The 111,536-nt window shown below is 70.6% G+C and carries 111 protein-coding genes (1 of these 111 running past the window's edge); 69 read left to right on the plus strand and 42 right to left on the minus strand.

Features of this window, described 5'->3' with window-relative positions:
- The first annotated feature begins 43 nt into the window (after nt 1-43).
- The 9 genes from IQ210_RS38705 to IQ210_RS38745 all read left to right on the plus strand — a co-directional run bounded on the left by IQ210_RS38705 (nt 44) and on the right by IQ210_RS38745 (nt 8,218).
- Nucleotides 44-688 carry an HAD family hydrolase gene (locus IQ210_RS38705; protein ID WP_194083951.1) on the plus strand — a complete coding sequence of 215 codons (645 nt, stop codon included), beginning with the start codon at nt 44-46 and terminating at the stop codon, nt 686-688.
- Nucleotides 689-781: 93 nt separating this feature from the next.
- Nucleotides 782-1,495, plus strand: a complete 714-nt coding sequence (locus IQ210_RS38710; protein WP_194083952.1) for a VC0807 family protein — start codon at nt 782-784, stop codon at nt 1,493-1,495.
- Between the two features lie 111 nt (nt 1,496-1,606).
- Nucleotides 1,607-2,827, plus strand: a complete 1,221-nt coding sequence (locus IQ210_RS38715; RefSeq protein ID WP_194083953.1) for an MFS transporter — start codon at nt 1,607-1,609, stop codon at nt 2,825-2,827.
- The gene (locus tag IQ210_RS38720; protein WP_194083954.1) at nt 2,778-3,950 is read left to right on the plus strand and encodes an acetoin utilization protein AcuC; all 1,173 of its coding nucleotides are present in this window, start codon (nt 2,778-2,780) and stop codon (nt 3,948-3,950) included. The genes IQ210_RS38715 and IQ210_RS38720 overlap by 50 nt, the downstream gene beginning before the upstream one ends.
- Before the next feature lie 480 nt (nt 3,951-4,430).
- Complete coding sequence (locus IQ210_RS38725; protein ID WP_194083955.1) at nt 4,431-5,246, plus strand: phosphatase; 816 nt, start codon at nt 4,431-4,433, stop codon at nt 5,244-5,246.
- Nucleotides 5,247-5,375: 129 nt separating this feature from the next.
- Nucleotides 5,376-5,588, plus strand: coding sequence for a helix-turn-helix domain-containing protein (locus IQ210_RS38730; protein WP_004984898.1), 213 nt, complete (start codon nt 5,376-5,378; stop codon nt 5,586-5,588).
- A gap of 158 nt (nt 5,589-5,746) precedes the next feature.
- Nucleotides 5,747-5,845, plus strand: a complete 99-nt coding sequence (locus IQ210_RS38735) for a 30S ribosomal protein bS22 (RefSeq protein ID WP_003948845.1) — start codon at nt 5,747-5,749, stop codon at nt 5,843-5,845.
- Between the two features lie 238 nt (nt 5,846-6,083).
- The gene (locus tag IQ210_RS38740; RefSeq protein ID WP_194083956.1) at nt 6,084-7,145 is read left to right on the plus strand and encodes an NAD-dependent epimerase/dehydratase family protein; all 1,062 of its coding nucleotides are present in this window, start codon (nt 6,084-6,086) and stop codon (nt 7,143-7,145) included.
- Nucleotides 7,146-7,159: 14 nt separating this feature from the next.
- A complete protein-coding gene (locus IQ210_RS38745) occupies nt 7,160-8,218 on the plus strand; it encodes a lysophospholipid acyltransferase family protein (protein ID WP_194083957.1) in 1,059 nt (352 codons plus the stop codon).
- 64 nt (nt 8,219-8,282) lie between these two features.
- Here the strand turns inward: IQ210_RS38745 and IQ210_RS38750 are convergent, their stop codons facing one another.
- From IQ210_RS38750 to IQ210_RS38760, 3 genes are all read right to left on the minus strand, one after another.
- On the minus strand, nt 8,283-9,521 hold the full coding sequence (locus tag IQ210_RS38750; RefSeq protein WP_194083958.1) for a DUF5667 domain-containing protein: 1,239 nt from the start codon (nt 9,519-9,521) through the stop codon (nt 8,283-8,285).
- Between the two features lie 265 nt (nt 9,522-9,786).
- The gene (locus tag IQ210_RS38755) at nt 9,787-10,560 is read right to left on the minus strand and encodes an ECF subfamily RNA polymerase sigma factor, BldN family (RefSeq protein ID WP_097267351.1); all 774 of its coding nucleotides are present in this window, start codon (nt 10,558-10,560) and stop codon (nt 9,787-9,789) included.
- Between the two features lie 359 nt (nt 10,561-10,919).
- The gene (locus IQ210_RS38760; protein ID WP_194083959.1) at nt 10,920-11,840 is read right to left on the minus strand and encodes an HAD family hydrolase; all 921 of its coding nucleotides are present in this window, start codon (nt 11,838-11,840) and stop codon (nt 10,920-10,922) included.
- Nucleotides 11,841-11,958: 118 nt separating this feature from the next.
- On the opposite strand from IQ210_RS38760, the gene IQ210_RS38765 reads away from it, so the two are divergent.
- The 6 genes from IQ210_RS38765 to hemB all read left to right on the plus strand — a co-directional run bounded on the left by IQ210_RS38765 (nt 11,959) and on the right by hemB (nt 18,873).
- Nucleotides 11,959-12,243: a glutaredoxin family protein gene (locus IQ210_RS38765; RefSeq protein ID WP_194083960.1), complete on the plus strand. Its 285-nt coding sequence runs from the start codon at nt 11,959-11,961 to the stop codon at nt 12,241-12,243.
- Nucleotides 12,244-12,478: 235 nt separating this feature from the next.
- On the plus strand, nt 12,479-13,246 hold the full coding sequence (locus tag IQ210_RS38770; protein WP_194083961.1) for a redox-sensing transcriptional repressor Rex: 768 nt from the start codon (nt 12,479-12,481) through the stop codon (nt 13,244-13,246).
- Entirely contained in the window at nt 13,243-15,030 is a 1,788-nt protein-coding gene (locus IQ210_RS38775; RefSeq protein ID WP_194083962.1) for a glutamyl-tRNA reductase, read from the plus strand. Before IQ210_RS38770 ends, IQ210_RS38775 begins: the two co-directional genes overlap by 4 nt.
- Nucleotides 15,027-15,986 carry a hydroxymethylbilane synthase gene (gene hemC, locus IQ210_RS38780; RefSeq protein WP_194083963.1) on the plus strand — a complete coding sequence of 320 codons (960 nt, stop codon included), beginning with the start codon at nt 15,027-15,029 and terminating at the stop codon, nt 15,984-15,986. Before IQ210_RS38775 ends, hemC begins: the two co-directional genes overlap by 4 nt.
- A complete protein-coding gene (locus IQ210_RS38785; RefSeq protein WP_194083964.1) occupies nt 15,983-17,692 on the plus strand; it encodes a bifunctional uroporphyrinogen-III C-methyltransferase/uroporphyrinogen-III synthase in 1,710 nt (569 codons plus the stop codon). The genes hemC and IQ210_RS38785 overlap by 4 nt, the downstream gene beginning before the upstream one ends.
- A gap of 176 nt (nt 17,693-17,868) precedes the next feature.
- Nucleotides 17,869-18,873, plus strand: coding sequence for a porphobilinogen synthase (gene hemB, locus IQ210_RS38790; RefSeq protein ID WP_194083965.1), 1,005 nt, complete (start codon nt 17,869-17,871; stop codon nt 18,871-18,873).
- Here the strand turns inward: hemB and IQ210_RS38795 are convergent.
- Complete coding sequence (locus IQ210_RS38795; protein ID WP_194083966.1) at nt 18,867-19,577, minus strand: DUF4232 domain-containing protein; 711 nt, start codon at nt 19,575-19,577, stop codon at nt 18,867-18,869. The genes hemB and IQ210_RS38795 overlap by 7 nt on opposite strands.
- A gap of 175 nt (nt 19,578-19,752) precedes the next feature.
- On the opposite strand from IQ210_RS38795, the gene IQ210_RS38800 reads away from it, so the two are divergent.
- Nucleotides 19,753-21,048: a helix-turn-helix domain-containing protein gene (locus IQ210_RS38800; protein ID WP_194083967.1), complete on the plus strand. Its 1,296-nt coding sequence runs from the start codon at nt 19,753-19,755 to the stop codon at nt 21,046-21,048.
- Here the strand turns inward: IQ210_RS38800 and IQ210_RS38805 are convergent.
- Nucleotides 20,991-21,194 (minus strand): hypothetical protein, encoded by a 204-nt coding sequence (locus tag IQ210_RS38805; RefSeq protein WP_194083968.1) that lies wholly within the window; start codon nt 21,192-21,194, stop codon nt 20,991-20,993. The genes IQ210_RS38800 and IQ210_RS38805 overlap by 58 nt on opposite strands.
- Before the next feature lie 214 nt (nt 21,195-21,408).
- On the opposite strand from IQ210_RS38805, the gene IQ210_RS38810 reads away from it, so the two are divergent.
- Nucleotides 21,409-22,629, plus strand: coding sequence for an aminotransferase-like domain-containing protein (locus tag IQ210_RS38810; protein ID WP_194083969.1), 1,221 nt, complete (start codon nt 21,409-21,411; stop codon nt 22,627-22,629).
- Here the strand turns inward: IQ210_RS38810 and IQ210_RS38815 are convergent.
- Nucleotides 22,622-22,807: a DUF397 domain-containing protein gene (locus IQ210_RS38815; RefSeq protein WP_194083970.1), complete on the minus strand. Its 186-nt coding sequence runs from the start codon at nt 22,805-22,807 to the stop codon at nt 22,622-22,624. The genes IQ210_RS38810 and IQ210_RS38815 overlap by 8 nt on opposite strands.
- A complete protein-coding gene (locus IQ210_RS38820; protein WP_194083971.1) occupies nt 22,804-23,631 on the minus strand; it encodes a helix-turn-helix domain-containing protein in 828 nt (275 codons plus the stop codon). Before IQ210_RS38820 ends, IQ210_RS38815 begins: the two co-directional genes overlap by 4 nt.
- 113 nt (nt 23,632-23,744) lie before the next feature.
- Between IQ210_RS38820 and IQ210_RS38825 the strand changes: the two genes are divergently transcribed.
- Nucleotides 23,745-24,164, plus strand: a complete 420-nt coding sequence (locus IQ210_RS38825) for an ATP-binding protein (protein WP_194083972.1) — start codon at nt 23,745-23,747, stop codon at nt 24,162-24,164.
- A gap of 3 nt (nt 24,165-24,167) precedes the next feature.
- On the opposite strand, the gene IQ210_RS38830 is transcribed toward IQ210_RS38825, so the two are convergent.
- Nucleotides 24,168-25,577: a M23 family metallopeptidase gene (locus IQ210_RS38830; protein ID WP_194083973.1), complete on the minus strand. Its 1,410-nt coding sequence runs from the start codon at nt 25,575-25,577 to the stop codon at nt 24,168-24,170.
- Between the two features lie 17 nt (nt 25,578-25,594).
- Nucleotides 25,595-27,802, minus strand: coding sequence for a choice-of-anchor P family protein (locus tag IQ210_RS47600; RefSeq protein ID WP_322657768.1), 2,208 nt, complete (start codon nt 27,800-27,802; stop codon nt 25,595-25,597).
- Between the two features lie 341 nt (nt 27,803-28,143).
- On the opposite strand from IQ210_RS47600, the gene IQ210_RS38840 reads away from it, so the two are divergent.
- Nucleotides 28,144-30,063, plus strand: a complete 1,920-nt coding sequence (locus tag IQ210_RS38840) for a P-loop ATPase, Sll1717 family (RefSeq protein WP_194083974.1) — start codon at nt 28,144-28,146, stop codon at nt 30,061-30,063.
- A 109-nt stretch (nt 30,064-30,172) separates the two neighbouring features.
- Entirely contained in the window at nt 30,173-32,215 is a 2,043-nt protein-coding gene (locus IQ210_RS38845; protein WP_194083975.1) for a serine/threonine-protein kinase, read from the plus strand.
- A 7-nt stretch (nt 32,216-32,222) separates the two neighbouring features.
- Here the strand turns inward: IQ210_RS38845 and argS are convergent, their stop codons facing one another.
- On the minus strand, nt 32,223-33,980 hold the full coding sequence (argS, locus tag IQ210_RS38850; protein ID WP_194083976.1) for an arginine--tRNA ligase: 1,758 nt from the start codon (nt 33,978-33,980) through the stop codon (nt 32,223-32,225).
- A 247-nt stretch (nt 33,981-34,227) separates the two neighbouring features.
- On the opposite strand from argS, the gene lysS reads away from it, so the two are divergent.
- The gene (gene lysS / locus IQ210_RS38855; RefSeq protein WP_194083977.1) at nt 34,228-35,958 is read left to right on the plus strand and encodes a lysine--tRNA ligase; all 1,731 of its coding nucleotides are present in this window, start codon (nt 34,228-34,230) and stop codon (nt 35,956-35,958) included.
- Between the two features lie 50 nt (nt 35,959-36,008).
- On the opposite strand, the gene IQ210_RS38860 is transcribed toward lysS, so the two are convergent.
- The 3 genes from IQ210_RS38860 to IQ210_RS38870 all read right to left on the minus strand — a co-directional run bounded on the left by IQ210_RS38860 (nt 36,009) and on the right by IQ210_RS38870 (nt 39,199).
- On the minus strand, nt 36,009-37,244 hold the full coding sequence (locus IQ210_RS38860; RefSeq protein ID WP_194083978.1) for a DUF2637 domain-containing protein: 1,236 nt from the start codon (nt 37,242-37,244) through the stop codon (nt 36,009-36,011).
- Nucleotides 37,245-37,359: 115 nt separating this feature from the next.
- A complete protein-coding gene (locus tag IQ210_RS38865; protein ID WP_194083979.1) occupies nt 37,360-38,274 on the minus strand; it encodes a DUF3558 domain-containing protein in 915 nt (304 codons plus the stop codon).
- Between the two features lie 109 nt (nt 38,275-38,383).
- Nucleotides 38,384-39,199, minus strand: a complete 816-nt coding sequence (locus tag IQ210_RS38870; RefSeq protein ID WP_194083980.1) for a DUF3558 domain-containing protein — start codon at nt 39,197-39,199, stop codon at nt 38,384-38,386.
- Nucleotides 39,200-39,429: 230 nt separating this feature from the next.
- Here IQ210_RS38870 and IQ210_RS38875 point away from each other — a divergent pair, with 230 nt between their 5' ends.
- Nucleotides 39,430-40,623, plus strand: a complete 1,194-nt coding sequence (locus tag IQ210_RS38875; RefSeq protein ID WP_194083981.1) for an RtcB family protein — start codon at nt 39,430-39,432, stop codon at nt 40,621-40,623.
- A gap of 40 nt (nt 40,624-40,663) precedes the next feature.
- On the opposite strand, the gene IQ210_RS38880 is transcribed toward IQ210_RS38875, so the two are convergent.
- The 3 genes from IQ210_RS38880 to IQ210_RS38890 are packed head-to-tail and all read right to left on the minus strand — an operon-like array spanning nt 40,664 to nt 42,883.
- A complete protein-coding gene (locus tag IQ210_RS38880) occupies nt 40,664-41,926 on the minus strand; it encodes a GNAT family N-acetyltransferase (RefSeq protein WP_194083982.1) in 1,263 nt (420 codons plus the stop codon).
- A 40-nt stretch (nt 41,927-41,966) separates the two neighbouring features.
- Nucleotides 41,967-42,119, minus strand: coding sequence for a hypothetical protein (locus tag IQ210_RS38885; protein WP_194083983.1), 153 nt, complete (start codon nt 42,117-42,119; stop codon nt 41,967-41,969).
- Nucleotides 42,119-42,883: an SDR family NAD(P)-dependent oxidoreductase gene (locus IQ210_RS38890; protein WP_194083984.1), complete on the minus strand. Its 765-nt coding sequence runs from the start codon at nt 42,881-42,883 to the stop codon at nt 42,119-42,121. Before IQ210_RS38890 ends, IQ210_RS38885 begins: the two co-directional genes overlap by 1 nt.
- Nucleotides 42,884-43,084: 201 nt before the next feature.
- Between IQ210_RS38890 and IQ210_RS38895 the strand changes: the two genes are divergently transcribed.
- Nucleotides 43,085-43,519: an ester cyclase gene (locus tag IQ210_RS38895; RefSeq protein WP_194083985.1), complete on the plus strand. Its 435-nt coding sequence runs from the start codon at nt 43,085-43,087 to the stop codon at nt 43,517-43,519.
- 16 nt (nt 43,520-43,535) lie between these two features.
- Here IQ210_RS38895 and IQ210_RS38900 read toward each other — a convergent pair whose 3' ends face one another.
- Nucleotides 43,536-43,871, minus strand: coding sequence for a YnfA family protein (locus IQ210_RS38900; RefSeq protein ID WP_059193106.1), 336 nt, complete (start codon nt 43,869-43,871; stop codon nt 43,536-43,538).
- Between the two features lie 102 nt (nt 43,872-43,973).
- Here IQ210_RS38900 and IQ210_RS38905 point away from each other — a divergent pair, with 102 nt between their 5' ends.
- Entirely contained in the window at nt 43,974-44,462 is a 489-nt protein-coding gene (locus tag IQ210_RS38905) for a hypothetical protein (protein ID WP_194083986.1), read from the plus strand.
- Between the two features lie 60 nt (nt 44,463-44,522).
- Nucleotides 44,523-44,996, plus strand: coding sequence for a MarR family winged helix-turn-helix transcriptional regulator (locus IQ210_RS38910; protein WP_194083987.1), 474 nt, complete (start codon nt 44,523-44,525; stop codon nt 44,994-44,996).
- Between the two features lie 21 nt (nt 44,997-45,017).
- Here the strand turns inward: IQ210_RS38910 and IQ210_RS38915 are convergent, their stop codons facing one another.
- Nucleotides 45,018-45,428: a winged helix-turn-helix transcriptional regulator gene (locus IQ210_RS38915; RefSeq protein WP_194083988.1), complete on the minus strand. Its 411-nt coding sequence runs from the start codon at nt 45,426-45,428 to the stop codon at nt 45,018-45,020.
- Between the two features lie 146 nt (nt 45,429-45,574).
- Between IQ210_RS38915 and IQ210_RS38920 the strand changes: the two genes are divergently transcribed.
- The gene (locus tag IQ210_RS38920; RefSeq protein WP_194083989.1) at nt 45,575-46,468 is read left to right on the plus strand and encodes an NADP-dependent oxidoreductase; all 894 of its coding nucleotides are present in this window, start codon (nt 45,575-45,577) and stop codon (nt 46,466-46,468) included.
- Nucleotides 46,469-46,547: 79 nt separating this feature from the next.
- Here the strand turns inward: IQ210_RS38920 and IQ210_RS38925 are convergent, their stop codons facing one another.
- Nucleotides 46,548-47,957, minus strand: a complete 1,410-nt coding sequence (locus IQ210_RS38925; RefSeq protein WP_194083990.1) for an MFS transporter — start codon at nt 47,955-47,957, stop codon at nt 46,548-46,550.
- Between the two features lie 1,008 nt (nt 47,958-48,965).
- Between IQ210_RS38925 and IQ210_RS38930 the strand changes: the two genes are divergently transcribed.
- From IQ210_RS38930 to IQ210_RS38970, 9 genes are all read left to right on the plus strand, one after another.
- Entirely contained in the window at nt 48,966-50,282 is a 1,317-nt protein-coding gene (locus IQ210_RS38930; protein WP_256782264.1) for a copper resistance CopC/CopD family protein, read from the plus strand.
- Nucleotides 50,283-50,340: 58 nt separating this feature from the next.
- On the plus strand, nt 50,341-51,372 hold the full coding sequence (locus IQ210_RS38935) for a cupredoxin domain-containing protein (RefSeq protein WP_194083991.1): 1,032 nt from the start codon (nt 50,341-50,343) through the stop codon (nt 51,370-51,372).
- Nucleotides 51,373-51,463: 91 nt separating this feature from the next.
- Nucleotides 51,464-51,976 carry a hypothetical protein gene (locus tag IQ210_RS38940; protein ID WP_194083992.1) on the plus strand — a complete coding sequence of 171 codons (513 nt, stop codon included), beginning with the start codon at nt 51,464-51,466 and terminating at the stop codon, nt 51,974-51,976.
- Entirely contained in the window at nt 51,964-52,671 is a 708-nt protein-coding gene (locus IQ210_RS38945) for a cupredoxin domain-containing protein (RefSeq protein ID WP_194083993.1), read from the plus strand. Before IQ210_RS38940 ends, IQ210_RS38945 begins: the two co-directional genes overlap by 13 nt.
- Nucleotides 52,672-52,741: 70 nt before the next feature.
- Nucleotides 52,742-53,833 carry an LLM class flavin-dependent oxidoreductase gene (locus IQ210_RS38950; RefSeq protein WP_194083994.1) on the plus strand — a complete coding sequence of 364 codons (1,092 nt, stop codon included), beginning with the start codon at nt 52,742-52,744 and terminating at the stop codon, nt 53,831-53,833.
- Entirely contained in the window at nt 53,830-54,543 is a 714-nt protein-coding gene (locus tag IQ210_RS38955) for a CE1759 family FMN reductase (protein WP_194083995.1), read from the plus strand. Before IQ210_RS38950 ends, IQ210_RS38955 begins: the two co-directional genes overlap by 4 nt.
- Before the next feature lie 117 nt (nt 54,544-54,660).
- A complete protein-coding gene (locus IQ210_RS38960) occupies nt 54,661-55,428 on the plus strand; it encodes a response regulator transcription factor (RefSeq protein ID WP_194083996.1) in 768 nt (255 codons plus the stop codon).
- A complete protein-coding gene (locus tag IQ210_RS38965) occupies nt 55,429-56,844 on the plus strand; it encodes a HAMP domain-containing sensor histidine kinase (protein ID WP_194083997.1) in 1,416 nt (471 codons plus the stop codon). It abuts the gene before it with no gap.
- A gap of 264 nt (nt 56,845-57,108) precedes the next feature.
- Nucleotides 57,109-58,374 carry an ArgE/DapE family deacylase gene (locus IQ210_RS38970; protein ID WP_322657778.1) on the plus strand — a complete coding sequence of 422 codons (1,266 nt, stop codon included), beginning with the start codon at nt 57,109-57,111 and terminating at the stop codon, nt 58,372-58,374.
- 3 nt (nt 58,375-58,377) lie between these two features.
- Here the strand turns inward: IQ210_RS38970 and IQ210_RS38975 are convergent, their stop codons facing one another.
- Nucleotides 58,378-59,262 carry a LysR family transcriptional regulator gene (locus IQ210_RS38975; RefSeq protein ID WP_194083998.1) on the minus strand — a complete coding sequence of 295 codons (885 nt, stop codon included), beginning with the start codon at nt 59,260-59,262 and terminating at the stop codon, nt 58,378-58,380.
- A gap of 85 nt (nt 59,263-59,347) precedes the next feature.
- Between IQ210_RS38975 and IQ210_RS38980 the strand changes: the two genes are divergently transcribed.
- The 7 genes from IQ210_RS38980 (at nt 59,348) to IQ210_RS39010 (ending at nt 64,321) form a co-directional block, all read left to right on the plus strand.
- Nucleotides 59,348-60,262, plus strand: coding sequence for an EamA family transporter (locus IQ210_RS38980; protein WP_194083999.1), 915 nt, complete (start codon nt 59,348-59,350; stop codon nt 60,260-60,262).
- Nucleotides 60,263-60,273: 11 nt separating this feature from the next.
- Nucleotides 60,274-60,948: an NAD(P)-dependent oxidoreductase gene (locus IQ210_RS38985; RefSeq protein ID WP_194084000.1), complete on the plus strand. Its 675-nt coding sequence runs from the start codon at nt 60,274-60,276 to the stop codon at nt 60,946-60,948.
- Nucleotides 60,949-60,992: 44 nt separating this feature from the next.
- Nucleotides 60,993-61,646 (plus strand): hypothetical protein, encoded by a 654-nt coding sequence (locus IQ210_RS38990; protein WP_194084001.1) that lies wholly within the window; start codon nt 60,993-60,995, stop codon nt 61,644-61,646.
- Nucleotides 61,647-61,724: 78 nt separating this feature from the next.
- Nucleotides 61,725-62,219, plus strand: coding sequence for a MarR family winged helix-turn-helix transcriptional regulator (locus IQ210_RS38995; RefSeq protein ID WP_194084083.1), 495 nt, complete (start codon nt 61,725-61,727; stop codon nt 62,217-62,219).
- 227 nt (nt 62,220-62,446) lie between these two features.
- Nucleotides 62,447-63,064 (plus strand): DsbA family protein, encoded by a 618-nt coding sequence (locus IQ210_RS39000; protein WP_194084002.1) that lies wholly within the window; start codon nt 62,447-62,449, stop codon nt 63,062-63,064.
- Between the two features lie 37 nt (nt 63,065-63,101).
- Nucleotides 63,102-63,908: an MBL fold metallo-hydrolase gene (locus IQ210_RS39005; protein ID WP_194084003.1), complete on the plus strand. Its 807-nt coding sequence runs from the start codon at nt 63,102-63,104 to the stop codon at nt 63,906-63,908.
- Nucleotides 63,909-63,910: 2 nt separating this feature from the next.
- Nucleotides 63,911-64,321: a nuclear transport factor 2 family protein gene (locus IQ210_RS39010; protein WP_194084004.1), complete on the plus strand. Its 411-nt coding sequence runs from the start codon at nt 63,911-63,913 to the stop codon at nt 64,319-64,321.
- Nucleotides 64,322-64,336: 15 nt separating this feature from the next.
- On the opposite strand, the gene IQ210_RS39015 is transcribed toward IQ210_RS39010, so the two are convergent.
- From IQ210_RS39015 to IQ210_RS39050, 8 genes are all read right to left on the minus strand, one after another.
- On the minus strand, nt 64,337-65,323 hold the full coding sequence (locus IQ210_RS39015) for an iron-containing redox enzyme family protein (protein WP_194084005.1): 987 nt from the start codon (nt 65,321-65,323) through the stop codon (nt 64,337-64,339).
- Complete coding sequence (locus IQ210_RS39020; RefSeq protein ID WP_194084006.1) at nt 65,320-65,553, minus strand: CDGSH iron-sulfur domain-containing protein; 234 nt, start codon at nt 65,551-65,553, stop codon at nt 65,320-65,322. The genes IQ210_RS39015 and IQ210_RS39020 overlap by 4 nt, the downstream gene beginning before the upstream one ends.
- Nucleotides 65,537-66,223, minus strand: coding sequence for a HemK2/MTQ2 family protein methyltransferase (locus IQ210_RS39025; protein WP_194084007.1), 687 nt, complete (start codon nt 66,221-66,223; stop codon nt 65,537-65,539). The genes IQ210_RS39020 and IQ210_RS39025 overlap by 17 nt, the downstream gene beginning before the upstream one ends.
- A gap of 95 nt (nt 66,224-66,318) precedes the next feature.
- Nucleotides 66,319-66,921: a flavodoxin family protein gene (locus IQ210_RS39030; protein ID WP_194084008.1), complete on the minus strand. Its 603-nt coding sequence runs from the start codon at nt 66,919-66,921 to the stop codon at nt 66,319-66,321.
- 38 nt (nt 66,922-66,959) lie between these two features.
- Nucleotides 66,960-67,145, minus strand: a complete 186-nt coding sequence (locus IQ210_RS39035; RefSeq protein WP_194084009.1) for a hypothetical protein — start codon at nt 67,143-67,145, stop codon at nt 66,960-66,962.
- 76 nt (nt 67,146-67,221) lie between these two features.
- Nucleotides 67,222-68,754: an FAD-dependent oxidoreductase gene (locus tag IQ210_RS39040; RefSeq protein ID WP_194084010.1), complete on the minus strand. Its 1,533-nt coding sequence runs from the start codon at nt 68,752-68,754 to the stop codon at nt 67,222-67,224.
- Entirely contained in the window at nt 68,751-69,851 is a 1,101-nt protein-coding gene (locus IQ210_RS39045) for a DNA topoisomerase IB (protein ID WP_194084011.1), read from the minus strand. Before IQ210_RS39045 ends, IQ210_RS39040 begins: the two co-directional genes overlap by 4 nt.
- A complete protein-coding gene (locus IQ210_RS39050; RefSeq protein WP_322657790.1) occupies nt 69,842-70,195 on the minus strand; it encodes a DUF3040 domain-containing protein in 354 nt (117 codons plus the stop codon). The genes IQ210_RS39045 and IQ210_RS39050 overlap by 10 nt, the downstream gene beginning before the upstream one ends.
- Before the next feature lie 108 nt (nt 70,196-70,303).
- On the opposite strand from IQ210_RS39050, the gene IQ210_RS39055 reads away from it, so the two are divergent.
- Nucleotides 70,304-70,780 carry an SRPBCC family protein gene (locus tag IQ210_RS39055; protein WP_194084012.1) on the plus strand — a complete coding sequence of 159 codons (477 nt, stop codon included), beginning with the start codon at nt 70,304-70,306 and terminating at the stop codon, nt 70,778-70,780.
- Between the two features lie 16 nt (nt 70,781-70,796).
- Nucleotides 70,797-73,253 (plus strand): molybdopterin oxidoreductase family protein, encoded by a 2,457-nt coding sequence (locus IQ210_RS39060; RefSeq protein ID WP_194084013.1) that lies wholly within the window; start codon nt 70,797-70,799, stop codon nt 73,251-73,253.
- A gap of 32 nt (nt 73,254-73,285) precedes the next feature.
- Here IQ210_RS39060 and IQ210_RS39065 read toward each other — a convergent pair whose 3' ends face one another.
- Nucleotides 73,286-73,723 carry a hypothetical protein gene (locus IQ210_RS39065; RefSeq protein WP_003974483.1) on the minus strand — a complete coding sequence of 146 codons (438 nt, stop codon included), beginning with the start codon at nt 73,721-73,723 and terminating at the stop codon, nt 73,286-73,288.
- A gap of 487 nt (nt 73,724-74,210) precedes the next feature.
- On the opposite strand from IQ210_RS39065, the gene hemL reads away from it, so the two are divergent.
- From hemL to IQ210_RS39105, 8 genes are all read left to right on the plus strand, one after another.
- On the plus strand, nt 74,211-75,530 hold the full coding sequence (gene hemL, locus IQ210_RS39070) for a glutamate-1-semialdehyde 2,1-aminomutase (RefSeq protein ID WP_194084014.1): 1,320 nt from the start codon (nt 74,211-74,213) through the stop codon (nt 75,528-75,530).
- A complete protein-coding gene (locus IQ210_RS39075) occupies nt 75,527-76,210 on the plus strand; it encodes a histidine phosphatase family protein (RefSeq protein WP_194084015.1) in 684 nt (227 codons plus the stop codon). Before hemL ends, IQ210_RS39075 begins: the two co-directional genes overlap by 4 nt.
- A 111-nt stretch (nt 76,211-76,321) precedes the next feature.
- Nucleotides 76,322-77,587: a polysaccharide deacetylase family protein gene (locus IQ210_RS39080; RefSeq protein ID WP_194084016.1), complete on the plus strand. Its 1,266-nt coding sequence runs from the start codon at nt 76,322-76,324 to the stop codon at nt 77,585-77,587.
- Nucleotides 77,588-77,653: 66 nt separating this feature from the next.
- Nucleotides 77,654-78,286, plus strand: a complete 633-nt coding sequence (locus IQ210_RS39085; protein WP_194084017.1) for a TlpA family protein disulfide reductase — start codon at nt 77,654-77,656, stop codon at nt 78,284-78,286.
- 64 nt (nt 78,287-78,350) lie between these two features.
- On the plus strand, nt 78,351-79,073 hold the full coding sequence (locus IQ210_RS39090; RefSeq protein ID WP_194084085.1) for a cytochrome c biogenesis CcdA family protein: 723 nt from the start codon (nt 78,351-78,353) through the stop codon (nt 79,071-79,073).
- 3 nt (nt 79,074-79,076) lie between these two features.
- Nucleotides 79,077-80,795, plus strand: coding sequence for a cytochrome c biogenesis protein ResB (resB, locus tag IQ210_RS39095; RefSeq protein WP_194084018.1), 1,719 nt, complete (start codon nt 79,077-79,079; stop codon nt 80,793-80,795).
- A gap of 187 nt (nt 80,796-80,982) precedes the next feature.
- Nucleotides 80,983-82,083, plus strand: coding sequence for a c-type cytochrome biogenesis protein CcsB (ccsB, locus tag IQ210_RS39100; protein ID WP_194084019.1), 1,101 nt, complete (start codon nt 80,983-80,985; stop codon nt 82,081-82,083).
- Nucleotides 82,084-82,144: 61 nt separating this feature from the next.
- On the plus strand, nt 82,145-82,543 hold the full coding sequence (locus tag IQ210_RS39105) for an SRPBCC family protein (protein WP_194084020.1): 399 nt from the start codon (nt 82,145-82,147) through the stop codon (nt 82,541-82,543).
- Here IQ210_RS39105 and IQ210_RS39110 read toward each other — a convergent pair.
- Nucleotides 82,530-83,507 (minus strand): isopenicillin N synthase family dioxygenase, encoded by a 978-nt coding sequence (locus IQ210_RS39110; protein WP_194084021.1) that lies wholly within the window; start codon nt 83,505-83,507, stop codon nt 82,530-82,532. The genes IQ210_RS39105 and IQ210_RS39110 overlap by 14 nt on opposite strands.
- Nucleotides 83,500-83,943 (minus strand): nucleoside deaminase, encoded by a 444-nt coding sequence (locus IQ210_RS39115; RefSeq protein ID WP_194084022.1) that lies wholly within the window; start codon nt 83,941-83,943, stop codon nt 83,500-83,502. Before IQ210_RS39115 ends, IQ210_RS39110 begins: the two co-directional genes overlap by 8 nt.
- Before the next feature lie 118 nt (nt 83,944-84,061).
- Between IQ210_RS39115 and IQ210_RS39120 the strand changes: the two genes are divergently transcribed.
- The gene (locus IQ210_RS39120; RefSeq protein ID WP_194084023.1) at nt 84,062-85,375 is read left to right on the plus strand and encodes a PucR family transcriptional regulator; all 1,314 of its coding nucleotides are present in this window, start codon (nt 84,062-84,064) and stop codon (nt 85,373-85,375) included.
- Here the strand turns inward: IQ210_RS39120 and IQ210_RS39125 are convergent.
- From IQ210_RS39125 to IQ210_RS39135, 3 genes are all read right to left on the minus strand, one after another.
- Nucleotides 85,333-86,241 carry a transglutaminase-like domain-containing protein gene (locus IQ210_RS39125; protein WP_194084024.1) on the minus strand — a complete coding sequence of 303 codons (909 nt, stop codon included), beginning with the start codon at nt 86,239-86,241 and terminating at the stop codon, nt 85,333-85,335. The genes IQ210_RS39120 and IQ210_RS39125 overlap by 43 nt on opposite strands.
- A 96-nt stretch (nt 86,242-86,337) precedes the next feature.
- Nucleotides 86,338-87,792 (minus strand): argininosuccinate synthase, encoded by a 1,455-nt coding sequence (argG, locus tag IQ210_RS39130; RefSeq protein WP_109497821.1) that lies wholly within the window; start codon nt 87,790-87,792, stop codon nt 86,338-86,340.
- 90 nt (nt 87,793-87,882) lie between these two features.
- Nucleotides 87,883-88,479, minus strand: coding sequence for a TetR/AcrR family transcriptional regulator (locus IQ210_RS39135; protein WP_194084025.1), 597 nt, complete (start codon nt 88,477-88,479; stop codon nt 87,883-87,885).
- A gap of 97 nt (nt 88,480-88,576) precedes the next feature.
- Here IQ210_RS39135 and IQ210_RS39140 point away from each other — a divergent pair, with 97 nt between their 5' ends.
- Both IQ210_RS39140 and IQ210_RS39145 read left to right on the plus strand, forming a co-directional pair.
- Complete coding sequence (locus tag IQ210_RS39140; protein ID WP_194084026.1) at nt 88,577-89,320, plus strand: LppU/SCO3897 family protein; 744 nt, start codon at nt 88,577-88,579, stop codon at nt 89,318-89,320.
- 38 nt (nt 89,321-89,358) lie between these two features.
- Nucleotides 89,359-91,029 (plus strand): serine/threonine-protein kinase, encoded by a 1,671-nt coding sequence (locus IQ210_RS39145; RefSeq protein WP_194084087.1) that lies wholly within the window; start codon nt 89,359-89,361, stop codon nt 91,027-91,029.
- On the opposite strand, the gene IQ210_RS39150 is transcribed toward IQ210_RS39145, so the two are convergent.
- Nucleotides 91,026-91,997: a quinone oxidoreductase family protein gene (locus IQ210_RS39150; RefSeq protein ID WP_194084027.1), complete on the minus strand. Its 972-nt coding sequence runs from the start codon at nt 91,995-91,997 to the stop codon at nt 91,026-91,028. The genes IQ210_RS39145 and IQ210_RS39150 overlap by 4 nt on opposite strands.
- 116 nt (nt 91,998-92,113) lie before the next feature.
- On the opposite strand from IQ210_RS39150, the gene IQ210_RS39155 reads away from it, so the two are divergent.
- Both IQ210_RS39155 and IQ210_RS39160 read left to right on the plus strand, forming a co-directional pair.
- Entirely contained in the window at nt 92,114-92,440 is a 327-nt protein-coding gene (locus tag IQ210_RS39155) for an ArsR/SmtB family transcription factor (RefSeq protein WP_194084028.1), read from the plus strand.
- A 37-nt stretch (nt 92,441-92,477) separates the two neighbouring features.
- Entirely contained in the window at nt 92,478-93,086 is a 609-nt protein-coding gene (locus tag IQ210_RS39160; protein ID WP_228049289.1) for a hypothetical protein, read from the plus strand.
- On the opposite strand, the gene IQ210_RS39165 is transcribed toward IQ210_RS39160, so the two are convergent.
- Nucleotides 93,068-94,465: a purine-cytosine permease family protein gene (locus tag IQ210_RS39165; protein ID WP_194084029.1), complete on the minus strand. Its 1,398-nt coding sequence runs from the start codon at nt 94,463-94,465 to the stop codon at nt 93,068-93,070. The genes IQ210_RS39160 and IQ210_RS39165 overlap by 19 nt on opposite strands.
- 169 nt (nt 94,466-94,634) lie before the next feature.
- Between IQ210_RS39165 and IQ210_RS39170 the strand changes: the two genes are divergently transcribed.
- Complete coding sequence (locus tag IQ210_RS39170) at nt 94,635-95,585, plus strand: DMT family transporter (RefSeq protein ID WP_194084030.1); 951 nt, start codon at nt 94,635-94,637, stop codon at nt 95,583-95,585.
- On the opposite strand, the gene IQ210_RS39175 is transcribed toward IQ210_RS39170, so the two are convergent.
- Together IQ210_RS39175 and IQ210_RS39180 are read right to left on the minus strand one after the other, a co-directional pair.
- Nucleotides 95,482-96,366, minus strand: coding sequence for a LysR family transcriptional regulator (locus IQ210_RS39175; RefSeq protein ID WP_194084031.1), 885 nt, complete (start codon nt 96,364-96,366; stop codon nt 95,482-95,484). The genes IQ210_RS39170 and IQ210_RS39175 overlap by 104 nt on opposite strands.
- 1 nt (nt 96,367) lies before the next feature.
- Entirely contained in the window at nt 96,368-96,682 is a 315-nt protein-coding gene (locus IQ210_RS39180; RefSeq protein ID WP_194084032.1) for a PLD nuclease N-terminal domain-containing protein, read from the minus strand.
- An 87-nt stretch (nt 96,683-96,769) separates the two neighbouring features.
- On the opposite strand from IQ210_RS39180, the gene IQ210_RS39185 reads away from it, so the two are divergent.
- The 9 genes from IQ210_RS39185 to IQ210_RS39225 all read left to right on the plus strand — a co-directional run bounded on the left by IQ210_RS39185 (nt 96,770) and on the right by IQ210_RS39225 (nt 103,920).
- Nucleotides 96,770-98,221: a menaquinone biosynthesis decarboxylase gene (locus tag IQ210_RS39185; RefSeq protein WP_194084033.1), complete on the plus strand. Its 1,452-nt coding sequence runs from the start codon at nt 96,770-96,772 to the stop codon at nt 98,219-98,221.
- Nucleotides 98,218-99,120 carry a menaquinone biosynthesis prenyltransferase MqnP gene (mqnP, locus tag IQ210_RS39190; protein WP_132799786.1) on the plus strand — a complete coding sequence of 301 codons (903 nt, stop codon included), beginning with the start codon at nt 98,218-98,220 and terminating at the stop codon, nt 99,118-99,120. Before IQ210_RS39185 ends, mqnP begins: the two co-directional genes overlap by 4 nt.
- A gap of 52 nt (nt 99,121-99,172) precedes the next feature.
- On the plus strand, nt 99,173-99,829 hold the full coding sequence (locus IQ210_RS39195; protein WP_194084090.1) for a UbiX family flavin prenyltransferase: 657 nt from the start codon (nt 99,173-99,175) through the stop codon (nt 99,827-99,829).
- 90 nt (nt 99,830-99,919) lie between these two features.
- Entirely contained in the window at nt 99,920-100,375 is a 456-nt protein-coding gene (locus tag IQ210_RS39200) for an Lrp/AsnC family transcriptional regulator (RefSeq protein ID WP_079306730.1), read from the plus strand.
- 50 nt (nt 100,376-100,425) lie between these two features.
- Entirely contained in the window at nt 100,426-101,589 is a 1,164-nt protein-coding gene (mqnE, locus tag IQ210_RS39205) for an aminofutalosine synthase MqnE (protein ID WP_194084034.1), read from the plus strand.
- Nucleotides 101,590-101,614: 25 nt separating this feature from the next.
- Nucleotides 101,615-102,265 carry a UdgX family uracil-DNA binding protein gene (locus tag IQ210_RS39210; RefSeq protein ID WP_194084035.1) on the plus strand — a complete coding sequence of 217 codons (651 nt, stop codon included), beginning with the start codon at nt 101,615-101,617 and terminating at the stop codon, nt 102,263-102,265.
- Nucleotides 102,266-102,293: 28 nt separating this feature from the next.
- Entirely contained in the window at nt 102,294-102,815 is a 522-nt protein-coding gene (locus IQ210_RS39215; protein WP_194084036.1) for a GNAT family N-acetyltransferase, read from the plus strand.
- 112 nt (nt 102,816-102,927) lie between these two features.
- Nucleotides 102,928-103,227 carry a DUF4229 domain-containing protein gene (locus IQ210_RS39220; protein WP_194084037.1) on the plus strand — a complete coding sequence of 100 codons (300 nt, stop codon included), beginning with the start codon at nt 102,928-102,930 and terminating at the stop codon, nt 103,225-103,227.
- Between the two features lie 48 nt (nt 103,228-103,275).
- Entirely contained in the window at nt 103,276-103,920 is a 645-nt protein-coding gene (locus tag IQ210_RS39225; protein ID WP_194084038.1) for a TetR/AcrR family transcriptional regulator, read from the plus strand.
- Nucleotides 103,921-104,071: 151 nt separating this feature from the next.
- Here IQ210_RS39225 and IQ210_RS39230 read toward each other — a convergent pair whose 3' ends face one another.
- Together IQ210_RS39230 and IQ210_RS39235 are read right to left on the minus strand one after the other, a co-directional pair.
- Nucleotides 104,072-104,917 (minus strand): MaoC family dehydratase, encoded by an 846-nt coding sequence (locus IQ210_RS39230; RefSeq protein ID WP_194084039.1) that lies wholly within the window; start codon nt 104,915-104,917, stop codon nt 104,072-104,074.
- Nucleotides 104,917-106,182, minus strand: a complete 1,266-nt coding sequence (locus IQ210_RS39235) for a 3-oxoacyl-ACP reductase (RefSeq protein ID WP_194084040.1) — start codon at nt 106,180-106,182, stop codon at nt 104,917-104,919. The genes IQ210_RS39230 and IQ210_RS39235 overlap by 1 nt, the downstream gene beginning before the upstream one ends.
- A gap of 103 nt (nt 106,183-106,285) precedes the next feature.
- Here IQ210_RS39235 and IQ210_RS39240 point away from each other — a divergent pair, with 103 nt between their 5' ends.
- Nucleotides 106,286-107,566 (plus strand): acetyl-CoA C-acetyltransferase, encoded by a 1,281-nt coding sequence (locus IQ210_RS39240; RefSeq protein WP_194084041.1) that lies wholly within the window; start codon nt 106,286-106,288, stop codon nt 107,564-107,566.
- Nucleotides 107,567-107,820: 254 nt separating this feature from the next.
- Nucleotides 107,821-109,740, plus strand: a complete 1,920-nt coding sequence (locus IQ210_RS39245; protein ID WP_194084042.1) for an AMP-dependent synthetase/ligase — start codon at nt 107,821-107,823, stop codon at nt 109,738-109,740.
- A 9-nt stretch (nt 109,741-109,749) separates the two neighbouring features.
- Here the strand turns inward: IQ210_RS39245 and IQ210_RS39250 are convergent, their stop codons facing one another.
- Nucleotides 109,750-110,514 (minus strand): PIG-L deacetylase family protein, encoded by a 765-nt coding sequence (locus IQ210_RS39250; protein ID WP_194084043.1) that lies wholly within the window; start codon nt 110,512-110,514, stop codon nt 109,750-109,752.
- An 874-nt stretch (nt 110,515-111,388) separates the two neighbouring features.
- Nucleotides 111,389-111,536 carry the 3' portion of a DUF397 domain-containing protein gene (locus IQ210_RS39255; protein ID WP_194084044.1) on the minus strand. It continues 32 nt past the right edge of the window, so the window shows 148 of its 180 coding nt (coding positions 33-180); its start codon lies off the right edge, out of view; the stop codon is at nt 111,389-111,391.

The following is a 111,536-nucleotide window of genomic DNA, read 5'->3' on the forward strand; positions in this document are numbered from 1 at the left end:
GCACCGGTTCGGTGCGGGGTTTTCTGCGTTTAGGCTCTGGGCTATGCGCTATGACTTGGTGATCTTCGACAATGACGGTGTCCTCGTGGACAGCGAACCGATCTCCAATCGGTTGCTGGCCGCCTATCTGACGGAGCTCGGGCACCCGACCTCGTACGAGGACTCCATCCGGGACTACATGGGGTCCGCGATGCATCGGATTCATGATCTGGTGCTGGAGCGCACGGGGGAGCGGCTGCCGGACGAGTTCGACGACGTCTTTCATCGGCGGGTTTTTGAGGCGTTCGAGCGGGAGTTGAAGCCCGTGGGTGGGGCGGTGGACGTGCTGGAGAGGTTGGCCGGTGCCGGGGTGCCGTACTGCGTGGCCTCGTCCGGGAGTCATGAGCGGATTCGGGTGGGGCATCTTACGACCGGGCTGGACCGGTGGTTCGAGGAGTCGCGGGTCTTCAGTTCGCAGGATGTGGGGCGGGGGAAGCCGGCGCCGGATCTGTTCCTCTACGCCGCCGAGCGGATGGGGGTGGCACCGGCGCGGTGTGTGGTCGTCGAGGACAGTCCGCTGGGGGTGCAGGCGGCTGTCGCGGCCGGGATGGACGTATACGGGTTCACCGCCATGACGCCTGCCGACCGGCTTGCCGGGGCCACTCAACTCTTCTCCGACATGGGCGAGTTGGCTGACCTGCTGATGTGATCCTGGGCATCGTCGTCGGCCTGACATTTGTCACGCCCAGCTCCGGACGATCGTTTCTACTGAGGGACCCCCGGTGGACGAGAAGCTGAGGGCATGACGACGACGAGTGTGAACAAGGCCCAGAACCAGCCGCAGAACCCGTTCCGCCCCCTGCTCCTGGACGTGGCGGTGCCCGTCGGGTCGTACTACCTCTTCCGGGAGGCCTTCGGGATGAGCACCTTCGCGGCGCTCGCCTGGAGCAGTGTCGTGCCGGCCGTGCGGACCGTGTGGGCGGTCGTCAGGGAGCGGAAGGCCAACGGGCTCGCCGGGCTGATCCTGGTCGTGAACCTGGTGTCGCTGCTGCTCAGCTTCGTCTCCGGGGACCCGCGGCTGATGCTCGCCAAGGACAGTGCGGTGAGCAGCACGATCGGGATCGGGATTCTGGCGTCGGTGGTGCTGGGGCGGCCCATGATGACGGCCGCTCTCAAGCCCTTCCTGGTCAAGGCGGACGTGGCCAGGCACGCGGCCTGGGAGCGGTTGCTGGGTGGCGGCGCGGTCGGGTCCGCGGACTTCCTGCGGGCCGAGCGGGTGTTCTCGGTGGTGTGGGGTGTGGTGCTGCTCGCGGAGTGTGTGGTGCGGATCGTGGGGGCGTACACCGTGCCCGTGGACACCATGGTGTGGCTGGGCTCGGTCGTCATGGTCGGTGCGATCGGGGTCGGGATCGTGGCGGGTGGGGCGCTGGCCGCCGGGCCCATGGAGCGGATGATCGTCCACGAGGTCGAGGCGGCCGAGGAGGGCATGAAGGCCCAGGTCGCCGTCGCCGCCTGACCTCATCGTCGTAGGCCAAGACCTTCCTGGACCAGCACGGATCAAAGCTGAGGGAAATTCATCTTTGGCTGGATCTACCCACGGGTAGTCCGGGGCCCTACGCTCGCCGCCATGACAGATGTGCTGCGGCGCGGTAGGGCCTCGTTGGCGTTCAGCTTCTTCGCGCAAGGGGCGGCCTTCGCTCTGCTCGTGACGCGGATTCCGGCGATCCAGGACCGGTACGGGGTCTCCGACGCGTTGCTGCCGGCCTTCCTGGCCGCGGTGCCGGTGCTGGCCGGGGTCGGGAGCGTGACCACCGAGAAGCTGGTCAAGCGAATACCGCCGAGCCGGCTGCTGCGGTGGGCCCAGCCGGTGGTGCTGCTGGCGCTGCTCGGGGTGGGGGCGGGGGACGCGACGGTCGAGCTCGCGGTCGCGCTGGCCGCGTTCGGGCTGGCCGTGGGTGCGCTGGACGCCTCGATGAACATGCTCGGGGTCAGTCTGCAGCGGGCGTACGGGCGGAGCATCATGCTCAGCTTCCATGCCGTGTTCAGTCTCGGCGGGATCGTGGGGGCGTCGCTGGCGTGGGTGGGGGCGCACTGGGATCTGGCGCTGTTCGTGTCGTATCTGCCGGTGGTGGCCGTGCTGCTGCCGGCCGCGTTCGTCGGGAGTCGGTGGTACGTCGATGGCGGCGCCGCCGACGAGCCGGTGGCGGGCGGAGAGGCTTCGGCCGGTGGGGGTGTGGTCTTCAAGGCGTTGCTGCCACTGTGTCTGGTGATGACGTTCGCGTACATCGGGGACTCGACCGTCTCCAACTGGAGTGCGAAGTATCTGGAGGACGTGCTCGGGAGCAGTGAGCAGCTCGCGACCGTGCCGTACAACGTCTACATGGTCACCACCTTGATCGGGCGGGGGCTCGGGGACTTCGGGGTGCGGCGGTTCGGGGCCGTGACGGTGGTGCGGGTAGGGGCGGTGGTGGCCGCGCTCGGGTTCGCGGTGGTGGCTTCGGCGCCCGGGGCGTGGGTGGGGATGCTCGGGTTCACGCTGCTGGGGTTGGGGCTGTGTGTGCTGGTGCCGCAGACCTTCGCGGCGGCCGGGCGGTTGTTCCCGGGGGCGTCCGATGCGGCTGTCGCGCGGCTCAATGTCTTCAACTATGTGGGGTTTTTGATCGGTTCGCCGTTGGTGGGGGCGCTCGGTGACGCCTGGAGCTATCGCGGGGCGATGCTGGTGCCGATGGTGTTGGTGCTGGTGACGCTTGTGTACGCCCGGTCGTTCGCCGCTCAACCGGACCGATACGGTGGCGGGCATGAGCGGCCGCGCACAGCTGATGTGGGACGAGGCAGTAACGGGCTATGACTTCGGTCCGGAGCATCCGATGGATCCGGTCCGGCTTGCCCTGACCCGGAGCCTGGTGAGTGCCTTCGGGCTGGACCGGTACGTGGACGTCGTGGCGGCCAAGCCGGCCGGGGAGTCGACGTTGCGGCTGGTGCACCGGGAGGACTACATCGAGGCCGTGAAGGCGGCGTCGGAGAATCCCGGGGCGGCGGACGGGGCGTACGGGATCGGGACGCTGGACGATCCCGCCTTCGCCGGGATGCACGAGGTGTCCGCGATGATCGCCGGGCAGTCGGTGGGGGCGGCGGAGGCGGTGTGGCACGGGGACGCGCTGCACGCGGTGAACTTCGCGGGTGGGTTGCATCATGCGATGCCGGGGGGTGCGTCGGGGTTCTGCATCTACAACGACGCGTCGTTGGCGATCGCGCGGTTGCTGGAGCTCGGGGCCGAGCGGGTCGCGTACGTGGATGTCGATGTGCATCACGGGGACGGGGTGCAGGCGGCGTTCTGGGAGGATCCGCGGGTTCTGACGATCTCGCTGCACGAGCATCCTCGGACCTTGTTTCCGCAGACCGGGTGGGCTGAGGAGACGGGGGCGGACTCGGCCGAGGGGAGCGCGGTGAATGTGGCGTTGCCTGCGGGGACCGGGGATGCGGGGTGGTTGCGGGCGTTCCATGCGGTGGTGCCGGAGCTGCTTGCCGATTTTCGGCCGCAGGTGTTGGTGACGCAGCACGGGGCGGATACGCACTTCGAGGATCCGTTGGCTCATCTCGCGGTGTCGTTGGATGCGCAGCGGGCTGTGCAGGTGGCGTGTCATGAGCTGGCGCACTCGTACGCCGACGGGCGGTGGGTCGCGTTGGGTGGGGGTGGGTATGCGGTCGTGGACGTCGTGCCTCGGTCGTGGACGCATCTGGTGGGGATTGCTGCGGGGCGGGAGTTGGCGCCGGAGAGTGTGATTCCTGAGAGTTGGCGGCAGGAAGTGTTCGCTCGGACGCGGCAGTTGGGGCCTATGCGGATGACTGATGGGCGGTGGCCGGTGTCTTGGGCCGAGTGGGAGGCGGGGTACGACCCGGCTGACCGGCTGGATCAGGCGGTGCTGGCTACTCGGCGGGCGGTGTTTCCGTTGCGGGGGTTGTTGGCGTAAGGCTGCTGGGCTGGGCGGGGCTGTGCGGGTGCCCGGCGTCGGTGCTGGGCGGGGGTGGGTTTCGCTCGCCCGCGCCGGCGGGGTGCCGCTGCGCCCACCCGTGCCGCCCCAGCGGCACGACTGCCCGCAGCTGCGGCGTGAGGCGGTGCCGCGGCTAGGGTAGGCAGCCAGCCGGTGCTGCTGCTTGGGTGGGCGCCGCCTCAGCGGCACGACTGCCCGCAGCTTGGTAGGCGGCCAGTCGGTGCTGCTGCTTGGGTGGGCGCCGCCTCAGTGGCGTGACTGCCCGCAGCTACGCGGGCAACAGTGGCACGACTGTCCGCAGCCCCGTACCAAGCAGCGGCACGACTGCCCGCAGCCCCGTACCAAGCAGCGGCACGACTGTCCGCGGCCAGGGCGGAGACGTGGGTGGCGTTACGCCAACTGTGCGGTGTTTTGCTGTTCGCATGTTGTTCTGTGGGGGGATCCGTCAGCATCGCTCCCGTGTTGAGCACCGGCGCGCTGCGCGCTCATCTGTTGGCCGCTCGGCTGGCCGGGACCGTGGCTACCTCTCGGGAGGAGAGTCTGCGGAGTTATCGGCTTTTCGCTGCTCGGGATCCTCGGGTGTTGATCGGGCTTGACCCGGAGTGGGCTTGGGAGCAGCGGGATTTGATCGCTTTGATGGCCGATAAGTGCGGGGTTTCCGGCGATCCCGGGCATACAACTGGCCATGATGTGATCGATCCTGAGCGGACGCTCGCCGCGCTTGACGCCTTCGCTGCTCGGCTCGCCGCTGTAGCGGAGCGTGGCGCCACGGTGTTGCTCGGGACCGGGCACCCCCATCGACTGCTCGGGTTCTACGCCGCCTTGGCGGACGCGCTGTCGGCGGCGGGATGTACCGTCCTCACCCCAGCGCAGGGTCACTGTGTCGACATAACGACCCGGTTCGGCCTACGCACGTACAACCTTGACTACGTACGAGGAGTCGCGCTGGTACGCGAACCGGGCGGGTTGAGCTCCGGTCGTGCGACCGGCGTGCACACCCACTCGCCGCTCCCGGTTCGGACCGTGCTGGCGGCCGCCGCGGAGCGGGGCGCGGGGCTGCCCGAGCTTGTCATCGGGGATCACGGGTGGGTCTGCGGGGCAGGTCAGCTGGGGTTTGAGGCCATTGGGCTGGCCGACACGGATGATCCCGCGTTGTTCGTGGGGGAGGCCGAAGGGGTCGTGTCCGTAGTCGTTCCACTTGATGACGCTGTGCGGTCTGATTACTACCGGCCGCTTACCCGCTACGTACTCAATCGAGCGTGTCTGTCACAGTAGGCCGCCGATGGGTGCACCTCTTCCCCACTCGCATCACCCGCCCCTACATTGGGGAGTGAGCACGCAACGACGAAGAGTCACCGGAAGGGGAAGCCGGTGGCCGTCGAGTGCGGAAGGTTCAGGTGTGTCATGGCTGCAGCTGGCGAGAGGCCTCTGAACGAGGTTCAGTTCCTTACCGTGGCGGAAGTCGCCTCGGTGATGCGAGTGTCGAAGATGACCGTGTACCGGCTGGTGCACAGCGGTCATCTGCCCGCGATCCGGGTGGGGCGGTCCTTCCGCGTCCCCGAGCAAGCGGTTCACGAGTACCTTCGCGAGAGCTATGTGGGGGTGGAAACCGCCTGATGACTGTGGGGTGGGGGGATCCCTCAGGGCATGTTCCGGACCCCCCGTTCCCCCTCGATTACGACCTCAGCGCTCGGGCGGGTAGGCTAGCCCCTCGTAGGTCGTGTGGGCCCATGGCGCCCAAACGCCGAGTGGATGAGAAGTGAGCGAGGGTAGTCGTGGGCTCTGTTATCAAGAAGCGGCGCAAGCGGATGGCGAAGAAGAAGCACCGCAAGCTGCTCAAGCGCACGCGCGTTCAGCGTCGTAACAAGAAGTAGTACGGCGCCGCGCAGACGGCGTGATGTGGCCCCCCACCACACCCGGTGGGGGGCCACACGCATATCCACGAGTCCCACGACCGCTTCACATGGCCTGGTCTGGTCGTACGACTGTGGATGTCGTCACTTCGTGCATTGGGTGGTCATCACAGCGCAACATCGACCCGCTAGGTTGGCCGCACACGGGGAACGCGGCAGGGTGTGCAGGGGGACGAGTGCTGGAAGGAAGGCGCTGATCTTGGGCAAGGTCGTGCTCGTGACCGGAGTGGCCCGTCAACTGGGGGGCCGGTTCGTCCGACGCATCCAGCGTGACCCACAGGTCGACCGGGTGATCGCCGTGGACGCCGTGCCGCCCGAGCACCATCTGGGCGGTGCCGACTTCATCCAGGCCGACATCCGGCAGCCGACCATCGCGAGGGTGCTGGCCGAGACGGCAGCCGACACGGTCGTACACCTGGACGTGACGGCGATGGCGCTCGGCAGTGGCAGCCGGACCACGGTCAAGGAGACCAACGTCATCGGCACCATGCAGCTGCTCGGGGCCTGTCAGAAGTCGCCGACGGTCAAGCGGCTGGTGGTGAAGTCCAGTACGAACGTGTACGGGTCGGCGCCCCGTGATCCGGCCGTCTTCACCGAGACCACCCCGCCCAAGTCCCTGCCCAGCGGCGGGTTCGCCAAGGACGCCGTCGAGGTCGAGGGGTATGTACGGGGCTTCGCGCGACGGCGGCCCGATGTCGCCGTCTGTGTGCTGCGGTTCGCGAACATCCTCGGGCCGAGCGCGGACACGCCGCTCGCCTCGTACTTCTCGCTGCCAGTCCTGCCGACCGTGTTCGGGTACGACCCGCGGTTGCAGTTCGTCCATGAGGACGACGTGATCGAGGTGCTGCGGATCGCCTCGCACGAACCGGAGCGGGGCACGCTCAACAGCGGCACCTTCAACATCGCCGGCGACGGGGTGCTGCTGCTCTCGCAGTGCTCGCGGCGGCTCGGGCGGCCGACGGTGCCGCTGCTGCTGCCCGCCGTCACGTGGGCGGGCTCGCTGGTCCGTACTCTGGGCGTGACGGACTTCTCGCCCGAACAGATCCGGCTGCTCACCCATGGCCGGGTCGTGTCCACGGACCAGATGCGGGAGACGCTCGGATTCCAGCCGAAGTACACGACGGCGGAGACCTTCGCGGACTTCGCGCGGGTCCGCGGCCCCGGGCTGCTGCCGCCGGAGGCCCTCGCGGGGGCCGTCGACCGGATCGCCGCGCTGCCCGCCCTGGGCGGCGGCCACCCCCCGACGCAGAGCGCCAACTGAGGAGCGCATCAACGATGGCGGACGCCAAGGTCATTCCGTTCGACGACGACAGGTCCCGTGGGGCCGCCGTGCAGCGGCCGGCGCGGCGGCGCGGCGCGGGGAGCCGACGCAAGGAGTCGTCGCTGGTCCGTGAGGTCCGTGAGGTCCAACCCCTGCCCGGCAGGGCGTCGGCGCAGGATGATGTCCCTGTGACGCGTGAGGAACAGCCGCCGCCGGAGGCGCCGCAGGACCAGGGCGGCATCGAGCGGCGTATCGCCGGTGGGCTGTCGTTCCTGCGCCGCCGTCTCACCGGGGACTACGACGTCGACGACTTCGGTTACGACGAGGAGTTGACCGACCAGGTCCTGATGTCGCTGCTGCGGCCGGTGTACGAGAAGTACTTCCGGGTCGAGGTGAAGGGCATCGAGAACATCCCGGCGGAGGGCGGCGCGCTGATCGTCGCCAACCACTCCGGGACGCTGCCGCTGGACGGCCTGATGATGCAGGTCGCGGTCCACGACAACCACCCGGCGGGCCGGCACCTGCGCCTCCTGGCCGCGGACCTGGTCTTCATGCTGCCGGTGGTCAACGAGCTGGCCCGCAAGCTCGGTCACACCCTGGCCTGCGCGGAGGACGCCGAACGGCTCCTCGGCCAGGGCGAGTTGGTCGGGGTGATGCCGGAGGGCTTCAAGGGCATCGGCAAGCCGTTCAGCGAGCGCTACAAGCTCCAGCGCTTCGGCCGCGGCGGTTTCGTCTCGACGGCCCTGCGCCGGGGCGCCCCGATCATCCCGTGCTCGATCGTGGGCGCGGAGGAGATCTACCCGATGATCGGCAACGCCAAGACCCTGGCGCGCCTCCTGGGCTTCCCGTACTTCCCGCTGACGCCGACCTTCCCGTGGCTCGGTCCGCTCGGTGCGATCCCGTTGCCGACGAAGTGGACGATCCAGTTCGGCGAGCCGATCCACACGGACGGCTATCCGCCGGAGGCGGCGGAGGACCCGATGCTGATGTTCAACCTCACGGACCAGGTACGCGAACAGATCCAGCACACGCTGTACAAGTTGCTAGTGCAGCGCCGGTCGGTGTTCTTCTAGTTCGTCCTACGACAGTGGGGGCGCCCTTCCTGAGAAGGGCGCCCCCACTGTCGTACCGCCGTTTCTAGCTCGCGTCTTCTCCGTCGATGCCCAGGCCGGGCAGGAGGCCCGGGAGGAGGGGCGGGAGGGTGACGTCCGGTTCGGTGGACGGGGTTGTCGTCGGCGTGGAGGTGCCGCCGGTGCCGGTCTCCGGGGGGTCCAGGAGGCCGCCGGTGTTGCCGCCGAGCAGGCCGTCGTCGGTGCCGGAGGAGGCGGAGTGGCTGGGGCTGCCGGAGCCGGTGCCCGAGCCGTCCGAGGTGCCGTTGCCCTTGCTCGGGGCCGCCGAGCGGTCGGAGCCGGAGGTACCCGTGGACGTCGTACCGGAACCGCCCTGCCTGCTGCCCGCGCCGCCGTCCTGGGCCGGGGGCTGGGGGAGCAGGGACTGGAGCGGGGCGACCTCTTCGTCTATGGCGTCGAACACCGACGACACCTGCTGACTGACGTCGCCCAGCTGCACGGGGAGGCGGTCGCGGAGCGCGCCCCAGACCTCGCGGTGCGAGCGCGAGAAGGAGGAGAGGGCCTGGATGGGGCCGAGGGAGTCCGGGTCGCGCTCGTACGCCTCGTGCAGCAGGCGGTGGCCTTCGGTGGCGTCGTGCTGCATGCCGAACAGCGCGCGGCGGATCTCGCCCAGCGACTCGTGGTCCAGCCGGCCGCCGCGGTCGCGGTCCATCAGCCGGCGGGCCTCGTTGAGCCGGGTGGAGGCCTGGTCGAGATAGGCCTCACCGCGCTCGTCGTCCCCGTCGGACAGGTAGTTGAGCTTGAAGTCCTCGATGCCGCGCTTGAGGCCGTAGAGCGAGTCGCCCGGGAGGGCGTCCGAGCTGGCCGCTGCGACTCCGCCGAAGGCTCCCGCGGCGACCCCGACACTGAGCCCGCCGGCGGCGAGGCCCTTGGTGAGCCGGGAACGCGGTCGCAGTTTGCCCAGCCCGGTCGCCCGGTGGGCGCCCCGCGCGCGATGCGAGCGCTGCTCGGGCACCGAAGCGCTGCCTGCCTCGCCTCCGACGGTGCCCTCTTGGAGCATGGCCTCGAACGCTGCCACCAGCTGGGCCCGCTGGACGACCTTGACCTCGGGATCCAGCTCCGGTTTCGGCAGCTCGCCGAGACATTCCGCGAGGGCCAACATGCGGCCCCGCTCGGTCTGTTCGGCGGCGGCCGGGTCGGGCGCCGGTCCTTCGGCCTCTTGGGCCGCCGTGCCCCGGTCGGACTGGTCCTCCAGGGCCTGGGCGAAGGCGTTCGCCCGCCGGTGCGCCGATACGTTCGCGATCACTGGCGGCACCTCCTCTCGTCATGACGGTCGACTCCCCAGGGGGTCCTGAGGGTTGCACGCCCTGACCACATGCACACGATCGAGTGATCGATGTCGGCCAGGGAGTGACCACAGGGAGCCTGCATCCCGCACAACGAGCGGCGCGGCACTTGGGTTACGGACTGCGGATGATCGGATCGCGAAGTCAACAGACTTTAACTGACCGTGAGTTGGGTGTCGCGGATAGTGGCGGAGCGTGGCCGGGCGGGGTCGAGCGGGGCTCGGATCAGCGGGCGTCTTCCGGCAGGAGCCGGGCGAGGGTGCGGACGGCCCGGTACTGGAGGGTCTTGATCGCGCCCTCGTTCTTGCCCATCACGCGCGCGGTCTCGGCGACGGACAGGCCCTGGAGGAAGCGGAGCGTCACGCACTCCTGCTGCTGCGGGTTGAGGCGGCGGACCGCGTCCAGGAGCGCGGCGTTGGAGAGGGACTCCAGGACCGAGTCCTCCGGGGAGCGCTCCACCTCGTTGGCGTCGAGCATCTCGCCGGTGGTCACCTCCAGGCGGAAGCGGCTCGACTTGAAGTGGTCGGCGACGAGGTTGCGGGCGATGGTCACGAGCCACGCGCCGAAGTCGCGGCCCTGCCAGGTGAAGGTGCCGATCCTTCTGAGCGCCCGCAGGAACGTCTCGCTGGTGAGGTCCTCGGCGGTCGCCTTTCCGCCGACGCGGTAGTAGATGTACCGGTAGACGGTGTCGCTGTACTGGTCGTAGAGCCGTCCGAACGCGTCGGCCTCGCCGGCCTGGGCGCGCTCCACGAGATCCATCATCCGGGCGCTGTCGCTGTCCGCGGCGGGACGGCGGGCGGTGGTGGCGGCGCCGGCCGAGCGTCCCCTTCTGCCGACGGCCGCGCTGCTCTCGGCCAGTGCGTAGCACGGGCCGGTTGGTGCGGTGGCTACGGCAAGGGCGGGGACGGCGTACGCGGTGGGGACGAAGCGCATGAGGTTGTTGACCGTCGCGCGCAGCGTAGCCAGGCCCGAGGCGTCAACCCCGACGTGTGAGTACACGGGACTCCCAGAGGCAGAGCTTCCATCACGTGCAGTGCGGGACCGTTCACCCGTCGTAGCGACGGAGGGGTACCGGATTGCGTCTGAGGAGAATAACGCTTCGTGCAGGCACTGCTACACCCAGTTGCTCTATTCATCGATTACGTCGCTTCTGTAACCGATTGATGCCCTCTCAAGTACCGCAGAGTGACCGGTTGTTGATCGCTTTGGATCGGGTTTCGGTCAGGAGCGGGGCGTGTTGTGGCCGTGTGCCGACAAGACGACTGGAGGGAGGGGGTGGGGGGTATTGGTTGTGTTTTGGGCGCGGGTGCGTGGGGGCTGGTCGCGCAGTTCCCCGCGCCCCTAAAAGCAAAAAGCCTTTACCGGCGGCGGCGATGCAGTGCGATCGCTGCTGCTGTGCCGCCCGCCACCGCGCCTACGCCCGCCGCCGCCGGGATGCCCACCTTCGCGGCCTTCCTGCCGGTGCGGTAATCGCGCAAACGCCAGTCCAGTTGGCGGGCGTGCTTGCGTAGCTTTGTGTCCGGGTTGATCGCGTAGGGGTGGCCGACCAGGGAGAGCATGGGGATGTCGTTGTGGCTGTCGCTGTAGGCGGCGCAGCGGGAGAGGTCCAGGCCCTCCGCGGAGGCCAACGCGCGTACCGCTTCCGCCTTTGCGGGGCCGTGCAGGGGTTCGCCGACGAGCTTGCCGGTGTAGACGCCGTCCACCGACTCCGCGACCGTGCCGAGCGCACCGGTCAGGCCGAGGCGGCGGGCGATCACCTGGGCGATCTCCACGGGGGCCGCCGTGACGAGCCACACCTTCTGGCCCGCGTCCAGGTGGGCCTGCGCGAGGGCGCGGGTGCCGGGCCAGATGCGCTCGGCCATGTACTCGTCGTAGATCTCCTCGCCGATGGACATCAACTCGGAGACGCGGTGGCCCTGGACGATGGAGAGGGCCGAGTCGCGGGCCTCCTGCATGTGCTCGGGGTCCTCGATGCCGGCCAGCCTGAACCAGGCCTGCTGCCAGGCGAACTTGGCGAGGTCGCGGGTCTCGAAGAACTTCCGCTTGTACAGGCCCCGGCCGAAGTGGAACAGCGACGCACCCTGCATCACCGTGTTGTCGAGGTCGAAGAAGGCGGCTGCCTTGTCGTCGCCGAGCACCGGGAACTCCGGCTCCGGGGTTGAGGTCTCCTCGACCTCCTGCGACGACTTGCGCGCGGCCTCCGCCGAGGCCTCGCCTGCCAACACGCTCCGCGCCGTGGCGGAGCGCCTACGGGGAGTGAGCCATCCGAGAGCGGCCATGGCGTGAGCATAGCCAGTTTGTTCGGTGGTTCCGGAGTCGAGAGGTTTGGAGGGTGTGAACTCTCCGCGACTCCATCGTTAAAGGACTGCTCGCAGGCGGGTGGAGGGGCGCGGGACAATGGCCGGTATGAGTCCCCTCTTCCGCCGGAAGCCGTCGGCGCCCCAGGACCGGCTTGTCACTCTCATCCGCAAGCCGGGCTGTCATCTGTGTGATGACGCACAACTCGTGGTGGAGAAGGTGTGCGACGAGCTCGGTGTGACGTGGGAGCAGAAGGACATCTCCACAGATCAGACGCTGCACGACCAGTACTGGGAGCAGATTCCCGTCGTACTCGTCGACGGTGAACAGCACACGTTTTGGCGGGTGAACGAAGATCGACTGCGCAGGGCACTGACCGAGTAGTCCAAACGATCCGCAAACTCGCTTAGGATCGTTGGCGGCTTGGCCTTGGGGGTGGGATTCGTGAGGAGAGTGACCCGTTTTGCCCCCGAGACTGCAGTGCGTGACCCCGGTCACGTTGGCCGGGCAAATCGGACACCATCTTTGTGCACGCGTTCACAAAGACATAGCCTGCATTCGACGGGGCGGTCTAGGTACGTGTGACCGCCTGCAGCCCCGCTCTACCCGCAGGAGCACCGTGGCAACTGGCCGAACTCACCGACCGGCGACCCGTAGCCGAGGGATTCCCGAGGCCACCGTCGCCAGGCTTCCGCTGTACCTCCGCGCGCTGACCGCACTGTCGGAGCGCTCGGTCCCCACGGTCTCCTCCGAGGAGCTCGCGGCCGCGGCGGGGGTCAACTCCGCGAAGCTGCGCAAGGATTTCTCTTACCTCGGTTCTTACGGAACGCGTGGTGTCGGGTACGACGTCGAGTATCTCGTCTACCAGATCTCCCGTGAGCTCGGGCTCACCCAGGACTGGCCGGTCGTGATCGTCGGTATCGGTAACCTCGGCGCCGCCCTCGCCAATTACGGCGGGTTCGCCTCCCGTGGCTTCCGGGTCGCGGCCCTCATCGACGCCGACCCGGCGATGGCCGGGAAGCCCGTCGCCGGCATCCCCGTGCAGCACTCCGATGATCTGGAGAAGATCATCGAGGACAACGGCGTCTCCATCGGGGTCATCGCGACCCCCGCCGGTGCCGCCCAGCCGGTCTGTGACCGGCTCGTCGCCGCCGGTGTCACCTCCATCCTGAACTTCGCGCCGACCGTGCTGTCCGTTCCGGACGGGGTCGACGTGCGCAAGGTGGATCTGTCGATCGAACTCCAGATCCTCGCCTTCCATGAGCAGCGCAAGGCCGGTGAGGAGGCCGCCGCCGGGACCGACGGGGGCGCTCCGGCCGTCGCCGCGCGCAGCGAGTCCGCCGACAAAGGGCCTGACGGGGACGTACCCGCCGTGATGCCGGCATGAGTCTCCTCGTCGTAGGGCTGAGCCACCGCAGCGCTCCGGTCAGCGTGCTGGAGCGGGCGGCGCTCAATGCCGACGCCCAGATCAAGCTGCTCCAGGACACGGTCGCCGCGGAGCCGGCCGCCGAGGCCGCGGTGCTCGCCACCTGCAACCGCATCGAGCTGTACGCCGACGTCGACAAGTTCCACGCCGGTGTCGCCGAGCTGTCCACGCTGCTCGCCCAGCACAGCGGGGTGGGGCTGGAGGAGCTCACTCCTTATCTGTACGTGCACTACGAGGACCGGGCGGTTCACCACCTGTTCTCCGTCGCCTGCGGTCTCGACTCCATGGTGGTGGGGGAAGGCCAGATCCTTGGGCAGATCAAGGACTCCCTTGCCAAGGCGCAGGATCTGCACACCGCCGGGCGGCTGCTCAACGATCTTTTCCAGCAGGCCCTTCGGGTCGGCAAGCGGGCGCACTCCGAGACCGGGATCGACCGGGCGGGGCAGTCGCTGGTGACGTTCGGGCTTGAGCAGCTCGCCCCCGGTGGTGAGGTCGCGGACTGGGCCCGGGGGAAGAAGGCGCTGGTCATCGGGGCCGGGTCGATGTCCTCGCTGGCCGCGGCGACGCTGGTGCGGGCCGGGGTGGGTGAGGTCGTCATCGCCAACCGGACTGCGGAGCGGGCGTCGCGGCTGGTCGAGATCCTCAATGACGGTGCCTCCTCCGACTCCGGTAACGGGGACGTGGTGGCTCGCGCGGTACCGATGGATGCGGTGTCGGGCGAGCTGACACGTGCCGATGTTGTGGTGTCTTGTACGGGCGCGACGGGGCTGGTGCTCACGGCTGAGGCCGTTTCCGTGGCCGTTGCTGGGCGGGTGCCGGTTGTGGGGGCTGGGGGCGGGGGCGTTGCGCAGCCCGGCGCGGGCGGGGTGCCGCCTGCGCCCACCCGTGCCGCCCTAGGCGGCACGAATGCCCGCAGCTGGGCGGATGAGGCCGGCCGCAGCATGGCGGACCGGAATGCCGCAGGCTCTGCGGATGACGAGAACTGTCCGCTTGATCTGAACGCCGTTCAGGCCACGCCCGGTTTCTCCGTGCTCGGGGAAGCTGCCGTTGCCGGGATGGCTGCTGCTGAGCTTGAGCAGCATGCTGCCTGGGTCGACAACGCGCCTCGGCCGCAGGGGACCGGGTCCGTCGTCGACGAGGCCGAGGCCATTGCCGCGCTTGCCGCTGCCGCGGCCGCCGGTGGGCGGATTCCCGAGCGGCGTCGGCCCGAGCCCCTCGCCGCGGGGCCGCAGCCGGTGCTCTTCCTGCTCGACCTCGCCATGCCCCGTGACATCGACGCCGCCGTGCATCGGATTCCCGGGGTGCGGCTCGTCGACATCGAGTCGTTGGCGGAGGCTTCCGCCGACGCACCCATGGCCGCCGACGTGGACCAGGTGCGGCGGATCGTCGCCGACGAGGTGGCCGCGTTCGGGGCCGCGCTGCGGGCCGCGCACATCACGCCCACCGTCGTCGCGCTGCGCACCATGGCCGCCGATGTGGTGGCCGGGGAGATGGCCCGGCTTGAGGGGCGCCTCCCGGGGCTCGACGACAAGCAGCGCGGCGAGATCACGCAGACCGTGAAGCGCGTGGTGGACAAGCTGCTGCACGCGCCGACCGTACGGGTCAAGCAGCTCGCGGCCGAGCCCGGCGGTGCCGGGTACGCGGACGCGCTGCGGACCCTGTTCGACCTCGACCAGGAGACGGTGGCCGCCGTGTCCCGTGCCGAGGACAGCAACACCAATGAGGAAGACCGAGGGCCGGCATGAGTGAGAAGGCGCTACGGCTCGGGACCAGGCGGAGCAAGCTCGCCATGGCCCAGTCCGGGCAGGTGGCGGACGCCGTGAGCCAGGTGACCGGGCGGCCCGTCGAGCTCGTCGAGATCACCACGTATGGAGATGTGAGCAGGGAGCAGCTCGCGCAGATCGGTGGCACGGGTGTGTTCGTCACCGCGCTGCGGGACGCCTTGCTGCGCGGCGAGGTCGACTTCGCCGTGCACTCGCTGAAGGACCTGCCGACCGCGCAGCCCGAGGAGCTCTCGCTCGCCGCGATCCCGCAGCGCGAGGACCCGCGGGACGTCATCGTCGCCCGCGACGCGCTGAAGTTCACCGACCTGCCCCGCGGGGCCCGGATCGGTACCGGCTCGCCGCGGCGCATGGCCCAGCTGAACGCGTACGCACGCGCCCACGGCCTCGACATCGAGACGGTGGCGATCCGCGGGAACGTGGACACGCGCATCCGGTACGTGCACGACGGTGAGCTGGATGCGGTGGTGCTGGCCGCGGCCGGGCTGAACCGCATCGGGCGCATCGAAGAGGTGACCGACTTCCTGTCGGTCGACACGGTTTTGCCCGCTCCCGGCCAGGGAGCACTCGCGATCGAATGCGCCGCGGACAACGCGGACCTGATCGCCGCGCTCGGAGAGCTCGACGACCCGTTCACGCGGGCCGCCGTGACTGCCGAGCGGTCGCTGCTCGCCGCCCTGGAGGCCGGTTGCAGTGCCCCTGTGGGCGCGCTGGCCGACCTGCTGGCCGACGGGCACGTTGTCAAGGAAATGCGCCTGCGGGGGATAGTCGGTACCACCGACGGCTCTCGTACGGTGCAGCTGTCCACCACCGGTCCCGTGCCCGAGACGTACGACCAAGCAATGGCGCTCGGCCGTGAACTCGCGGCCGAGATGCTTGCCCAGGGCGCGGCCGGTCTGATGGGGGAGCGAGCACAGTGAGCCCCACCACCCTTCCTGCCGCCGGTCCTGAGCACGGGCACGTCACCTTCCTGGGTGCCGGACCCGGGGATCCGGGACTACTGACTCTGCGCGCCGTGGAGGCGCTGGCGAGCGCGGACGTCCTCGTCGCCGAGCACGAGGTGCTCGACGTCGTACGCGTCCACGCCCGGTCGGGCGTCGCCGTCGTGAACACGGAACCGGGGTCCTCGTCGGACCCGATCCCGGGCACAGGCGCGCCTCAGCTGACGGTTGTTGACGGTTCGTCAGCAACCGCGGGTGTCCCCGCCGTGAGGGATGCCGCACATCTTGTCATGGAGGCCGCGCGGGGCGGCAGGCGGGTCGTGCGTGCGGTGTCCGGGGACCCCGGGCTCGACGCGTACGCCGCCGAGGAGATGCTGGCGTGCGCCCGCGCCGGGGTGCCTTTCGAGGTGGTTCCCGGTGTCGCGGCCGCGGTCGGCGTGCCCGCCTACGCCGGTGTGCCGCTGCGGGACGCCGAGGGCGCGGACGTGCGGTTCGTGGACGCCCGGACCGCCTCCGACCGGTGCTGGACGGAGGTGGGGGCCTCGGACGGCACGGTCGTCGTGTCGACGACCCTCGACTCGGTCGCGGCGGCGGCCGGTGAGCTGGTGGCCGCGGGCCGCAAGCCGGACACCCCGATGACGGTCACGGTCGCTGGTACGACCACTCGTCAGCGGACGTGGACGGCGACCCTGGGCACCATCGCCCAGACCCTCAAGCAGGCCAAGGTGCTGCCCTCGCCGGAGGGCGGGCGGCCGGTGATAGCCGTGGTCGGTGAGCGTTCCGCCGCCGCCCAGCGCGACCAGCTGTCGTGGTTCGAGAACAAGCCGCTCTTCGGGTGGCGGGTCCTCGTGCCGCGTACGAAGGAGCAGGCGGCCTCGCTCTCCGACCAGCTGCGGTCGTACGGGGCCGTGCCGCACGAGGTGCCGACGATCGCCGTCGAGCCGCCGCGCACGCCCCAGCAGATGGAGCGGGCCGTGAAGGGCCTGGTGACGGGGCGGTACGAGTGGATCGCGTTCACCTCGGTGAACGCGGTGAAGGCCGTACGCGAGAAGTTCGAGGAGTACGGGCTTGATGCTCGGGCTTTTGCGGGTATCAAGGTGGCTGCGGTGGGTGAGCAGACCGCGAAGGCGCTGATCGCGTTCGGTGTGAAGCCGGATCTGGTGCCGAGCGGTGAGCAGTCCGCGGCGGGGTTGTTGGAGGACTGGCCGCCGTACGACCCGGTTTTCGACCCGATCGACCGGGTGTTCCTGCCGCGGGCGGACATCGCCACGGAGACCCTTGTCGCCGGGCTGATCGAGCTCGGGTGGGAGGTCGACGACGTGACCGCCTACCGGACCGTGCGGGCCTCGCCGCCGCCGGCGGAGACGCGGGAGGCGATCAAGGGGGGTGGCTTCGATGCCGTTCTCTTCACTTCGTCGTCGACCGTGCGGAACCTGGTGGGTATTGCCGGTAAGCCGCACAACGTGACCGTGATCGCGTGTATCGGGCCTGCGACGGCGAAGACCGCCGAGGAGCACGGGCTGCGGGTGGACGTGATGGCTCCGGAGCCGTCCGTGCACAAGCTCGCGGAGGCCCTGGCCGACTTCGGGCTGAAGCGGCGGGCGGCGGCGGTCGAGGCCGGGGACCCGGTGACGCGGCCGAGTGAGCGGCGGCCGGGGGCGCGGAGGCGTCGTACGACGACCTGAGGGCTGCGGTTGCTGACGGGGTGGGTGTCGCCGGCCCGCGCTTGCGGGGTGCCGCTGCGCCCACCCGTGCCGCCCCAGCGGCACGACTGCCCGCAGCTGGGCAGGGCGGGATGGGCGGTGCCCCGGCCGACGGTTTGTTGGTAAAGGGGGGTCGGGGGCGGGCGTAGCTTAGGGGTATGTCGAAGTACGGATCGTTTCCTGGTAGTCGGCCGCGGCGGTTGCGGACCTCTCCTGTGATGCGGCGGATGGTTGCCGAGACCCGGCTGCACCCTGCCGACTTCATCCTTCCCGCCTTTGTGCGGGAGGGCGTGAGCGAGCCTGTGCCGATCGCCGCCATGCCGGGGGTCGTGCAGCACACCCGGGACAGTCTGAAGAAGGCTGCGGCTGAGGCTGTCGCTGCCGGGGTTTCCGGGATCATGCTGTTCGGGGTGCCCGAGGAGAGCAAGAAGGACGCCCTCGGGACGCCTGGGACCGATCCCGACGGGATTCTGCAGGTTGCCCTGCGTGATGTGCGGGCCGAGGTCGGTGACGAGCTGCTCGTGATGTCCGACGTGTGTCTCGACGAGACCATCGATCACGGGCATTGCGGGGTGCTCGACAGCGAAGGGCGGGTCGACAACGACGCCACCCTGGAGCGGTACGCCGAGATGGCCCAGGTGCAGGCCGATGCCGGCGCCCATGTCGTCGGGCCCAGCGGGATGATGGACGGGCAGATCGGGGTCATCCGTGACGCCCTTGATCAGATCGGGCGGGAGGATGTCGCCATCCTCGCCTACACCGCCAAGTACGCGTCCGCCTTCTACGGGCCCTTCCGCGAAGCCGTCGGGTCCTCGCTCAAGGGGGATCGCAAGACCTACCAGCAGGACCCCGCCAACGCGCGGGAGTCGCTGCGGGAGCTGGCCCTCGATCTGGAGGAGGGCGCCGACATGGTGATGGTCAAGCCGGCCGGGCCCTACCTCGACATCCTGGCCCGGGTCGCCGACGCCGTCGACGTTCCCGTCGCGGCCTACCAGATCTCCGGCGAGTACTCGATGATCGAGGCCGCCGCCGAGAAGGGGTGGATCGACCGCGAGCGGGCCATCCTGGAGACCCTGACCGGCATCAAGCGGGCCGGGGCCCAGAACATCCTCACCTACTGGGCCGTCGAGGCGGCCCAGATGCTGAACGACGGCCGTCAGTAGGACAGGGCGTCGTCCGCCGTCGTCTGCCAGTACGTCGGCGCCAGGGTGCTGTCGTAGTACACGCCCTTCGCGGGGAGCGTCGGGGTCGCCGACGCTCCCCCGTCGCTGTTCGGCGTGCCCGCCTGGAACATCACCGTCAGCTTCTTCCCCGTCGTACCGCCGTCGCCGCTGCCGTCCGCGGCCGACAGCAGCACACCCGCGTAGCCGGACTCACCGGGGTTCAGCGTCACGACCGCCTGCGGGTGCGAGGCCTCGATCGGGCGCGGCGCCCACTGCATCTCGTCGAAGCGCAGCACCGGGTAGTAGGTGAGGTTGCACGGCTTCGATCCGGTGTTCTTCACCGTCAGGAGCATGTGGTTCAGGGGGCGGGAGACCGGCTGGGCGGTGACGGTGGTGTTCGAGCCGTTGCAGAAGGCGTACGCGGCGGGGTCGTCGTCGTCCGCGGAGGGGGCGGCGGTCGACGGCTTCTGCGCCGACGGCTTCTGCGACGGGGACTTCGTGGTGTCGCTCGCGGGCGTGGCGGCCGGGTTCTCGGTCGCCGGCTTCTCCGTCGACGGCTTGTCCGTCGTGGATGCGGTCGCGGATGCGGTGGGCTTTGCCGCTCCCTCGTCCGTCGTGCCCGTTCCGTCATTGCAGGCGGTCAGTGCGAGGGTGGCGAGCGTGAGTCCCGCGGCGGCGAGCAGGTGGTGGCGAACGGTGCGCATGGCAAGTTCCCTTTCGGAAGGGCTGGTTGGGATGATCAGAGCTTGTGGGGTGTCCTGTCCCGACCGCCAGCGCTGCCGGTCCATACGGGACACTGGAACGCCCATAGGGGCTTTGACCTGCTAGAACAGTCCGTTCCTGGAACGCCGGAACGGGACGACACGGGGGTGGAGAACGGTGACCGACGGCTCCGGCGCGGATGCGTTCGCCGAGTTTCTGCGCGAGTTGAAGGACCGCTCGGGACTCAGTTACGGGGTGCTCGCCAAGCGGCTTCACATGAGTACGTCGACGCTGCACCGCTACTGCAACGGCGATGCCGTACCGGCGGACTACGCACCCGTCGAGCGGCTCGCGCGGCTGTGCAAGGCCACGCCGGAGGAGCTCGTCGAGCTGCATCGGCGGTGGGTGCTGGCGGATGCGGGGCGGGGGAAGAAGGCGGCGGCGCCAACGGCGGGAGCGGCGACGCAGGTTGTTGTGCCTGAGGTACCTGAGGCCCCGCAGGCGTCTGAGGTGGCTGAAGCGTCTGAAGTGCCGCAGGTTTCCGAGGCGCACCCTCGCCGCCGTCGTCGTACCGCCCTCGTCGCCGCCATCGCCGTAGCCGGTGTTCTCGGTGCCGTCGGGCTTGCCCTGGGGTTGCCCTCGGGTGGGGACGATGATCGGGGGGAGCGGCCCGCCGGGTCCGTGTCCGTCGCCGGGGAGGACGGGGCGGGAGAGCGCGCGAGCGCGTCGCCCTCCCCGTCGAAGAGCTCGCCGTCCGCCTCGCCCACGGCCACCGCGAAGGGCGAGGGCAAGAGGAAGGGCACCGGTGCGCAGGCGAGTTCCGAGCCCTCGGCGTCCTCCGGGGCCGATGCTTCCGCCGCCGTTCCGCTGACCGTGTCGGCCGCCCCGTACTCCTGGGAGAGCCCCTGCTCCCAGCGCTATCTCATCGACAAGCCGCCGGGCGAGGTGCCCCCGCCGCCGATCGAGCAGGACGCGGCGGCGTGGGTGGCGGCCACGGGGGCGGTGTCGTCGGGGGAGCAGTATGTGACGCTCACCGTGCAGGGCACCGGCGAGGAGACGGTGGTCGTCAAGGATCTGACCGTGCACATGGCCGGCAAGCGGTCGCCGGTCGCCTGGAACGACTACGCCATGGGCTATCCGGGCGTCGGCTGCGGCGGCAACGTGCCGACCCGGTCCTTCACCGTCGCCCTCGACGCGGCGCGGCCGGCCGTGGTGCCCGAGGCGGGGCACCGGGACTTCCCGTTCAAGGTGAGCGAGTCGGACCCCGAGGTCTACTACATCCGCGCCGACGCTTCCGCGTACGACGTCAGCTGGTATCTGGAGTTGGACTGGTCGAGCGGTTCGCGCAGCGGCACGCTGCGGATCGACGACGGGGGCAAGCCCTTCCGGACCAGTGGCAACAACGGGCGGCCCGCCTACGAGTTCCCGCTCGGCGGGGACGCTTGGGAGGAGGGCGACGGGTCGTCGTCGTAGGCCGGCGAGGTCGATGTCGAGGACGACGGGCCCTCGTCGCGCAGGCCCTCGCCGTCCTCGCACGCCGTGAGCGTGAACACGGCGAGTACGACCGTCAGCGCGGCGAGCAGCCGGGCGGTACGGGCGGTGGGTGCGGAGCTGGGCATGGTGCGGCCCTCTCAGGTGGGGGAGGTCGGTGGGCCCAGCCTGCGCGGTGGTGATCGGCGGGCGCCAGGGGCGGCCTGGGGATTCGGGACGCGAGCGCGGCGGGACGGCCGCTGACCTGCGCGTTCGACGCGTCCCAGGCGGGCGTTCCGGGACGCTGGACCGAATCCTGGAAACCTATTTGTAGAGGGCAGGTAATTGTCTAGGGTGCTCCGCATGACCCTTACGAGCGCGCCCGCAGACGTCTTCGCCCCCGTGCCTCCGCTCGCCGCGCGGGCCCGGTCGATCGGTGGTTCTCCGGTACGGGACATCCTCGCCGTCACCGCACGGCCCGAGGTCATCAACTTCGCGGGCGGGCTCCCGGCACCCGAACTCTTCGACGCCGAGGGCATCGCCGCCGCGTTCCGGGCGGTCCTCGCCGAAGTGCCCGCGCAGGCGCTCCAGTACTCCACGACGGAGGGCGAGCCGACGCTACGGGCCGCGCTCGCCGCGCGGATGTCGGTGCGCGGGCTGCCCACCGCCGCCGACGACGTCCTCGTCACCACCGGCTCCCAGCAGGCCCTGACTCTCCTCGCGACCGCGCTCGTCGAACCCGGCGACACCGTCCTGGTCGAAGAGCCCTGCTATCTGGCGGCACTTCAGGTGTTCGGCTTCGCCGGAGCACGGGTCCTCGGCGTGCCCGGCGACGCCGACGGTCCCGACCCGGAGGCGCTCGCCGAACTCGTCGTACGGGAACGGCCGAAGCTGCTCTACACCGTGCCCACCTTCCAGAACCCCACCGGCCGTACCGTCTCCGCGGAGCGGCGGGCCGCGGTCGCCGCCGTCGCGGCGCGGCACGGCCTGTGGATCGTCGAGGACGACCCGTACGGCGAACTGCGCTTCGAGGGAGAGCGGGTGCCGTGGATCGCGGCGCACGCGGAGGCCGCCGACCGGACCGTGCTCCTCGGTTCCTTCTCCAAGGTCATGGCCCCGGGACTGCGGCTCGGCTGGCTCCGTGCGCCCGCCGCGCTGCGGCGAGCTTGCGTGGTCGCCAAGCAGGCCGCGGACCTGCACACCCCGACCGTCAACCAGCTTGCCGCGGCACGGTACTTGGCGGACCGGGACCTCGACGCCCACGTGGCCCGGGTCGCCGCCGTCTACGGCGAACGCCGCGACGCGATGCTCGCCGGGCTGCCCGGCGCCCTGCCCGAGGGCGCCACCTGGAACCGGCCCGAGGGCGGCATGTTCCTCTGGGTGGGGCTGCCTTCGTCGTACGACACGACGGCACTGCTCAGCGAGGTCGTACGGCACGACGTCGCCTACGTGCCGGGCGCGCCCTTCTACGCCGGCGAGCCCGACCGGGCCACCCTGCGGCTGTGCTTCGTCACCGAGACACCGGAGCGGATCGGGGAGGGGCTGCGGAGGCTGGGGGCGGCGTTGGCGGCGCCCACTACCTGACGGAGGCGGTGAAGGCGGCCCAGGTGGCGGGGGTGAGCTTGAGGGTGGGCCCTGTGGGGGAGGGGTTCTTGGAGTCGCGGATGTGGATGGTGTGGGGGGTGGTGGCGACTTCGAGGCATTCGCCGCCCTCGTCGCCGCTGTACGTCGACTTGAACCACTGAAGTGCCTCGGCGCTCATTGCTCTCCTAGCAGACGGTCCAGCAGGCCCTTCGACTCCAGTGGGGACAGGGCCTGTGCTCGCAGCATCGCATACTTGCGGGCGAGGATGGACACCTCATCTGCGTCGGAGACCCATTGGCTGCCTCGCTGGCCTTCGATATAGGCCAGGTGCTGATGGTCGGCGGTTTCGAGGAGGACGAAGGGGCCGTTCAGCCCGGCGTGGGAGGGGCTCGCCATCGGCAGGAACTGCAGTGACACGCATGGCAGTTCAGCGCACGCTCGTAGGTGTTGAAGCTGTTCTGCGCGGACTTCGGCGCCGCCGATCGCCAAGTACAGCACCGGCTCCCAGACTACGAAGCTGAGGGTAGGCGGAGTCGCGCGCTGCAAGATCTCCTGGCGCTCGACGCGTGCCGCTGTCTTGGTCTGGATCTCCTCCTCGCCGTGCGCCGGAACGCGCTCTCGGAGGACCGTCTCCGCGTACGTCCGCGTCTGAAGCAGGCCTGGAAGCACCTGGTTGGCATAGAGGGACAACGCGATCGCCTCCCGCTCATGCTCCATATAAAGCTCGGCCCACATCGGGAACTGGTCGATCTCCGGCAGGTTGGCCACGCCCGCCGACAGCATCCCCTTGGTGTCCAGGATCTCGTCCAACAGCCGTGCCAGATCCGGCTTCAGGGCTCGCCGGCCCTGCTCGATCGACGCGATCGTCTCCTCATCCAGCCCGACGAGCGCGCCCAGCGCACTCTGCGTGTAGCCCGCTGCCCGGCGCGCCGCGCCGAGTTGCTTGCCCAGCATCTTCATCGAGGTCAGATTCTTCGGCCGCGGCGGCTTCTTCGCGCTCATGCTGGTCTCAATCCCCCAGGGCACACGTACGTCACCGGGTAGGAGCCCGTACAAAAAATCTGTACGGGTTCACTCGGTGATCCACCGTAGTGACTCTGCGCGACATTCGTCCCGTGAACGAGGAAAGCCAACTTCCCTATCAGCGCGACCAGTTCTACGCCCGGGACCGCAGATCCGTGCCCGCTGCCAGGAGGTTGGTCCAGTGGGCGCTGATCTACTGGGGGCTCGGCGGCTGGGAGCGGGGCGAGGACGTGTCGCTGTGCGTGAGCGAGCTCGCGACCAACGCCCTGCTGCACGGGGCGCCGCCGGGGCGGGGGTTCCTGCTGCGGGTGCGGTACGACGGTGACGTCTTACGGGTCGAGGTGCACGACAGCGGCGGCGGGGAGCCGTGCGTGCCGGACCAGGCCGACGAGGGCGGGCGCGGGCTGTTTCTCGTGGCGGCGCTCGCCGACAAGTGGGGGGTGGGACAGCGGGACCCCGGCAAGGTGGTGTGGTGCGAGTTCGTCCACCCTGCCGGGGTCCTGCTCAGCTAGTTGTCACGCGCAGTTGTGCGCCCCGCTCGTGCTCGACGCGACCACCACGTCCGCGCCGCCGAGGGCGGTGAGGTGGAGGGCGTTGACCGTCAGGCCGTTCGGGGTTTTCAGTTGTTCGTTGACCACCAGTTTCGCGGTCGGGCCGAGGTCGATGGAGTAGTTGGGGACGTTCGGGACCGTGATCGGGGTGCCCGCGATCGTGAGTTTCAGGTCCGTCGCGCCGGTGCTTGCCTCGCAGGTGCTCTTCGAGGTGGCCGTCACGCCTGTCGCCTCTACGACCGGGAGGCCGGGGAGGCCCAGACTGACCTTGGTCAGGGTCGACTTGGCCGTTGTGGTGCTCGGGCCGGTCGCGGTGGTGACGTCGGCGCACAGGGCGTCCGCCGTCAGGACCAGGGCGCTGATGTTCTGGGTGCAGGGCGGGGCGGTCGTCTTCGCGTCCGCCGTGCGGACCTCGCCGGTGTCGGGAGTGGGCGCTATGACGACCGGGAGGACCAGGACGGGGACGGTGGCCGAGAGGCCGTACGCCCTGCCCGTGACGTACTGGAGCTTGAGTTCGGCTGTCGCCTCGGATGCCTTGTAGGCCTCGTCGCCCGCGAAGGTCGCCTTCAGTGGCACGGTGGCTGAGTCGGTCAGTGGCTGAGCCACTTTCTCGATGGTGCAGGTCGCCTTGCCCTCGGCGGTCGTCTTCGCCTTGCAGGATTGGTTCGCGCCCAGCGCGAGGGTGACCTCGCGGTCCGCCACCGGGGTGCCGGACTCCTTCTCCTTGAGCGTGGCCGACAGGGGCGCCGGGGAGCCGTTGGCGATCGTCGCCGGGCCGTCGTAGGTCAGCGCCGTGTCCTTCTGGACCGGCGGTTCGGGCTCGCCCGGGTCGCCGTCGCAGCCGTTGGTGCTGGTGATGAACTTCTCGCCGTACTCGCCGGGATACGGCGTCAGGACCTTGCCCTCCAGCTCGATGTCCTGGTGGACGCCGTTGAGCTCCTGCTCGTAGTGCAGGTGCGGGCCGGTGACATTGCCGGTGCTGCCGACCGTGCCGATCAGCCGGCCCTGCTCGACCTGGGTGCCGTCCGGGACCTCGTAGGTGGCGAGGTGCATGTACTCGGTGATCCAGCCGTCGCCGTGGTCGATCCTGATGTACTGGCCACCGCCGCCGGGCTGGTTGTGCCGGGTCGCGGTGCCCGCGGCCGAGGCGAGCACCGGCGAACCGGGGGTCGTCTTGCCGTCGGAGCGGACGAAGTCCAGGACGTTTCCGTGGCCCGGGTAGGTCGAGTACGTCCACTGGGACTCGCACTCGAAGGGGGCCAGGAAGGCCGGTTTGGCCAGCGGGGCCGGTTCGTCGGCGGCCACCGCCGTGGTCGGTACCGCCAGGGCCAGTGCCGTGAGCAGGCCCGTCAGTAATCTGTTGCGCTTCCTCATCGTGAACGTCCCCCGTTTCACGCGCAGTTGTAGGCGTCGCTCGCGGCCGACGCGATGGTCACGTCCACGCCGCCCGCCGCCGTCAGGTGGGCCGCGTTGACCGTGATGCCGTTCGCCGTCTTGATCTGCTCGTTGATCACGAGCTTGGCGGCCGGGCCCAGGTCGATCGCGTAGTTCGGCAGGTCACCGACGTCGACCGGGGTGCCGGCGATCGTCAGCTTCAGGTCCGTGGTGCCGGTGGTGGCCGTGCAGCTGCTGGTCGAGGTCGCCGTGACGCCGGAGAGGGCGACCACCGGCAGGCCGGGCAGGCCGATCCGGGCGTCCTCCACGTTCGCGGTCGACGAGGCGCTGCTCGGGCCGATCTTCGTCTCCACCTTCGCGCAGAGCGTGTTGGCGGACAGGACCAGGAGGTTGATGGGTGTCGCGCAGGCCGGGGCCACCGTCTTGGCGTCCGCCGCGCGGACCACGCCGGTGTCCGGGGTGGGGGCGATGCCGATCGGCAGGGTCAGGACCGGGATCTGCGCGGAGAGGCCGAACGCCCGGCCCGACACGTACTGGAGCTTCAGCTCGGCCGTCGCCTCGGAGGCCTTGTACGCCTCGTCGCCCGCGAAGGTCGCCTTGAGTGGCACGGTGGCTGAGCCGGTCAGTGGCTGAGCCACTGCCGCGATGGTGCAACTCGCCTTGCCCTGCGCGTCGGTGTTCGCCTTGCAGGTCTGGAGATGGTCCGTCGGGCCGAGGGCCAGGGTGACCTCGCGGTCGGCGACCGGGGTGCCGGACTCCTTCTCCTTGAGCGTGGCCGAGAGGGTCGCCGGGGAGCCGTTGGAGACGGTCGCCGGGCCGTCGTACGTCAGGGCCGTGTCCTTCTGGACCGGCGGCTGGGTGCCGCCCTGGCCCACGTCCAGGAAGTCGTTGTCGAGGTCGAGGGTGATACCGCCGTACGTCTCCTTGTTCGGGTCGTCCGCAGTCGGGCCGTCGTACTGCTTGACCCGCTGGTGGTTCGCCCACATGTCCGCCGGGATCACCCGGTCCTCGGTCGTCGCCACCTCGTCCCAGCGGGCGAAGTTGATGACGTCCGGCTGGACATAGCCCCCCGTGTTCGCCGCGACCAGGTCGGCGGCGAGCGAGGTGGCGCTGCCGTAGGCGCCGGAGCGGTAGCCCAGTTCGTGGATCGTGGTGGTCCAGGACTGGAGGAAGGCCAGGACCTTTTCCTTGCCGGAGTTGTAGTGCTCCATGTTGTAGTAGAGGACCGAGCCCGCCGGGAGGCCGTAGTTCTGCGCCTGCGCGACCGCGTCCCGGGCGGATGCGGCGCCCTCGGGGACCGGGTCGGTGATCGGGACACAGTCGCCTGTGCAGCTGCCCGAACCGGCCTCCGCCTGCGGTCCGACGTAGATCGGGATGAACCGCCAGCCGTTGGTGTACTGCGTCTGCACCCACTCGGCGCTCGCCTGGTCCTTGCAGCCCGCGTTGACGCCGCCGATGTAGAAGCCGATCGCGCCGTACGGCGACTCCGCCTTCCAGGCGTTCATGATGTCGGTCGACGGGGCGGCGCAGCGGTCGAAGCCCTTGCCCTGGTAGGAGGTGGCGTCGGCGGGGACGGCCTGGACCGAGACGCCGGGGGCCTTGGTGCCGACGGTGGCGGCCGGGGAGGCCTTGTCCGCCGGGAGGCCGGCACTCGCGAGGATCTTCTTGATCCCGGCCCGGTTCTCGCCGTAGGAGGCGGTGACAGCGATGTCGTCGGCCGTCGCCCAGTAGGTGTGCGAGGTGCGGTTCTCGGAGACGCGCTCTTCGGTGGTGCTGGCGCCCGGCTCCAGCACCAGCGCCTCGGTGCGGCCCAACACGTCCGCCGGGCAGTTCTGTTGGGCGTTCACCGCCGGCTTGCCCAGGTACACGGCGTGGCGGTCGTAGCGGACGCAGGTGTCGGGGTTCTCGGCGAGGTCGATGACGTCCCAGTCGGCGGGGACGGTGAAGGTGTGGCCGCGGTAGGCGACTTGGGTGGTGTCGGAGGCCGCTGAGGCTTGAGTCGGGTTGCCCAGCGCGGTGACGGTGAGTGTGGTCGCGGCGGTGAGCGCCAGCAGCGCGCCGCGTACCGAGCGTGCGGAACGTATGGATCTGCGTTGGATGTTGATGACTTCCCCCGTGGTTGTGGTGTCGGCTCGTCCGGGCCGATGCGACTCGGAGTTACCACGGGGAGCGTGGCGGGGGTGTTGTGTATCGGTCAACGACACGGGTGGGAGGGGCGGGACTAACCGGACGCCGTTACGGGCGAGTAAAGCCCGGGGCGGTTGCGGAGCGCCGCCTTGATGTGTGCGAAGCGTGGTGTGGGGGGTTGGTGAAGCCCGGGGTCCCGTCCGGGATGCGGAGGGGCTCTTGGGGCTCGGGTGCACCAGGTCTTCACAGGCGACGCACGGCGGGACTTGTCCGGATGAGGACCGCGGCGGGAGATGTTCCGGGGGGCCGGGCTCCGGTCGGCATGAGAATGAGGGGCGGTCCGGTGCTAGCAGCCCGCTCCAACTGGGGTCGCCCGCTACGGTGTTGAGCACGCGACGGCAACATCAAGGGGGCCGGGATGACCGACGGGCCGCTGCTTGCGCAGCTGAACTTCGGGCGTGAGGATGCCGAACGGGACGCGACCGAAGGGCTGTTGCTGCGCGGCGGCTTCCTGGAGAACGCCGCCTACCGGGGTGCCCTGAGCGGACGGAAGATGCTGATCATCGGCCGCAAAGGATCCGGGAAGAGCGCCATCTGCATGCGGCTGATGTCTGACGGCGGGCACGACGGGGACAAGATCCTGATCACCCCGGACGAGGCGGCGGGCGAGGAGATCCGGCGGTTCGAGCTGCAGGGGCTGCCCGGAGACTCGGCCAAGGAGCTGATCTGGCGGTATGTCTTCGCTGTTCACGCGGCCCGGCACATCGTGGCCCACGCCAAGGGCGCGCATGCCGGGCACAGACTCGACTCGGTCAAAGCGCTCGGGCGGTTCCTCAAGCAGAACGGCGAGTCCCCGGACGCGACGCCCGGCAATGGTCGACTGGGGGAACGGCTGGCCCAAGGGGCACGGGGGCTGCAGACCTCCCTCGCGCTGGAGGCGTTCGGAGTCAAGGCAAGCATGGATCTCGGGCAGCCGTCGTCCTCCGAAGGCGCCGGAGCGCTCAAGCAGTTGGAGGTCGTCGAGCAGGGCGTGGTGAAGGCCTTCGGTGAACTGGGGTGCGACGGTGACGTCCACGCCCCGTTGTTGCTCATGGTCGACCAGCTGGAGCGGGTGTGGTCCGCCGAGCCGGACAGCAACTCCATGGTGATCGGGCTGCTGCTGGCGGCGAAGCACGCGGCGAGCCAGTACGGGCGCTCGGTGCGGTTTCTGCTGTTCCTGCGCGCCGACATCTACGACTCGCTGTCCTTCGGGGAGGGCGACAAGTTCCATGGCGACGAACTGCGGATCGTCTGGACCCAGCAGGCTCTGAAGGACCTCGTGCTGGCCCGGGCCAGGGCGTCCGTCAGGGAGGAGTTGAGCGAGGAACGGCTGTGGAAGGACCTGTTCCCGGCGACCGTCGAGGGAGAGGACACCGCGACGTATCTCCTGCGCCATTGTCTGCCACGGCCGCGTGACGCCATCCAGTTTCTCAACGCCTGCCAGGACGAAGCAGGGTTGAAGGGCCAGCGGGAGCGGATCACCGAGGCGGATGTCGATCAGGCCGGGCGGCAGTTCTCCACCTGGAAGCGGAAGGACCTGGCCTCCGAGTACGAGGTGGCCCATCCCTTCCTCAAACACCTCTTTCTGTTGTTCGAGAACACGGGGTACGTCGTCTCCCGCAGCACCCTCGCCACTCGCTACGAGGCCGCGGCCGCGTCGATCCACGCGAAGTTCCCCGCATACGTCGACACGTTGACGCTCACCGGGATCATCGGCGTGCTCTACGAGGTGGGTTTCCTCGGAGTGCGACGTGGCAACGACGTGGTCTTCGCCGACGGCCACCACCTGCCGGTCCAGCCGCACGAGACCGAGTTCCAGATCCACCCCTGTTTCCGGGCCGCGCTCGGCGCGACCAGCGCCACGGACCTGCGGCACTATGAACCGCGGTTCTCGGACGAACGGCTCGCGTCCGGCAGTCTCACGGCGTCGGGAAGCTCCCCGCTCAACCGCGACGACCGGCTGCTCCGGGCCGTCGCGAGCTCCTGCCGCTCCATCCTCGGCCAGATCGAACGCGCCGTGCAGCTGACCCGGGCCGTGAGCGACGAGATCGGTCAGCGGATCGGGCGCGTCCTCGACGACGTCAACCGCATTCCTCCCGGATCCGCTCGGTCCAACGGGGTGGACGTGGACGAGTATCTGCACTCCACCGCCCGCTACTTCAGAACCCTCGCCGTGCAACTCAGCGCCGGCAGCCTGGGCGCCGACCGCGTCGCGGACCGCCTCGAAGCGGAGGCCCGGCGACTGATCCGCCTGGCGGGCGGCGCGCAGGGCAGCACGGGGGACTCCCTGGGACCGTGAGGCGCCGGAAGAGCGGGGCCGTGCGGAGGCGGAGGCGCCATACTCGTAAGGGAGTTACCGGCCAGGCCGTCGCGCGGCAGTGGCTGTGCGCCGACTGGGGAGGACACTGGTGCTGAACGAAGTGCTCGCCGATCGGTTCCGGATCACGGGCGAGTTGGGTGCCGGCGGTATGGGGCAGGTCTGGGCCGCCGAGGACACACGGATGCGGCGGGATGTCGCGATCAAGGTCATGCATCCGCAGTACGGCATCTACGAGGCCAAGGCACGCGCCAGGTTCGAGCGCGAGGTGCAGCTGGCGGCGCGCCTGAACCATCGGAACATCGTCACCGTCCACGACTGGGGAGAGGTTCCCGTGGGCGGCCGTCAGACCCCCTACCTCGTGATGGAACGCGTCGAAGGGGTGGCCCTCGACGATCGGCTCGCGGAGTCCACCCCCCTGCCCTGGCCGGTCGCCGTCGCGTGGGCCGCACAGATCGCTCAGGCGCTGGACGCGGCGCACCGGCAGGGCGTGGTCCACCGTGACATCAAGCCGGGAAACGCGCTGATCACGCCCGACGGGACAGTGAAAGTCCTGGACTTCGGGCTCGCGAAGTTCCTCGGCGACACCATCGGCGCCCGCAAGCTCACCACCGTCGGCTCAGCGCTCGGCACGCTCGAGTACATGTCTCCCGAGCAGGGCTTGGGCGGCTCGGGCGGCAACGCCATCGACCACCGCAGCGACCTCTACTCCCTGGGCTGCCTCCTCTACCATGCGGTGACCGGCGAGCCACCCTTCACCAGCACGGGCCTGGCCGTACTGCGCATGCACATGGAGGACACTCCGATCGCGCCCGCCACCCGGGTCGAGGGCCTCCCGGCCGCGCTGAACGACCTCATTCTGAGCCTGCTCGCCAAACGCCCCGCCGACCGGCCGAAGGACGCGGCGGCCGTCGTCGACGTGCTCGGCACGGTTCTGGTTGACCAGGCCGTGGCGTTCCCCGCCGAGGACATCCTGGCTCTCCCCCGACCCTGGAACGCCGACTCCGTCACCGGCAGGATGCTGCACAAGGCGTGGGAGCTGTGGCAGGAAACGGAGAAGCGCAGCGCGGCCACGATCGAAGCGGCGGAGAACCAGGCCGCGGATCTGCTGTTCAGTGCCCGGGCCGAAGCGGACCGGCTGGTGGCCGAGGCCTCCCGCAAGACTGAGGAGTCTCTCGCCACTGCCCGCCGCCTTGCCGACGAGGGCTTCGCGGCTCGGCTGGCCGAGGCGAACCGGGTCGGTGAGGAGATCATCGCCAAGGCGTCCGAGGAAGCCGGTTCGACCGTCGAGGCCGCCACCGCGGAGGCCGCGCGGATCCGCAGGGAGGCGGAGAGCCGGGCCGACCGAGTGCTCGCGGTGGCACAAGAGGCCGGTGAAGAGGCGCAGGGCGGCGTCGAGGACGACCTGTCATCGCTGATGAGTGAGCTTGAGCGCTGGTTCCGCCAGCGCACGAAGAACTCGTCGGTCACGGAGCCGTCCACCCCGTCGCGCACTACCGAACTCACGGGGGCGACAAGGGACACGCTTGAGATCGAGGTGAAGGCCGCCGAGCTGATGAGGATGCTCGACATCGAACGCCGGGACGTGGAGCGCAATGTGCAGATGGCCAAGGCCGCCCGTACGGGTACGGCACGCGTCGACACCAACCGCCCGGTCCCGCAGACGACGGGAGCGGCGGCTTCTTACGGCATCGAACTGGTGCGGCGGGGCTACGACATCCAGCAGGTGGATGACTACATCGCCACGCTGGTGGCCATGCGTGACGACTCGCGGAGCCGGATCGACATGATCCAGTTGATTGTTGAGGAACTGCTCGGCCTGTCCCTGCAGAGGGCAGGCGCCGACGCGAACGATGACCACTTGTCGCGCCGAGTGGCCCAGATCATCGGCGACGCGACACGGCGGGCCGCTTCGAGGCTTCCTTACAAGGCCGATCACCAGGACATGCCTCAGAGCAACCCGGGCTCGTATCTGACGCCACATGGCTTCGAGCTGGTACGACGGGGTTATGACCGCGTGCAGGTGGACGAACGCATCGACAAGCTCATGTCCGAGCTGCACGCGGTCAAGGTGCGCGTCATCGCCCTCGCCGACCTCGTCGAGGACGCGCGACGAGGACGTATCGAGCGCTGACTCTCCGTCAGAGGCGCTCGGGGGTGCGGATGCCCAGGAGGGCCATGCCCTGGTGGAGGGTGCGGGCGGTGAGGTCGCAGAGGAAGAGGCGGTTCTCCTTCTGCTCCTCCGTGTCCGCCTTCAGCACCGGGCACTTGTCGTAGAACGACGTGTACAGCGACGCCAGTTGGTACAGGTACGCGGCCAGCTTGTGCGGGGCGTACTCGGCCGCCGCCTCGAAGACCGTGTCACCGAACGCGTCCAGGTGCAGGCCCAACGCCCGCTCCGCCGCGTGCAGTTCGAGCTCCGGGTGCGCGGCGGGGGCCACGGACTCCGCCTTGCGCAGGATCGACTGGATACGGGCGTACGCGTACTGGATGTACACCGACGTGTCGCCGTTCAGCGACACCATCTGGTCCAGGTCGAACTTGTAGTCCCGGTTCGCCGACGTCGACAGGTCCGCGTACTTCACGGCACCGATGCCGACCTGCGCCGCCCGCTCCTGGATCTCGGCCTCGCTGAGGTCCAGCGCCTTCTCCCGGACGACCTCGGCGGCCCGCTGCACCGCCTCGTCCAGCAGGTCCTCCAGCCGTACCGTCTCGCCCTCACGCGTCTTGAACGGCTTGCCGTCCGCGCCCAGTACCGTGCCGTAGCCCATGTTGTGCGCGGTGACCTCGTCGGTCAGCCAGCCCGCCCGGCGGGCCGCCTCGAAGACCATCTTGAAGTGCAGGGACTGACGTACGTCCACGACGTAGATCAGGGACGTGGCGTGCAGGTCCTGGACGCGGTTGCGGATCGCGGTCAGGTCGGAGGCCGCGTAGCCGAAGCCGCCGTCCGCCTTCTGCACGATCAGCGGGACCGGCTTGTCGTCCTTGCCGCGGATCTCGTCGAAGAACACGACGAGCGCGCCCTCGGAGCGGACGGCGACGCCCATCTCCTCCAGGAGGCGGGCGGTCTCCGGCATGCCGTCGTTGTACGCCGACTCGCCGACGATCTCGTCGTCCCGGATCTCCATGTCGAGCTTCTCGAAGACGGAGTAGAAGTAGACCTTCGACTCGTCCACGAACCGCTGCCACAGGTCGAGCGTCTCCTTGTCGCCGGACTGGAGGGCGACGACCCGCTTCCTGGCCCGCTCCTTGAACGCCTCGTCCGCGTCGAAGACCGCGCGGGACGCCTTGTAGACCCGGTTCAGGTTCGACATGGCCTGCTCGCCGTCCGTGTCGGTCTCCGCGGACAGTTCGTCCGGGTTCTCGATCAGGTACTGGATGAGCATGCCGAACTGGGTGCCCCAGTCGCCGATGTGGTGCCGGCCGATCGTCTGCTCGCCGGTGAAGTCGAGCATGCCGCGCAGGGCGTCGCCGATCACGGCCGACCGCAGGTGGCCGACGTGCATCTCCTTCGCCACGTTCGGCTGGGCGTAGTCGATGACCGAGATGCCGGGCTGGTCCTTGAGGGGGACGCCGAGACGGTCGCCATCCGCGGCGCGGGCGGCGAGGGTCTCCGTGATCGCCCTGTCGGTGATCGTGATGTTCAGGAAGCCGGGGCCGGAGACCTCGACGTCCTTGATCACGTCGCCGGTGGTGAGGTTGGCGACGACGTCCGTGGCCAGGTCGCGGGGGTTCGCCTTGTTCTTCTTGGCGAGGGCGAGGATGCCGTTGGCCTGGTAGTCGGCCCGGTCGCTGCGTCGGAGCAGGGGGTCGACGTCGGTGGTCTCCGGCAGGGTGGCGGAGATGGCGGACGTGAGCTGCTGTGCGACGGAGGCGCTGAGGGGCTTGACCGGGGCCATGGGGTGGGAGCCGTTCTCCTCGTGGGTTTGATAGACCCCGTCAGTATCCCATGGGGGGTGTAGCGGTTTTTTGGCTGCGGCCCGGTGGGGGCTGGTCGCGCAGTTCCCCGCGCCCCCAAGAGGCGGCTGCGCCGCCTTGGGGCGCGTCCATGAAAAGGCGTTTTCGTGCTTGCCGACCTAGCTGGGACAATGGCAGCGCCAGCCGTAGACCGTACCGGCTGCTTCAGGAGAAAGAAGGACGTGCCCCGTGGCTCAGAGCACCGAGACCACCGACTGGGTCTCCCGTTTCGCGGATGAGGTCATCGAGGAGTCGGAGCGTCGGGCCCCGGGCAAACCGGTCGTCGTCGCGTCCGGGCTCTCCCCGTCCGGGCCCATCCACCTCGGCAACCTGCGCGAGGTCATGACCCCGCACCTCGTCGCCGACGAGATCCGCCGCCGTGGTCACCAGGTGCGGCACCTGATCTCCTGGGACGACTACGACCGGTACCGCAAGGTGCCCAAGGGCATCGCGGGCGTCGACGACTCGTGGGCCGAGCACATCGGCAAGCCGCTGACCTCCGTCCCGGCGCCCGCCGGCTCGTCGTACCCGAACTGGGCCGAGCACTTCAAGGCCGCCATGGTCGAGGCGCTCGCCGAGTTGGGCGTGGAGTTCGACGGGATCAGCCAGACCGCGCAGTACACCGCGGGCACCTACCGCGAGCAGATCCTGCACGCCATGAAGCACCGCGCCGACATCGACGCGATCCTCGCCCAGTACCGGACGAAGAAGGCCCCCGCCAAGCAGTCCCAGAAGCCGGTCGACGAGGCCGAGCTCGAGGCCGCCGAGGGGTCCGGCGCGGCCGGTGAGGACGACGGGTCCTCCGGGTCGGCCGGGTACTTCCCGTACAAGCCGTTCTGCGGCAACTGCGAGAAGGACCTGACGACGGTCACCTCGTACGACGACGACACCACCGAGCTGTCGTACACCTGCAACGAGTGCGGCTTCGCCGAGACCGTGCGGCTCAACGAGTTCAACCGCGGCAAGCTGGTCTGGAAGGTCGACTGGCCGATGCGGTGGGCGTACGAGGGGGTTGTCTTTGAGCCCTCCGGCGTCGACCACTCGTCCCCGGGGTCCTCCTTCCAGGTCGGCGGGCAGATCGTCGGGATCTTCGGGGGCAAGCAGCCCATCGGGCCGATGTACGCGTTCGTGGGGATCTCCGGGATGGCGAAGATGTCGTCGTCGCGCGGTGGCGTCCCGACCCCCGGTGACGCGCTCCAGATCATGGAGCCGCAGATCCTGCGCTGGCTCTACGCCCGCCGTCGTCCCAACCAGTCCTTCAAGATCGCCTTCGACCAGGAGATCCAGCGGCTCTACGACGAGTGGGACAAGCTCGACGCCAAGGTCGCGGACGGGTCCGCCCTGCCGGCCGACGTCGCCGCGCACTCGCGTGCGGTGCGCACGGCGGGCGGGGAGCTGCCGCGGACGGCGCGCCCGCTGCCGTACCGGACGCTCGCGTCCGTCGCCGACATCACCGCCGGGCACGAGGACCAGGCGCTGCGCATCCTCAGCGAGCTGGACCCGGCGAACCCGCTGGCGTCCCTCGACGAGGCCCGTCCCCGGTACGACAAGGCCGAGGCCTGGATCAACACGCACGTCCCCGCCGACCAGCGGACCATCGTGCGCGAGGAGCCGGACGCCGAGCTGCTGAAGTCCCTCGACGAGGCGTCCCGGGAGTCCCTGCGGCTGCTGCTGGAGGGTCTTGAGGCGAACTGGTCGCTGGACGGGCTGACGCACCTCGTCTACGGGGTGCCGAAGGTGCAGGCCGGGTTCTCGGCCGACGCCACGCCCAAGGAGCTGCCGCCGGAGATCAAGACGGCCCAGCGGACGTTCTTCGCACTGCTGTACCACCTGCTGGTCGGGCGCGACACCGGTCCGCGGCTGCCCACGCTGCTGCTGGCGGTGGGGCAGGAGCGGGTGCGGAGCCTGCTCGGCGAGTAAGCGGTAATGGAGAAGGGGCCCTCGATGAGGGCCCCTTCTTTTGCTGTCCGCTACGCGATGTGGTCTTCCTGGAGTTCCGCTGTGTGGCGGTTGGTGAAGCGGTTGACCATGCGGTCGGCGTCGCGCTGCGGGAGCGTGATGCCGTACGTCGCCTCCACGTCGTCCCTGAGCTGGCCCGAGGTGGGGTAGCTGCCGTCTATGGACTTCTTGAAGACCAGGTAGAAGTCTTCCTCGGTCGGCTCCGGGGCGCCACCGCCTTCGCCCAGTTCTCGGGTGCGGCCGGGGCCGGCGGGGATGGGGAAGCTGCCGGTCTCCTCCGGGGAGGGCTCGTCGTAGACCGGCTGCTGCTGTTGCTGGTACTGCTCGGCCTGGAGCTGTTCCTCGTACCACTGCTCGTACTGCTGCTGCGGGTCGTAGGTGGGGTCGTAGCCGCCCTGGTACTCGACCTGCTGGGGGACGTTGAACCAGGGGCTCTCGTCCGGCTCCGGCTGGTACTGCTCCTGGGCGGGTGCCGCCTGCTGTTGCGGGACGGGCGCCGCCTCGACCACCCGCGGGGCGGGCGCCGGTGCCTCGATCTCCTGCTGCGGTGCCGGAGGCAGTAGTACCGGCTCGATGCCTGCCGCTGCCAGGCCCGCCGGGGCCGTTTCTGCCAGAGGGACGCCGTAGCGGGCCAGGCGGAGGGGCATCAGGGACTCCACCGGGGCCTTGCGGCGCCAGGCGCGGCCGAAGCGGGAGTGGAGGCGGGCCTGGTAGACCAGGCGGTCCTGCTCCAGCTTGATGACCTGCTCGTAGGAGCGCAGCTCCCACAGCTTCATACGGCGCCACAGGAGGAACGTGGGGATCGGCGAGAGGAGCCAGCGCGTCAGGCGGACGCCCTCCATGTGCTTGTCCGCCGTGATGTCCGCGATCCGGCCGATCGCGTGGCGGGCCGCCTCGACCGCGACCACGAACAGGACCGGGATCACCGCGTGCATGCCCACGCCCAGCGGGTCCGGCCAGGCCGCCGCGCCGTTGAAGGCGATCGTGGCCGCCGTCAGCAGCCACGCCGTCTGGCGCAGCAGCGGGAAGGGGATGCGGATCCACGTCAGGAGCAGATCCAGGGCCAGCAGGACACAGATGCCCGCGTCGATGCCGATCGGGAAGACGTAACTGAAGTTCCCGAAGCCCTTTTTGATGGCGAGTTCGCGGACTGCGGCGTACGAACCCGCGAAGCCGATGCCGGCGATGATCACTGCGCCGAACACGACCACGCCGATGAGAACGCGGTGCATCCGAGTCAGCTGCATAGGCGCGGCCACCCGTACTCCCCTCCCCTTGCGTGTTGTTGCGCGCAACAGAGTGGCACATGTGTGCGGCGCACGGGTGGCCGGTAGGGCTCGTCAGCCCCGTATCAGGGCTTTGTCAGCTCTTCTTCGCGGTCGACTTGGACGGAGATGCGGAGGGAGAGGCCGACTTGGACGCCGACTTCGACGCGGACGGGGAGGGGCTGGTCTTCCCGGCGCTGCCGCTGCCGCCGCCCGTGTTCGCCTTCGTCACCGACGCCACTGCCTCCTTCGCCGCCGACTTCACCAGCTTCGCGAGGGAGTCGGCGCTCGGCGTCTTCTCGCCGGCCAGGCCCGCACCGTTGTAGTCGAGGGTGACGACGACGTTCTCGACGCGGGTGACCAGCGTCTGCTGCTTGAAGGAGCCTTCCTTCTTCTTCAGGTCGTAACGGACCAGCGTGGCCTGGTCGCCCGTGCCCGTCACCGGCTCCGTCTTCGCGTTCTTCGCACCGTCCACCGACTGGGCGTCCTGGACCTGCTTGTCGTAGTACTCCTGCGCCAGCTTGTCGCCCTCGCCGCGCGTGACGTCGGAGTCGAAGCGGAGCAGGGAGACGTTCAGCCAGCGGAACTGGGAGCCCTTGACGCCGTTGTTGTCCAGGCTCGACCACGAGCAACTGCCGCGCGTCGCCACGTCGTCCGACTTGCCCTGCTTGCCGGACTTGGACGCCTTCGGGACCAGATCGCCGAGCGTGCCCTTCGACAGGGTGTCGCACGCGTCCGGAAGCGACTTGTACGCCGCCGCCTGCACGGTCGGCGACGGGCTGACCGAGGCCGAGCTCTCGGAGCTCTTGCCGGCGCCCGCGGCGTTGTCGTCCGACGACGAGCCGGAGTCCGAGGAACAGGCCGTGGCCACCAGCATCAGGGGGACGGCGGCTGCGCCGAGAAGCACCCGGTAAGTGCGCTTCGTTCTCCCCCACTGCCTTGAGGGCGTGGGAGGGACCCCCAGGTCACGCTGGTCGCTCTGTGCTGCTCGCTGCATGGTTCCTTCACTCATGACGCTGCTCGTGCTCCTGCGGTCGGATCGGGTCCGAGGGGCCACGGTACGCGGTGGGACAGCTGTGCGGTTCGGCTTCACGAGCATTGCGGAACGTCACCGAGGGGCATCAGCCCGCCAGCGCCTCCGCCAGCTCGGCGGCCAGATTCCTTGCCCTGTCCTGCATTTCCTTGCTGTCCGGGGCGGTGCCGACGGTCGTCGGCTGCTCCTCGTACTCGACCGTCACGATCACGTTGGACGTGCGGAACGCCACAGTCACCGTGCGCTGCCGGGCCGTCGAACCCGAACTGCTCACCACGTCGTTCAGGAACGCCTCGTCGCCCAGATCGTCGAGAACCCGGGGCTGGAGATCGGCGGGTGTGGACCCGTCGGAGGGCGAGGCGGAGGAGGAAGAAGAGGGAGTGGCGGAGGCGGACGCGGCATCGCTCGGCGTCGCCGAGGAACTCACGTCCGACGTCGCCGACTCGGACGGCTCCGGGAGATGCGCCGCCGTCTGCGCTTCCGCGAACAGCGCCTGCGCCTGGCTGTCGTCGCTGACGGAGTTGTCGTACGACACGACCCGCTCCAGGTCGACGAGGAGATGGTCGGTGGCGTCGGCCGACTCCACCTTCCACTGGCAGCCGACCTTGCGGTCCGTGTCGAAGGTCGTGGTCGGGGTGCCCTCGTACGCCTTCTCCTGCTGGGCCTCGTCCGTGAGCTGCTGGATGCCGGGCAGGAGCGTGTCGAGGGTCTCCTGGCTGACCGCGCCGCAGGGCTCGGGGAGCGTGCGGTAGCGGCCGGGCTCGGCCACGGCGGAGGCGGTGCCGGCGTCGCCCGGGTTGGAGTTGTCGTCCGTGCCGCCCGTGTCCGAGCCGCTGGTGCAGCCGGCGGCGAGCAGCGCCACGAGGAGGGCCGCGACGCCGGGTACGTACGCCTTCCGCTGCACGGTCGGCTCCTCTCGATGGTGCTGGTCGCCACTGATCGCTGCGCTGGTCGCTGCTGATCGTCACGGCTGATCGCTGCTGGTTATTCGCTTGCCGGGCGGGGGTGCCCCCTGCGCACCATGTGTATCGCACGCACAGCCGTGGACGCCGGTCCGTTGTCCCTTTTCGTTGACCCTGGCGCAGGTTTTGCGATTTGAGCCTTTGTTTGTGATTCCGGGGGAAAGAGGTAGTTGTGTCGTACGTGGAAATGCCGGGCGCCAAGGTCCCCATCCGTATGTGGACCGACCCCGCGTCGGTGGAGGAGGGCGCGCTCCAGCAGCTGCGCAACGTCGCGACCCTGCCCTGGATCAAGGGCCTGGCGGTCATGCCGGACGTCCACTACGGGAAGGGCGCGACGGTCGGGTCGGTCATCGCGATGCAGGGGGCGGTGTGCCCGGCCGCGGTCGGCGTCGACATCGGCTGCGGGATGTCGGCGGTGAAGACGTCGCTCACGGCGAACGATCTGCCGGGGGACCTGTCGCGACTGCGGTCGAAGATCGAGCAGGCCATTCCGGTGGGGCGGGGGATGCATGACGATCCCGTCGACCCGGGACGGTTCCATGCGCTGCCGACGGCCGGGTGGGACGACTTCTGGGGGCGGTTCGACAGGGTGGCCGAAGCGGTCAAATTCCGTCACGAACGCGCCGGAAAGCAGATGGGAACGCTCGGATCTGGCAACCACTTTGTTGAGGTATGCACTGATACGACCGGTTCCGTCTGGCTGATGCTCCACTCCGGTTCCCGGAACATCGGCAAGGAACTGGCCGAGCACCACATCGGCATCGCCCAGAAGCTCCCGCACAACCAGGGCCTGATCGACCGCGACCTCGCCGTCTTCGTGGCGGACACCCCGCAGATGGCGGCGTACCGCAACGACCTGTTCTGGGCGCAGGAGTACGCCAAGTACAACCGCACGATCATGATGGCGCTCCTCAAGGACGTGATCCGCAAGGAGTTCAAGAAGGCGAAGCCGACCTTCGAGCCGGAGATCAGCGCGCACCACAACTACGTGGCCGAGGAGCGCTACGACGGGATGGACCTGCTCGTGACCCGCAAGGGCGCGATCCGGGCCGGTTCCGGCGAGTTCGGGATCATCCCGGGTTCGATGGGCACGGGTTCGTACATCGTGAAGGGCCTCGGCAACCCGCTGTCCTTCAACTCGGCGTCCCACGGCGCCGGTCGGCGCATGAGCCGCAACGCGGCCAAGCGGCGCTTCTCCACGAAGGACCTGGAGGAGCAGACGCGGGGCGTGGAGTGCCGTAAGGACTCCGGCGTCGTGGACGAGATCCCGGGCGCCTACAAGCCGATCGAGAAGGTCATCGACCAGCAGCGGGACCTCGTGGAGGTCGTCGCGAAGCTCAAGCAGGTCGTGTGCGTGAAGGGCTGACGTGGGCAAGGCCCCGGCTCCGGCCGGGGCCTTCCTCGTTTCACGGCAGCCGCTTCTCCAGCAGGGTCACCGCGTACGGGCTGCCCGAGCCGTCCTTCTTTGCGGGCTGTTCGCCTACGACCGTGTAGCCCGCTGTCTCGTAGTACGTGCGGAGGCGGGGGTTGGTGGAGAGGCAGTCCAGGCGGGCGTGGGGGAGGGCGGCTGCTGTGATGCGGGACTCCGCGTGGGTCAGGAGGGCCTGGCCGGCTCCGGGTGGGGCCAGGTGTGGGGTCGTCATCAGGCGGTGGATGTAGCCGGCGTCGGCTGGGCGGGGGCCCCAGGCCGCCTCGTCCGACCACCAGAGTTCGTAGGCGCCCGCCAAGTGGCCGTCCGCGTGCGCCAGCCAGACCTCGCCCTCCTTCATGCGGGTGCGGAAGTGGGTCGCGTCCTTCTCGGCGGGCTTCCACTGGTCGATGTCCCGGGCGAGCATCCACAGGGCCACCGAGTCGCGGAGGCGGACAAGTGTCTCCGCGTCCGCCGGAGTTGCCTGGCGGTAGGTCAGGTGGGGGTGTGTGGTGGGCTGTGGCTCCAGGAGGTTGTCTCGGAGCTTCGTCGCCAGGTCCAGGGCATCCATGCCGAGGGCCTGGGTCACATACCCCTCCACCGAGCCGTATCGCTCCTTCAGCAGCCCGAGGAAGCCTCGCATCACCGATGCCGGGGCCCTTCCGAAGCCCAACCACGTGGGGGACTCGCCGTTGTTGCGGGCCTTCCAGTCCGCCAGGAGGGCCGCGGACGCCAGTTCCGTGAGGGTGAAGTCCTCGATGATCGTGTGTTCGTCCACGCCCAGCAACGTCAGGACCAGCGCCGCCAGTTCGCCGGTGCGGTCCTTGCCGGAGGCGCAGTGGAAGACGAGGGGGGCCGTGGGCGACGCGTCCGCTATGCGGTCCAGGGCCTCGCGGATTTCCTTCCTGCCGTCCTCCGCCACCTGTAGGTAGCGCTCGGCCAGGTACGGACCGGGGTCGATCTCCGGGGCCAACGCCGCCTGGTTGTACGGGCGGTGCTCGATGCTGAGGTTGACGTACGCGTAGGAGTCGTCCGCCGGGGCACGGCCCTGGCGTTCGATCTCCCAGGGGTAGCGCAGGTCGATGACCGTGCGGATGCCGAGGGCGCGGAAGCGGGACCAGTCGGGGGTGTCGACCGTCAACTTGCCCAGGGAGTCGGAGCGGTAGAGCACGCCCGGGCGGATGCGGCGGCCGTCCGCCGTCCGGTATCCGCCCAGGTCGCGGAAGTTGTGCAGGGCGTCGAAGGGTACGTGTCTGTCCACAGGCCGTGACCCTATGTCGCCGATTCGCCGACGCGCTCGGCTATTTCGCGTGCGTGACCGCGTAGATCATCACGAACGCGACGATGTGGATGCCGAAGAGGAAGTAGCCGAGGTAGTACCAGACGATGCGTTCGCGCTTCTTCTCCAGGGCCAGGCGGCGCTGTTCCACGTCGTCGGCGTCGGCCTCGGCCATCACAGCTCCCTGTGTACCTTCGTGTTCGACGCCTGGGCGCGCGGGCGCAGGACCAGGAGGTCGACGTTGACGTGGGCGGGGCGGGTGACCGCCCAGGTGATCGTGTCCGCCACGTCGTCGGCCGTGAGGGGCTCGGCGACGCCCTGGTAGACCTTGGCGGCCTTCTCCTCGTCGCCGCCGAAGCGGGTGAGGGCGAACTCGTCCGTCTTCACCATGCCGGGCGCGATCTCGATCACCCGGACCGGCTGGCCGACGATCTCCAGGCGGAGGGTCTCGGCGAGGACGTGGGCGCCGTGCTTGGCGGCCACGTAACCGCCGCCGCCCTCGTAGGTGCCGTGGCCCGCGGTGGAGGAGACGACGACCACCGTGCCGTCGCCGCTCGCGATCAGCTTGGGGAGCAGGGCCTGGGTGAGGTTGAGGGTGCCGATGACGTTCGTCTCGTACATCGTGCGCCAGTCGGCCGGGTCGCCGGTCGCGACCGGGTCGGCGCCGAGCGCGCCGCCCGCGTTGTTGACGAGGACGCCGATCGTCTTGAAGGCGGTCGCGAACTCGTCGACCGCGGCCCGGTCGGTGACGTCCAGCTGGTACGCCGTGGCCTGGTGGCCCGCCGCGTTGATCTCCTCCGCGAGCGCCTCGATACGGTCCTTGCGGCGGGCGGTGAGGACGACGCGGTAGCCGGCGGCGGCCAGCCCGCGGGCCGTGGCGGCGCCGATTCCGCTGCTCGCACCGGTGACGACGGCGATGCGGGACGCTGCGCTGGGCATGGGCGGGAGCTCCTCGGGTCGGCGATCAGGGGGCCTTCGGACGGCCTTGGGCTTGCCTTCGGGTGGCCTTCGGTGGTGCTGAGCGGTCGCCGATGGCCTTCCCCAGGATAGGCGGGCTCCCGCGGTCCCCTTCGTGCGGTCCGTATCGCGGGCCCGGTGAGAAAATGAGGGGGGTGATCCCCTGGACGACGGAGGTGGATCATGGGAGAAGCGCGTGAGGTCATGGACCGGCTCACCGACGCGGTGACCGCGCACCGGGACCTGAAGGTCGTCGCCGAGCTGTACGCGGAGGACGCCGTCGCCTACACCCCCGACGAGGGGGAGATCCACGGGCGCGACAACATCGTGGAGTACTGGCGGCAGATGACGGAGTCGGTCCCCGACGGCCGCTTCGAGTCCCTGCACTCCTACGAGATCGGCGACACCGCCATCGACGAGGGCGTCTACCGCGGCCACAACACCGGCCCGCTGTATCTGCCGGACGGCGACACCCTGCCCGCCACGGGCAAGGAGGTCGGCATCCGCGGGGTCGACCTCGCCACCGTGAAGGACGGCCGGATCACGGAGTACCGGCTCTACTTCGACGAGCTGGAGTTCCTGGGGCAGCTGGGGCTGCTGCCCGACGAGACACCCTGACGGTCCTCCGCGGGGCTCACTGTCCTCGGGGCGCGTACATGATGACCGCCATGCCCGCGAGGCAGATCAGCGCGCCCGTGACGTCCCAGCGGTCGGGACGGTAGCCGTCCGCGGCCATGCCCCACAGGATCGAACCGGCGACGAAGACACCGCCGTACGCGGCGAGGATCCGGCCGAAGTGGGCGTCCGGCTGGAGCGTGGCGACGAAGCCGTAGGCGCCTAGGGCGAGGACGCCGCCGCCGATCCAGAGCCAGCCGCGGTGCTCGCGCACGCCCTGCCACACCAGCCAGGCGCCGCCGATCTCGAACAGGGCGGCGACGACGAAGAGGACGGCGGAGCGCAGGACGTGCATGCCGGAAGGGTGGCACAGCGGCTTCACCTGATGGACGGCGCCTGTCCGCCGCTCCGCGTGGGATACATCCGTACGACCACGGTGGACTGAGAGGTGGGCGGTATGCGGGTTCTTGCTGTGTGCGTCGCGGCCGGGTTGGCGGTCGGCGGTATGACCCCGGTCGCTGTGGCGGCCGACGGGCCCGACGACGGGTGGGTCGCCTTCGTCCCCGAGGCCGATCTCGCCTATCACGGTGCCGCGAGCATGGCGGCCGGCCGGGTCGACGTACGGTTCGTGCCGCGCAATCACGGGCCCTCGGCGGTCCCGGACGCGACGGTACGGCTGCGCTGGTCGGAGCCGCTCGCCAACCGGCAGACGCTGCCGGACGGGTGCGCGCGGTCGGGTGCGCGGGTGGTGCTGTGCAGGGTGGGGGCGCTGGACGCGGACGGGCTGGGGGAGCGGATCGAGCTGCGGGTGCGGCTGCGGGGCGAGCCGTCGGAGGTGCTGCTGGAGATGGACACGGTGTGGAGCGGCGGCGTGGTGGACCGGAACCGGGCGAACGACCGGCAGCGGGTGCTGGTCCTCGACACCGGGGACTCGTACTACTTCTGAGGGGCGGGTGTGTGCGTCGTACGATTTCTGCACGGCGCAGACGACGGAGGTGCGGGCGGTATGGGTGGAGCGGCGCGTGAGCGGGCGTTGGAGGAGCTGTCGGTCGTGTCCCGTCGGTACATGGCCTCGTACGCCCTCTTCAACCAGGCGCTCGCCGACCATCTCGGCCTGCACCCCACCGATCTGCAGTGTCTGAACCTGCTGACCCTGGAGGGCGGTCCGGTGACGACGGGGCGGATCGCCGAGCTGACGGGGCTGACCACTGGGTCCGCGACGCGGCTCGTGGACCGCCTTGAGCGGGCCGGGTACGTGGTGCGGGAGCGGGACGTGGTCGACCGGCGGCGGGTGCTGGTGACCACCGTGCCGGAGAAGATTGTCGAGTTCGGGCGGGTGTGGGACCGGCTCGGGGACGGCTGGACCGCCCTGTTCGACGACCTCGACGCCGGTGAACTCGCGCTGATCGTCGACCACATGAGGCGGACGACGGAGTTCAGCGCGGCGCAGGTGGCCCGGCTCCGGGCCGGGGACGTCTAGGCCTGTCCAGCGGGTCAGGCTCTAGGCGACCTGCTCGTCCTGGGTGTCGTAGCGTTCGCGGGCCTCGTGGACCTCGTCGATGTGGGTCTCCGCCCAGTCCTTCACCGCGGTCAGGAGCAGGGCCAGGCTGTGGCCGAGCGGGGTGAGTTCGTAGTCGACGCGGACCGGGACGGACGGGGTGACCGTGCGGGCCAGGATGCCGTCGCGTTCCAGTGAACGCAGGGTCTGCGTCAGCATCTTGGGGCTCACGCCCGCGATCTTCCGGCCGAGGTCGCTGTAGCGCATGGTGCCGCCGGCGAGGGCGGAGACGACGAGGCTGACCCACTTGTCGCTGAGGCGGTCCAGGAGCTGGTTGGTGGGGCAGCCCTTGATGAACGCGTCGTACTCGATGCGGGCCTGTTCGCGTCGCTGGGCCGCCGTCATGGTCGCCATGGCTCACCTCTGGGGGACATACGCACTCTCAGGTAACTACTTACCAGGAGATAGTAGCTCTTCCTAGGGTTGCCGGCAGATGGAACGCGGTCGCCGAGGTCCTCGGCGGTCGTTAACAGCCGGTTTTCTCAAGGGAGTTGGCAGTCATGCGTGCTGCGGTCGTGAACGCGTTCGGTGGGCCCGAGGTCGTCGAGGTCGTGGAGACGGAGGTGCCCGAGCCGGGGGCGCGCGAGGTGCGGATCAAGGTGGCGGCGGCCACGGTGAACCCCGTCGACGCCGGGGTGCGGCAGGGCGTCTTCGGGGGCGCGGGGAAGCGGATCGGGCTGGGGTGGGATGTCGCCGGGACCGTGGACGCGGTGGGCGTGGCCAGCGCCTGGAGTGTGGGGGACGAGGTGGTCGCCCTGGACTACGGGATGGTGAAGCCGCTCGGGACGCATGCGGAGTACGTCGTCGTGCCCACGGACGCGGTGGCGCTCGCGCCTCGGACGGTGGGGGCGGTGGAGGCGGCGACCTTGCCGTTGAACGGGCTTACCGCTGCGCAGGCGCTGGATCTGCTGGGGCTGTCGGCGGGGTCGTCGTTGCTGGTGACCGGGGCCGCGGGGGCCGTCGGGGGGTTTGCCGTGCAGCTCGCTGCTCAGCGGGGGGTTGTGGTGACGGGGCTGGCTCGGGCGGGGGACGAGGAGTTGGTGCGGTCGCTGGGGGCTGCGGAGTTTGTGGTGGAGGGGCGGGACGGGGCGTTCGACGCGGTGCTGGATGCGGCCGTTCTTGGGGCGCCGGCGCTTGAGTGGGTGCGGGACGGAGGGGCGTATGTGGGGGTTATTCCGCAGGTTGCTCCTGAGGGGGTTCGGGGGGTTCGGGCTACGGCTGTTGAGGTGCAGGCCGATGGTGGGCGGCTTGCGGAGTTGGCGGGACTGGTGGATTCCGGGGTGCTGAGCTTGCGGGTTGCGGAGGCGTTCTCGCTGGAGGATGCACGGAAGGCTCATGCGGTGTTGGCGGGGGGTGGGGTTCGGGGGCGGGTTGTGCTCGTGCCGGGTGCCTAGGAGCTCGGGGGGGTCCTGTTGGTTGGCGGGTGCGGGTTGAGTGTGGCTTGTCGCGCAGTTCCCCGCGCCCCTGGGTGGGTCAGTGGTGGCCTTCCTTTTGAGGGGTGCGCGGCAGTAGCGCTGCCAAGGGCAGGCAGGCCGCCACCGCCGCTGTCACCGCCAGCAGGCTCCACTCGCCGTTGCTGTGGAAGTACACCGTCGTCACCGTTGCTGCGCCCATGGCGTTGGCGAGTTGCTGGACCGCGTTCAGGGAGCCGCTGGCGCTTCCCGCCTCCGAGGGGGCGATGTCGCCGATCGTGAGGTCGTAGATCGTGCCGAAGCAGGTGCCCATTCCGATGCCGAGGATCACGAGGGGGGTGAGCAGCTGCCAACTGGTGGTGTGCGAGCCGGTGTTGTGGATCTGGAGCAGGAGCCAGACGCAGCCTGCCAGGAGGATCAGCAGGCCCGTCACGGCCAGGCGGCGGCCGTAGGTGTGGATCAGGCCGTGGCAGGCGATCGAGGCGATCACTATGCCGAGGGTCAGCGGGATCAGGCCCAGCGCGGTGTCGGCGGGGGTGCGGCCCAGGTCCTGCTGGAGGAAGAGGGAGATGACGTAGAGGAGGCCGGACGTCGCGGCGAACGCGGCGATGCCGAGGGTGAGGCCCGCCGCGAAGCCGCGGTTGCGCAGGAGTGACGGCTCGATCAGGGGGTGGGCCGCGGTGCGCTGGCGGTGGCAGAAGGCGGCGAAGGCGGCCACGCCGAGGAGCAGGAGGGTCAGGGGGCGGCTCGTCCAGGCGTTGGCCGAGCCGTCGATCAGGCCGCCCAGGACGCCGAGCATCGCGCCGGCGAGGAGGGCGGAGCCGGGGCCGTCCACGGAGACGGAGCGGTCGCCGGTGTCGCGGGGGAGCAGGCGGGCGGCGGCGAGGAGTGCGGCGCCGCCCAGGAGCAGGTTGATCAGGAACATGGGGCGCCAGCCGAGGCCCGCGAGGTCGGCGTCGACGAGGAAACCGGCCAGGACCGGGCCGCCGACGGCGGAGAGACCCATCGCGGGGCCGAACAGGGCGAAGGCCTTGCCGATCTGGTCGCGGGGCCACGTCGCGCCGAGGATGCCGAAGCCCTGCGGGATGACGAGGGCCCCGAAGGCGCCCTGGATCAGGCGGGCGGCCACCAGGGTGGCGGGGGTGGGGGCGAGGCCGCAGGCCAGGGAGGCGGCGACGAAACCGGCGAGGCCGATCAGGAACATCCTGCGGCGGCCGTACTTGTCGCCGAGGCGTCCGCCGGGGACGAGCAGCACGCCGAGGGCGAGTGCGTAGGCGGCGCCCAGCCACTGGACCAGGGCCGGGCCGCCGCCGAGGTCGGCGGTGATGGTCGGGGCGGCGACGTTGGTGATCGTCGCGTCGAGGAGGTCGAGGACGTCGGCCGCGAGGATCACGGCCAGGATCGCCCAGCGGGTGCGGGCGGGGAGACCGTCCGGCTTCTTGCTTGCTGTGTTGTGCAGTGTCTGCGTCACGCAGGTAAATATGAGAGACGGGTTCGGCTCGTGTCAACCGGGATCTTCTGGCGGGGGGGGGGCCTCCTTCGTCGCCAAGGGGGCGGAGGGCGGGGCATATGCATTCACGGATATTCGGTGAAGAATGAAATGCCGCGCCCGTTCGAATTCACCGGCTCTTCCTTTTCTTCACGAAATGCATTGCACGCATTGGGGTGGCAAGGTCCGTTCTCACAGACACCCCCCAGGTCGAAATGAGGCAACGAAACGATCGATTAACTGACGTGTAGCGGAAGGGAATCGTCCCGGCAGTGCACTCCTGGTCACCGTTGTTCACGCACAGCGTCAGGAGGGACCCATGTCCTTCTTCGCCAGGGCATCCTGGCCAGGAGACCACCGGGACGAAATAGTCGCGGGCACACTTGTCGCGGCCGTCGTCGTCATACTCGGATACGCCTCCGGCATCGGCGTATCCACACCGCCGACCGTCGACACCGCGGCGCCGCCGGCCTCGGAAGCGCCCGCCCGCGAGCCCACTTCCCGCTCCGAGACCGGCCCGTCCGACGCCTCCGCCGGAAATACGGGGGCCGGGTCGGCGGGCGGTTACTGGACCGGGCGGAGTGGTGGCGGGATTCCCGTGGTCGGTGTCCCGTCCGACGCGGGTGGGGGTGGGAGCGGCGGGGACCACGATCACGGCACGGGCGGTACCGGTACCGGCGGGTCCGGAAACGGGTCCCCTTCCCCCTCCCCCTCCCCTTCGCCGACCCCGTCACCCACCTCCTCCGACGGCTGTGACGAGGGTGAAGTCCGCCTCGTACAGCCGGTGTTGAACGGGGTGGTGACCCCCGTGACCGGCCTGCTGGACGGTCTGCTCGCCCCGGCTTCGGCGAGCCCGTCGCCGTCGCCGTCCCCCTCGCCCTCTTCCTCCACCTCGCCCTCTTCCTCGACCTCGCTCTTGTCCTCCTCGTCGGCGGACGCTCCCTGCGTCGGTGTCGCGGCCTCGCCCTCGCTGCTGACGGGGCTGCTCCCGTGAGCCGCCGCGTCGCGTCCCTGCTCGGCGGTCTCCTGGCCGCCCTCGCGCTGCTGTTCCTCGCCGCGCCGGCCGCCTCGGCCCATACGGAGCTGGAGTCGTCCACCCCGGGGAACGGTGCCCGGCTCACCCACACCCCGGCCACCGTGGAGCTGGTCTTCAGCGAGCCCGTCGAACCGGGCGACGTCCACATCGAGGCGGCGGGCAAGCGGCTCGCGGCGTCCCGGGGGAGTGGCAACGATGCCATCCGGGTCACCGTCCCCAAGAAAAGCACCGGCCAGGACCGACTCACATTGGTTTGGCAGGTACTTGACATGGAGGACGGGCACTCCACCTCCGGCACGCTCTCCTTCCCGCTCACCGCGAAGGCCCCGGCCGACACCGCCGCGCCGGCGGTACTGCAACCGGACGGGACCGTGCACACGGCCTGGATCACCGCCCGCTGGGTCGGCTACCTCGCCCTCGCCCTCTACGTCGGCGGCCTGGCGTTCCTCGCGCTGCTGTGGCCGCAGGGCACCACCGACCGGCGTACCCGCCGCATCCTCACCCTCGCCTGGGCCGCAGGTTTCGCGGCGAGCCTGCTCACGCCGGGGTTGCAGAGCGCGTACGGGGCGATGGGCACGCTCGCCGATGTGTTCCGACGCTCCACCTACGCGGACCTGTCGGCCACCGAGGTCGGTGTCGTCGCCGCCTGCCGGGTGCTGATGTGGGTGCTCGCGGCCGTCGTGCTGGCCTCCGTCCTGCAGGGCGGCGACCGGGCCGCCCGCTCGCCCGGCTGGCGCGTCGGCGCCCTGGCGGTGGCGCTCGGACTGCTCCGTACGACCGGCATGGCCGGCCACAACTCCGAGGGGGACCACCCCGGTTGGGGAGCGGTTGCCGACCTGGTCCATCTGCTCGGCGTCTCGCTGTGGCTCGGCGGTCTGACCCTGCTGCTGCTCGGGGTGCTGCCCCGGCGCCGGCCCGAGGAGCTGTCGGCCGTGGTCTCCGGCTACTCGGCGCTGGCCGGGGGGTCGGTCGCGGCGATCGTGGCAGCCGGCGCGGTGCTCACCTGGCAGGTCGTCGGGTCGTACGACGCCCTGGTCGGCACCGGGTACGGGCGGCTGCTGCTGGTCAAACTGGCCGTACTGCTCTCGGTGTTGGCCCTCGCGCACCTCAGCCGCGGCTGGGTGCGGACGCGGCTCGACATCGCCGTACTGCTGCGCGGCGACCGCGCCACCGTACGGCCCTTCGTCCACTCGGTCGCGGCCGAGACGGGGCTCGTCCTCGTCGTCCTCGCCGCGACGAGTCTGCTGGTCACGTCCGCTCCCGGCCGCTGACCGGCGCCTGTCCCACCCCCTCCCCGCATCGGGGACCTCACAAGGGAGACGCACCACCATGCACACAGAGGAAACCACCGCACCCGCGTCGCACCAGCGGCGGTCCCGGGCGGGCAACCGCGTGCTGCTGGCCACCGGTCTGGGCGCGGGCCTCGCGGCCGTCGCCGGGCTCGGCCTGCTCCAGGCGTCCGCCGGGGCCGCGACCCCGCAGCACGCGGCACCCGCCGCCGCGGCCCAGCCGATGGCGGACATGGACCACTCGGCCACCGAGGCCGACGCGGCCGACCACACCATCGAGATCAAGGACTACAAGTACGCCCAGCCGAAGCTGACGGTGAAGGTCGGCGACACCGTGAAGTGGGTCAACGAGGACACCGCTCCGCACACGGTGACCACCACCAGCGGCCCGGCGAAGTTCGACTCCGGGAACCTGCAGAAGGGCGACAGCTGGTCGTACACCTTCACCAAGGCCGGTACCTACGAGTACTACTGCGCGGTCCACCCAGACATGACGGCCTCGATCACGGTGGTCGCCGACGACGACTCGGGCTCCTCCGGCGGTTCGAGCGGCGGGTCGACGGGCGGCAGCACGGGCGGGTCGACGGGCGGTAGCACGGGGGGTTCGACCGGCGGGTCCACGGGTGGCGGCACGGGTGGCTCCACCGGGGGTTCGACCGGCGGGTCCACCGGTGGTTCGACAGGGGGTTCGACCGGCGGAGGTGGCGGCGGCGACGAGAGTTGCGTCAGCGTCCAGCAGGTGCTGCTGCCGATCCTGCGGCACCTCAACTCGGCGCACCTGGAGGAGTCCCCGGGGCAGCAGGTGAAGGACGCGCTCGAACTGGACAGCTACCTCAAGATGCACACCGTGTGGCTGGAGTCGATCCTCACGCCCGCGGTGAACGGCGTCGGCAGCGTCTCGGACGACACCCTGAGCGTGCTGTTGCAGCACATCAACTCGGCGCACCTGGAGGAGTCGCTGGGGCAGCAGGTCGCGGACCTGCTCAACGTCGACTCCTACATCAAGATGCACACCGTCTGGGCCGAGCACCTGCTCGCCCCGACCGAGGACTACGTCACCAACTCCTGCTGACGTCCCCACGGCAGGACGCGAACGCGACGGGCTGGCCGAGTCGCAGTCGGCCGGCCCGCCGCTCTCCTGATTCTTCCAACGAGGTGCCGAGATGACCACCGAGACTCTGCCCACAGCCACGCTGCCGCCGCCCCGGCCGGGGCCCGACTGGCTGCCCGACCCCGGCACCTACGGGGCCGCTCCGGACCGCTGCATCGTCGAACTGACCGCGCGTCTGGGCCCGTTGACGACACTGCGCCGCCGGCTCACCGCCCTGGACGCGACCCTGACCGTGGCGCCCGACTCCGACGACTGCGTGCTGAGCCTGGAGCTGGCCGGCCGGCTGCTCGCCGGCAGGACGCTCACCTTCGTCAGCACCAGCCTCACGCCCACCGACGAGGCCACCCGGCTGCACGTCCCCGGTGAACTCGCCCTGGCCGGCCCGGCCGAGGTCGTGTTCGGCTTCCGTGTCGTCGAGCGCACCGCCGACCGGCTGCTGGTCCTCGGCACGCTCCGGCTGTCGTACCGGCCGCTGCGCCGCAAGACCGGCCTCACCCTGCCCCGCACCCGCCCCGCAGCCCGCATCCGGCTGCTCGTCGCCGCGGAGTTCACATGCCCCGCCTGACCGTCCCGCGCACCCTGCTCGCCGCCTTCCTCGTGGCCGCGCCCTGCACCGTGCTGCCCGCCTCCCCGGCCGAGGCCGCCACCCACCAGGTCCTCATGTCCGGGTACGCGTTCAGCCCCCGGTCGCTCACCATCACCGCCGGGGACACCGTCACCTGGACCAACCAGGACCAGGCCCCGCACGACGTGAAGACCACCTCCGGCCCCGCCTCCGTCCACTCGCCGATGCTGAACAAGGGCGGCAGCTGGAGCCACACCTTCACCACCGCGGGGAGCTACGGCTACGTCTGCACGGTGCACCCGGACATGACCGCCCAGCTGGTGGTGAAGCCGGCCGCGGCGCCCGCTCCGACCCAGCACCAGCACCAGCACCCGACGACCTCCGCCCCGACCCAGGCCCGCACCACCCGGCCCGCCGCCTCGGCGGAGCCGTCCCGGCACATGAGCCACTCCGAGGAGTCGTCTAAGGAGTCGTCTTCGGCCGAGGCCGCCGTCCCCGCCTCGCCGGACACCCCGTCCCCCAGCGCCTCCGCGGCCACGCAGCCGGCCGCGATCGACGCCCAGGCCGCCGCCTCCGCGGCCCGCCCGCTGGACCCGCTGCTGCTCCTCACCGGGGTGATCGCGGGGGTCGCCGTCCTGTGTCTGCTGCTGGTCGGCTCGCGCGCGGCCGCCCGGGGAGAGGGGGAGCGCGGCTGAGGAATAGCGGGGGCGTGGTGGTCGTTCAGGGGTATAGTTGAACGGTCAACAACTTGGAGGATGATCGGCCATGCAGTTCGGGATTTTCAGCGTCGGTGACGTCACTCCGGACCCCACCACGGGCCGGACGCCGACCGAGCGCGAGCGCATCAAGGCCATGGTCGCCATCGCGCTGAAGGCCGAGGAGGTCGGGCTCGACGTCTTCGCGACCGGCGAGCACCACAACCCGCCCTTCGTGCCGTCCTCGCCGACCACCATGCTCGGCTACATCGCCGCCCAGACCGAGCGGCTCGTGCTGTCCACCTCCACGACCCTCATCACCACCAACGACCCCGTGAAGATCGCCGAGGACTTCGCGATGCTCCAGCACCTGGCCGACGGGCGCGTCGACCTGATGATGGGGCGCGGGAACACCGGGCCGGTCTACCCGTGGTTCGGGCAGGACATCCGGCAGGGCATCAACCTCGCCGTCGAGAACTACGCCCTGCTGCGCCGGCTGTGGCGCGAGGACGTCGTCGACTGGGAGGGGAAGTTCCGTACGCCGCTCCAGGGGTTCACCTCCACCCCGCGGCCGCTGGACGACGTACCGCCGTTCGTCTGGCACGGCTCCATCCGCTCGCCCGAGATCGCCGAGCAGGCCGCCTTCTACGGCGACGGCTTCTTCCACAACAACATCTTCTGGCCGGCCGACCACACCAAGCGGATGGTCGAGCTGTACCGGACGCGGTACGCCCACTACGGGCACGGCACCCCCGAGCAGGCCATCGTCGGCCTCGGCGGGCAGGTGTTCATGCGGGCCAGGTCGCAGGACGCGGTACGGGAGTTCCGGCCGTACTTCGACAACGCGCCCGTGTACGGACACGGACCGTCCCTGGAGGACTTCACCGACCAGACGCCGCTGACCGTGGGCTCGCCGCAGGAGGTCATCGAGAAGACGCTGGCCTTCCGCGAGTACGCCGGTGACTACCAGCGCCAGCTGTTCCTGGTGGACCACGCCGGGCTGCCGCTGAAGACGGTCCTCGAACAGCTCGACATCCTCGGCGAGGAGGTCGTTCCGGTGCTGCGCGAGGAGTTCGCTAAGGGACGCCCGGACGATGTGCCGGAGGCGCCTACCCATGCGTCGCTGCTGGCCGCCGTGAAGAAGGAGACTGTGTCGTCATGAAGCTTGTCGTCGTCTCGGCGGGGCTGAGCGTGCCCTCGTCCACGCGGTTGCTCGCCGATCGGCTGGCCACGGCCGTGAAGCGGGAGACACCCGTCGACGTGCGGGTCGTCGAGCTGCGGGAGCTCGCCGTGGAGATCGCGCATTTCTTCACCAACGGGTTCCCGGGCAAGGCACTGGCCGCCGCGCAGGAGGCGGTGGCCGGGGCCGACGGGCTGATCGTCGTCACGCCGGTGTTCTCCGCCTCGTACAGCGGGCTGTTCAAGTCCTTCTTCGACGTCCTCGACAAGGACGCGCTGGTCGGGAAGCCGGTGCTCGTCGCCGCGACCGGGGGCAGCGCGCGGCACTCACTCGTGCTGGAGCACGCGCTGCGGCCGCTGTTCGCCTACCTGCGGGCCGTGGTCGTGCCGACCGCCGTCTACGCCGCGTCCGAGGACTGGGGCGCGGAGGGGCTGGAGGGGCGGATCGAGCGGGCTGCGGGGGAGCTGGCGGGGCTGATGGCGGGGTTGTCGTCGTCGTTGTCGGTCTCGGGGAGGTCGGCGGTGGGTGCGGCGGGTGCGGCGGGTGCGTCGGGTGCGGCGGGTGCGGCTGTGGAGTCGCCGGGTACGTCGCGTGCGGCTTCGGAGGTGCCGGCTGCGCGGGGCGGGGGCGACGCTGGGTTCGAGGTCGTGCCCTTCGCCGAGCAGCTGGCCGCGCTGGCGCCCAAGCGGTGAGAAGACGGTAGGGGTACGGGGTGCGGTTGCCTCTGTGACGGTGAGAGAGGGGTAAAAAGGCTGATCGTCGGGTCGCTCACCCGGCTGAACCGGCGGATGCCTTGGCAGTATGGAGGCGTGCCTCAGACCGTGCTGCTCGCCGAAGACGACCGCGCCATCCGTCATGCGCTGGAGCGCGCCCTCACCCTGGAGGGCTACCGGGTCACCGCGGTCGCCGACGGGGTCGAGGCGCTCGCGCAGGCCCACCGCACCCCGCCGGACGTGCTGGTCCTCGACGTGATGATGCCCGGCATCGACGGGCTCCAGGTGTGCCGGGTGCTGCGGGCCGAGGGCGACCGGACGCCGATCCTGATGCTGACGGCGCTCGTGGAGACCCAGGACCGGATCGCCGGCCTTGACGCGGGCGCCGACGACTATGTGCTGAAGCCGTTCGACGTCGAAGAGGTCTTCGCCCGGCTGCGGGCGCTGTTGCGGCGGACGGGTGGTGCGGGGGTGAGCGGGAGCGCGAGTGGGGGCTCTCCCGGTGGGGCGAACGGAGCTGCGGGTTCCGGGCCTGTCGACGTGGCCCAGAAGGTCGTACCCGAGCGGTATCTCGAAGCCGCCGGGCTGCGGATGGATCCGCAGGCGCGGCGGGCCTGGCGGGACGGGCGGGAGCTGGAGCTGACCCGTACCGAGTTCGAGCTGCTGGAGCTGCTCGTCCGCAACGCCGGGATCGTGCTCGACCACTCGACCATCTACGACCGGATCTGGGGCTACGACTTCGGGCCCGGGTCGAAGAACCTCGCCGTCTACGTCGGCTATCTGCGGCGCAAGCTCGACGAGCCGGGGGCGCCGCAGCTGATCCACACCGTGCGCGGCGTGGGGTACGTGCTGCGGGAGGACTGAGTGGGACGCCTCGCGCGGCTGCTGCGTCGGCGGCGGCCCGGGCTGGTGTCCCTCGGGACCACGTTCGCCGTCTCCTTCGCGGCCGTCACCGCCGCCGTCACCGTGCTCGTCGGCATCCTCTCCTACAGCGCGGCCGCCCGGCTGGTCCGCGTCGACCAGCAGTCCGTGTTCGACGAGGTCGTGCAGGATCTGCGGGACGAGGTGCGGCAGCACCGGATGTCGCCGGAGGACTTCTCGTCGTCGGCGCCGGGGCATGATCTGGTGCGGCCTGCCCGTACGGACGTGCAGGTGCTGGGGGCGGACGGGTCCGTCGTCGATCCCGGTAGTCCTGGGCTGCCGGTCACCGATGCGGATCGGGTTGTCGCGCGGGCCTCCGACGCCGGGGAGCTGACCGAGCACAAGGACGTCGACGTCGGCAGCGACGTGTATCGCGTGGCGACCGTGTCGCTCGGGGGTGGGCGGGGGGCCGTGCAGGTCGCCCAGGAGTTCAGTGACACCGAGGATCTGTTGCAGGCGCTTCAGCAGCGGACGCTCATTCTCATGGCGGCCGTGGTGGTGGGTGCCGGGTTGTTCGGGTGGTGGCTGGCTCGGCGGATCACTCGGCGATTGGTTGTTCTTACGGGTGCTGCGGAGGACGTCGCTCGTACTCGGCGGCTGGGAGTTCAGGTGCCGGTGACGGGTTATGACGAGGTGGGGCGGCTCGGGCGGGCCTTCGACCGGATGCTCGGGAGGCTCGCGCAGTCGGAGGAGGATCAGCGGCGGCTGGTGCAGGACGCCGGGCATGAGCTTCGTACGCCGTTGACCTCGTTGCGGACCAATATCTCGCTGTTGCGGCGGATCGACGAGTTGCCTCCTGAGACTCGGGAGGAGTTGGTTGCCGACCTTGGGCAGGAGGCGCGGGAACTCACTGATTTGGTCAATGAGTTGGTCGAGCTGGCCGCCGGGCAGTCTGATACCGAGCCGCCTCAGCGGGTGGATCTCGCCGACATCGCGGAGGACGTGGCGGGGGTGGCTCGGCGGCGTACCGGGCGGGAGATCCTCGTGCGGGCCAGCGGGGACACGTCGACCGATGGGCGGCCGGGGATGTTGACCCGGGCGGTGTCCAACCTCGTGGAGAACGCGGTGAAGTTCGACCGGGAGGGGCGGGGGCCGGTGGAGATTCGGGTGGCTGGGCCTGCGCGGGCCGGGGTGGTGCGGGTGGAGGTGCTGGATCGGGGGCCCGGGATGGGGGACGAGGATCTCGTGCGGGTCTTTGATCGGTTCTATCGGGCTGCGGATGCTCGGTCGTTGCCGGGGTCTGGGCTGGGGCTGTCGATCGTGCGGGAGGTTGCGTTGGCGCATGGGGGTGCGCCGTTCGCCGTTCGGCGGGACGGGGGCGGGATGGTTATCGGGTTCACCGTGGGGGGCGGGGTCTGAGCCGCGGGTGCGGGTGCGGGTGCGGGTGCGTTCGGGTTCGCGTTTGCGCGGTTCGGTTCGTTGGGGGTCGGGGCCGTGCCGGGGGGTGTCCGTCCTCGGAACGGCGCGGAATCGGGCGTTCAGATAAGGCGCCCGTGTTGACGCGCCAACCGCTGCGGGCGGACACCCCCCGACACGTCCCCTTCCCGCCGTTGCGCGCTTGCGGGGCCGTGCCACCTGGGGAGGGATGGGGCGTTGCATCATCCGTTTCCCGGGAGGCCCGCCGTGTTGCTCGATCATGAAGCTGCCGTGCTCGATGCCATTGATGAGGCTGCTGTCGGGCGTACGTTGATGGAGCTCATCGCCGTTCCGAGTGTGACCGGTAGTGCGGCTGAGGGGGAGATTCAGCAGCTGTTGGCTCGGCGGCTGGAGCTTCTGGAGCTCGATGTTGATCTGTGGCGTATGGATCTCGATGCCTTGCGTGCGCATCCTGAGTTTCCCGGGACCGAAGCACCTCGTGAGGAGGCTTGGGGGCTGGTCGGGCATCTGGGTGAGGGTGGGGACGGGCCCCTGTTCGTGTTGCAGGGGCATGTTGATGTGGTGCCGGGTGGGGATCTGGGGGCTTGGGTGGGGGATCCCTTTGTGCCTCGGGTGGTTGGGGATGTTGTTCATGGGCGGGGGGCCTGTGACATGAAGGGTGGGATTGCCGCGCAGTTGGCTGTGTTGGGGGCGTTGCGGGATGCCGGGGTGCGGCTTCGGGGGCGGGTCGGGGTGCATTTTGTCGTGGGGGAGGAGGACGGGGGGCTGGGTGCCTTCGGCACCTTGCAGCGGGGGTACGGGGGTGATGTGTGCGTCATCGGGGAGCCGACCGGGGGGACGCTGGTCACCGCCAACGCGGGGGCGCTCACCTTTCGGCTGACTGTCAAGGGGCTTGCCGCGCATGCCAGTTCGCGGGAGAAGGGGGTCAGTGCCGTCGATGCGTATGTGGGGGTGCATCGGGCGTTGGGGGAGTTGGAGGCGCTGCGTAATCGGGAGCCGCATCCGTTGCTCGCCGAGTATCCGATCCCGTACGCGCTGTCCGTGGGGACCGTGCGGGCCGGGGACTGGGCGAGCAGTGTGCCCGATGTGCTGGTGGCGGAGGGGCGGCTCGGGGTGCGGATCGGGGAGGAACCGGCCGCTGCTCGGGAGGAGTTCGAGCAGTGGGTGGGGGAAGTGTGCGGTCGTGATCCGTGGTTGCGGGAGCATCCTGTGCAGGTGAGCTGGCCTGGGGGGCAGTTCGCCAGTGGGCGGCTGCCGGAGGGGCATCCGTTGGTTGGGGTGTTGCGGGACGCGTATCGGGATTCGGGGGGTGGTGGAGCTCTGCGGGAGCGGGGGGCCACCTATGGGAGCGATCTTCGGTTGTATGCGGGGGCCGGGGTGCCTGCCTTGCAGTACGGGCCGGGGGACATCGAGGTCGCCCACAGTGCGCGCGAGTGTGTCTCCGTGGGGGAAGTGGTGGGCGTGGCACGGACGTTGGCACTTGCCGTGCTGCGGACCGTCGGGGTCAGGTGACGGTCAGTCCGGGACGCCGAGGACCTTGAGCATCGCCCTCGTCGCCGGGCTCGGGTTGAAGCGGCTCCAGATCAGGTACTCGATGCGGCGTGGGCCGTCGGCCACCGGGATCAGGGCCAGGGCCGGGTCCGCCGCTGCGAGCGGGGTGATGAAGGCTGAGGGGAGGAGTGCCACGCCCAGGCCTCGGGCGACCAGGCGGGTGATCAGCTCGACGACTCCGGCCTCGTAGGCGACGTCGCGGGTCAGGCCCGCGGCGGCGAACGCCTGGTCGGACTGAGCGCGGGCGGGGGTGCCGGAGACGAAGTCCACGAAGGTCTCGTCGGCGATCTGACGCAGGGTGACCTGGGGTGTGCCGGCCAGGGGGTGTCCGGCCGGGACGAGGAGGGCGTGCTTGTCGTGGTCCAGGGCCAGGGCCTCCACGTCCGTGGGGCGCTGGCTCTCCGGCAGGCCCAGGAACGCGATGTCCAGCTTGCCGTTCCGGACGGCCGCCGCCAGGGCGTCGCTGCGGCCGGAGCGCAGGTCGACCCGGACCTGCGGGTGCCGCGCCCGGTAACGCTGGAGCAGCTCCGGTACGTCCACCGCGGCCGTCGTCACGATCACGCCCACGGCGAGCCGGCCCCGTACCACCCCCGTCGCGGCCGCGGCGTCGGCCGCCGCGCGGTCGGCCGCGGCCAGGCACTCGCGTGCCGCGGTGACGAACGCCTCGCCCGCGCTGGTGAGTTCGACGCGTCGGCTCGTGCGGGCGAAGAGCTTCACGCCCAACTCCCTTTCCAGGCCCGCGATTCGGTGGCTGAGGGATGACTGGACGACGTCGCAATGTTCCGCGGCTCGGGTGAAGTTGCGGGTTTCGGCGACCGCTACGACGTAGCGCATCTGCTGGAGGTCCATGGTCGGCATTATGTATGTGTGGCGTGCATCGCTGCCATCTCAATGATGCTTTGGATTCATTGGTCTTCGCGTTGACACTCGGCCTATGACTGCCTTGCTCGAACGGCCGCCGGGCACCTCGCAGGTTCGGCAGGCCTCCAACGTCGCGCTCACCGCGCTGGCCCCGGCCGCCTGGGGCACCACGTACGCCGTGACCACCGAACTGCTGCCGCCCGGGCACCCGTTGTTCTCCGGGCTGATGCGTGCCCTGCCCGCCGGACTGGTCGGGCTCGCCCTGACCCGGGTGCTGCCGCGCGGGGCGTGGTGGTGGAAGGCGGCGGTGCTCGGCGTGCTCAACATCGGTGCCCTGTATCCCCTGTTGTTCGTCGCCGCCGAACGGCTTCCCGGCGGAGTCGCCGCCACCCTCGGCGCGACCCAGCCCCTGCTGGTCGCCGGGATCGCCGCCGCCGTGCTGCACGACCGGCCGACCCTCTGGCGCTGGGCCTGGGGTGTGGCCGGTGTCGTCGGGGTCGGGCTCGTCGTGCTCGGGCCGGGGGCGCGGCTGGATGTCGTGGGGGTGGTGGCGGGGCTCGGTGGTACGGCGTCCATGGCCGCCGGGATCGTGCTGCTGAAGCGCTGGGGGCGGCCGGCCGGGGTCGGGCCGTTGGCGTTGGCGAGTTGGCAACTCGTGGGCGGGGGGCTGGCGTTGGTGCCGCTTGTTTTGGTCGGCGAGGGGGTGCCTCAGCGGATCGACTCCGGGGCCGTCGCCGGTTATCTGTGGCTCGGCAGCATGGGCGGGCTCATCGCCCACATGCTGTGGTCCCGCGGGATCGGCAGGCTGCCGGTCGGCGCCTCGGCCCCGCTGGTGCTGCTGTCCCCGCTGGTCGCCGCCGTCGTGGGCGTCGTACTGGGCGAGTCGCTGAGTCTGCCGCAGACCCTCGGGTTCGTGCTGGCGCTGGCCGCGATGCTCGCGGCGCAACTGGATGCCCCGGGGTGGGGCAAGTGGAGGGGGAGACGTTGATGAGGACTGACATGACCGTTGCCGTGCTCGGTGCCACCGGGATGGTCGGGCGTCGGGTGGTCGCCGAGGCCGGGGCGCGGGGGCATCGGGTGCTCGCCTTGTCGCGGAAGGGAGAGACGGTGGGGGACGGTGACACCGGGGTCGCGGTCGACGCCGGTGACTCGGCCGCCCTTGCCGAGGTGCTCGTGGGATCCGGTGCGGACGCCGTTGTCCTTGCCGTGCGGAGTCATCCGGCCGACGAGGAGTTTCTCGTGGGGGTGACCCGTACTGTGCTCGACGCCGCCGCGCGGCTCGGTGCCCGGGTGCTCGTGGTCGGCGGTGCCGGGGCCCTGCGCAGCCCGGGGGAGGGGGAGCTGTTGGTCGCCCATGACCCTGTGTATGTGCCGGATGCGCTGCGGGCCGTCGCCGAGGCCGGGGTTGCTCAACTTCGGGTGTGCGAAGGGCACTTCGGGGCTGACTGGGTCTATCTGAGTCCGCCCGGGCTGTTGGAGCCGGGGGAGCGGACCGGGCGTTATCGGCGCGGAACCGACACGTTGCTCACCGACGCGGGTGGGCGGTCGTGGATCAGTGCCGAGGATCTGGCCGTCGCCGTACTCGATGAACTGGAGGGCGGTGGTGGGGCGCGGCACTTCACCGTGCTGGCGGAGGTCGCGGATGAGTACCTGTACCCAGGGCGGGGCGAGTGATCGCGCCCATCCGGTGAGGCCCGGGGGCGGCTTAGCGTCCTTCCATGTCCTCGAACGCCTCCCCTTCCCGCCCCTCCGGCGCCGGTGCGCTCGGCTGTGGCTGTGTCGCGCTGGTCGCCCTGCTCGGTGTCGTCGTCCTGCTGTTCGTCGGGCTCGCCTGGGGTTCGGCGGGGTCGACGGACTACCCCCGCGTCGCGCCCGAGGAGATGGCGGACCGCGCCTTCGAACGGTCCCAGGAGGCGTACGACGTCCTGGGGTTCACGCGGACCGTGCGGCCGGGCGTCGAGAAGGTCGGCGTCAGCACGGAGAACACCTTCGACTCCGGGTTCTGCTACGACGGGGGGCTGCTGGGCATGGACGACAGGACCGTCGACGGCGCCTACACGATGAGCCACGCCTGGGCCCTGGACCATGTGCCGGCGAGCCAGGCCGTGCCCGGGCTGCGGCGGCTGCACGAGCGGTTGCGGGACGAGGGCTGGGAGGTCACGTCGTACCGGGAGGGCACGAACGGGCAGGACTGGAGCCTGTTCGTGCAGCGGGACGGCGGCGACGAGCGGATGTCCTTCACCTGGTTCCGGGACCGCGAGTACTTCATGGGCGGCGCGAGTGTTCCGTGTGCGTACGACCCCGCCTGGGAGGAGGGTGACGTCGGGCCCGCGGGGGACTACCTGCGGCCGCCTGTGTTCGGGCCCGCGTAGACACCGGCGGGCAGGCCGGGCGCCGTACACGGCATGATCGGGGGACTGCACACGGCAGACGGGAAGGGCGGCGGGGACGTGGACGAGCGGGCGGAGATCTCTTCGGCCAAGGAGGCCGCCGACAATCCGCTGGTGCTGGCCTTCGGGCGGCTTCAGGGGGCGGCCAACCGGCTGGAGTACATCCTGGGCCGGGCCCTGGAGGAGGAGTGCGGGATCAGCCACCTCATGTTCGAGGTGCTGCTCATCCTCGGACGGGCCGAGGGGGCCGGGCTGTCCATGCGGGCCGTCGCCCAGGAGCAGGTGCTGACGACCGGCGGTGCCACCCGGCTCGTCGACCGGATGGAGGCGGCGGGGCTCGTCGAGCGCGCCGAGGACCCCGGTGACCGGCGCGGGAAGCTGGTACGGCTGACCGAGCTGGGGGAGCGGACGGCGGTACGGGCCTCGCGGGTGCACGTGGAGAACATCCGGCGCTACTTCCTGGCGCCGCTGCCGCCCGAGGACCACGACCGGTTCGCCGAGGACCTGCGCATCCTGAGCCACTCGGCGCGGGATGTGCTGCCTCGGCTGCCCTGAGGCGGGCGGGCGCAGGGTTCGAGGCTGCGGGCCGCCTCGGCCCAGGTCGGTGGGGTTCGAGCTGCGGGCCCTGGGCGACGTTGGTTCACTGACAATCGGCGCTCAGGTGTGGCGGCTGTCACATCGCCGGTCATCTCCTCAGGGAAATATCTGACGGATCAGTTACTGTTCTGTCAGGTGAACTGCTCGCGTCCGGCGGGCGCCCCCACCCTTTGCCGAGGTCCTCGATGAAGCTCGTCTACGTCTTCGACGCCTACTGCGGCTGGTCGCACGGTTTCTCCGGCACCCTGCGCGAGGTCGTCTCCCGCCACCCCGAGCTGCCCGTCGAGGTCGTCTCGGGCGGCCTGTTCACCGGGTCGCGCCGGGTGCCGATCCGGGAGTTCGGCTACGTCCAGGGCGCCAACGCCCAGATCGCCGAGCTGACCGGCGCCGAGTTCGGGCCCGCCTACGACCGGCTGATCGCCGACGGCTCCTTCGTGATGGACTCCGAGGCCGCCGCCCGCGGGGTCGCCGCCCTGCGCCAGGCCGCCCCGGACCGGGCAGCCGAGCTCGCCGTCGCCCTCCAGCGGGCCTTCTACGTCGACGGCCTGAGCCTTTCCGACCCCGCCACCTACCGGACCGTCGCCGAGGCCGCCGGTCTGGACGCCGCTGCCGTCGTCGCCGCCTTCGAGGCGCCCGCGGCCGACGACGCTGCCGAGGCCGACTTCCGCCGGTCGGCCGAACTGGGCGTCACCGGCTTCCCCACCCTCCTCGGCTTCGACGGCGACCTCGTCACCGTCCTCGCGCACGGCCACGCCACCGCCGACGACGTCGACCGGCGGCTCGCGTCCGTCCGCATCCACTGACTTCCCCGTCCCCACCCCTCCCCGCAAGGAGCCCTCGATGAGCACCCTCGACTTCAAGGTCCTCGACCTCGACTTCCCGGCCGGCAGCAAGAACAAGACCGCCACCCTCGTCACCGGCGAGACCGAGGCCCTCCTGGTCGACGCCGCCTTCACCCGCGCGGACGGCCACCGCCTCGTCGCCGAGATCCTCGACTCCGGCAAGACGCTCACCACCGTGTTCGTCTCTCACGGCGACCCCGACTTCTACTTCGGCGCCGAGGTCGTCGCCGACGCCTTCCCCGAGGCGAAGTTCGTCGCGACCCCGATCGTCATCGAGCACATCAAGCACTCCTACGAGGGCAAGCTCAAGGCCTGGGCCGCCCTCGGCCCCAACCTCCCCACCCGCCTCGTCGACCTCGAGCCCCTGACCGGCGACCTCACCCTCGAAGGCCACCGCTTCGAGCTCAAGGGCGGCGTCCCCGAGCTGTCCGACCGCCACTACCTGTGGCAGGCCGAGCACCGTGCCCTCCTCGGCGGCGTCCTGCTCTTCCAGCAGGAGCACGTCTGGGTCGCCGACACCGCCACCCCCGCCTCCCGCGCCGCCTGGATCAAGCTCCTGGACGAGATGGCCGCCCTGGAGCCCGCGCTCGTCGTCCCGGGCCACCGCCTCCCCGGCACCGCCGCCGACGCCTCCGCCATCACCGCCACCCGCGACTACCTCGTCGCCTTCGAGGAGGAGCTCGGCAAGGCCGCCGACGGCGCCGCGCTCACCGAGGCCCTCGTCGCCCGCTACCCCGACAACGGCATGCTGATCGCCGCGCAGATCGGTGCGAAGGTCGCCAAGGGCGAGATGAAGTGGGGCTGACCATGAGCGACTTCGCCACCTCCACCGCGCCCGCCGACGTCGTACGCCGCCAGTACCTGGCCTCCGCCGCCGGTGACCTCGACGCCCTGCGCGCCACCCTCGCCCCCGACGTGGAGTGGACCGAGATGGCCGGCTTCCCGCTCGCCGGCACCTACCGCACTCCCGAGGGCGTCACCTCCAACGTGATGGAGAAGCTCGGCCAGGACTGGGACGGCTGGACCGCCCACGACGACACCTACGTCGTCGACGGCGAGAACGTCGTCGTCCTCGCCCGCTACAGCGCCGTCAACAAGGCCACCGGCAAGGCGATCGACGTCCGCGTCGCCCACGCCTTCGTCGTCCGCGGCGGACTCATCGTCCGCTTCGAGCAGTTCGTCGACACCGCGCTCGTGCGGGACGCGATGACGGACTGATCCGTCAGCGGTCCGTCATGGGCCGCGCAGTGCCGTCGCCCCCTGCCGCCAGGCTCCCAGCAGCCTGGCGGCCAGGCGTTCTTCCAGGTACGTCGTCGCGCGGACGCCGAACGCCACGTCGGCGTCCAGCTCCGGCTCGCTCTCCAGGAGACCGGCGACGACGTCCTGCCGTACGACCTGCTCGTGCACGGCGTCGGCCTCGACGTGCTCGGTGTAGAACCGTACGGCCGCCGGGCCCGCCCCCACCCGGCGCAGTGCCTCGGCCAGGCGGCGGGAGCCGGGGGACGAGGTCACCTCCACGGCGGCGAAGTGGCCGACCAGCGCGCCGCGCAGCGCCCGGTGCAGACCGAACAGGGTCATCATGTTGACGGTGGCGAGCGCCTCGGCCGGGGACGCGTCGACGTAGTGGCCGTACGCCGTCTCCAGCTTCAGGTCCGTCATCAGGTCGGCGAACAGCTGCGCGTGGATCTCGTCCGGGCGGCCCGCGCCGAACTCGTCGAACTCCACCGCGACCATCCCCGCCTTGGCCCGCCCGTGCAGCCGGGGGATGACCCAGGCGTGCGGGTCGGCCTCCTTGAGGTGGTAGAGCGAGCGCAGGGCCGCGTACTCGCGCAGCTGGTCGAGGGTGCCTTCGTCGCGCAGGAAGAACGACACGCTCGTGCCGTCGGGGTCGGCGGTCGGTTCGAGCTGGAGCTCGTCAAGGGCGGTGGTGGCGGTCGTGCCGGTGGTGGGTACGTCCTCGCGCAGGGCACGCAGGAAGCGGTCCTCGAGGGTGGCGCGGCAGGCGAGCAGGGCGCTGTCCCACTCCAGGGTGTCGGGTACGTCGCGGAAGCCGCGGTAGTGGAGTTCGTAGAGGGTGTAGAGGGCGAGTTGGAGGTCGTCGCCGTAGGCGGGGGAGTCCGGGACGTTCTGCGGGGCCGGGGCGCCCAGCAGGGCGGCCCGTACCGCTGCGGAGAGCGGGCCGCGGGGGGTGGGGAGCGGCGGGGGGAGGCGCCTGGTCATGTCTGCGAGCCTTCGTCGGACGCGGTGCCGGTGCGGCGCTCGCGGCGGCGGTGGCTGGTGTCGCACCACGGGTACAGGCGGCTGCGGCGGCAGGTGCAGACCGCGACCTCGAAGCGGTCGGAGACCGTCACCTCGCCGTGCTCGTCGACCACTTCGACCGGCCCCTCGATCAGCAGGGGCCCGTCGCGCTGGACGCGGATGCGGCGGGGGCGGTCAGAGCGGGCGGCCACGGATCACCACCAGTTCCTCCGTCACGTCGCCGTTCACCAGGCCCGTCTCGCGCAGCCAGCCGAGCCGGGAGCGCAGCACCGGGCCGAACGGCAGCCGGGTGCGGTCGACGACCTCCGCGCACAGACCGGCCTCGGTGAGCCGGGCCAGGGTGGCGTCGACGCCGCACAGATGCGAGTGGACGAGGAGCAGGGCTCCCGTGGGTTGCAGGACGGTCGGTGCGGAGTCGCAGACCCTGTCGATCAGCAGACGGCCGTCGGGCCCGGCGTCCCAGGCGCGGGCCGGGCCGCGGGGCGGGGCCGCGTCTGGGGCGGGGACGTAGGGCGGGTTGGCGAGCACCAGGTCGAAGCGGCGGCCGGGGACCGCCGAGGCGAGGTCGCCGTGGCGGACGCGCAGGCTCTGGCCGTTCAGCACGGCGTTGAACCAGGCGGCCGCGACCGCCCGCCAGGAGATGTCGACCGCGGTGACCCGGCCGCCGAGCCGTGCCGCCTCGACTGCGAGCGCCCCGCTGCCGGTGCCGAGGTCCAGCACGTCCGTCCGGTCCGTGATCGGTTCGCGGTGCAGGGCCCGCCCCAGGAGCCGGGTGTCGGCCTGCGGCGCGTACACGCCCCGGGGGACCCAGCAGCGGCGGGGGTCGGCGGGGGTGGGGCAGCCGACGGTGGTGGGGGTCATGGGGTTCCTGGGGTCTGTCGGAGGCCGAGGGGGTTCCAGGGCGCTGCGGTCATGGGGTGCGTGGGGTGGCTGCCGCGGGGCGCGGCCCGGTCTCGTCAGCCCGGCGGGCCCAGCGGGTGGGACGTCAGGGCGCGGGCCACGCCGTGGAGGTTGTCGGCCATCGTGCGACCGGTGCTGTGCGCCCAGTCGCGGCCCTTCACCTCGTCCAGGTAGTCGGGGCCGGGGCCCGGGCCGAGATGCCAGTACGTCCAGGCCTGGCCGGGGATCGTGTAGCCGATGTCCGCCAGCGCTCCGGAGATCTCGCTGATGACGTGGTGGGCGCCGTCCTCGTTGCCGGTGACGACCACGCCGGCCACGCGGTTGTAGGCGACGGGCCGCTCCTCGTCGTCCGTCTCGGTCATCATCGCGTCCATGCGTTCCAGGACGCGCTGCGCGACCGAGGACGGCCGGCCCAGCCAGGTGGGCGAGGCGACGACGAGGATCTCCGACTCCAGGAGCCGGTCGTGGACGCCGGGCCACTCGTCGCCGTCGCCGGCGTCGGTGACGACCCCGGGCGCGATGTCGAGGTCCACGGCGCGTACGGAGGAGACCTGGACGCCGTACCCGGACAGCCGGGCGGTGACCACCTCGGCCAGCGCCTCGGTGTTGGAGGGCTCGGGGGACGGCTTGAGCGTGCAGTTGATGACGAGTGCCTTCACGGTTCCTCCGGGCTGGGAAGCCCTCGGTCGGTCTCCGGTCAGTCGTCGCCGCGGACGATGTTCCACTCGCCGCTGGTGCCCGTGGCGGACGGGCGGGTGCCGTCGTCGACGGGGGAGAGGCAGGTGCGTACGCCCTTGTCGCGCAGCGTGCGGGCCTTCCTCCAGCCCGTCTTGGCCACCCGCAGGGAGTCGGTGGGGTCGTTCTTGACGGTGGGCGCGGTCACGGCGGTTCAACTTCTCTCTCTGTCTCGTCGAGCTGTGGACCGAGTGCCCCCGCGGGGCGTCGGAAAACGGTCGTCCTCAGATGTCGCGCCGCTCCAGCGGGCGGACCGCCGGCCCCTGGAGGATGTGGCCGTCCGGGGCGAACCGGGAGCCGTGGCACGGGCATTCCCAGGCCTGTTCGGCGCGGTTGAAGGCCAGGACGCAGCCGAGGTGGGTGCAGCTCGCCGAGACCGCCCGGAGCTCTCCGCTCTCGTCGCGGTGCACCGCGCACCGGTGGCCGCCCACCCGCATCACCGCGCCGTCGCCCGGCGCGAGGTCCTCCGGCGCCGGACCCGACAGCGGCGGCAGCCGGTCGCCGACGAAGTGCCGGGCGACCTGCGTCTGGTGCTTGAGGAAGGACACGCCCTCGCGGACGACGGAGCCGAGGCGGCGCGGGTCGTACAGGCCGGCCCACGCCACCTCGCGGCCGGCCATCAGCTCGCAGATCAGGCGGCCCGCCATGATGCCGCCGCTCAGTCCCCAGCCGCCGAACCCGGTGGCCACGTAGGTGTGCCGGCTGCCGGGGTGGAGCGGGCCGACGAGGGGCACGGAGTCGGTGGATTCGTTGTCCTGGGTCGCCCAGCGGTGGGTGAGGGTCAGCCCGCGGAAGTGGTCGTCGGCCCATTCCGCGAGCCGCGCGAAGCGCTTGTCGACGTCCGCGGTGCCGGGCGTGAAGTGCTCGCCGGTGACGATCAGCAGCCGTACGCCGTCGTCGTCGCCGTAGGGCGCGCTGCGCACCGAGCGGGTGTGCTGCTCCGGCGTGATGTACATGTCGCGCGGGGCGCGGCTCGCGTCGATGGTTCCGGCCACCACCAGTTCGCGGCGGGGGGAGAGGCGGGTGAAGAGCAGGGCCCGGTCGAAGACGGGGTAGTGGGTGGCCACGACCACGTCGTTGGCCCGCACCTTCACCCCGGCGTCGGTCGTCAGGACGCACGGCTCGCCCTCGGTGAGGGCGACGACCCGCGTGTCCTCGTACACCGTGCCGCCGCGCCTGCGCAGGTCCTCGGCGAGCGCCAGCAGGTACTTGCGCGGGTGGAACTGGGCCTGCCGCACCACCTTGACCGCGCCCGCCACCGGGAACGGCAGCTCGGTGTCGGCGACGAAGGAGGCGTCCAGGCCCGCCTCGCGCGCCGCCTCCGCCTCGGCCCGCAACTCTGCGACGCCGTCCGCGTCCTCGGCGTACGTGAACGCGGCCGCCTCCTCCCAGTCGCAGTCGACGCCGAGCTCCGCCACGATCTCCGCGGCGTGCCGGATCGCCTCCGTCTGCGAACGGGCGTACAGGCGCGCTCCCTCGGGGCCGCGCGTGCGGCGCAGCCGGTCGTAGACGAGGGTGTGCAGGGCGCTCAGCTTGGCCGTGGTGCGGCCGGTCACCCCGGCGGCGAGCCGGCCGGCCTCCAGCACGGCCACCTCACGGCCCTCCCGGACCAGCTCCCAGGCCGTGCTCAGCCCGGCCATGCCGCCGCCGATCACGGCGACGTCGACGCTCAGGTCGCCGGCGGGCGGGGGTGCGGGGTCGCCGGGCGGGGCGGTCTCGAGCCAGTACGACCCCCGGAGTCCTGCGTCGGCGTTCATGGCCGCCTCCTGTCTCGTGGTTGTCCCTGATCGCTGTCCCGCAGCAGTCGAAGTACCGCCTCCTCCACCGCTCCCTGCGTGGCCGGTTCGCCGAAGCGGACGTCCGCGCCGAGGCGGTCCAGGGAGGGGGCGATCGTGCGGCCCTCCTCGTAGAGCTCGACGACCCGGGGATTGATGTACGAGGCCCGGCAGACGGCCGGGGTGTTGCCCAGGTAGCCGGCCACCTCGCGGACGGCGCGGTGCACGGCGCGGGCGCGGGCCGCGCGGGACTCGGACGCGACGGGCTGGGCCACGGCCAGCGCGACCGCCGCGAGCACGGTGGCGTGCCAGGTGCGGAAGTCCTTGGCGGTGAGGTCGGTGCCCGCGCGGTCGCGCAGGTAGGTGTTGAGGTCGTCGGCGTGCACGTCGTGCCAGGCGCCGCCCTGCCAGTAGGCGAAGAGGCGGTCGCCACCGCGGTGCCCGCGCCGCAGCAGCGCGCGTACCGTCCGGCACACCGCGTCCTCGGCGAGCGACTGCTCCACGTCCTTGGCGTTCTTGGCGGGGTAGGCGAAGCACACCTCGCCGCCCCGGCACGAGGCGTGCTCGCGGAGCAGGGTGGTGAGCCCGTGGGTGTCGTTGTCGCGGCGGTAGGAGTCGTTGCCGATCCGGAAGAACCCCAGGTCGAGCAGGCGGGCCGCGCAGCCCAGCACGCGTTCGCGGCACAGCCCCCGGGCGTTGAGGTCCGCGGCCAGGCGCTCACGCAGCCGGGGCAGGGCCGGGACGACGTCCAGGACGTGCTGGTGCTTGGCCGCCTCCTGCTGCTCGCGGAACCGCGGGTGGTAGAGGTACTGGCGGCGCCCGGCGGCATCGGTGCCGGTCGCCTGGATGTGCCCGTTGGGGGCGGGGCAGATCCACACGTCCTCCCAGGCGGGCGGGACGACGAGTCCGCGCAGGCGCTGCTTCTCGGCGGCGTCCGTGATGGCGCGGCCGCCGGGATCGACGTACCGGAAGCCCCGTCCGCAGCGGACCCTGGTGATGCCGGGGCCGTGGATGTCGCTGGTGCGCAGTCTCGCCGTGCGCCGCGAACCACCCGGTCCCGGCGGCGAGTTCACCGCCACGGTGTGCCGCGCTCCTCTTGGTCGGACCCCTCCCTGCTGGCGCGGCACAGCAGCCGGAAGCCCTGGAGCAGGGTGAGGGGCCACAGCGCGGCGAAGCACCACAGGACGGCGGGGTCGGACGTACGGACGCCCATGACGACGAGGAACACCGAGGCGCTCAGCAGCGCGGCCGTCGACAGCGGCAGCCAGCGGCGGGAGACGGGGCGGCGCAGCCGGCGGCTCATGTGGTGGCGCATACGACGGGTGAGGCGTCGGTCGGCGCTCAGTTCCGCCTCTATCCGGCGGAGGGCCAGGCGTTCGTGCGGGGAGAGCACGACGTCGTCGGGGTCACTGCGGTCGTTCACGATCAGCACCTCTTTCGTCACCGGCCGGGTTCCCAGCCGGGGTGAGGCGACGCCTCCCGGGTACTCGGCGCCGTGCACGCACGGAACCCGAGGACCAGGGAGGAACTCATGAGCACGGTCAAGAAGGCGGTCGAGGTGGAGGTGCCGCTGCACCGCGCGTACAACCAGTGGACCCAGTTCGAGGAGTTCCCGAAGTTCATGGAGGGCGTCGACGAGGTCACCCAGCTCGACGACCGGCACAACCACTGGACCACCAGCATCGGAGGCGTCCGGCGCGAGTTCGACACGGAGATCGTCGACCAGCTGCCCGACGACCGGATCACCTGGCGCACCATCGGCGGCGACACCGCGCAGCGCGGCTCGGTCCGCTTCGAGCGGGTGGACGACATGCACACCAAGGTGGAGCTGACCATGGACGTCGAGCCCAGCGGTATGGCCGAACGGAGCGCGGACGCGCTCGGCATGATCGACCGCCGGGTCTCCGGCGATCTGCGCCGCTTCAAGGACTACGTCGAGAGCGGCGCCGAGAGCGGTGGCTGGCGCGGGCGGATCCGCCCCGAGGACCCGGGCATGTCGCCCCTCTGATCAGGGGTCGAGTCTCATGCATTCCGAGGTGGACCGGATCGCGCAGCCCTGGGGCGAGCGCACCCCCTACGACCGTGGCGGTACGTGGCCGGTGCGCGTCGACTCGTATCTGGCGCCCGGTGTCACCGCGGACGGGGTGCGGCGGTGGGTGCCGACGGCATCGCTGCTGCACTCCAACGGGGACGCGATGGACATCGCCGTCGCCGACGGCCGGATCGTCGGCGTCCGCGGGCGGGCCGGGGACCGGGTCAACCACGGCCGGCTGGGTCCGAAGGACCTGTTCGGCTGGCAGGCCAACCACTCCCCGGACCGCCTGACCACCCCGCTGATCAGGGCGGACGGCCACCTCGTCCCCTGCGACTGGGACACGGCCATGGAGCGGATTGTCGCCCGCACCCGGCACCTGCTGGCCGAGCGGGGACCCGACGCGCTCGGCTTCTACACCAGCGGCCAGCTGTTCCTGGAGGACTACTACACCCTCGCGGTGATCGCCCGCGCCGGGCTGGGCACGAACCACCTCGACGGCAACACCCGGCTGTGCACGGCGACCGCCGCCGAGGCGCTGAAGGAGACCTTCGGCTGCGACGGGCAGCCCGCCTCGTACACGGACGTCGACCACGCCGACGTCATCGCCCTGTTCGGGCACAACATGGCCGAGACCCAGCCGGTGCTGTGGATGCGGGTCCTGGACCGGCTGGCGGGCGGTGACTCGCCGCGGCTGCTGTGCGTCGACCCGCGTCCCACGCCGGTCGCCCGGCACGCCACCGTCCACCTGGCGCCGCGCTCCGGCACGAACGTGGCCCTGCTGAACGCCCTCCTGCACGAGATCATCCGCACCGACCGTGTCGACCACGCCTACGTCGACGCCCACACCGTCGGCTACGAGGAACTGGCCGCGCGGGTCGCCGAGTTCACCCCCGCCCGGGCCGCCGGGATCTGTGACGTACCGGCGCGGAGGATCACCGAGGCGGCCGAACTCCTGGGCGGCGCCGAGCGGTTGCTGTCCACCGTGCTCCAGGGCGTCTACCAGTCCCACCAGGCGACGGCCGCCGCCTGCCAGGTCAACAACCTCCAGCTGATCCGGGGGATGCTCGGCCGGCCCGGCTGCGGGGTGCTCCAGATGAACGGCCAGCCCACCGCCCAGAACACCCGTGAGTGCGGCGCCGACGGCGATCTGCCCGGCTTCCGCAACTGGCAGAACGACGACCATGTCGCCGACCTCGCCCGGGTCTGGAACGTCGAGCCGTCCCGCATCCCGCACGACGCCCCGCCCACCCCGGCGATGGAGATCTTCGGCAAGGCCGAGGAGGGCGACATACGGCTGCTGTGGATCTCCGGCACGAATCCGGCGGTGTCCCTGCCGGAACTGCACCGCATCCGCGACATCCTGGGCCGCGACAGCCTGTTCACGGTCGTCCAGGACCTGTACCTCACCGAGACCGCCCAGTTCGCGGACGTCGTCCTGCCCGCCGCGACCTGGGGCGAGAAGACGGGCACGTTCACCAACACCGACCGCACGGTCCACCTCTCCGAGAAGGCGGTCGACCCGCCGGGTGACGCCCGCCCGGACCTCGACATCCTGCTGGACTACGCCCGCCGGATGGACTTCCGCGACAAGGACGGCGGCCCGCTGATCCCCTGGCACGACCCCGAGTCGGCGTTCCGGGCCTGGCAGGAGTGCAGCCGGGGCCGCCCCTGCGACTACACCGGCCTGACCTACGAGCGCCTCCGTACCGCGGGCGGCATCCAGTGGCCCTGCACCAGCGCGTCACCCGACGGCACGGAACGCCTCTACACCGACGGGATCAGCTGGGCCGCGCCGGAGACCTGCGAGTCGTACGGCAAGCACGTGATGACCGGCGAGTCGATGACGGAGGACGACTACCGCTCGCTCAACCCGGAGGGGAAGGCGGTCCTGAGGCCGGCGGACTACGACCCGCCGGAGGAACCCACGGACGACGCGTACCCCCTGCAACTGAACACCGGCCGTACCGTCTACCACTTCCACACCCGCACCAAGACCGGCCGCGTCCCCCAACTGAACGCCGCCGCCCCCGAGGTGTGGGTGGAGATCTCCGCCGGTGAGGCCTCGCGGCACGACGTGGCGGAGGGCGACCTGGTCGAGGTCACCAGCCGACGCGGGTCGCTGCGCGGGCGGTTGCGGGTCACCGACATCCGGGACGGCATGGTGTTCGTCCCGTTCCACTACGGCTACTGGGACACGGCGGAGGGCGACCGCCCCGGCAAGGACGGCGGCCGAGCGGCGAACGAGACGACACTCACCGACTGGGACCCGGCTTCCAAACAGCCTCTGTTCAAGACGGCGGCCGCCCGTCTGACTTTGGTCGAGCGTGCCGGGGAAGAGATCAGCCCGGCCCCCACGACCACAGCCTCGGCCCCGACCGGCCCGTGCAGGGCACCGGCTACGACGGGTGGGGCGGCGGCGATGGCGGGGCAGGCCGGTGAGGAGTGAGAAGGCTCAGGACCGCACCGGGCAGTACGGGCTCAGGGCCACACCAGGCAGTACGGCTGATGCCCCGCCTCGTGCAGCCGATGGCTGAAGTCCTGCCACTCGTGCAGCAGCTGGTACACGTTGAACGCGTCCCGCGGGCCGCCCCGGTCCGGGACCGTCGACCAGATGAACGCCGCCGCGCCCACCGCCTCCTCGCCGATGCCGCGCAGCGGGTCGACGACCGTCATGGGGAGCTTGACCACGGCGTAGTCGGGGTGCAGGACGACCAGTTCCAGCGGGGGCACCTTGTGCAGCGGGACGCCCTCTATGCCGGTGAGGACCATCGCGGCCATCGTCTCCGGCTTGATCTTGGTGAACATGCCGTTCATGCCGAGCTCGTCGCCGCCGAGTTCCTCGGGGCGCATCGAGATCGGGACGCGGGCCGCGGTCGCGCCGTCGGGCGCGCCGAAGTACTTGTACGTCACCCCCACCCGACCACCATTCCTGCTCCCCGCCCTCAGCCGATCGATCCGACGTTCGATACGTCGCTCGTCCGCCTCTGACTCACTCGGTACGCGTGCCGCTTCCGCGGCTTCCTCCGCGTCGCGTCGGTGCCTTCCCCGCCGGGCACGTCGAGGACCCAGGTCATCAGTCCCCTCGCCCAGTCCGCCACCGCGATGCATATCTCCACCCGACTGCTTTTCTAGGACGCGTGGCCCCCGCCGCGCAACCCGATCATCGTGTCAGTGACCTCCCCCACGGCCGCCCGCCGAAACGTGCGTTGAAACACCTGTCCGCAGGATCCTCACAAGGATCTTCGCGGCCTGTCGAACACCACGGGCCGTACGAGCTGTGTGTATCAGCACCCAGTTTCGCAGATGCCACCGCACCTCAGCCCGCGGTCGCCCGGGGTCGCTGGCCTACCCTGAGGAGGAAAGTCGGCAACCGGAGTCCGAGAAGTCGGAGAAGTCGCAGGTCATGAGCGAAACGCCCTATTCATACGATGCGCCTGCCTCACAGGCCCTGTTCGACCGTGCGGCCGCTGTCACACCAGGCGGCGTGAACTCCCCGGTGCGCGCCTTCCGCGCCGTCGGCGGCACGCCCCGGTTCATGGTGTCCGGCAAGGGGGCCTATCTGACCGACGCCGACGGACGCGAGTACGTCGACCTCGTCTGCTCCTGGGGGCCGATGATCCTCGGGCACTCCCACCCGGACGTGATCGCCGCCGTGCAGGACGCCGTCTCGCGCGGCACCTCCTTCGGCACGCCCGGTGAGGGCGAGGTCGCGCTCGCCGAGGAGATGGTCGACCGCATCGAGCCGCTCGAGCAGGTGCGGCTCGTGTCGAGCGGGACCGAAGCCACCATGTCGGCCATCCGCCTCGCCCGTGGGTTCACCCGGCGCACCAAGGTCATCAAGTTCGCCGGCTGCTACCACGGTCACGTCGACTCGCTCCTCGCCGCCGCCGGCTCCGGCGTCGCCACCTTCGCGCTGCCCGACACCCCCGGCGTCACCGGCGCCCAGGCCGGCGACACCATCGTGCTGCCGTACAACGACCTCGAAGCCGTCCAGGAGGCCTTCCACCGGCACCCCGGCGAGATCGCCTGCGTGATCACGGAGGCCTCGCCCGGCAACATGGGCGTCGTCCCGCCGCGGCCCGGCTTCAACCAGGGGCTCAAGGACGCCTGCTCCAAGAACGGCGCCCTCTACATCTCCGACGAGGTCATGACCGGCTTCCGTACCAGCCGCGCCGGGTGGTACGGCATCGACGGCGTCCGCCCCGACCTCATGACCTTCGGCAAGGTCATGGGCGGCGGCTTCCCCGCCGCCGCCTTCGGTGGGCGCGCCGACGTCATGGCCCACCTCGCCCCCGCCGGGCCCGTCTACCAGGCCGGCACCCTCTCCGGGAACCCGGTCGCCACCGCCGCCGGTCTCGCCCAGCTGCGGCTGCTCGACGAGGCGGCGTACGACAAGGTCAACGCCGTGTCCACGCAGATCCAGGCGCTCGTCACCGAGGCGCTCGCCAAGGAGGGCGTCGCGCACCGGTTGCAGACCGCCTCCAACATGTTCTCCGTCTTCTTCACCGACCGTGAGGTGCGCGACTACGAGGACGCCAAGAAGCAGGAGTCGTTCCGCTTCACCGCGTTCTTCCACTCGATGCTGGCGCAGGGCGTCTACCTTCCGCCCTCGTCCTTCGAGTCGTGGTTCGTGTCGACCGCCCACGACGAGCAGGCGGTTCAGAAGATCGCCGACGCCCTTCCGGCGGCGGCCCGTGCGGCAGCGGAGGCCACGGCAGCATGACGAGCAGCACTGACATCACCGTCGTCCACGTCATGCGGCACGGCGAGGTCGCCAACCCGGACGGCATCCTCTACGGCCGCCTCGCCGGGTACCACCTCTCCGAGCTGGGCCGGCAGATGGCCGACCGGGTCGCCGAGCACCTGTCCTCGCGGGACGTGACGTACGTCTGCGCGTCCCCGCTGGAGCGGGCGCAGGAGACCGCCACGCCGATCGCCAAGGCGCACGGCCTCGACCTCGCGACCGACGAGCGGCTCATCGAGGCCGACAACGTCTTCCAGGGCAAGACCTTCGGCGTCGGCGACGGCGCGCTGAAGAACCCCGACAACTGGAAGCACCTCGTCAACCCCTTCAAGCCGTCGTGGGGTGAGCCGTACGTCGACCAGGTCGTCCGCATGATGGGGGCGCTGGACGCGGCGAAGGACGCGGCGCGGGGGCACGAGGCCGTGCTCGTCAGTCACCAACTGCCGATCTGGATCGTCCGGTCGTACGTCGAGCGCCGCCGACTCTGGCACGACCCACGCAAGCGCCAGTGCACGCTCGCCTCCCTGACGACGTTCACGTACCAGGGCGACAAGATCGTGTCCGTGGGCTACAGCGAGCCGGCGATCGACCTCGTCCCGGCGCACCTGCGCGCGGGCGCGAAGCCGGTGAAGGGCAAGGACAAGGCCTTCGGGGCCTGAGTTCCGCTGGGGGCGGTCTGTTACGTAATCGCGAAAAAACAGACGGAACGTCTCCGTTCGTCCCGTCCTCTGAATGGGTGACCACCAGAGAACGTGACGAACGGGGATGCCATGCGCACTCTCACCCGCAGGGGAGCCATCGGACTCGGCGTCGGGGGTGCCGCCGCTGTCGGACTCGCGGGGTGCGGCACCCTCACGTCGTCAGACGGGCCGAGCCCGGCCTCGGGTTCCACCACCGGCGGCAACAAACCCGGCAAGAAGACCCCCAGCGCCCGCCCCATCGGCGACGGCTCCACCTCGTACACCGGCAAGCAGCCCGGCCAGCCCGCCAAGCCCGAGCCGCTGGAGCCGGGGCAGACCCCGCCGCAGTTCGTCGTCTTCTCCTGGGACGGGGCGGGCGAGGTCGGCAACGGTCTCTTCCCGCGCTTCCTCGACCTCGCCAAGGAGCACGGCGTCCACATGACCTTCTTCCTCTCCGGGCTGTACCTCCTGCCCGAGTCGAAGAAGCGGCTCTACGACCCGCCCAACAACCCCGTCGGCGCCTCCGACATCGGCTACCTCACCGACGAGCACGTCAAGGCCACTCTCACCAACGTCCGCCGCGCCTGGCTCGAGGGCCACGAGATCGGCACCCACTTCAACGGCCACTTCTGCGGCGGCTACGGCAGCGTCGGCAACTGGACGCCCCAGCAGTGGCGCAGTGAGATCGACCAGGCCAAGGCCTTCGTGAAGGAGTGGCGGACGAACACCGGGTGGACCGATCTGCCGGCGCTTCCCTTCGACTACGAGAAGGAGCTCGTCGGGGGTCGTACACCCTGTCTCCTCGGGCAGGACAACCTGCTGCCCACCGCGAAGGAACTCGGCTGGCGCTACGACGCCTCCTCGCCCGGCGGGCGGCAGGTGTGGCCGGAGAAGAAGGGCGGGCTGTGGGATCTGCCGCTCCAGCAGATCCCGTTCCCCGGGCGCAGCTTCGAGGTCCTCTCGATGGACTACAACATGCTCGCCAACCAGTCGGTCAACTCCACCAACGCGCCCAGCTACAACTACCCGGCCTGGCGCAAGCAGTCCGCCGAAGCGTACATATCCGGCTTCAAGCGGGCATACGAGACGAACCGCGCCCCCTTCTTCATCGGCAACCACTTCGAGCACTGGAACGGCGGCATCTACATGGACGCCGTCGAGCAGGCCCTGAAGCACATCGCCGCGGAGAAGGAGAAGGGCGAGGACGTACGCCTCGTCTCCTTCCGGCAGTTCGTCGACTGGATGGACGTGCAGAAGCCCGAGGTGCTGGAGAAGCTGCGCGGTCTGGACGTCGGTCAGGCGCCCGTCGGCGGCTGGGCTTCGTACATGAAGGACGCCTCTGTGAACGCCGCCTGATATGCGGGTTTCCGCCCCCGAGGGGGGTGCGCAAGATCCCCAGAACGGGCATGCGAAACTTTTCACATGAGTGCCGCCAGCAGCGCTTTCCAGCGCCCGAACCGCACCAAGCGCACCCGCCGTCGCGCCGTCCTGCTGACCGCGACAGCGGCGGCCGCCGCGCTGACCGTCACCGCGTGCAGCTCCGGCGGAGTGTCGGGGGGTGGCGGCGACACCAACTTCGTGACCGGCAACAACGGCGTCGACACCGTCGCCCAGGGCAAGCGGACCACGGCGCCCGAGCTGTCCGGCAAGACCATCGACGGCAAGAGCCTGTCCACCGCCGACTACAAGGGCAAGGTCCTCGTCCTCAACGTCTGGGGCTCCTGGTGCTCGCCCTGCCGGGCCGAGGCGAAGAACCTCCAGACCGTCTACGACCAGGTCAAGGGCCAGGGCGTCGAGTTCGTCGGCCTCAACACCCGCGACGCCAGCACCACCCTCGCGAAGTCCTTCGAGAAGGAGTTCGGGATCACCTACCCGAGCCTCTTCGACCCGACCGGCAAGCAGATGCTCCGCTTCAAGAAGGGCACGCTCAACCCGCAGCTGATCCCCTCCACGCTCGTCATCGACCGCGACGGCAAGATCGCCGCCCGCGCGCTCCAGGCGCTCAGCGAGGACACGCTGCTCGGCATGATCAAGCCCGTCCTCGCGGAGAAGTGACGTGAGCGCAGCCGTCACCGGAGTGACCACGCTCGCCGCCGGGGTGGGGCAGAACGACACCGTGATGAGCGGCGCCCTGCTGCTCGCGCTGCCGGTCGCCCTGCTCGGCGGGCTCGTCTCCTTCTTCTCCCCCTGCGTCCTGCCGCTGGTCCCCGGCTATCTGTCGTACGTCACCGGCGTCAGCGGCACCGATCTCGCCGAGGCCCGGCGCGGGCGGATGGCCGCCGGTGCCTCCCTGTTCGTCCTCGGCTTCACCGTGGTGTTCGTCTCCGGCGGGGCACTGTTCGGCTACTTCGGACAGACCCTCCAGGAGGAGCGGGACGTCCTGTCCAAGGTGCTCGGCGTCCTCATGATCCTCATGGGCGTGTTCTTCATGGGCATGATGCCCTGGCTCACCCAGCGCGAGTTCCGCTTCCACACCAAGCCCGCCACCGGACTCGCCGGCGCCCCCCTCCTCGGCGCCCTGTTCGGCATCGGCTGGACGCCCTGCATCGGACCGACCCTGTCCTCGGTGCAGACGCTCGCCATGCAGGACGGCAGCGCCCTGCGCGGCGCCATCCTGACCGTCGCCTACTGCCTCGGCCTCGGTGTCCCCTTCGTGCTCGCTGCCGTAGCCTTCCGCAAGGCGCTCGGCGCCTTCGCCTGGGTCAAGCAGCACTACGTCTGGGTGATGCGCATCGGCGGCACGATGATGATCCTGACCGGTGTCCTGCTGCTGACCGGCGCGTGGGACAGCATCGTGCAGGAGATGCAGGCCTGGTCCAACGGATTCACTGTGGGGATCTGATCGATGAGCAAGACGACACCCGACGCGACCCGGACCCCGCCCGCCGGTGACGAGGACCTCGGCGCCGCCGGCTCCCAGCTGTCCACCGCGCCCGAGGACACCCTGAGCATGCCCTCCCTGGGCGTCATCGGCTGGGCCCGCTGGTTCTGGCGGCAGCTGACCTCCATGCGGGTCGCGCTGCTGCTGCTCCTGCTGCTGTCGCTCGGTGCGATCCCCGGCTCGCTGATCCCGCAGTCCGGGACCGACGAGACGAAGGTCGCCGACTTCCGCAAGGCCAACCCGACGCTCGGCGACCTCTACGACAAGCTCGGTCTCTTCCACGTCTACAGCTCGGTGTGGTTCTCCGCGATCTACATCCTGCTGTTCGTCTCCCTCATCGGCTGCATCATCCCGCGCACCTGGCAGTTCGTCGGCCAGCTCCGCGGCCGCCCGCCGGGCGCGCCCAAGCGGCTGACGCGGTTGCCCGCCTACACCACCTGGCGGACCGAGACCGAGCCCGAGCAGGTCCGCGAGGCCGCCCTCGCCCTCCTGAAGAAGCGCCGCTTCCGCGCCCACCTCGCCGGTGACGCCGTCGCCGCCGAGAAGGGCTATCTGCGCGAGGTCGGCAACCTCGCCTTCCACATCGCCCTCATCGTGATGCTGATCGCCTTCGCCTGGGGCCAGCTGTTCAAGATGGAGGGCAACAAGCTGATCGTCGAGGGCGGCGGGTTCTCCAACACCCTCACCCAGTACGACGACTTCAAGTCCGGCAGCCTCTTCACCGCGGACGACCTGGACCCGTTCAGCTTCAACCTGAAGGACTTCCAGGGCACCTACGAGAAGTCCGGCCCCAACCGCGGCACCGCGCGCACCTTCCAGGCCTCCGTCACCTACAGCGTGGGCGCGTTCGGCAAGGGCAAGAAGACGCTCATCAAGGTCAACGAGCCGCTGGAGATCGGCGACTCGAAGGTCTACCTCACCGCCCACGGCTACGCGCCCGTCATCACGGTCCGCGACGGCAAGGGCAATGTCGTCTACCACGACGCCGTGCCCCTGCTGCCTCTCGACAGCAACATCACCTCCTCCGGTGTCGTCAAGGTCATGGACGGCTACCGCGACGCCAAGGGCGAGCGGCAGCAGCTGGGCTTCGAGGCCTTCTTCCTGCCCACGTACACCCCGGGCAACGAGGTGTCCTCCACCTTCCCCGCGCTGGGCAACCCGGTGCTGAACCTGGCCGGCTACTACGGCGACCTGGGCGTCGACTCCGGTGTCCCGCAGAGCGTCTACCAGCTCGACAAGACGCACCTGAAGGAGTTCAAGGACGCCAAGGGCCAGCAGCAGCGGGAGAACCTGCGGCCGGGCGAGACCATGAAGCTCCCCAACGGCGCCGGTTCGATCACCTACGAGTCCACCGAGGAGTGGGCCAACTTCCAGGTCACCCGCCAGCCCGGCAGCGGCTGGGCACTGGCCGGCTCCATCGCCGCGATCTTCGGCCTCGCCGGCTCCCTGTTCATCCAGCGCCGCCGCGTGTGGGTACGGGCGGTCAAGGGCGACGACGGCATCACGGTCGTCGAGATGGCCGGCCTCGGCCGCAGCGAGTCCGCGAAGGTGCCCGAGGAACTCGGGGCGCTCGCCGAAACCCTCTACGACCAGGCGCCGGGGGCGTCCGATGCGGGGAGAGTGGAGCCGGACAGTGTGTCCGACTCCGACTCCGCAACTGCTGCCGAAAGGCCCGGGAATTGAGACCGCTCCCTCGCGGATCCAGGGAGCTTCCTGGCTCACGCCGCCCGGCGGACCAGCGGCCCGTCAGGTCTTCCACGATCAACACCAGCCGGGTTGAAACCAGCCCGGTAATACGACCGCCATCTTCTCGTCAGACCTCACCGCCCGACCGCAAGTCGCCGGGACATTCACCCGAAGGAGTGCTGAGGTGACTCTCGCCGCCACAACCGATTTGGCCGCCGCCACCAACGAACATCTCGCGAACCTCAGCAACACGCTGATCTACTCCGCGATGGCCGTCTACACGCTGGCCTTCTTCGCCTACATCACCGAATGGATCTTCGGCAGCCGCAGCAAGATCGGCCGCACGGCCGCCGCGCTGACGGCCGACCCGGCGGCCCGGAAGGCGGCGCCGGCGGTCACGGTGAAGAAGGGCGGCTCCACCGCCGTACTGGAACGGCCGAAGGTCGTCGTACGGGCGGCAGCCGGGCAGCGGGACGTGCCGGACGGGCCCGGGGCGCACGGTGGGGACGAGCAGGGTGACCTCTACGGGCGTATCGCCGTGTCCCTCACGGTGCTCGCGTTCCTCATCGAGCTCGCCGGGGTCATCGCCCGCGCGGCCTCGGTGGAGCGGGCGCCCTGGGGCAACATGTACGAGTTCAACATCACCTTCTCCACGGTGGCCGTCGGTGTGTACCTCTCGCTGCTGGCGCTGAAGAAGAACGTGCGCTGGATGGGCCTGTTCCTCATCACCTCGGTCCTCCTCGATCTCGGCATCGCCGTCACTGTCTTGTACACCGCCAGCGACCAGTTGGTTCCCGCCCTCCACTCGTACTGGCTGTACATCCACGTCTCCACGGCGATCCTGTGCGGCGCGGTCTTCTACGTGGGCGCGGTCAGCACGATCCTGTACCTGTTCAAGGACTCCTACGAGAGCAAGCTCGCGGGCGGCGGCAAGCCCGGCAAGTTCGCCACGTCCTTCCTGGAGCGGCTGCCCGCCTCGTCCTCGCTCGACAAGTTCTCCTACCGCGTCAACGCGGCCGTCTTCCCGCTCTGGACGTTCACGATCATCGCGGGCGCCATCTGGGCCGGTGACGCGTGGGGCCGCTACTGGGGCTGGGACCCCAAGGAGACCTGGGCCTTCATCACCTGGGTCGCCTACGCCTGCTACCTGCACGCCCGCGCCACGGCCGGCTGGAAGGGCCGCAAGGCCGCCTACCTGGCCCTGATCGCCTTCGGCTGCTGGCTGTTCAACTACTACGGAGTGAACATCTTCGTCTCCGGCAAGCACTCGTACGCGGGCGTGTAACTCCCGTACGCAGGCTGTGACGCGGCGTGCGGAACGCCGCGTCACGCGTCACGCTGGTGTCATGACCGGATCTGTCGAACAGGGCACCAGTCAGACCCACGGGAACACGCGCATCCTCCACTTCCTGGTACGGCTGTCCCGGCCCATGGAGGACGTCTGGCCGGCCGTGGCGACGCCGGACGGGCTCGCGGGGTGGTGCACCCGCGTCGAGGTGCTGGAACCCCGGCTCGGCGGTGCGGTCACCTTCGGTGAGCTGGGTGCCGGGCAGGTCACCGCGTGGGACGTGGACCGCGTCGCCGAGTACACGGTGGAGGGCGGGCGGCTCAGGTTCCATCTGGAGCGGGACGGGGAGGACGGCAGCGCGCTCCGCTTCACCCATGAGTTCCAGGGCGAGGGCCCGGCCGAGCCGCTCTGGCGGGATCGCTTCGAGCGGCTCGTCGACGTGCTCAGTCGACCGTGATCGAGTCCAGCTGGGCCCGCAGATACACGTGCGAGTCCACCGGCTCGTACGCCACCCGCCCGATCGGCGCCGGCACCGACTCCACCCGGGTGCCCGGGGTGCACTCGCCGAAGTAGACCAGGGACATCAGCTCCTCGGCGGGCGCGTCCGCGGGCGGCGGGAGGACGCGGTGACGGCCGGAGCGCCAGCGGTCGCCGGTCCAACGGGCCATCAGGTCACCGATGTTGATGGTGAAGGCGTCGGGGTCGAAGGGCGCGTCCTCCCAGCCGACCCCTCCAACCGCAGGGTCTGTCCAGACCTGCAACCCGCCCTTCCCCGCCTGCCGGTCGAGGATCGTCACCGTGCCGAAGTCGGTGTGCGGGCCGATCCGGAACTGGCCGGGTTCCGGCTCGCCGACGACCTCGGTCCCCGGGTACCAGTTGATGTTGAAGCCGTAGGTGGGGTGGTCCATGTGGCGGGAGAAGAAGTCCGGTTCCAGGCCCAGGGCCTCGCCGAGCAGGGAGAGCAGTTCCTTCTCCAGGTCGGCCATCTTCCCCAGGTACTCCTCGCACAGCCTCCGCAGCTCCGGCACCTCCGCGGGCCAGACGTTCGGCGCGTACCACTCCGCGTTGACCACCGGGTCCTCGAAGGGCTCGTGGGTCGCGAAGGTGAGGGACTCCTTCAGGTCCGGCGGGGTCTCGGTGCCCTCGGAGTAGCCGTTGGCCTCCGCTCCGGGGCCGAGCCAGCCGCGGCCGCCGACCTTCGCCTCGTACGCCTGCTTGACGTCGACGGGAAGCCGGAAGAAGGTGCGCGCGGCCTCGCGGATGCGGGTGCGCAGGGCCGGGTCGACGCCGTGGCCCGTGACGAGCAGGAACCCGGCCGTCTGGAGGGCCTCGTCCACGGTGCGGGCGATGCCGGCGCGGGCCTCGGGGTCGCCGGCGAGCCAGGGCCTGAGGTCGATGGTGGGGATACGGGGGTCAGACACCGATGTCCTCGTTCCAGAGAGCCGGGTTCTTGTCGATGAAGTCGCGCATCATCGCGATGCACTCGGGGTCGTCGAGGAGCACGATCTCCACGCCGTGCTCGGCCAGCCAGTCGTGTCCGCCATGGAAGGTGGCCGCCTCGCCGACCACCACCCGCGAGATGCCGAACTGCCGGACCAGACCGGAGCAGTACCAGCAGGGAGAGAGGGTCGTGACCATCGTCGTGCCCCGGTAGGAGCGCTGTCTGCCCGCCGCGCGGAACGCCGCCGTCTCCGCGTGCGTCGACGGGTCGTCGTCCTGGACGCGCCGGTTGTGGCCCCGGCCGAGGAGCGTGCCGTCGGCGCCGTAGAGCGCGGCGCCGATCGGGATGCCGCCCTCGGCGAGACCGGCGCGGGCCTCGGCCACGGCGGTCGCCAGCCACGTACGGAAAAGATCCATGCCCTCACTCTGCTGCCGCGGAAACACCAGGGCAACGTGCGGAAAGTACTCTCCGGGCAGCCCGCGGCCCGACGAACTGTCGGGCGGCCCACAGCCGGACAACTGTCGGGAGGCGCGCATGCCCGCACTCACCCTCCGCGAGATCCTGGCCCTCGACCCCGTCCGCGCCACCGAACCCGAGCTGCTCGCCGGCGCCGGGGGCCTGGACCGGCCCGTGCGGTGGGTCCACTCCAGCGAGGTGTACGAGGGGGCCAACTTCCTCGACGGCGGCGAGCTGCTCCTCACCAACGGCTTCGGGCTCACGGACGCCGACGAGGAGGTGCGCCGCCGGTACGTCCGCGAGGTCGCGGCGCGGGGCGCGGCCGGGCTCGCGGTGGAGGTCGGACGGTCGCTGCCCGCGATGCCGGCCGAGGTCACCGACGAGGCCCGCCGCCTCGGACTGCCGCTGCTCGCCCTGCGCCGGGTGGTGCCCTTCGTACGGATCACGGAGGCCGCCAACCGGGCGATCGTGGCCCGTGGACTGTCGGGGCGCACGGTCGTACGGCCCTTCGGCGACGACCACACCGCCGCCCTGCTGGCCGACCTCGCCGACCGGGCGGCGCTGAACCAGCCCGAGGTCGAGGCGCGGGCGGCGCTGGCCGGGTTCCACCCGGGTCCGGGGGCGCGGCTGCTCGGGGTGTCCGTGCACGGGGCGCGGGATGCGGGGGTGGTGGACCGGGCGGTACGGCAGCTCGGCGGGGCCGGGGTGTTGCGCGCGGTGTTCCCGGCGGACGTACTGGCGCTGCTCGCGCTGCCCGGCACGCGGTCGGGCGACCTCCCAGGCCCCCGGTCCGGCGATCTCGTGCGGGCCGTCCAGGACGCCTTCCGTACCGTCGCCGAACCCGGGTCCACGGTCGCCGTGGGGCACGCGGTCGCCGCGGGCGGCGGCTGGCTGCGCTGGAGCGACACGCTGCGCGCGGCCCGTACGACGCTGGAGCTGGCCCTGACCGTGCCGGCCGCCGAACCGGCCGCCCCCGACGGCCCGTTGGTGACCTCGTCGAGGGCCCTGGCCCTGGAGCGGGAGCTGACCCGGGGCGGGGTGGACGCCAACCGGGAACGCCTCGCCGGGATGGTCCAGGCCGCCCTGGGCCCGCTCCTGGAGTGGGAGGCGGTCCATGCCAGCGACCTCGTACGGACGTTGGAGGTCCATCTCCGCAACGGCTGCTCCCCGACCCGCACCGCGGCCCTGCTGCACATCGGCCGGCAGTCCCTCTATCAACGCCTCGAACGGATCGAGTCGTTGCTGGGTCTTGAGGTCGGCGACCCGGATCTGCTGGGCGAGTTGCTGGCGGCGGCCTGTGCGCACCGGGTGGTCCGGGGCCGGGCGGGGGAGCGGCCGGTGGCCGTGGTTCAGCGCAGGGTGACGGCGCTGGGGCCGTTGAAGGGCGCGTAGCAGGTCACCGTCGGCGGGGTGCGCAGGATGTCGTCCGCGGTGAACAGCTCACGGGCGGCGGCGAAGGAGACGGTGCCGCTGACGACGGGGGCGACTCGGTCGTAGAACACCCGCGACTCCTCCGGCAGCGGGGTGCCGGGCTCGCCCTCGTCCTCGCCCCACACGTCCCACAGCAGGGTCTCGACCTTGTTGAGCGCGGCGAGGTCGAGGCGGATGTTGCCGGCGACGAAACGCTCGCCGTGGAACGGGCCCTCCGCGGGCGGGTGGAGCCCGAACCTCCGCTCGTCGGCGCCCTGTTCACGGATCGCCCGCCAGGCCTCGCCCGCGACGAGGAAGCGGTCGCGCGGGATGTCCATCGGGTCGAAGTCGACGTGGTGGTGGGCGGGATCGGCGAGTTGGGGATCGGCGAGCAGCCAGGTGCCGCGGTCCGTGTCCCAGTACTCGGTGACGACGTGGTCGACGTGGAAGCCGTCGCCGCGGAAGTAGTCGGCGAACCCCGAACGGGTGCGGGCCGGGATGCCGTGGTGGCGCAGGAACGAGGTGTGCAGGAGGGCGAAGTCCCGGCAGGTGCCCACGAAACGGTCGGCGGGGGCCCGGCGTTCGGGGAGCGGGGCCGGGTCGCGGTCGGCGAGAATCCGCAGGATGTCGTCGACGTAGCGGGTCTCGGCGTCGTTGTGGAGCCGGTCGGTCGGATGGCGGTGGCCGAACATGGCGTCCTCGCCGCGGTGGATCAGCAGGTCGCGGGAGATGCGGGCGAGTTGAGCGACGTCTGGCGGTAAGTCGGCGTAGAGGGCGGTCAGTTCGCCCGGGTCGGAGAACGTGCTCTGGGTGGCGTAGAAGGCGAGTGCCTCCTGGGTCTCAGGCATGACCGGACAGTGCCAAAATTCGGCACAAAATGTCCAGACGCCGGAAAGGCCGGCCCCGTTTCGGGGACCGGCCTTCAAGGCATTCAGGCGACTGCGTCAGTCCGTGCCGGACTCCATCGCCGCGCGGTCCAGCAGGGCCTCGTCCTCGGAGACCTCGCCGCGGGAGGCGATGGCCTCGGCGCCGCCCTCGGGGAGTTCCGGCATGGTGCCGATGAGGCCGGTCGCGGCGGCCTGGGAGGCGCCGATGGTGGGGCTGCCGGTGCCGATCAGGCCGAGGCCGACGTACTGCTCCAGCTTGGCGCGGGAGTCGGCGATGTCGAGGTTGCGCATGGTCAGCTGGCCGATGCGGTCGACGGGGCCGAAGGCCGAGTCCTCGGTGCGCTCCATGGAGAGCTTGTCCGGGTGGTACGAGAACGCCGGGCCGGTCGTGTCGAGGATCGAGTAGTCCTCGCCGCGCCGCAGCCGCAGGGTGACCTCGCCGGTGATCGCCGCGCCGACCCAGCGCTGGAGCGACTCGCGGATCATCAGCGCCTGCGGGTCCAGCCAGCGGCCCTCGTACATCAGCCGGCCGAGGCGGCGGCCCTCGATGTGGTACTGGGCGAGGGTGTCCTCGTTGTGGACGGCGTTGACGAGACGCTCGTACGCGGCGTGCAGGAGGGCCATGCCCGGGGCCTCGTAGATGCCGCGGCTCTTGGCCTCGATGATCCGGTTCTCGATCTGGTCGGACATGCCCAGGCCGTGGCGGCCGCCGATGGCGTTGGCCTCCATGACCAGGTCGACCGCCGTGGCGAACTCCTTGCCGTTGATCGTGACCGGCCGGCCCTGCTCGAAGCCGATCGTCACGTCCTCGGTGGCGATCTCGACCGACGGGTCCCAGAACTTGACGCCCATGATCGGGTCGACCGTCTCAAGACCGGTGTTCAGGTGCTCCAGGGTCTTCGCCTCGTGCGTGGCGCCCCAGATGTTGGCGTCGGTGGAGTACGCCTTCTCGGTCGAGTCCCGGTAGGGCAGGCCGTGGGCGACCAGCCACTCCGACATCTCCTTGCGGCCGCCGAGCTCCGTGACGAAGTCCGCGTCCAGCCAGGGCTTGTAGATGCGCAGGTGCGGGTTGGCGAGCAGGCCGTAGCGGTAGAACCGCTCGATGTCGTTGCCCTTGAAGGTCGAGCCGTCGCCCCAGATCTGGACGTCGTCCTCCAGCATCGCCCGCACCAGCAGCGTGCCGGTGACGGCACGGCCCAGCGGCGTGGTGTTGAAGTACGCGCGCCCGCCGGAACGGATGTGGAACGCGCCGCACGTCAGCGCGGCCAGGCCCTCCTCGACCAGCGCCGCGCGGCAGTCGACCAGGCGCGCGACCTCGGCGCCGTACGCCTTGGCGCGGCCGGGCACCGAGGCGATGTCGGGCTCGTCGTACTGGCCGATGTCGGCGGTGTAGGTGCAGGGGACGCTGCCCTTGTCGCGCATCCACGCGACCGCGACGGAGGTGTCGAGGCCGCCCGAGAAGGCGATGCCGACGCGCTCGCCGACGGGGAGGGAGGTGAGGACCTTGGACATAGGAAGATTATGCATCGCGATGCATGGTCATGCAAACCCCGTGCTGGAGTGGTCCCCGTCACGTCCCCGTCACGTCCCCGTCCTGCCCCCTCACTCTCCCGCGACCGACCTCCAGATACGTTCCGGCAAGATCCGCATCGCCTCGTCCAGATCCACGTCGTCGATCCCGGACAGCCAGCGCCTCGCCACCCCGATCACCGGCCCCATCACCAGCGACTCGATCAGCCCGAGCGGCAGCGCGGCCAGCTCCCCCGACGTCACCCGCGGCTCGATCCACAGCGCGAACGGTGAAAGCCGCGCCTCCTGGGCGTCCCGAAGCTCCTTGCCGTGCGCCATCCCCCGCCGGTCGGCGAGCGGGGAGTGCAGCAGCAGGGCCGCGTCGTGGTGTTCGCGGACGAAGGCGAGATACGTCCGCACGAGCGCCCGGATGCCCGAGCGGGCGGTACGGGTCTGCTGCAACGCCGTGGCCAGCTCGCCCAGCAGCCGGCCCAGCCAGCGGTGCATCAACGCGTCCGTCAGTCCGTTGATGCTGCCGAAGTGGTGGTAGAGGCTGCCGAGGCTGACGCCGCTCGCCTTGGTGATCGCGGTGACGGTCAGGCCCTGCTCGCCCGACTCCGCGTACACCCGCAGCGCGGCGTCCAGGAGCAGCTCGACCGTGGCCTCGCCGCGTTGTTGCTTGGGGCTCATCGCGGCCAGAGTAGAACACGCGCTTTCTGAAGTGAATTTCTAGAAAAGATCTCCAATTCGCCCGCGCGGGCCCAGGTGTGACCTCCACACTCGTCCTGTGTCGCAACAGGAGACCTCCATATCGCTGACGCCGCAGCAGGCCGCTGTCGGCGCCGTCGTCACCGTGCCACTGCCCTCCGGCGCCGTCCGGGTCCGCATCCCGCCCGCGCGGGACGGCGACCTCGTACGGCTGTGGGTCGGGCAGCAGGAGGTGCTGCTGCGCGTCCGGGTCACCCCTGGCGCGGCGGGCGGGACCGGTGCGGGGAAGTGGGTGGCGGTCCTCGCGGTCGCGGCACTCGTGGTGTTCGTCGCTGTCGTCGCCAACGGGGGAGGCGACGACAGCGCGGACGACGCGTCGCCGTACAGCTCGTACAGCGGGTACAGCTCGCCGTCGTACTCGTACTCGGGGACGTACGAGCCGTACACGGATGACCCGTACTCCGAAGACCCCTACACCGAGGACCCGTACTCCGAGGACCCGTACGACTACGGCACGGACGACCCGTACGCCGAGGAGACCGAGACCGAGGCGCCCGACCCCTACACCTCCGGTACCTGCCTCAACGGCACGCTCCCCGACTCCACGACCGCGCAGGAGGTCGACGACGTCGAGGAGGTCGACTGCTCGGCGTCGGACGCGCACTACCAGGTGATCCAGACGATCCCCTTCAGCTCCGACATGAGCCAGTGCAACGCCAACCCGCGGACGCAGTACGCCTTCTCGTACCGCTACACCCTCAACGGGACGGCCATCAACGAGTACGTCTACTGCCTCGTCGGCCTGGGGGCATACGCCCGGTGAGCGAAGAGAACAGCGAAGAGAACATCGAGAACAACGCCATGGTGGAGCCGCTCACCGGCGACGACCCCCGGGCCATCGGGCCGATCCCGCTCGTCGGGCGGCTCGGCGCCGGTGGCATGGGCCGGGTCTATCTCGGCGTCCACGAGGGCCGGTACGTCGCCGTCAAGCAGGTCCTGCCCTCGATCGTCGGCGAGGACAAGAAGTTCCTGCGCCGCTTCGGCCAGGAACTGGACAACCTGGCGTCGCTGCCCGCCGGCGCCACCGCCCCGCTCCTCGCGAGCGACCCCACCGCCCAGCCGCCGTGGTTCGCCACCGCGTACGTCCCCGGCCTCACCCTCGGCGAGGCCCTCGACGCGCACGGCGGCCCCCTGCCCGCCGACGCCCTGTGGCTGCTGCTGCGGGAGGCGGTGAAGGGGCTGGCGGCGGTGCATGCGCTGGACATGGTGCACCGGGACCTCAAGCCGTCCAACGTCATGCTGACCCTCGACGGCCTCACCCTCATCGACTTCGGCGTGGCCCGCGCCGCCGAGCAGAGCCAGCTCACCAGCACCGGCCTGGTGGTCGGCACCCCCGCCTACATGTCGCCCGAACAGGCCTCCGGGGCAAGGAGGTTGACCGGCGCGGTCGACATCTTCGCCCTCGGTTCGGTCGTCGCGTACGCGGCGTGCGGGCGGCCGCCCTTCGGCGAGGAGTCCGGGCACGGGGTGCTGTACCGGATCGTGCACGAACAGCCCGACCTCACGCCCCTGCGCGACCTGGACCCGGACCTCGCCGAGGTCGTCGCCCTCTGCCTCGACAAGGACCCCGAGGGCCGGCCGACGGCGGCGGAGCTGCTGCGGCAGTTCGAGGGCGTGCCCGTGCCGTCGGCGTGGCCGGCGTCCGTCGCCGAGCGGCTGGCCGAGCGGGCGGCGTTCGCCGCGGACGTGCCGGAGCTCGCCCCGCCGCCGGTCCGCACCCCGACCCTGCCCGACGTGAAGCCGGCGCCGACGGCCTCGGACCGCCGCGGGCGCCGCCGTACGCGGGTGTTCCTCGCCGTCGTCCCGGTGGTGATCGTGGCCGGTGGCACGACCCTGGCCATCCAGCACCTGCCGTACACGTCCGCACCGGAGAGCGAGGGGCGGGCCACGCCCTCGGTCACTGTCTCGGCCGAGGCCTCCCCGTCCGTGTCCGTGTCGGCGTCCGCGTCCGAGGCGAGCCCCAAGGGCAGGACATCGCCGTCGCCCAGCAAGTCCAAGGCGTCGGACCGACGGGAGAAGGGCGGCTCGGGAGGCGCTGACAGCGGGAGCGGTTCCGGCGGTTCCGGCACGGTGGACGACGCCAACGACTCGTCGTCCTCCGGCTCGTCCTCGTCGTCCTCGGGCTCGTCGTCCTCCGGTTCCTCGTCCTCCGGTTCGACCACCGGCTCCCCGCCGCCGAACCTGACGAGCTACCGGCTCGACTACGTGAACTCCTGCGTCGGAGCCTGTGACATGCCGATCAAGGTGAGCTGGTCGGCGGTCTCCCGCGCGACCCGCTACGACATCCACTACACCAACAAGGGCAGCAACTTCACCGCCAAGGACGTCGACACCGTCTACTCCACCGGCGGCACCAGCTACACCATCAACGGCCCGTACTCGGGCGACGAGGTCTGCATCACGGTGCGCGCGGCCAACAAGTACGGCGCGTCCGCCTGGGCGGAGACCTGGTGCGACACGGTGGCCTACTAGCCGGCCACCCTCAGCAGCAGCTTCCCCGTGCTCGTCCGCGCCCCCATCAGCCGGTGCGCCTCCGCCGCCTCCTCCAGGTCGAACTCGGCGGTGACCGGCAGGCTGACCGTCCCGTCGACGACCTTCGTGAACGCCCGCTCGGCCAGCGCCCGGAGCTCGTCCGGGGCGGTCCGGGCCAGGGTGAGGATGGAGAAGCCGCCGACCGTGACGCCGTACGGGTACAGCTCGGGCTGCCCCACGCTCCACGCCTCCGCCCCGCTCGCGTTACCGAAGGAGACCAGGCGTCCGAAGACGGCGAGCGAGGCGAGGCCGGCGCGCAGGGTGTCCCCGCCGACCGGGTCCAGGACGAGGTCGACCCCGCGGCCGTCCGTCGCCGCCCGCACCGGCTTCTCGAAGTCGCCGACGAAGACCTCGTCGTACCCGTACTCCCGCGCGTAGTCGGCCTTCGCGGCGCTCGACACCACGCCGTACACCGTGCCGCCGGCCGCCTTCGCCAACTGCCCGACCACCGTGCCGACACCGCCCGCCGCGCCCTGCACGAGCACGCTCTCGCCGGGCTGGAGCCGGCCCACGGAGTGGACCAGGGCGTACGCCGTCGGCAGCACCGTCGGCAAGGTCGCGGCCGTGCGCAGGTCCACGCCGGACGGGACCGGGAAGACGGTCGCCACGTCCGCCACGGCCACGTCCGCGTAGGCGCCGCCCTCGGTCAGCGCGGTGACCTCCTGGCCGACACTCAGGCCGGTCACCCCCTCGCCCAGCGCCCGGACCCGCCCGGAAACCTCCAGACCGGGCACGAACGGCAGCCGCGGCACCCGGTACCCCGAGTCCCGCGCCTTGAGGTCGGCGAAGTTGATCCCCGCGTACGCCACGTCCACGCTCACCTGCCCGGGGCCGGGGTCGGGGACCTCCGCCTCGACGACCTCGAGGACCTCGGGACCGCCGTACTCCTGGAACTCGATCGCGCGCATGCCACACACCCCGTTCTGGGCCGCTCAAACTGTTCAATGAGAAGCGAACACTCGAGACTGTATGGTTTTCATCGAACACTCGCAAGCGTCAGCGTCATCGTCATCGGGAGGACAGCATGGCCACCGGTACCAGTCATCGGGCCGCCCCCGAGCACACCCACCCCGACGACGTCCCGGTGCTGACCGCGCTCGCCGCCCTCGCCGACCCCGTACGGGCCCAGTTGGTGCGGGAGCTGGCCGGCTCCGAGGACTGGTCGCGCAGTTGCGGCACCTTCGACGTCCCCGTGGGCAAGGCGGCCAAGAGCCATCACTTCGCGGTGTTGCGCGCCGCCGGGTTGGTGGAGCAGCGCGACGAGGGGCCCAGGCGGGTCAACCGGCTGCGGCGCGAGGAGTTCGACGCCCGGTTCCCGGGGCTGCTGGAGCTGGTGCTGCGGGGCGACTGAGGGTGAACCTCCCGGCCCACTCCCGCGTCACAGTCGTATGAGGAACCGCAGCTGGATTCTGGCGGCCGTGGCCACCGCCGGTGTGGTGGTGGGGGCGGCCCTGTACGTCGACGCGTCGGAGACCGGGCACGCGGACATCGACGTCGCGGCGACCGTCTCGCCCTCGCCGCCCGCCGAGGACTGGTGCGTCGGCACCCGGACGAGCCCACCGGACGGCGACGCCCCCGACGACAGCCCCCTCAACCGCACCCTCGCCCGCATCGACAAGCTCGCCGCGGGCAGGTACGCCGACGTCTACACCGGCATGGGCGTCGACGAGGACGCGGGCGCCGCCGACGTCTGGCGCATCCCCTCCGACGACTTCGACACTGCCGTCTGCGACGCCGCCGAGAAGGGCGTGAAGCTGCGGCTGCACCCCGCCGACGTCGACCGCAGGACCCTCGACGCCCTCGCCGAGCGGATCAGCGAGGACATGACCCGCTGGGACGCCACCTTCCAGATGCGTGAAGTCGGGGTCGACGAGCGGGGGTTCGTGCATGTCGGCGTCGACGACCCGAAGAAGGCCGAACCCCTCATCGAGAAGGAGTTCGGCCCCCGGAACATCAAGGTGGAGTACGTCGATCAGGCCTACGCGGCCGAGGACTGAGGCGCCTTCGCCCTCCGGAGCACCGCGTACAGCCCCGCGCTCACCACGAACCCGACCAGGCAGGTGATGTCCCCGAAGGACGGCCACCTCTCCGGCACCCATCCCACGTACTTCTCCTGGTTGGAGAAGAGCGGCACGGACACCGCGATGCCGATCAACAGGGCCGTGACACCGGGCCAGTTGGAGAAGCCCCGGTCGGTCAGCCGCCCCGCCAGTTCGTCCACCGGCGTCCGCGACCGCGCCCACCGCTCCACCAGCACCACGCCCAGCCACGGCCCCACCCAGTACGCGATCACCAGCAGGAACGCCTCGTACGCGTGCCCGGCGTCCGCGAGCGACGCCCACGCCGCGCCCGTACCGGCGAGCCCGCACAGCACCACGATCGCGCTCCGCCCCAGCCATGCGGGCAGCTTCAGGCCGAGCGAGGTGATCGACATGGCGGAGGAGTAGACGTTGAGCGCGTTCGCCGACACCGCGCCCAGGATGATGGCCAGCAGGACCAAGTTGCTCAGCCAGCCCGGCAGATGGCCCGTGAACGCCGCCGTCGGGGTCGCGCCGTCCGGCGCCACGATCGTCGCCGACGCCGCGCCGATGACCGAGACGACCGCGATGGACACGAACAGGCCCACCGCCGGGTAGACGACCGTCTGCAACCTGCTTGCCGTACGCGGGAGATAGCGCGAGTAGTCCGACGCACCGGGGTTCCAGCCCGCCGCGTACCCCCAGGCCGTGCTGAACGCCAGCAGGAAGCCGCCGATGCCGCCACCCGCCCCCGCGCTCAGGTCACCGGCCTCCTTGAAGGTCCACACCCCGGCCAGCAGGAAGATCACCGCGAGCGCCGGGAACGCGTACTTCTCGAAGGCGTGCACGAAGTTGTGGCCGATGAAGCCGATCACGATCTCGGCGGCGACCACGATCAACAGGGACGGCAGCGGACGCAGGTCCGTCAGCGTGTTCAGCGCGAAAGCGGCGCTCACACTGTTCACCGCGAACCAACCGACGCCCGCGACAAGGGCGTTCACACCGGAAGGCAGCAGGTTCCCGCGGTACCCGAACGCGAACCGGCCGATCGCCATCTGCGGGACGCCGAAGCGGGGACCGTCCAGCGACAGCACCCCCTGCGTCAGCGAACCCAGGGCCGTCCCCAGCAGCAGCGCCGCCGTGGCCTCCCAGAAGCTCAGCCCGAAGAACAGCACCGAGATCACGCCGATGTAGACCGTCGCGAACTCGATGTTCGGGGACGCCCACGTCCACAGCAGTTGCAGGGGGCTACCGTGGCGCTCGGCGTCGGGGATCGGCTCCGAGCCGGCCGTCTCGACGGCGATGACCTTGTCGCCGTACTCGGGGGCGGCCGTGCCGGCCGTGGTGGCAGTCGTCATGCGAGGTAAGTGTCCGGTCCCGGCGGCCCGCCCGACAGGGGCGCATTGTCCGCTTCGGAAGCCTCACCGGCGTACAACCTGCACGCATCGAAGACGCCGATGGGGTCATCGGCAGAACCCCCCACTGGCGCGTGGACCTGCACCGATGCCCGCTCCTACCGTCAGGGGCATGACCTCCGACAGCAAGGGCATCGCCCAGCTCACGACCGCCATGATCCTCTCCGGCACCCTCGGCGTCTTCGTCGTCGAGTCGGGCGCCTCCCCCTTCGACGTGGTCTTCTTCCGCGTGGTCTTCGGCGCCCTCGCGCTCGGAGGCTACGTGCTGGCCCGCGGCTGGCTCCGTGACCACGGCTTCACCCCGCGCACCCTCGGACTCGCCGTCCTGGGCGGCGTGTTCATCGTCTTCAACTGGGTGTTCCTCTTCGAGTCGTACGAGAACACCTCGATCTCCGTGGCGACGGTCGTCTACCACACCCAGCCGTTCTACGTCGTGCTGCTGGGCGCCCTCCTCTTCCGCGAACGCCTGACGGCCGCGAAGGCGGGCTGGATCGGCCTGGCCTTCGCGGGCCTGATCCTCGTCTCGGGCGTCACGCCAGGCGACTTCACCAGCGGCGGCACGTATCTCCTCGGCGTCGGCCAGGCGCTCCTCGCCGCCCTCCTTTACGGCCTGTCGACTCTGGTGACCAAGCGCATCACTGGAGTACGACCCCATCTCATCGCTCTGGTCCAAGTCCTCGTCGGCATCCCGCTGTTGCTGCCCTTCGCCGACTTCGGCGCGATGAGCGGCACGAGCGCGAGCGACTGGGGCTGGCTGGTCGGGCTCGGCTTCATCCACACCGGGCTGATGTACGTCCTGATGTACGCCGCCTACGCCCAGCTGCCACTGTCGAAGATCGCCGTTCTGGCCTTCGTCTACCCGGCCGTCGCGATGGGCATGGACTGGGCGGTGTACGGCCACCACATCGGCCTCGTCCAGGCGCTGGGCGTCCCGCTGATCGTGCTGGCGAGCCTCAAGGTCACCCTTGCTCGGACACCAGTTTCCGTGCCTGCTCCGCGAACAGCCGCACATGCGCCGGCAGCCGCTTCCCGGACCGCCACGCGAGCTGCGTCCGGAGCGTGAACGGCGGCTCCCAGTCCAGTCGTGCGAGAGAGCCCTCCGCGAGTTCGGCGGCGACCGTGATCTCCGGCAGCAGCGCGATGCCGAGACCGGCCGCCGCCGCGCGTTTCGTGGCCTCGATGGTGCCGAACTCCATGAAGTCGACCGGTCCACCGAGGGAGTTGAGCTCCTGCTCGAACAAGTCCCGGTAGGCGCAGCCCGGTTCGGTGGCCAGGAGGGGCTGGTGCAGGAGATCGGCGGTCGCCAACTCCCGTCCCTTGAGCGCGTGTTCCGGCGCCGCCACCAGCGCCAGCGGTTCCACCGCCAGCACCTCGCTCTCCAGGCCCGGATGCGCGGTCTCCGCCTCCATCAGGAAGCCCACGTCGTACGTGCCCTGCCGCAGCGCCTGCCGGGTCTCGTCACCGAGAGTCGTGCGCAGCGACAGCCGTATCTTCGGATAGCGGTGGTGGAAGAGTTCGAGGAGCGGCGGCAGCCGGTACGAGGTCAGCGACTCCATGGTGCCGACGGCGAGCGTGCCGGAGGGATCCTCGGCGTCGGTCACGGCCGCCCGCGCCTCCTCGCTCAGCTCGATGATCTGGCGGGCGTACGGCAGCAGCCGCTCCCCGGCCTCCGTGAGCCGGATGCGGCTGCCGAGCCGGTCGAACAACTCCACGCCGAGCGAGTCCTCCAGGGCGCGGATCTGGCTGGTGACGCTGGACTGGGCGTAGTTCAGCTCGGCCGCCGCCCGGGTGAAGCTGAGCACCCCGGCGACCTTCTCGAAGGTGACCAGCAGCCGCAGCTCCACGTCAGGGCTCGTCCCGCTTCTTCCGGTCGTGGTCGTCGTCCTCGTCGAGGGACTTCAGGAACTCGGGGTTGTCGTCGGGCGCGACCCAGCGCTGCGACTGGCCGGCCCGGGCGCCGGACCAGCCCTCGGCGGCCAGGCTCCGCTTCTTGCCCGCGATCATCCAGGAGATCGAGCCCACCAGCGGGAACAGCAGCACGAGGATCGCCCACAGCGGCTTGGGCATGTGCCGTACGTCCTCGTCCTGCGTGCTGATGCAGTCGATGAACGCGTAGATGCTCAGCGCCAGCGGCACGAGGAACATCAGCACCCGGAGCATGGGGCCCTCCCACGGGACGGTCGTCGGGGCCGCGATCACAGCCCCCAGGTACAGGGCCAGGGTAGCCCGTACCGGATACTGGGACGCATGGCTTACGACGATCTTCGCTCGCTGCTCAGGGCCCTGGAACGCGAGGGCGACCTCAAGCGCGTCAAGGCCGAGGTCGACCCGTATCTGGAGGTCGGGGAGATCGTCGACCGGGTCAACAAGGCCGGCGGCCCCGCGCTCCTCTTCGAGAACGTGAAGGGCTCCTCGATGCCCCTCGCGATGAACGTCTTCGGTACCGACCGGCGGCTGCTGAAGGCGCTGGGCCTGAAGTCGTACGGCGACATCTCGGAGAAGATCGGCGGGCTGCTGCGCCCCGAACTGCCGCACGGCTTCGTGGGCGTGCGGGAGGCCTTCGGCAAGCTCGGCGCGATGACGCACGTACCGCCGAAGAAGGTGAAAGAGGCTCCCGTCCAGGAGGTCGTCCTCACCGGCGACGACGTCGATCTGGACGACCTGCCCGCGCTGTTCACCTGGCCGCAGGACGGCGGCTCCTTCTTCAACCTGGGCCTGACCCACACCAAGGACCCGGAATCCGGCATCCGCAACCTCGGCCTGTACCGGCTCCAGCGCCACGACAAGCGCACGATCGGCATGCACTGGCAGATCCACAAGGACAGCCGGAACCACTACCAGGTGGCGGCGCGGCGGGGCGAGCGCCTGCCGGTCGCGATCGCCTTCGGCTGCCCGCCGGCCGTGACGTACGCGTCCACCGCGCCGCTCCCCGGTGACATCGACGAGTACCTGTTCGCCGGGTTCATCTCCGGCAAGCGGATCGAGATGGTCGACTGCAAGACGGTGCCGTTGCAGGTCCCGGCGCAGGCCGAGGTCGTCATCGAGGGCTGGCTGGAGCCGGGCGAGATGCTGCCCGAGGGCCCCTTCGGCGACCACACCGGCTTCTACACCCCGCAGGAACCCTTCCCCGCGCTGAAGATCGACTGCGTGACGATGCGGAAGCGGCCGCTGCTTCAGTCGATCGTCGTAGGCAGGCCTCCTACGGAGGACGGACCCCTGGGCCGGGCAACCGAACGCTTCTTCCTCCCCCTGCTGAAGATCATCGTGCCGGACATCGTGGACTACCACCTGCCCGAAGCGGGCGGATTCCACAACTGCGCGATCATCTCGATCGACAAGAAGTACCCCAAGCACGCCCAAAAGGTGATGCACGCTGTGTGGGGCGCCCACATGATGTCCCTGACGAAGTTGATCGTGGTCGTCGACTCGGACTGCGATGTCCACGACCTCCACGAGGTCGCGTGGCGGGCCCTCGGCAACACGGACTACGCGCGCGACCTGTCGGTCGTCGAAGGACCGGTCGACCACCTCGACCACGCCTCCTACCAGCAGTTCTGGGGTGGCAAGGCGGGGATCGACGCGACGCGGAAGTGGCCCGAGGAGGGCTACACCCGCGACGGCGGCTGGCCGGACATGGTGGTGTCCGACCCGGAGACGGCGGCGAAGGTCGACCGCCGCTGGAAGGAGTACGGCCTGTGAGTTCCGCGTCTGCCGCGATCCCCCAGCCGGGACGGACGAAGGCGTTCCTGCGCCTGGTCATGATCGAGCACTCGGTGTTCGCGCTGCCCTTCGCCTACATCGCGGCGCTCACCGCGATGTTCGAGTGGGACAAGAACATCCACTGGGGCCGGCTGCTCCTTGTCACCATCTGCATGGTCGGCCTGCGCACCTTCGCCATGGCGGTCAACCGGATCATCGACCGGGAGATCGACGCGCGGAACCCGCGCACGGCCCACCGCGAGCTGGTGACCGGCGCGATGTCGGTGAAGCACGCGTGGACCGGCGCGCTGGTGGCCGTCGTCGTCTTCCTGGGCTCGGCGGCCCTGCTGAACCCCCTGTGCCTGGCCCTCGCCCCGGTCGCCGTCATCCCGATGGTGGTCTACCCCTACGGCAAACGCTTCACGAACTTTCCGCAGGCCATCCTCGGTCTCGCCCAGGCGATGGGCCCGGTCGGCGGCTGGCTGGCGATCACCGGCGAGTGGTCCTGGGACGCGGTGCTCCTCGGCCTCGCGGTCGGCATCTGGATCGGCGGCTTCGACCTGATCTACGCCTGCCAGGACGTCGAGACCGACCGAGAGATCGGCGTCATGTCGGTCCCGGCCCGCTTCGGTATCCCGGCGGCGATCTGGGGCGCGCGGGTGTGCCACGCCCTGACCATGGGGTTGCTGGTCTGGTACGCGGTGGCGACGGACGCGGGCGGGTTCTTCTGGGTCGGCCTGATGATCGTCGCGGCGGCCTTCGTCTACGAGCACAACATCGTCCGCCCGCATGACCTGTCCCGCCTGAACAGGGCGTTCTTCAGCGTCAACGGCTTCATCGGTATCGCCCTGTTCGTGTGCGCGCTGCTGGACCTGCTGGTCCGGGGGCTGACCGTCTGAGGATCCGCTCCACCGGTACGCTCAAGATGTGAACGCAGGAGAAACGCAGCGCGTGCCTTGGATCGTGGGGGTGTCCGGAGCTTCCGGGACGCCGTACGCGGCTGCGGTGCTGCGGGCGCTGCTGGAGGCGGGGGAGAGCGTCGACCTGGTCGTCAGCAGGGCCTCGCGGCTGACGCTGCTCGACGAGACCCAGATCGCCTTCAGGGACGCGCACTGGCAGGACGACCTGCGGGAATGGCTGGCCAGGGGGGCCGACGGCAAGCCGGGGACGTTCGACGTGGACGTCGAGCGGGTGCGGTACTGGGCCGCCGGTGACCTCGCGGCCGGGCCGTCCTCGGGGTCGTATCCCGTCAAGGGCATGCTGATCGTGCCCGCCTCCACCGCCTGCGTCGCCGGAGTCGCTCTCGGGCTCTCCAAGGACCTGCTCCAGCGCGCCGCGAGCGTGACCCTGAAGGAACGCCGCAAGCTCGTCGTCGCCGTACGGGAGACCCCCTTGAACGGCCAGACGCTGCGGCACCTCGTCACCCTCGACGACCTCGGCGCCACCGTCGTCCCCGCCTCACCCGCCTTCTACGCCGGCGCCACCCACATCCAGGACCTCGTCGACTTCGTCGCCGGACGGGTCCTCGACGCGGCGGGGGTCGAGCACCGGCTGTACCGGCGTTGGAAGGGCGAACTCGGCGGCGGGTCCGGAACCCGCACGACGTAGACGCCATCTGAGCAAGTCGCAGTACCTCTCATCACTTCGGGAACTTTCGGGATCTCATCGGGATCCTCTTCAGCGGAAGGCTTCGATCGCATGGACGCGGTGGACAGGCAGCTCATCCAGGCCCTGAGGGAGAACGGCCGGGCCTCCTACGCGGAGCTGGGCCGCCTCGTCGGTCTGTCGGGACCCAGCGTCACCGACCGCATCAACCGTCTTGAGGCGGCCGGTGTCATCACCGGCTACCGCGCCACCGTCGACGCCGCCTCGCTCGGCCTCGGCGTCACCGCCCTCATCGGCATCTCCCTCTCCGACGCCGCCGACCACGAGGACGTGGCCCGCCGGATGAAGGACCTCCCCGAGATCGAGGACTGCTGGTTCATCGCGGGCGACGACTCGTTCATGCTCAAGGTGCGGGCCAGCGACGTCGACGGCCTGGAGAAGATCATCCGGCGGCTCAGCGGGACGAAGGGCGTCTCCCGGACCCGTACCACCATCGTGCTCTCCACGAAGTGGGAGAACCGGGTCGGAGAGCTTCCCGAAGAGGCGTAGCCGTACGGTTGTCGAAGTCGTCGGAGTTGTCGGAGAAGGGTGTGACCCCCATGGACGTCGGGCTCAAGCGTGAGCTGGAGCAGAAGGTCAGGGCCGGTGAGCGGCTGACCCGCGAGGACGGCATCGCGCTGTACGAGTCGGACGACCTGGCCTGGCTGGGCGGTCTCGCGCACGAGGTGCGCACCCGCAAGAACGGTGACGTGGTCCACTTCAACGTCAACCGGCACCTCAACATGACCAACGTGTGCACCGCCTCCTGCGCCTACTGCTCCTTCCAGCGCAAGCCGGGGGAGAAGGACGCGTACACGATGCGCATCGAGGAGGCGGTGAAGCTCGCCAAGGCGATGGAGGGCGAGAACCTCACCGAGCTGCACATCGTCAACGGGCTGCACCCCAATCTGCCGTGGCGCTACTACCCGCGGTCGCTGCGCGAGCTGAAGGCCGCGCTGCCGGACGTGTCGCTGAAGGCCTTCACGGCGACCGAGATCCACCACTTCGAGACGATCTCCGGGCTGAGCGCGAGCGAGATCCTGGACGAGCTGATCGACGCCGGTCTTGAGTCCCTCACCGGTGGTGGCGCCGAGATCTTCGACTGGGAGGTCCGGCAGCACATCGTGGACCACAAGACCCACTGGGAGGACTGGTCCCGTATCCACCGGCTGGCGCACGAGAAGGGGCTGAAGACCCCGTGCACCATGCTGTACGGCCACATCGAGGAGCCGCGGCACCGGGTGGACCACGTGCTGCGGCTGCGTGAGCTCCAGGACGAGACCGGGGGCTTCCAGGTCTTCATCCCGCTGCGCTACCAGCACGACTTCGTCGACATGAAGGACGGGAAGGTACGCAACCGGCTCCAGGCCCGCACCCAGATGGCGACGGGTGCGGAGGCGCTGAAGACGTTCGCGGTGTCGCGGCTGCTGTTCGACAACGTTCCGCACGTCAAGGTCTTCTGGGTCATGCACGGTGTGCAGACCGCGCAGCTGGCGTTGCTGCATGGTGCTGATGACATGGACGGGTCGGTCGTCGAGTACAAGATCACCCACGACGCGGACAACTTCGGCACGCCGAACAAGCTGACTCGGGATGATCTGCTGGATCTGATCCGGGACGCGGGGTTCCGGCCGGTGGAGCGGAACACTCGGTACGAGGTGATTCGGGAGTACGACGGGCCTGACGCGGGGCGTCGGGAGTCGCCTCAGCCGATGAGGCTTTGACGGCTGGGTGGGGTACCCGGCAGGCATGGTCAGTACCAAGGCTCCTGAGGATGCCTATACCGCCGAACCCTTCGTTCCTGACCGTGGTGGGCTGCCTGCGCTCCGCCGGGCTGCCGCTGAGTGCCGGGGCTGCCCACTGCACCGCGACGCCACTCAGACCGTCTTCGGGGACGGCAACGCCCACGCCCGCGTGATGCTCGTAGGCGAACAACCCGGTGATCAGGAGGACCGGCAGGGGAAACCCTTCGTCGGGCCTGCCGGGAAGCTGCTCGATCGGGCGCTCGCCGAGGCCGGGATCGATCCGGGGGACGCGTACGTCACCAACGCCGTGAAGCACTTCAAGTTCACGCAGGCCGAGCCCCGTAAGCGGCGTATTCACAAGGCGCCCAGTCTGCGGGAGATGACCGCCTGCGGGCCGTGGTTGGCGGCGGAACTGGCCGTCGTCGAGCCGGAGTTGATAGTCGTCCTCGGGGCCACCGCGGGGAAGGCGTTGCTCGGGTCGTCGTTCCGGGTGACGCAGGTGCGGGGGACCGTGCTGGAGGAGGAGATCCACGGCCGGAACGAGCGGCTGGTGCCGACCGTGCACCCGTCGTCCGTGCTGAGGTCGGACGACCGGGAGGCCGCGTACCAGGGCCTGGTCTCCGATCTGAAGGTGGCAGCCCGGGCCCTGGGGTGAGCGGAGCGCTTGCCTAGACTCGGGGGTCATGGACCTGACGTACCGCCTCGACCCCGAGCTCACCCCCGGCCTCCTCGACCAGCTGACCCGGCTGTGGGTGGACGTGAACAACGCGGGTGGGGCGGTCGGGTTCGTCGGGACGACGTCGTACGAGGACGTACGGCCGGGCGTGGACGGTTACGTCGAGTCGATCGCGGCGGGGCGGCACCGGATGCTCGCCGGGCTGGACCCCGAGGGGCGGCTGCGGGCCACGGCGTTCTTCGGGTTCAACGAGCATCGTCTCCAGCGCCACTATGCGTGGCTCTACACCGTCATGGTCGCCCCGGCGCTTCAGGGCGGAGGCCATGGGCGGGCCCTGCTGGGGGAGGCCGAGCGGCATGCGCGGGGCTTCGGCCTTGAGGCGTTGAAGCTGACCTGCCGGGGCGGGCTCGGGCTTGAGCGGTTCTACGCGGCCGCCGGGTACAAGGAGGTCGGCCGGGTGCCGGACGGGCTGCGGGTGGCGGCGGACGACTACCGCGACGACATCATGATGTGGCTCCCGCTGAGCTGAGGTCGCCGTCCCCGGACCCCCTGCAAGATCGGGGAGCGGACGTGCTTCACTGGAAGGCGCCCTTTGGGAACTTTCAGGGACACTTTCAGCCGGAACGGAAGAGTGGATTGAGATGCTCCGCTACACACTGATGCGCCTCGGGATCTTCGTGGGCTGCCTCGTGGTCGTCTGGGGCCTCGTCTACTCCGGCGTCGCCCCGCGCGGCCTCGGCGACTCCAACGGCATGTGGATCGTCCTGCTCTCCCTGGTGATCTCGGCCCCGATCAGCTTCGTCGTCCTGCGCAAGGAGCGCGACCGCGCCTCTATCCAGGTCGCCGAGCGCGTCGACCGCATGAAGTCCAACCTGGAGGCCAACCGCAACCAGGAGGACATCGCGGACGACGCGGCACGCGCCCAGGGCCAGGCGTCCTAGTCGCTCACCCAGTCCTCTCACCCCGGCGGACGTCTTAGTCTTGGCCTCATGGGTGCCGTGAAGACCAAGCGGATGCCGCGCGCGGTCCGTGAGCAGCAGATGCTGGACGCCGCCGTGCGGACCTTCGGCCGTCGTGGGTACATGGCCGCCTCCATGGACGAGATCGCCGAACTCGCCGGTGTCTCCAAGCCGTTGGTCTATCTGTACCTGAACTCGAAGGACGACCTGTTCACGGCCTGCATCCGCCGTGAGGCGCACGCGCTCACCGAGGCCGTGCGCTCCGGCGTCCGCACCGACCAGCCCGCCGACCGGCAACTCTGGGACGGGCTGCTGGCGTTCTTCACGCACACCGCCGAGAACCCCGACGGCTGGTCCGTGCTGCATCTCCAGGCCCGTATCCACGGCGAGGCGTTCGCCGCCGAGGTGGCGGCGATGCGGGAGGAGATCGTCGCGTTCGTGACGCAGCTGATCGTCGTCGCGGCGCGGGAGGCGCACCGGGACCCCGATCTCCCCGAGCGGGAGGTCGCCGGCCTCGCCGAGGCGCTGGTGGGCGCCGCCGAGTCGCTCGCCGCCTGGGCCAACGCCACGCCGGGCGTCACGGCCCGGCAGGCCGCGGCCACCCTCATGAACTTCGCCTGGGCCGGGCTGGGGGAGCTGATGGAGGGGCGGCCGTGGGCTCCGCCGGCGCCATGACACACCCTCACCGCCTCCCTCATCGGCGGCGCCGACATCGACCTCACGGACGTCGACATCCCGGACGGCGTCGAACTCATCGGCGGGGTCGACGTCCGGCGCTGAAGGGGTGGTTCAGGCCGGAGTCAGCGCCCGGTGCGCAAGGGGTCGTTCACGGCGGGGACCCGTTCACCGTTCCGGCCACGTGCAGACGGTCCCCGTCGCGCAGTTCGAAGCGGTCGCCCTCCGCCCCGTACGTCACCGTCCCCGGCAGCAGCACCGGCGCCCTGAACTCCGCCCGTACCACGCCCACTTGCGGGGTGCCGTACGCGGCGAGGCAGCGGGCCACCGTCCACATGCCGTGCGCGATGGCCCGGGGGAAGCCGAAGAGGCGGGCGGTGAGCGGGTGGAGGTGGATGGGGTTGCGGTCGCCGGACGCGGTGGCGTACCGGCGGCCGATGTCCCCGGCCAGCCGCCACTCGGCGAGTGGCGGGAGGGGCGCTGGCCCGACGCGCTCGGGCGCCGGCTCGGGTGCGGTCGGGGTGCGGTGCCGTGCCAGGTAGGTGCTGCGGGACTCCCATACGACGTCCTCGCCGACCCGCACCCCGGTGACGACCGTCGCCTCCGTGCCGCGCCGGTGCGGGGCCAACTCGGCGACGTACACGCTCAGTTCGTACACCCCCGTCGCGGGCAGCGGCCGGTGCTGGGTGATCCCGATCGACGTGTGGACCAGACCGAGCAGCGGCAGCGGGAAGCCCCGGCCGCTCATCAGCCGCATCGCCAGCGGGAAGCCGAGCACATGCGGATACGTCACCGGCAGCGCGTCGTCGCCGGTTGCGAACCCGCACACCCGCTCGTAGGCCGCGAGCCGGGCCAGGTCGACGCGCAGGGCGGGCAGCACCAGCCGGGTGCGGGGGAAGCCGGCGTCCGGGCGGGGCCGCTTGAAGGGGGACAGCAGCGCGCCCCGGGTCAGGACGGGCGCGAGGGCGGGGGAGCGGCGCAGGACGACGTCCGTCATCACGCCCCCAGCAGGCTCTGGCCGCAGACCCGTACGACCTGCCCGTTCACCGCGCCCGACGCCGGGTGCGCGAGCCATGCCGTCGTCTCGGCCACGTCGACCGGAAGGCCGCTCTGCGCGAGGGAGTTCATCCGGCGGCCCGCCTCACGGATGAGGAGCGGCACCGCGGCCGTCATCTTCGTCTCGATGAAGCCGGGGGCCACGGCGTTGACCGTCACCCCGTGCTCGGCGAGGGCGCGCGGCGCGAGCGATCGCACCAGGCCGACCACACCCGCCTTGCTGGCGCCGTAGTTGGTCTGCCCGGCGTTGCCCGCGAGCCCGGCGATGGAGGCTGTGGCGACGATCCGGCCGCCCGGCCCGAGCGTCCCCGACGACAGCAGCGCGTCGGTCGTGCGCAGCACGCTCGCCAGGTTCACCTCCAGCACCGAACTCCACCGCTCCGCGGGCATGTTGACCAGCCGACGGTCTCGGGTGATCCCCGCGTTGTGGACCAGGACGTCAAGGCCGTCGGGCAGCGCCGCCGCGATCCGTTCGCCCGCGTCGGCGGCCGTGATGTCCAGCGCGAGGGCCTCGCCGCCGAGGCGTTCGGCGAGCCTCCGGGCGTCCGCCTCGGCCTGCGGCACGTCGAGTACGACGACCCGGGCGCCGTCCCTGGCGAGCGTCTCGGCGACGGCCGCGCCGATCCCGCGCGCGGCGCCCGTCACCAGGGCGGTGCGCCCGGCGAGGGGCCGCTCCCAGTCGACGTCGTCAGGCCCGGTCCCCTCCGCCACCTCGATCACCTGGCCGCTCACATAGGCGGACTTGGGGGAGAGCAGGAAGCGCAGGGTGGACTCGGCGGCGGCGCGGTCGGTGAGCCGCACGAGATTGACCGTCCTGCCCCGGCCGATCTCCTTGCCGAGCGAGCGCGTGAAGCCCTCCAGGGCCTGCTGGGCGGCGGCCTGGTGGTGGTCGGCGGGGTCGAGGGGCGCGCCGAGGACGACGATCCGGCCGCTCACGGCGACGGACCGGACGACGGGGTGCAGGGCCGCGTGGACGTCGGCGAGGCCTTCGACGTCCCGGACGTGGGTGGCGTCGAGGACGACGGCGGCCGGGGCTGCGGCGGGGTCGGGGGCCGGTTTGCCGGCGGTGAGGTGGAGGACCTCGCCCTTCAGCGCCGGGTGCTCGGGGGACCAGCGGTGGAGTTCCGCCGGTTGCGGCAGGCCCAGGCTGCGGGTCAGGAAACGGCCGGGCGCGGTGCCGGTGAAGCGCAGATAACGGTCGGCCATGGCCGTCTCCCCACTCGGTGCTCTCTTGCTGACTCTGGAGTAAGGTTACCGGAGGTAAGCCTATGTCACACAGGTCCATGTCACGTATGGGGAGCAGGTCGAGATGAGCCTTCTTCGGGCACCCGCGACGCGCCGGGTCGCGATCATCGGCGGCAGCCGCGGCCCCTTCGCCCGCTCCGACGGCCCGTACGCCACCGCCTCCAACCAGGAGATGCTGACGACGGTGGTGGACGGCCTCGTGGACCGTCTCGGGCTGCGTCAGCCGGGCGCGGTCGGCGAGTTCGTCGCCGGGGCCGTCCTCAAGCACGCCCGTGACTTCAACCTGGCCCGCGAGACGGTCCTCGGCTCGAAGCTGGCGCCGACGACCCCGGCGTACGACATCCAGCAGGCCTGCGGCACCGGACTCCAGGCCGTCATCGCCGCCGCCAACAAGATCGCCCTCGGCCAGACCGAGTCCGCGATCGCGGGCGGCGCGGACACCGCGAGCGACGCGCCGCTCAGCGTCAACGACGGCCTGCGGCGCATCCTGCTGGCGGCCCGCAGGGCGAAGTCCGTCGGCGGCCGCCTCAAGGCCCTCGCCCGGGTCCGCCCCGGCCACCTCGTCCCCGACATCCCGCGCAACGCCGAGCCCCGCACCGGCCTGTCGATGGGCGAGCACGCGGCCGTCACCGCACGCGCCTGGGGCGTGACCCGCGAGGCCCAGGACGAGCTGGCGGCGACAAGTCATCAGCGGTTGGCGGCGGCGTACGAGCGGGGCTTCTTCGACGACTTGGTGGTGCCGTTCCGCGGCCTGGACCGGGACCAGAACCTGCGCCCGGGCTCGACGGTGGAGAAACTGGCCTCCCTGAAGCCGGTGTTCGGCCTGGACGCCCCCAACCCGACCATGACGGCGGGGAATTCGACCCCGCTCACCGATGGCGCCGCGGTCGTCCTGCTCGCGTCGGAGGAGTGGGCGGAGGCGCGCGGCCTGAAACCCCTGGCCTACCTGACGGCGTACGAGACGGCGGCCGTGGACTTCGTCGCCGGGGACCCCGCCGAGGACGGGCTGCTGATGGCCCCGGCGCGCGCGGTGCCGCGCATGCTGGAGCGGACCGGGCTGGTCATGGACGACTTCGACCTCGTCGAGGTGCACGAGGCGTTCGCGTCCCAGGTGCTGGCGACGCTGGCGGCGTGGGAGAAGGCGGGGCTGACCCCCGTGGACCGCGCCCGCCTGAACGTGACCGGCTCCTCCCTCGCCACCGGGCACCCCTTCGCGGCGACCGGCGCCCGGATCGTGGCGACGCTGGCCAAGCTGCTGGCCGAGCAAGGAGGGCCGGGGCGAGGGCTGATCTCGGTGTGCGCGGCGGGTGGGCAGGGGGTGACGGCGGTGCTGGAACGGCCGTGATCCCCGTGTGTCCCGGTCATTGGTTCACACATAGCTGACAAAGGCTCACTTTGCGCCAGATGTTGCACAGACCCGGCCCGGGAGCCTCCCCGAACCCTCACAAGCTCGCCACGTAGGCCTCCTAGGATCGCCGGGTCCCCAAGACCTAACTGCCGGTAACCCCCCAAGTCGCACTCGCCGGTGAACGTCCAGGTACGCCCGGTGCGTACCTATGCAGCAGAGCGGTATTGAGCTGCGCGCCCCAGGAGCTGCCCATGTCGTCGTCCCTGCCCTACGCCGCTGCCACCGACTACGACGGCGCGCCCGTGCTCGTGGCACCGGAGATACGTCGGCTGGACGGCGAGGTCCGCGAGGTGTCCGTCCCGCCGGTCGTGCCGCCGGTGACCCACGGCTCCCTCGCCGACCTGCCGTTCGAGAACGCGGAGGCGGGCCCCGGGGACCGGGTGCTCAGCCGCCGTACACCGGACGGGGGTTGGTCGGACGTGACGGCGGCCGACTTCGCCGCACAGGTGCGCGCGCTGGCGAAGGGCCTGATCGCGGAGGGCCTCGTCCCCGGCGACCGGATCGCCGTCATGGCCCGCACGATCTACGAGTGGACCCTCCTCGACTTCGCCGCCTGGGCGGCCGGCCTGGTCACGGTCCCCATCTACCCCACCTCCTCGGTCTTCCAGACCCGCTGGATCCTCCAGGATTCGGGCGCGGTGGCCCTGGTGACGGAGGCCGTCTCCCAAGCCGCCGCCCTGGGCCCGGAGTTGAACCGCCTGCCCGACCTGCGCCACCTGTGGGTCATCGAGAAGGGCCACGTCGACCGCCTGGCCGAGCTCGGCACGCAGGTCCCCGACGCCGAAGTCGACGTACGGCGCGGCATGTTGGTCCCCGACACCCTCGCCACGGTCATCTACACCTCGGGCACCACCGGCCGCCCCAAGGGCTGCGCGATCTCGCACGGCAACTTCCTCTCCGAGGTCGACAACGCGATCGAGATCCTCCACCCGGTCTTCAAGTCCCGCTCGGACGAAGAGCTGGCGACCCTCCTCTTCCTCCCCATGTCCCATGTCTTCGGCCGCATGGTGGCGGTGGCGTGCGTCCGCGCGAGGGTCCGCCTGGGCCACGCGCCGAGCCTGAAGTCGGACGACCTGCTCGGCGACCTGGCCAGCTTCCGCCCCACCTTCCTCCTCGCCATCCCGTACATGCTGGAGAAGGTCTTCAACAACGCGCGCGCCAAGGCGGAGAGCGGGGGCAGGGTCTCGGCCTTCGACCGCGCTGCGAGCGTGGCGATCCGCTACGGCGAGGCGATGGAGGAGAAGGCGGCGGGCACCGGCGGAGGCCCGAGTACGGCCCTGAAGGCGGCCCGCACCTTCTACGACCCCCTGGTCTACCGCCGCATCCGCAACGCCATGGGCGGCCGAGTCCGCCACATCATCTCCGGCGGCTCCCCGCTCGGCCGCAACATCGCGGCGTTCTTCGCCGGGGCGGGCATGGAGATCTACGAGGGCTACGGCCTGACGGAGACGACGGGCGCGGCGACGGTGACGCCACCGCTCAAGCCCCGCCTGGGCACGGTGGGTTGGCCCCTGCCCGGCATGAAGGTCCGTATCGCCGCAGACGGCGAGATCCTGCTGGCCGGCGGCCCGGTGTTCCGCGGCTACTGGGACCCGAACGCGGGCGGAGTGACCCCCGCGTCGGTGGACGGCTGGTTCGCGACGGGCGACATCGGCAGCCTGGACGACGAGGGATACCTGACGATCACGGGCAGGAAGAAGGAACTCCTGATCACGGCGGGCGGCAAGACGGTGGCCCCCGCCCCCCTGGAGAACTGGCTGCGCCAGCACCCCCTGATCTCCCAGTGCATGGTGGTGGGCGACCGCCGCCCCTACGTCGCGGCCCTGATCACCCTCGACATGGACGGCATCACCCACTGGCGCCAGATGAACGGCAAGCACCCGGTACCGGCCGAACTGCTGGTGGGGGACGACGAGTTGCGCGCGATCATGCAACGCGCGGTGGACGAAGCGAACAAGCTGGTGTCCCGCCCGGAATCCATCCGCCGCTTCGAGGTACTGCCACGGGACTTCACGGAGGCGGAGGGGCATCTGACCCCGTCGATGAAGCTGCGGAGAGAGACGGTGATGCAGGAGTTCGCGCGGGAGATCGAGGGGTTGTACGAGCGCTGAGGCCGGGGTTCACAACGCCGACCGGGGCGGCGCGGGGCTTGCCGCGCCGTGGCGGACGTACCACTCCGTGGACAGCAGCCGGACCCGCTCGCCGAACGGCAACGCGGCGAGCCGCCCGGGCAGGGCACCGCGTACGACCTCGCTGCGGTGGGCGGCGATGGCACGCAGCTTCGTCTCGATCCAAGGGCGTACGTCGATGACGGCGGCGACCCACTCGTCGGGGACGCTGTAGGAGTCCCGGCCAGGCCGGAGGAGTCGCCCACCCAGCGCGCCGGCTGCTGAGTCGGGGTGGGTGGCGAGGTAGAGGGCCCGGGGTTGCCAGGGGGCGCCTGCGTCGGGGTAGAGGTGCGGCCAGTTGGCCGCCTGGACGGCGAGGGCGGTGACGCGGTGGGTGTGGATGTGGTCGGGGTGGCCGGTGAGCCCGCCGTAGGCGTCGTGGGTGACGAGGACTTCGGGCCGGAACTCCCGGATGTGCGCAACGAGTTGTCGTACGACGTCATCGAGAGGCGCGTCGCAGAGGCGGGGGCGGCCGACCGCAGACTCCGGCACGCGGGCGTCGGCGTACCCGAGGAGGCGTGGCTTCCCGGCACCGAGGATGCGGAGGGCGTCCGCCAGTTCCCCGGCGCGATGGGTGTCTGCGCCCCAGGTCGCGGTGACCACGGCGGTCCGTGCGCCGGAGGCGGCGTGCTGGGCGAGGACGCCACCGGCGGAGAGGGACTCGTCGTCGGGGTGGGCGAAGACGGCGAGGAGGCTGGGGAGGCTGGGGAAGGGCATGGGGGTGCAGGTTAACGGCGCTTTCGAGGTGCCGTCGGGGCCGCCCGCTTCTGGGCCAGTGTCGTGCTTCCACGGCCCGCGTCAAGGGCGCTTCGCGTCGGCTCCGCCGATGGCCCTACGGGCCACCCTTGACCCGGTCCGCTCCAGCACGGGAGAGAAGCGAGCGAGCGGCCCGGAGGAACGGGTGGCCCGGGCCGGTTGGCGAACCCCGTCCGCTTCCCAGCCCCCGGCACGGTCGGGCGCGACCGCGCCTCGCCAGCACGCCGGGTGGGCTTGGCGGCTATCGGCCGGTGGTGAGTGTTGGGTTTGTTGCGTAGGGGCTGCCCATTTCCGCAGGTCGCGCTCGCCTCGGGTGTTACAAACTTCCCAATCGCTGCTTCTTGCGGCTGGGAGGGGGGTGCTGGTCGCGGCTCTTGGGGCTTGCGGGCTCCGCCGTTGAGGGAGCGGGGGGAGCGGTCGAGTGCGCTTGAGTCGTTCCGGGTCAGTGGGGGGGGGCCGGGCGTGCGGCGCCCCTCTTGATGCCGTCGCGTACTTCCTGGCCGGCGCCGCGCACATGCTGACCGTCGCAGGAGAGCTGCGCGGCCCGCCCTCATGTAAGCAACCCATCACGCACCACCGGCCGTTCGCCGCTAAGCCCACCCGGCGTGCTGGCGAGGCGCGACCGCGTCCGGCAACGCGGGCGACTGGAAGTCGACGGTAGCCGTCGGCGGGCGTCGGCCACCCGTTCCTCCGGGCCGCTCGCTCGCTTCTCTCCCGTGCTGGAGCGAGGTGAGTCAAGGGTGGCCCGGAGGGCCATCGGCGGAGCCGACGCGAAGCGCCCTTTACTCGGCTCGTGGAAGCACGACACTGGCCAAGAAGCGGGCGGCCCCAACGGTCACTTGAAGACGCCGATGAAGGCAGCCCAGGTGGAGGGGGCCAGCGTGAGGTGCGGGGCCTCGGGAGTTTTGGAGTCGCGGAGGTGGATGGTGGAGGGGGCTAGGGCGACTTCCAGGCACTCGCCGCCTTCGCCGCTGCTGTAGCTG

The sequence above is a fragment of the Streptomyces justiciae genome, assembly GCF_015163075.1.
Classification (GTDB): domain Bacteria; phylum Actinomycetota; class Actinomycetes; order Streptomycetales; family Streptomycetaceae; genus Streptomyces; species Streptomyces justiciae.

Coding starts and splice junctions, on each gene's coding strand:
- IQ210_RS39185 (WP_194084033.1), top strand. CDS start 96,770: ATGGCTTACGACGATCTTCGCTCGCTGCTCAGGGCCCTGGAACGCGAG.
- IQ210_RS38890 (WP_194083984.1), bottom strand. CDS start 42,883: ATGCCCAGCGCAGCGTCCCGCATCGCCGTCGTCACCGGTGCGAGCAGC.
- IQ210_RS38840 (WP_194083974.1), top strand. CDS start 28,144: ATGACCGACGGGCCGCTGCTTGCGCAGCTGAACTTCGGGCGTGAGGAT.
- mqnE (WP_194084034.1), top strand. CDS start 100,426: ATGGACGTCGGGCTCAAGCGTGAGCTGGAGCAGAAGGTCAGGGCCGGT.
- IQ210_RS38980 (WP_194083999.1), top strand. CDS start 59,348: ATGACTGCCTTGCTCGAACGGCCGCCGGGCACCTCGCAGGTTCGGCAG.
- IQ210_RS38915 (WP_194083988.1), bottom strand. CDS start 45,428: ATGGCGACCATGACGGCGGCCCAGCGACGCGAACAGGCCCGCATCGAG.
- IQ210_RS39115 (WP_194084022.1), bottom strand. CDS start 83,943: ATGGATCTTTTCCGTACGTGGCTGGCGACCGCCGTGGCCGAGGCCCGC.
- IQ210_RS38705 (WP_194083951.1), top strand. CDS start 44: ATGCGCTATGACTTGGTGATCTTCGACAATGACGGTGTCCTCGTGGAC.
- IQ210_RS39215 (WP_194084036.1), top strand. CDS start 102,294: ATGGACCTGACGTACCGCCTCGACCCCGAGCTCACCCCCGGCCTCCTC.
- IQ210_RS38775 (WP_194083962.1), top strand. CDS start 13,243: ATGAGTCTCCTCGTCGTAGGGCTGAGCCACCGCAGCGCTCCGGTCAGC.
- IQ210_RS39055 (WP_194084012.1), top strand. CDS start 70,304: ATGAGCACGGTCAAGAAGGCGGTCGAGGTGGAGGTGCCGCTGCACCGC.
- IQ210_RS39010 (WP_194084004.1), top strand. CDS start 63,911: ATGAGCGACTTCGCCACCTCCACCGCGCCCGCCGACGTCGTACGCCGC.
- IQ210_RS39120 (WP_194084023.1), top strand. CDS start 84,062: ATGCCCGCACTCACCCTCCGCGAGATCCTGGCCCTCGACCCCGTCCGC.
- IQ210_RS39155 (WP_194084028.1), top strand. CDS start 92,114: ATGGCCACCGGTACCAGTCATCGGGCCGCCCCCGAGCACACCCACCCC.
- IQ210_RS38815 (WP_194083970.1), bottom strand. CDS start 22,807: ATGAGCGCCGAGGCACTTCAGTGGTTCAAGTCGACGTACAGCGGCGAC.
- IQ210_RS38905 (WP_194083986.1), top strand. CDS start 43,974: ATGCGGGTTCTTGCTGTGTGCGTCGCGGCCGGGTTGGCGGTCGGCGGT.
- IQ210_RS38940 (WP_194083992.1), top strand. CDS start 51,464: ATGACCACCGAGACTCTGCCCACAGCCACGCTGCCGCCGCCCCGGCCG.
- IQ210_RS38895 (WP_194083985.1), top strand. CDS start 43,085: ATGGGAGAAGCGCGTGAGGTCATGGACCGGCTCACCGACGCGGTGACC.
- IQ210_RS39000 (WP_194084002.1), top strand. CDS start 62,447: ATGAAGCTCGTCTACGTCTTCGACGCCTACTGCGGCTGGTCGCACGGT.
- IQ210_RS39245 (WP_194084042.1), top strand. CDS start 107,821: ATGTCGTCGTCCCTGCCCTACGCCGCTGCCACCGACTACGACGGCGCG.
- IQ210_RS38810 (WP_194083969.1), top strand. CDS start 21,409: ATGACCCTTACGAGCGCGCCCGCAGACGTCTTCGCCCCCGTGCCTCCG.
- IQ210_RS39180 (WP_194084032.1), bottom strand. CDS start 96,682: ATGCTCCGGGTGCTGATGTTCCTCGTGCCGCTGGCGCTGAGCATCTAC.
- IQ210_RS39200 (WP_079306730.1), top strand. CDS start 99,920: ATGGACGCGGTGGACAGGCAGCTCATCCAGGCCCTGAGGGAGAACGGC.
- IQ210_RS39235 (WP_194084040.1), bottom strand. CDS start 106,182: ATGGCCGACCGTTATCTGCGCTTCACCGGCACCGCGCCCGGCCGTTTC.
- hemL (WP_194084014.1), top strand. CDS start 74,211: ATGAGCGAAACGCCCTATTCATACGATGCGCCTGCCTCACAGGCCCTG.
- IQ210_RS38935 (WP_194083991.1), top strand. CDS start 50,341: ATGCACACAGAGGAAACCACCGCACCCGCGTCGCACCAGCGGCGGTCC.
- IQ210_RS38710 (WP_194083952.1), top strand. CDS start 782: ATGACGACGACGAGTGTGAACAAGGCCCAGAACCAGCCGCAGAACCCG.
- IQ210_RS39150 (WP_194084027.1), bottom strand. CDS start 91,997: ATGCGCGCGATCGAGTTCCAGGAGTACGGCGGTCCCGAGGTCCTCGAG.
- IQ210_RS38955 (WP_194083995.1), top strand. CDS start 53,830: ATGAAGCTTGTCGTCGTCTCGGCGGGGCTGAGCGTGCCCTCGTCCACG.
- IQ210_RS38885 (WP_194083983.1), bottom strand. CDS start 42,119: ATGGCCGAGGCCGACGCCGACGACGTGGAACAGCGCCGCCTGGCCCTG.
- IQ210_RS38950 (WP_194083994.1), top strand. CDS start 52,742: ATGCAGTTCGGGATTTTCAGCGTCGGTGACGTCACTCCGGACCCCACC.
- argS (WP_194083976.1), bottom strand. CDS start 33,980: ATGGCCCCGGTCAAGCCCCTCAGCGCCTCCGTCGCACAGCAGCTCACG.
- IQ210_RS39230 (WP_194084039.1), bottom strand. CDS start 104,917: ATGACGGACGTCGTCCTGCGCCGCTCCCCCGCCCTCGCGCCCGTCCTG.
- IQ210_RS38900 (WP_059193106.1), bottom strand. CDS start 43,871: ATGCACGTCCTGCGCTCCGCCGTCCTCTTCGTCGTCGCCGCCCTGTTC.
- IQ210_RS39090 (WP_194084085.1), top strand. CDS start 78,351: ATGAGCGGCGCCCTGCTGCTCGCGCTGCCGGTCGCCCTGCTCGGCGGG.
- IQ210_RS38830 (WP_194083973.1), bottom strand. CDS start 25,577: ATGAGGAAGCGCAACAGATTACTGACGGGCCTGCTCACGGCACTGGCC.
- IQ210_RS39060 (WP_194084013.1), top strand. CDS start 70,797: ATGCATTCCGAGGTGGACCGGATCGCGCAGCCCTGGGGCGAGCGCACC.
- IQ210_RS39025 (WP_194084007.1), bottom strand. CDS start 66,223: ATGACCCCCACCACCGTCGGCTGCCCCACCCCCGCCGACCCCCGCCGC.
- IQ210_RS39125 (WP_194084024.1), bottom strand. CDS start 86,241: ATGCCTGAGACCCAGGAGGCACTCGCCTTCTACGCCACCCAGAGCACG.
- IQ210_RS38865 (WP_194083979.1), bottom strand. CDS start 38,274: ATGAGTGAAGGAACCATGCAGCGAGCAGCACAGAGCGACCAGCGTGAC.
- IQ210_RS38795 (WP_194083966.1), bottom strand. CDS start 19,577: ATGCGCACCGTTCGCCACCACCTGCTCGCCGCCGCGGGACTCACGCTC.
- IQ210_RS39210 (WP_194084035.1), top strand. CDS start 101,615: ATGGTCAGTACCAAGGCTCCTGAGGATGCCTATACCGCCGAACCCTTC.
- IQ210_RS38945 (WP_194083993.1), top strand. CDS start 51,964: ATGCCCCGCCTGACCGTCCCGCGCACCCTGCTCGCCGCCTTCCTCGTG.
- IQ210_RS39135 (WP_194084025.1), bottom strand. CDS start 88,479: ATGAGCCCCAAGCAACAACGCGGCGAGGCCACGGTCGAGCTGCTCCTG.
- IQ210_RS39220 (WP_194084037.1), top strand. CDS start 102,928: ATGCTCCGCTACACACTGATGCGCCTCGGGATCTTCGTGGGCTGCCTC.
- IQ210_RS39085 (WP_194084017.1), top strand. CDS start 77,654: ATGAGTGCCGCCAGCAGCGCTTTCCAGCGCCCGAACCGCACCAAGCGC.
- IQ210_RS38765 (WP_194083960.1), top strand. CDS start 11,959: ATGGCCGGTATGAGTCCCCTCTTCCGCCGGAAGCCGTCGGCGCCCCAG.
- IQ210_RS38860 (WP_194083978.1), bottom strand. CDS start 37,244: ATGCAGCTGACTCGGATGCACCGCGTTCTCATCGGCGTGGTCGTGTTC.
- resB (WP_194084018.1), top strand. CDS start 79,077: ATGAGCAAGACGACACCCGACGCGACCCGGACCCCGCCCGCCGGTGAC.
- hemB (WP_194083965.1), top strand. CDS start 17,869: ATGTCGAAGTACGGATCGTTTCCTGGTAGTCGGCCGCGGCGGTTGCGG.
- IQ210_RS38990 (WP_194084001.1), top strand. CDS start 60,993: ATGTCCTCGAACGCCTCCCCTTCCCGCCCCTCCGGCGCCGGTGCGCTC.
- IQ210_RS39165 (WP_194084029.1), bottom strand. CDS start 94,465: ATGACGACTGCCACCACGGCCGGCACGGCCGCCCCCGAGTACGGCGAC.
- IQ210_RS38910 (WP_194083987.1), top strand. CDS start 44,523: ATGGGTGGAGCGGCGCGTGAGCGGGCGTTGGAGGAGCTGTCGGTCGTG.
- hemC (WP_194083963.1), top strand. CDS start 15,027: ATGAGTGAGAAGGCGCTACGGCTCGGGACCAGGCGGAGCAAGCTCGCC.
- IQ210_RS39015 (WP_194084005.1), bottom strand. CDS start 65,323: ATGACCAGGCGCCTCCCCCCGCCGCTCCCCACCCCCCGCGGCCCGCTC.
- IQ210_RS38985 (WP_194084000.1), top strand. CDS start 60,274: ATGACCGTTGCCGTGCTCGGTGCCACCGGGATGGTCGGGCGTCGGGTG.
- IQ210_RS39170 (WP_194084030.1), top strand. CDS start 94,635: ATGACCTCCGACAGCAAGGGCATCGCCCAGCTCACGACCGCCATGATC.
- IQ210_RS38760 (WP_194083959.1), bottom strand. CDS start 11,840: ATGGCCGCTCTCGGATGGCTCACTCCCCGTAGGCGCTCCGCCACGGCG.
- IQ210_RS38920 (WP_194083989.1), top strand. CDS start 45,575: ATGCGTGCTGCGGTCGTGAACGCGTTCGGTGGGCCCGAGGTCGTCGAG.
- IQ210_RS39145 (WP_194084087.1), top strand. CDS start 89,359: ATGGTGGAGCCGCTCACCGGCGACGACCCCCGGGCCATCGGGCCGATC.
- IQ210_RS39250 (WP_194084043.1), bottom strand. CDS start 110,514: ATGCCCTTCCCCAGCCTCCCCAGCCTCCTCGCCGTCTTCGCCCACCCC.
- IQ210_RS38975 (WP_194083998.1), bottom strand. CDS start 59,262: ATGGACCTCCAGCAGATGCGCTACGTCGTAGCGGTCGCCGAAACCCGC.
- IQ210_RS38745 (WP_194083957.1), top strand. CDS start 7,160: ATGGCGGACGCCAAGGTCATTCCGTTCGACGACGACAGGTCCCGTGGG.
- IQ210_RS39105 (WP_194084020.1), top strand. CDS start 82,145: ATGACCGGATCTGTCGAACAGGGCACCAGTCAGACCCACGGGAACACG.
- IQ210_RS39075 (WP_194084015.1), top strand. CDS start 75,527: ATGACGAGCAGCACTGACATCACCGTCGTCCACGTCATGCGGCACGGC.
- IQ210_RS39040 (WP_194084010.1), bottom strand. CDS start 68,754: ATGAACGCCGACGCAGGACTCCGGGGGTCGTACTGGCTCGAGACCGCC.
- IQ210_RS39240 (WP_194084041.1), top strand. CDS start 106,286: ATGAGCCTTCTTCGGGCACCCGCGACGCGCCGGGTCGCGATCATCGGC.
- IQ210_RS38730 (WP_004984898.1), top strand. CDS start 5,376: ATGGCTGCAGCTGGCGAGAGGCCTCTGAACGAGGTTCAGTTCCTTACC.
- argG (WP_109497821.1), bottom strand. CDS start 87,792: ATGTCCAAGGTCCTCACCTCCCTCCCCGTCGGCGAGCGCGTCGGCATC.
- IQ210_RS39080 (WP_194084016.1), top strand. CDS start 76,322: ATGCGCACTCTCACCCGCAGGGGAGCCATCGGACTCGGCGTCGGGGGT.
- IQ210_RS38805 (WP_194083968.1), bottom strand. CDS start 21,194: ATGCCCAGCTCCGCACCCACCGCCCGTACCGCCCGGCTGCTCGCCGCG.
- IQ210_RS39005 (WP_194084003.1), top strand. CDS start 63,102: ATGAGCACCCTCGACTTCAAGGTCCTCGACCTCGACTTCCCGGCCGGC.
- IQ210_RS38720 (WP_194083954.1), top strand. CDS start 2,778: ATGAGCGGCCGCGCACAGCTGATGTGGGACGAGGCAGTAACGGGCTAT.
- IQ210_RS38820 (WP_194083971.1), bottom strand. CDS start 23,631: ATGAGCGCGAAGAAGCCGCCGCGGCCGAAGAATCTGACCTCGATGAAG.
- IQ210_RS39160 (WP_228049289.1), top strand. CDS start 92,478: ATGAGGAACCGCAGCTGGATTCTGGCGGCCGTGGCCACCGCCGGTGTG.
- IQ210_RS39225 (WP_194084038.1), top strand. CDS start 103,276: ATGGGTGCCGTGAAGACCAAGCGGATGCCGCGCGCGGTCCGTGAGCAG.
- IQ210_RS38715 (WP_194083953.1), top strand. CDS start 1,607: ATGACAGATGTGCTGCGGCGCGGTAGGGCCTCGTTGGCGTTCAGCTTC.